This window comes from Sphingomonas yunnanensis (genome assembly GCF_019898765.1).
Classification (GTDB): domain Bacteria; phylum Pseudomonadota; class Alphaproteobacteria; order Sphingomonadales; family Sphingomonadaceae; genus Sphingomonas; species Sphingomonas yunnanensis.
Genome location: NZ_JAIOKB010000001.1, coordinates 1011045 through 1123211, shown reverse-complemented (window position 1 = coordinate 1123211; position 112167 = coordinate 1011045). Strand labels below are relative to the sequence as shown.

The following is a 112167-nucleotide window of genomic DNA, read 5'->3' as shown; positions in this document are numbered from 1 at the left end:
GGCTCGCTGGTGGTCAACTCGTCGCAGGGCGGCGGCACCAAGGACAGTTTCGTGCTGATGCCCGGCGCACCCTCGATGTCCCAGACGATGGGTACGCAGACGATGGGTGGCATGACCCAGACGCTGGGCGGCGCCTGATGCTCAGCCGCACGGCCGCCTCGCTGTACTGGCTCGGCCGCTACGTCGAGCGCGCGGACTTCGTCGCGCGACTCGTCGAGGCGACGCTGCGGCTCGACGTGCTCTCCACCCGGTCCGCGGGCGAGGACGCGTGGCGCTCGGCGCTGGCGGTGACCGAGACCGAACCCGCCTTCGCCGCGATCGGCGGCGAGTTGACTCGCGAGGAGGTGGCGCGCTTCCTGCTCGCCGATCCCGGCCACCCGGGCTCGATCCTGCGCTGCGTCGGCATGGCGCGCGACAATGCGCGCGCGGTCCGCACCGCGCTCAGCCGGGAGGCGTGGCAGGCGATCAATGGCGCCTGGCTGCTGTTCGACCAGCGCGTCGCGCGGCTCGACCCCGCCACGACGCTGGCGCTGGTTGATTCCGTCAAGGCCGAGACGCGCGGCTTCGAGGGCGCGGTGCATCGCATGCTGCGCAATCAGACGACTTTGTTCATCCGGCTCGGCCAAGCGGTGGAGCGGACGGACAATACCGCGCGGCTGCTCGACGTGAAATACCATTTGCTGTTGCCCGCGGGCGAGCCGGTCGGCGGCACGGTGGATCGCGACCAATGGACCACGATTCTCCAGACCGTATCGGCGGTGACCGCCTATCGCTGGCTCTACAGTGACGGGCTCGCGCCGGCCAACGTCATCGACCTGCTGCTCAGCCGCGGCGAACTGCCACGCAGCGTCGCCGCCGCGACCGAGGAGACGGTGACCGCGCTCACCGGGCTGGCGCGCAGCAGCGGCACACAGGGGGAGGCGGACCGGATGGCGCGTACGCGCTCGGCGCGGATCGCGCGCACGCGCACCAGCGACGTCATCAGCGCGGGCCTGCACCAGCATCTCCAGGCCGTGATCGCCGAGAACGCGCACCTGCACGTCGCGATCGGCCGGCAGTTCAAGTTCGCCTGATGCGCCTCTCCATCGAGCATCGCACGAGCTATCGCTTCACCGCCCCGCAGGCGCGGGTCGTCCAGCTGCTGCGCATGACCCCGCGCAACAGCCACGACCAGACCGTCGCCGAGTGGCACATCGCGGTCGACTGCGACGCGCGGCTACGCGAGCATCGCGACGGATACGGCAACCGTACCACGATGCTCTACGCCGAGGGACCGCTCGACGGCATCGAGATCGCGGTCGCGGGCGAGGTGGTGACGAGCAGCTCGCGCGGCGTGCTCCACGGCACATTCGAGCCGCTGCCGCCCGCGCTGTACCTGCGGACCACCCCGACAACCGCCGCCGACGCGGCGATCGAGGACTTCGCGCGCGAGGCGATCGGTGATGCCGCCCCGATCCCGGCGCTGCACGCGCTCAACCGCGCGCTGCACGAGCGTTTCGCCGTCTCGTCCGAGCGGCCCGATCCTGGTCTCACGGCGGCCGACGCCTTCGCGCGCGAGAGCGCCACCCCGCGCGACCTGGCGCAGCTGTTCGTTGCGGCCGCGCGCGCGCTCGCGGTGCCGGCGCGCTACGTCACCGGCTATTGCGACCTGCAGGACGGCCGCCGCGCGACGCCGCACGGTTGGGCCGAGGCCTGGATCGAGAGGCTCGGCTGGGTCGGGTTCGATCCGACGCTGGGTGAGTCGCCCGAGGAGCATCACGTCCGCGTCGCGGTCGCGCTCGACGCGATCGGATCGTCGCCGGTCGCGGGATCGCGGCTCGGCGAAGGGCGCGAGTGCCTCGAGGTCGAGGTCCAGGTCAGCGCGCAGGAGTAAGGCGGGCGCTCAGGCGCGGTGCAGGCGGGTGCCGGCATGGGTCGCGGCGTCCACGATCGCGTCGGGTGTAGCGCCCTCGGTCACGAGATCGGCGACCCGTGCGAAGTCCGCGACGTGGATGGTGCCGGCGCGCGGCCGACTATAAGCGCTCGGCGGTGAAGGCGGGCGTCGCGGCCAAGTTCGTCGGCGACCGCAACATCGACACGCAGGGGAAGGCGGTCGCGGGAAGCTTCACGCTGCTGAGCGGCTATGTCGGCGCGGACCTTGAGGAGGTCTCCGAGCAGCTGAAGGGCGTGTCCTTCACCGTCCAGGGCACCAACCTCACCGACGAGCGCTACCTCGCTGGCGGCGATGGCGGGTCCGCCTTCCTCGGCACCGCGCGCACGGTGACCGCCTCGTTGACGCTCGACTTCTGACCGTCAGCTCTGGGGTGAGCCGCCGCCGCTCTGGCGGGCGGCGCACCCCAGCGGCCAGCGCGCCACCGCCTCGTAGCGCGCGCCGGCGGCGGTGAGATGGCTCTCGTATAGCAGCAGGTGCTCGAGCTGGAACTCGGGCGTGGCGAGCGCGGCATGCGCCTCGGTCCAGCGCGCCACGGCGACGGGGTCGGCACCGCGGCGCGGCAGCCGCGCCAGCGTGATATGGGGCAGGTAGCGACGCTGATCTCGCGCCACCGCGGCACGGCTCAGCGCCTGATCGACCTTGCGGTGAAGCGCGGCGAGCGGCTCGGCGGGCACGATCCGCGCCCACAAGGTATCGATTCGCCCGCGCTGGTCGAACGCGCCGACGCCCTCGACCCGCACGGTCGGCACCGGCGCGGTCACGCCAGCTAGCGCGGCGGCGACGTCCTCGGCCTGGGTGCGCTCGACCTCACCGATGAAGCGAAGGGTCAGGTGCAACTGCTCGTCGTCCTGCCAGCGGACCCCCGCGACGCCCGCGCCGGTGGTGGCGAGCAGCGCGGCACGGACCGCCGGCGGAGGGCGCAGAGCGACGAACAGGCGATGCATGAAATCTCTGTAACGAAGGGTTGCTATCGTCGGAACGGGGAGCCCCTTCCTTGAAATGGAAACGGTGCGCGGCGATATTCGTCGCAACCGGCATGAGTGCCGGGCGAAGGAGTTTTGAGACAATGGCCAACTGGTCCGATCCCCGGCCCTCCGCCGCCGCGTTCGGCGGAACCGCTTCGGGCACGCGCGACGCGGCGTTCGACGCCGGGCTGCGGTCGTACATGCTGTCCGTCTACAATTACATGGCCTCGGGCGTGCTGCTCACTGGCATCGTCGCACTGGCGTTCGCGCTGTCCGGCTATGCCCAGGCCGCGTTCCAGTCGCCGCTGCGCTGGGTCATCGCGCTGCTGCCGCTCGGCTTCGTCTTCGCGATGAGCTTCGGGCAGAGCAAGTTCACGACCCCGACGCTCAAGGCGATGTTCTGGGGCTTCGCGGTGGCGATGGGTCTGTCGCTGTCGTCGATCTTTTTCGTCTACTCGCCGGTCGCGATCGCGCAGGCGTTCGCGGCGACGGCGGCCGGTTTCGCCGCGCTGAGCCTCTACGGCTACACGACGAAGCGTGACCTCTCCGCCTTCGGCGCGTTCCTGATCATCGGCCTCGTCGGCCTGATCGTCGCCAGCCTGATCAACTTGTTCGTGAACTCTGGCCCGCTTGGCCTGGTCATCTCGATCGTCGGGGTGCTGCTGTTCGCGGGCCTCACCGCCTATGACACCCAGCGCACGAAGAGCCTGTATTTCCAAGTCGCTGGTTACGGCCCCGAGATGGTCGGCAAGGCGGTGGTGATGTCGGCGCTGAGCCTCTACCTCGACTTCATCAATATGTTCCTGTTCATCCTGCGGCTGTTCGGCGGCAATCGCGACTGAGCCGCGTGGCCGATCCGCGACCGGCGGCGTTTCAGAGGGGCTCGGCGGGCGACCGCCGGGCCCTTTCCCTTTTGGGTTCGCGGTGGCGGGCCGGAGACCCATGATATGCGCCTCTCGATCCAGGTCCTGCTCGACTATGGTTTGCCCGAGCCCGCGGACGTGTTGCTGCAGATCGAGGCGGCGGCGCTACCCGCCCAGCGGCTCGAGGCGCAGTCGCTGGTGATCGAGTCGGATCATCCGATCCGCGCTGTTGCCGGTGAGGAAGGGGTCGGACAGCGCTGCTGGGCACGCGGCGAGGGCCGGCTGGTGGCACGCTACGATGCCGTGGTCGCGATCGACCGCGCCGCGCTCGATCTCGCGAAGCTGCCGCCGACGCCGGTCACGTCGCTGCCGGCGGGAACGATCCCGTACCTGCTGCCGAGCCGCTACTGCGAATCCGATCGATTCGAGCACCTCGTCCGGCGGCGCTTCGAGGGGCTGAGCGGTGGTACGCTGGCGCTCGCGCTGGCCGACTTCGTGCGCGGGCACCTCCGCTACGACGGCAGCGACACCGACTCGCGCACCACGGCGATGGAGACCTTCGCGTCGGGGCGGGGGGTCTGCCGCGACTATGCGCATCTGCTGGTGGCCCTGGCGCGCGCGACCGAGATCCCGGCGCGCTGCGCCGCCGTCTACGCGCCCGGAGTCGACCCGCCGGATTTCCACGCCGTCGCCGAACTGTGGCTCGACGGCAGCTGGCACTTGGTGGACGCCACGGGGATGGCGCGTTGCGACGAGATGGCAGTGGTGACGGTCGGCCGCGATGCCACTGACATCGCCTTCATGACCGTGTTCGGCACCGCCCATCTGTGGACGCAGACCGTGCGGGTCGAGCGGCTGGCCGACTGAGCGCGGAGGAACGCGCACCCTGGCCACGGCGTTGGGCGCGACACATTGTTTTCAGCATCGCAGGAGAGAGACATGACCGACCAGAGCCCGATCGACGACCGCGCGCTCGACAGCCTCTCGGTGGCGCCCGAGGCCGGCAACGCCGGTGGATCGAAGGACCCGCGCCAGGACGCGGGCCAGGATCGTTCGATCGAGAAGCGGCTGCAGAAGCATCCCGAGAGCGCCGACGCGAAAGTCGACCAGGGATTGGACGAGTCGATGGACGCGTCCGACCCGGTCTCGGCGACCCAACCCGGCCGCAGCGACCCCGCGCCCTCGTCGGGCTATGACGAGGCGGAGGAAGCCGAGCGCCAGCGCGACGCTTGAGGTGTCGAGCGGCGCAAGCGGCGCCGTACGCACACGACGGCGTCATCCCGGCGGTCGCCGGGGTGACGCTCGTCTATGGCATGCTGCGTCAACGCACCTGACGTACGCGCCACCTTGGGTAACCACGCGGCGCGATCGAATGTTGCTCGAAAGTCGCGCCTCCGTCGTCTTTTCCGCCATGATACATCCGCTGGTCGCATCCATGTTGCGGTGCGGCACAGATCGTGATGGATTGATGACAATCGGAAGGCACGCGCGTTAAGGGCTGCGTTAACCCTTTTCGCGCATGATCCTCCCGGTTGAAACGCTGGGGCGGGGTACGGATCATGGGTGCCAGAAGGAAGCCGGCCGAGGGTGCGATGACATTGGCCGAGATGAAGGAATTCGCGGGCTTCGCGGCCGCGACACAGCGCTACGTGCGGCGCAGCCTGGACGTTGGGCTCGACCGCGACGATGCCATGACGCGCTGGTCACGCGACGTCGTCGAGGCGGCGAGCATCCGCGCGCAGGCGCATCACTATCGCCGCCTCCCCGCGATCCGCGCGCTGGTGCCCGACGACAGCGGACTCGAGGCCGCCGAGCAGCTGCTCGCGCCGCTGATCACGCTCTCCGCCTTCGATCTCGGACAGGGCCGGATCACCACCTTCTCGGCCTATCGCTTCCTCTACGAGCGGCTGGTCGGGGCACAGGTGCGGCCATGGCTGCCCTCCGCCTTCTGCGCCGCCGCGGCCATGCCGCACCTCCATCCGGAGCTGCGCCGGGCGCTGCTCCAGTCGATCAGCGAGGCGGCGGCGACGGCGTCGGGCTGGTCGTCGCGTCAGCCCGTCTTCTTCCCGGCCTGGGTCGAGAAGGTCGACGTCACCGCGCTGCCCCACTGAGCCAAGCTAACGTCGCGATCGCGTCGGGGCGCGCGATCGCGGCGCCGCGGGCAGGAGGCGAAGCTCGACCCGCTCGTTCAGCGCCGCGCCCGCGTCCGCGAACACCTCCCGCACGCGGGTCAGATAGGCCACCAGCGCCGCCGGGCATCCCGCCGCGCCGACCAGCTCCACCACCAGCGGCGGCCGGACACGGTTCAACCCCGACACCAGCGAGTCATACAGCGCGTCGAGGCTGTCGCCGTGCCACTCGGGCGTCCCCAGCGCGTCGAGCAGCGCGCGCCACATGTTCTCGCGGGAGTCCCAGCCGCGTGCGTCCAGGCGCAGGGCGAGCGCGCGAGTTCCGGGTGGCTCAGCGACGGGGCGCCACCCTTCTACCGGCACGCGCGCGAGCCCGTGGCGCCGCGCGCGGCCTGGTCGAGGTGCAGGTGGTCGCGGTGCGCCGCGTTATAGTCGGGCGAGAGCACCGTCGCGAACACGCGACAGGCGCCGTCGCGCACGTCGCGCAGGAACGCAGCTTTAGCACCGCCGCCACGCCAGTCGCGCAGCACGCTGATGCGGGTGCCGTCGTCGAGCCGGAAGGCGGCGACGTCGAGTGCGTTGGCGGTCGCGTGCTCGCTCCACCCGCCGCTGCTGCGGCCGTACATGCGACGGCAGGAATAGCTGCCGAGATGCTCGATCCGACCGACCTTCGCGCCGAAGTGGCGCTGCGCGGCGGGCGCGACCACGTCCCATTCCCACATCGCCAGCGCCGCGGCGACGGGGCAGGCGACCGCGACGGTCGCGGGCGCCAGCGCGATCCGCCGTGCGCCGCCTCTGTCGAGCCGCACCGCCGAGTCATAGCCGCATTGCGACTCCGCTGGGCGCCGCGCCGGCACGGTGGCGAAGCGCACCCCCGCTTGGTCGAGCAGCGCGGCGCAGCGCGCCGGGTCGTCGGCGAGTCCGGCGAGCTTGCGACCGGTGAACAGGCCGATCGGCTGGCCGAGATCGAGCGGCGCCCAGGGCAGATCCTGCGGGCGCTCGCGCAGGTAGCCCCACGCCGTCAGCCCCGCCGCGGCGAGCAGCAATAGCACCACCGCGGTCGTGAGCGCGCGGCGCGTGGCGCGGAGCAGGCGAGCGCCAGATGTCAGCCGCGTCGTGCGTCTGCCACCGGTTCTGCGGCGGTCGGGTAGCCGAGGTCGTCGGGGATGCAGAGGTGGTCGACTCCGTCGCGCCGCTCGATCCACGGCGTGATCCGCCGCACCGGCGTGGCGCGCGCGTGCGCCACCGCCTCGTCATAGTTGGCAAACTGCGCCAGCCGCTCGAGGTTGCGGCGGGTCGGGAAGATCAGGGTGCGCTCACCGCGGGCGGCGGCATCGAGCGCGTCGCGCGCGCTGAGCCAATCGAGCCGCACGTTCTCGGTCGCGTCGACCCGCGCCGGTGGCGCCGCGGCGGGCAGACGTGCGAGGTAGAAGAGCGCGTCGAACACGCGCGCGTGGCGCTCGCCGGGACGCCAACGAGCGAACGGCACCAGCGAGTCGAGGTCGAGCGTTGCACCACCCAATGCCTCGGCCAGCGCTGCGCCGCGCTGAAGAGCGCCGCGGATGACGTCGGCGGCGCGGGGTGCAGCCAGCCCGATCGCGACGCCGGTCTCCTCGATCGTCTCGCGGATCGCGGCGATTCGTGCGGCGGCGTCGGCGGGCGCGGTCGGTCCGAGCGAGTCGGCGAGCGCCACGTCGCCGGGCTCGACCCTCCCGCCCGGAAAGACCGTGGCGCCCGGCGCGAAGGCGAGACAGGCGGAGCGCTCGACCATAAGCAGCTCGGGCAGCGAACCCGCGCGGTCGCGGAACACGATCAGCGTCGCGGCAGGGGTGGCCGGCGGCAGCGTCGTATCGTCGTCGGCGGCGGTCATCCGCGGCCCCGCGGCGGGGCCAGAAGGGAGAGCGATCGGGCGGGTGGTGGAGCTGAGGGGAATCGAACCCCTGACCTCTGCAGTGCGATTGCAGCGCTCTCCCATCTGAGCTACAGCCCCGCCCGCTCCCGCGGCATCGCCGGGGAGCGCCGCCCTTAGCCGGCACGTTCGGGGGGTGCAACACGAAATTGTCGTTCTGTCGGGAATCCGGCCGCGCGGGCGAGCCGTTGGCCACCCGCGACGAGCCGCCGTTGCGGTGGCGCAACGGTAGGAACGAACCGTGCGGTTGATCCTTATCAGTTTGCCCGATCGCGACGGCGCAAGGCGCCGCGCGACGTGTCACGTAGGAGAACCACCATGGGTTACGAACGCTATCCGCGCGGTACCAATCCTCAGGGCGACTATTATGGCCGCAGTGAGACTCAGGACTATGGCCGCGACTATGGGTCGGGGCGCAACCAGAGCTACTCGAGTGCGCGCGATTATCAGAGCGCCGGCAGGTCTGATCGCGACGACGATGATCGCGGATCGAGCGGCCGCCGCGAATATGGCAACGCCGGTTACGCCAGCGGCTACCGTGACGATAACCGCGGCGATCGCGGCTACGGCGACCGCGGTTACGGCGAGGGCGGCTTCGGTGGCGGCGACCGCGGTCGCTACGGCGCGCAGCAGTACGGCCAGTCGGGCTACGGCCAGTCGGGCTACGGCCAGGACCGCGACCGCTTCCAACGCCAGGATTACGGCAACCAGAATTACGGCAATCGCGGCGGCGGTCAGCAGGGCTACGGCTCGCAGGGCCGCGGCTACGGCCAGCAGGGGCAGGGCGGCGAGTATCACGGCAGCTATGCCTCGGACGGGCGCCGCTTCGAGGATGTCGGCTCGCGCCGCCACGCCGACGACGACAATTACCGTAACCGCCAGCAGGGCGGGCCGCAGGGCGGCCGCGACTATGGCCGGCAGCCTGAGGGTTACGACTATGACGAGCGCGGCTTCCTGGCGCGCGCGGGCGACGAGGTCCGCAGCTGGTTCGGCGACGAAGACGCCGAGCGCCGTCGCGAGGCCGATAACCGCTACGACGAGCGCTATGACAACCAGCGCAGCGACAACGACCGCGATCGGGACGGCGATTATCACAGCTGGCGTTCGGGACAGATCGCGTCCTTCGACCGCGACTATGACGAATATCGTCAGGAGAACCGCACCAAGTTCCACAACGAGTTCGCGTCGTGGCGCACCGAGCGCCAGGGCCAGCGCGACTCGCTCGACAAGGTGCAGGAGCATGACGAGGTGCTCGGCTCGGACGGCAGCCATGTCGGCACCGTCGACAAGGTGCGCGGTGACCGGATCCTGTTGACCAAGAACGACGCCGACGCGGGTGGGCAGCACCACTCGATCCCGTCACGCTGGATCAAGTCGGTCGAGGACAAGAAGGTCACGCTGAGCAAGAGCGCGGACGAGGCCAAGCAGCACTGGCGCACCGAGGAGAAGAACCAGGCGATGTTCGGCTACGGCGATCGCGGCAACGACAGCAACCGTCAGCGTGACAGTTCGCTGAGTCGCGGTACGGCGTCGGGCGCGAGCGTCACCTCGGGCGGCAGCACGACCGGGGCGACGACGTCGGGCGCGGCGGCAGGCACGTCGACCACGAGTTCGGCGACGAGCGACGACGGCACCGGCTCGACCAACCTCAACCGCAGCTTCTCCGGCACCTACCGCGAGAGCTGATCGGACGGGTCGCTGACCCGACCGACATGGAGGCCCCGGGCGCTGACGCCCGGGGCTTTTCTTGTTCAGGCGGCGAGCGCGCGGCGCGGTGCCTCGGCGTAGCCTAGTACGCGCGCGTCGACGTCGAAGCGCGACACCTCCTGGGTGAGCGCGTCTGCCTCGCTCTCGAGATTGCGCGAGACCGCGGTGATCTCCTCCACCATGGCGGCATTCTGCTGTGTGACACCGTCGATCTGGTTGAGCGCGACGTCGATCTGGTCGAGCCCGCTCGCCTGCGCGCGCGCCGAGGTCGCGATCTCCGCGACGAGGCCGCCGATCGCGCCGATCTGCCCGGTGATCCGCTCCAGCGCGGCACCGGTCTCGTTGACGAGGCGGACACTCGCGTCGACCTGCTCGCCGCTCTGCGTGATGCGGTGGCGCACGTCGGTAGCTGCCTCGGCGCAGCGCGCGGCGAGCGCGCGCACCTCATTGGCGACCACCGCGAAGCCCTTGCCCGCGTCGCCCGCGCGCGCGGCCTCGACCCCGGCGTTGAGCGCGAGCAGGTTGGTCTGGAAGGCGATGGCGTCGATCACCGCGATGATCGCGCCGATCTCGGCCGAGGCCTGTTCCAGCCGTCCCATCGCCGCGACCGCTTCGCGCACCACCTTGCCGCCGCGCTGCGCGTCAACGTGCACCGACTCCATCGCTTCGTGCGCCTTGGAGGCGCCGTCGGCAGCCTGGCGCATCGTGCCCGCGATCTCGCTCATCGCCGCCGAGGTCTCCTCGAGGCTGGCGGCCTGATGCTCGGTTCGCCGCGAGAGGTCGTCCGACGCCTGGCTCAGCTCGGCCGTGTGGCCGTGCACCGCGGCACTGCCGTCGCGGATCGCGCCGATCGCGCCGCGGATCTCGTCGAGCGCGTTGTTGTAATCGGCGCGGAGCCGTTCGTAGCTGTCGGGGAAGGTGCCGTCGATCCGCGCGGTGAGCTGGCCCGCGGCGAGCGCGGCGAGGTGGCGCGCGAGCGTCTCGACGACCTCGCGCTGCTCCGCGTCGGCGCGCGCCTTGGCCAAGGCGCCCTCGCGGAAGACGCTGACCGACTGGGCCATCGTCCCGATCTCGTCGTCGCGGTCGAGCCCCGGCACGGTGACCTGGAGCTGCCCGCGCGCGAGCTGCTCCATCGCGCCGCGCATCTCGCCGAGCGGACGGAACATGCGCCGCGTGACCGCGAGGCAGGCCAGCGCCGCGGCGACGGTGACGAGGAGCGCGGCGAGCGCGATACTGAGCTGCACCTCGTGCAGATCGGCGAGGAAGTGCGCCGCGGGGATGCCGACGTACAGGACGCCGATTACCTTGCCGCTGGCGTCGGTGATCGGATCATAGGCCGTGAAGAAGGCGGTGCCGAGAATATCGGCGCGACCGCGATAGGGCTTGCCGTCGCGCAGCACCGCGTCGCGCACGGCCTGGCTGGTGAGCGTCGTGCCCACCGCTCGCGTGCCGTCAGGGTTCTTGACGTTGGTGGCGACGCGTGTATCGCCGCGGAAGATCGTGGCGGTGCCGCCGACCAGCGCCTTGACGTGATCGACCGCGTCATTGTCACCGTTGAGCGGGTGGATGCCCATCACCAGCGTGTCGCCGTCGAGGTGGGCGGTACGGCCGTGGCGGTGCAGCACGTCCCAGGCGACGCGCATGTTCGCTTCCTGGCGCTCGTCGGCGCGCTGTTCGGCATTGGCGCCGAGGATGGTCGCGGTGACGCCGGCGGTCACCAGCGCGAGCAGACCGAGCGACAGCACGATCAGCATCGTCACCTTGGCGGAGAGGCTCCGCCCCACCGGCGTCTTCGCCACTGCTCGCATGTACAGACCCGATCTTCGTTCAGCTGGAGGCGCGTCGCGCGCCGATCTTGGCCGTACGTGACCGGAAATGCTTAAAATGCGGCTACTAATTTGAGTGAGGGGCGGCCGTCCGCTGTCGACTCTGACTTGCCGTCATCCCGGACCAAGTCCGGGATGAGCAGGAATAACGTGTGACGATCGACGTCAGATCGCCCCCGAGAAGGTGTCGCACTGTGCCGGGTCGCCGCTCTCCATGCCGCGCCGCAGCCAGGTCTGGCGCTGCGCCGAGGTACCGTGGGTGAAGCTGTCCGGCACGACGCGACCCTGCGCTTCCTTCTGGAGCGTGTCGTCCCCGATCGCCTGCGCCGCGCGCATGCCTTCCTCGACGTCGCCGGGGTCGAGCCGCTGGCGGTTCTGCGCCGCCCACACGCCCGCGTAGCAGTCGGCCTGGAGCTCGAGCCGCACGGACAGCGCATTGCCCTCGCGCTCGCCGCCGCGCGCCTGCGCCCGCTGCACCTGGTCCGAGGTGCCGAGCAGCTTCTGGATATGATGGCCGAACTCGTGCGCGATCACGTAATATTGCGCGAAGTCACCTGGGGCCTTGAAGCGGTTGGTGAGCTCGTCGAAGAACTCGGTATCGAGGTAGATGCCGTTGTCGGTCGGGCAGTAGAACGGGCCCATCGCCGACATCGCCTGGCCACAACCCGATTGCCCACTGCCGTTGAAGAAGCGCAGCATCGGCGGGCTGAAGCGCTGGCCCTCCTTGGCGAAGATCTGCTCCCAGGTGTTCTGCGCGTTGCTGAAGGCCTGGCAGGTCTCGCGCCGCTGCGGCGAGGCGTCACAGATCTGTCGGACGCCGCTGCCCTCCGTCGGACCGACCTGCGCGGTCGGTGCCGAGGTCGTGCCGCCCCCGCTGAGCAGGCCGCCGAGATTGCCGAGCCCACCGAACACCGCCAGCAGCAGCAGCACCACGACGATGCCGCCGCAGCCGAACCGGCTGCCGATCAGCGGAAGCAGACCCAGCAGAAACCCGCCGCCTCCGCCACCACCGCCGAGCCCACCGCCGCCGCGCGCCTCACCGACGTTGATGTCGTTGTCGTAATCGTCGAGCCGCATCGATCCGTTCCCCCCAGGCGTTTCGTATCCGTCACGGCATGAATGCGTTCGGGGGCGGACGGGTTGCAAGTGCGTGCCGCCTCATCGATGGCGGAAGGCGGAGGAGACGAGCGGATGGACCTGGCAGGCAAGAGCGCGGTGGTGACGGGGTCGACCTCGGGCATCGGCCTGGCGATCGCGCGCGCGCTCGCCGCCGAGGGCGCGAACGTGATGATCAACGGCTTCGGCGAGGAAGCCGACATAACGGCGGCCCTTGCCGAGTTGAGACAGGCCAGCGGGGCCGAGGCGCTGCACGACCCCGCGGACATGACGCGGCCCGACGAGATCACGGCGATGATCGAGCGCGCGCACGGCGCTTGGGGCGGACCCGACATTCTCGTCAACAATGCCGGGATCCAGTTCGTCTCGCCCATCGTCGACTTCCCGGCGGAGAAGTGGGACTCGATCCTCGCGATCGGGCTGAGCGCACCGTTTCACGCCATGCGCGCCGCGGTGCCCCACATGCGCGCGCGCGGCTGGGGGCGGATCATCTCGACCGCCTCGGCGCACAGCCTCGTCGCCAGCCCGAACAAGTCCGCCTATGTCGCCGCCAAGCACGGGCTCGTGGGGCTGACCAAGACCGTCGCGCTGGAGACCGCGGCGGACGGCATCACCGCCAATTGCGTCTCGCCCGGCTATGTCTGGACGCCGCTGGTGGAGCAGCAGATCCCCGCGACCATGGCGGCGCGCGGGCTAACGCGCGAGCAGGTGATCGACGACGTCCTGTTGGCCGCGCAGCCGACCAAGCAATTCGTCACCTCGGAGCAGGTCGCCGCGCTCGTCCTCTTCCTGTGCGGCGAGGCGGCGAGCGCGATCACGGGCGCCAACCTGTCGGTCGATGGTGGCTGGACCGCGGCGTGAGGCGCACCAGCGCGCTCGCGCTCGCCGCCGCGCTGTTCGACTGCGGCAATAGCGCGGCACCGCGGCTGACCCCGGTCGCTGCCGGGAGCGACTGGCGCAGCGTCGCCACGCCGACCGACCGCGAGAGGCTGCGCGCGTGGCGCCAGACCTGGCAGCGCGCGCTCGCCGCCGCGAGCCGCGCCGCGCCCGAGGCGATCGCCGCGGAGGGCACGCTGTTCGACTATGATCGCGCGCTCGACCAGCCGATACCGCCGGCCGGGAATTACAGCTGCCGCGTGTACAAGCTCGGCGCGCGACAGCCGGGGCAGCGCGACTATGTCGCCTATCCCCCTTTCGCCTGCCGCGTGGCGATCGACGGAAGCGGCGCGCTGCGACTGGAGAAATTGTCCGGCGCGCAGCGCCCGACCGGGGTGATCTTCGCCGATAACGGGCTGCGCGCGGTCTTCCTGGGCGTCATGATCCTCGGCGACGAGGCGCGACCTTATCCCTACGGCCGTGAGCCGACGCGCGACCTGGCCGGCTGGGTCGAGCGGATCGGCCCGACCCGCTGGCGCGTGGCGCTGCCGCGGCCCGCATTCGAGTCGCTGCTCGACGTGGTGGAGCTGGTGCCGGCGGAATAGCGCGGGGCGCGAACCGACTCACTAACCCCCGGCGTCCGGGTTTGACCCGAATCCATGGTGCGGCGAGCGAGACGGCTGGCGGGTGCCGCAGTGACGTGGATGCCGGTTCAAGCCCGGCATGACGGGTCAGGGTTCCCCCTCAATCTGACGATCGCGCGAGCAGCGCCATCACCTCTTCGCGTCCGCCTCTTTTCCCGGCAGCGTGCCAGGGGTCGATACCGGCGCCTCCACCGGCACGGCGCCGTCGAGCGGCGGATTCTCGGCGAGATAGGCCTTGCCGTCCTGCTCGATCACGCGGACCTGCGCCGCGTTCGCTGCCGCCACGGCGCGGAGGAAGCTGGCCGGCTTCTTCATCAGGTTGGGGAAGTCGACGGTCGCGATCCCGGCCCGCCGCGCCGCCTCGCGCACGAAGGTGACGCCGTTGCGCTTACCCAGATTGTAGGTCGAGTCGCCGCTTATCGCGTCCAACTCGCGCACCAGCGCCAGCACCGCGACATAGTGAGCGTCGCTCGGCCTCACCGCGAGGCGCGCCGTGCTGCTCTGCATGTAGCTGAATTTGGGCCGCTAATGCGCCCGCTGACGTTGCCGAACAGGAGCGCGGGCGTGATCGAACGCGCGGTGAAGCCGTAGCTAACGTCGACTGGAGCACCGCCGGCGTCGAGCGCGCCGCGCAGCTGGAAGAAGGCGTGCGGAAAGTAGTTGCCGAAATCGCGGTTCCAGAAGGTCATCGTCACCGTCGCCTGTGCCGGCCAGGGGGCCAGCGTGAGCAGCAGCGCCGCCAGCCCGGCGAGCGAGCGGCCGATCACGGGCGTTCCTCGGCGGACAGCGTGGCGGCATCCTCGCGCCGCTCCGGCCGGATGTAGATCGAGGAGAGCCGCGGCTCGGCGGCGCGCAGCTGGTCCTCGATCGCCTCGATCATCCGCTCGCCCTCGCCCATGGTGAGCGAGTCGTCGAAATCGGCGCTGATCGCGACGAAGATGCTGTCCGGCGCGGTGTGAATCGTGCGGACGTGGTTGACCGCGGTGACGCCGCGCTGTTGCTCGACCACCGCTCGCACCGTCGCGACCACCGCCGGGTCGGCCCGCTCGCCGATCAACAGGCCCTTGCTCTCGCGCGCGAGCAGTACCGCGACCAGCGCCAGGATCACGCCGATCGCGATCGAGGCGAGACCGTCGATCCGCGGGTCGGCATAGGCGTGGCTCGCCCATACCCCCGCCGCGGCGATGACGAGTCCGGCGAGCGCGGCCGAGTCCTCGAACAGCACCATGAACCCGGGCGGATCCTTCGACTCGCGGATCGCGCGCCACCAGCCGGTGTCACCTTTGGCCGCGGCGAACTCGCGCATCGCGATGAACCAGGAGGTGCCCTCCAGCGCGAAGGCGATCGCCAGCACGATATAGTTGAGCATGGGGTCGGCGAGTGGCTCGGGCGCGCGCCAGTGTTTCCAGCCCTCGTAGATCGACACGCCTGCGCCGACCGCGAAGATCAGGATCGCCACCACGAACGACCAGAAATACAGCTCGCGCCCGTAGCCGAACGGGTGCGCCGCGTCGGGCGAGCGGCGCGCCTTGCTCTGGCCGTACAGCAGCAGGATCTGGTTGCCGCTGTCGACCAGCGAGTGGACGCCCTCAGTCAGCATCGACGACGAGCCCGAGATCCCCGCCGCCACGAACTTGGCGATCGCGATCCCGACATTGGCGGCGAGCGCGCCGTAGAGAACGGTATTCTCGCGCACCCGCGCGGCGAGCGTGGCCATGCAGTCTCCTAGAAGCCGGCGCCGGACACGTCGGTGATGCCGCCAACGCGCGAGCGCCACAAGGTGCCGCATCGACGCGACTCCGCGCGCGATCGCTGCCGATTCGGAGGCGATGTAAGCGTGTCCTTCACCACTCCCGCGCTACACAGCCCTTTCCGCGTCGAGGCAGCAGCATTTCATGGGAATTACCGTCTACGAGCCGGCACCAGTGCCGCCCGACGAGCCGGCGCGCGAGCGCCTGGTCGAGGGGTCGGGCGCGCTGGGCGTCCGCGACGACGGCGCGCTCCAGTCGCTGGTCGAGGACGTCCGCGAGACACTGCAGACCCAGGCCGCGGCGGTATCGATCGTCTACAAGGACTGGCACTACATCATCGCGGGGGCAGGCTACGCTCCCGGCGCCTATAGTCGTCGCACGTCGCTGTGCGGACACGCCATCCTGTCGCCGGGCGAGGTGTTCCACGTCGCCGACATCGCCGCGGACCAGCGCTTCGCGGGCAATCCGGCGCTGACCGAGCGCGACTCGCTTCGATTCTACGCCGCGGCGCCGCTGCTCGCCGAGCCGGGCCTGCCGCTCGGCACCCTCTGCGTGTTTGATCGTCAGCCGCGCGCGCGCTTCTCCCCCAGCGACCGCGGCTATCTCCACCGCCAGGCCGGCATGGTGGTGGCGCGCCTCGAGCGGCTCCAGGCGCGCTGAGGCGGCTCAGCCCTGCTGCGCGGCACGATGGTGGCGGATCACCTCGTCGATGATGAAGCGCAGGAACTTCTCGGAGAATTCGGGATCAAGCTCGGCCTCCTCGCTGAGCCGACGCAGTCGAGCGATCTGCGCCTCCTCGCGCCCCGGATCGGCGGCGGGCAGGCCCGCGGTCGCCTTGTGCGCGCCGACCGCCTGAGTGATCTTGAACCGCTCCGCGAGCAGGCAGACCAAAGCGGCATCGATATTGTCGATGCTCTGGCGATAGCGTTTCAGGACGTCGTCGGTCATCGCTGGCTCCCTCGCGTGCGCGGTCTCCATGCTGATCGAGATGACGAACAGCAAGCCCGCGCTTGCGTTGCGCGCGTGCGAGCCCCTAAGGGCGAGCGTAGATGAGCGCCACTCTCCACCGTCTCGCCGGCACGTCGCCGTCGCTCGATCCGATGATCGATCTGGTCGCCGAGGACATGGCGGCGGTCAACCGCGTGATCGTCGACCGCATGCGCTCGGAGATCCCGCTGATCCCCGAGCTGGCGGGGCATCTGATCGCGGGGGGCGGGAAGCGCCTGCGCCCGATGCTGACGCTCGCGGGGGCGCGGTTGCTGGGCTATGGTGGGACTCGTCACCACCTGCTCGCCGCGGCGGTGGAGTTCATCCACACCGCGACCCTGCTCCACGACGACGTGGTCGACGGTTCGGACCTGCGCCGCGGCAAGCGCACCGCGAACATCATCTGGGGCAATCCCGCCAGCGTGCTGGTCGGCGATTTCCTGTTCTCGCGCTCGTTCGAGCTGATGGTCGCGGGCGGCAGCCTGCGCGCACTCGAGATCCTGTCCAACGCCAGCGCGGTGATCGCCGAGGGCGAGGTCAACCAGCTCACCGCGGTGCGCCGGATCGATCTGGGCGAGGAGCGCTACCTCGACATCATCGGCGCCAAGACCGCGGCGCTGTTCGCCGCCGCCTGCCGCATCGCCGCGGTGGTGGCCGATCGCGGCGCAGCGGAGGAACTGGCGCTCGACTCCTACGGCCGCAATCTCGGCATCGCCTTCCAGCTGGTCGACGACGCGATCGATTACACCAGCGACTCGGGGACGATGGGCAAGGACGCGGGCGACGATTTCCGCGAGGGGAAGATGACCCTGCCGGTGATCCTCGCCTATGCCCGCGGCGGCGAGGACGAGCGCGCCTTCTGGCGGGACGCCGTGTCGGGGCGCCGCGCGGGCGAGGAGGAGTTCACCCGGGCTGTCGCGCTGGTACGCCAGTCGCGCGCGGTGGACGACACCTTCGCGCGCGCGCGCCACTATGGCCAGCTCGCGATCGACTCGCTCGCGGCCTTTCCCGAGAGCACGGCCAAGGACTCGATGATCGAGGCCGTCGAGTTCGCGGTGGCGCGGGCCTATTGAGCCGCGGCGGAGGGGGGCGCCCTGCCGCTCCTCTCACGCCACCGCCGTCGCGGCAATCGACTGGCGCGGTAGACGCCGCAGTGAGAACGTCAGTCCGGCGAGCCACACGGTGCCGAACAGCACGTGCGCGACGTTGGCGCCCATCGCCCCGACCCACAGCACCAGGAAGGGCGCGGTGAGATAGAAGGTCGCGGTCGCCGCGCCGACGACCCGCAGCACCGCCGGCTGCGCGCCCCTGGCGAGCAGCGCCGCGCGGCTCGCCGCCCCGCTGATGGTCAGCGACACCGCCAGGATCTGCACCGTCAGCAACGGCGCCGCGGCGGCGAAGCCCGGGCCGGCCGTCAGCCGCAGCAGCGTCGGCGCGAGCAGCAGCGCGCCGAGGAAGCATATGCCGCCGAATGCCGCCAGGATCGCCTCGGTCTGCAGCAGCACGCGGTTGAACTGGCGCTGCTCGCCCGCCGCGGCGAGCCGGCTGAGATCGGGGTAGACCACCGACTCGACCTGGCTGCCGACCTGCTGGACCACCCGGCTGATCCGCTTGGCGATGTGGAAGAGGCCCGCCGAGACCGGGTCGGCGAGCCAGCCCACCAGCAGCGTGTCCACCTGCTGCGCGCTCGCCCAGAGGCTGAGCGACAGGTTGGAGCCGAGCGCGAAGCGCCACAGCCCAGGAAACCGCTCGCGCAGTCCTGCCAGCGAGGCGCGCCACAGCCGATGGCGTCCGGTGCGTCGCAGCAGCCACCAGGCGGTCGCGAAATTGGCCACCGATCCCAGCGCCTGCGTCCCCGCCCAGATCAGCACGAAGCTCGCCAGCCCGGCACCGGCCGCATAGGCGGCGGCGACGCAGGCGAGCCGAACCAGCGCGTTGATCACCTGCACCCGAGCGACCAGGCGGAACTGCCCGGTGAGCCGGAAGATGGCGGTGCTGATACCGTTCAGGTTGAACAGCAGCGATAGCATGTAAGCGAGCGCGAGCAGCACTGTGCCGCCGTCGAGGTGGAACAGCAGCCGACCCGCCAGCACCAGCAGGCTCGCCACGGCCCAGGCGAGCGCGCCGCCGCCCAGGTCGAGCATCAGCCCGAACTTGAGCAGGCTGCGATAGTCGGCCTCATGCTCGGGCGAGTCGAGCGCGGCGCCGTAGCGGATCAGCGGCTGCCACGATTGGAAGCTGAGCAGTCGCTCGCATGCCTGGCCGAGCGTCAGCACCAGCGCGAGCACGCCATAGCCGGCCGGGCCGAGCGCGCGGGCCGCGAGGCCTACCGTGATCAGCGTGATCGCTACCGTGGCCGCGGTGCCGGTGAGCAGATGCGCGACCGCGCGCACGCGCCGCTCGCCCAGCAGCGCGCGCCATCGCGCCGGTTCGAGCGCCCATGCCGTTGCCGTCCTCAACCGCTCACCCGCCACGTGTGCTCCCCTCGTGCGCGTCTGTTCTAGCGCAAGCAGGCGGTCGCGGTGGCGTCCCGCGGGCGTAATCCCAAATCGCTGCCCGATCGCCGCGTCGGTTTTGCTAGGATCGCGGCGACGGGGGAACAGACCATGCCGATGACCGCAGCGCGCTTCTTCGCGGCCGATCCGAAGGAGATCTGGCCCGCGCAGGAGGACAGCTTCTTCAATCAACTGCGGACCAGCAATGCCACGTACAAGACGACCGCGCACGATCGCTTCGCCGATCTCGACGCCGCCTGCATCGCGCTGCTGCAACAGTCCGCACGGCCGATCCGCGAGGTGCTCGACATCGGCGTCTCCTCGGGCACGACCACGCTGGCGCTATACGACCGGCTGCGCGAGGCGGGGATGGACGCGCGCGTGACGGGGACCGACCGCTCGGTCAGCGGCCATCTCGTCCGCGTGCTCCCCGGCGTACGGACGCTGCTCGACGACGGCGGGGCGCCGATCCAGCACGATCTGTTCGGCCTGCCGGTACGCCCCTGGTTCCGCCGCGCTGACCGTTACACCGGGATGCGCGGCGTGCGGAGCGCACTCAACGCCACGCTCGGCGGGCGCGCTCGACGGCTGGTCGCGGCCGGCGCCTCCGACGCGAGCGCGGTGCGGTTGGTCAGCCCGCGGCTCGCCGAGCGCCCGCGCGTGACGATCGAGTGCAACGACATCTTCGCGCCGACCGCGGCCTATCACCGCCGCTTCGACCTGGTGCGCGTCGCCAACCTGCTCCACCCCGGCTATTTCAGCACCGAGCAGCTGCGCCTCGGCATCGCCCATACGGTGAGCTATCTCTCAGGCCCGGGCGCGTGGCTGCTGCTGGCGCGGACGCTCAAGCGTCGTCACGTCGCGACGCTGTTCCGCGTATCGGACGACGGTGCGCGGCTCGAGATCGCCGACCGTTTCAACGGCGGTGCCGAGGCCGAGTGGCTCGCGCTGGAGGCACCGCTGCCCGCTTGGGACAAGTAAGTGACCACCGTCTGCTTCCCGTTCGTCGGTGACCTGATCGGCGGCAGCCATGTCTCTGCCGCCGGGCTGATCCGTCGACTCGATCGCGCACGCTATACCCCGCTGGTGCTGCTGCAGCACCCCGATGGCGCGATGGCCCGCTTCTTCGCCGAGGCCGGGATCGCGACCGAGCCCGCGCCGCTCTCCCCCGAGATGGCGCATGGCCGCGCCGTCTCGCTCGCGGGCGCGGCGCGACTGGTCGCGACCTCGCTGCGGCTTCGTGACTATCTGCGTGCGCGCGGCATCGGCATCGTCCACAGCAACGATGGGCGGAGCCACGCGACCTGGGGATTGGCCGCCAAACTCGCCCGCGCCCGGCTGCTGTGGCATCACCGCGGCGCGCCCGACGCGATGGGGCTGCGCGTGGTAGCACCACTGCTCGCCGACCGCGTCGTCTCGGTCTCGGGCTTCTCCGCGCCGAAACCGGGGCGCTACTCCGCCGCGGCGCGCACGCGCGTGATCCGCAGCCCCTTCGATCATGACATGCACCACGACCGTGAGGAGGCCCGTGTCGCGTTGGCCGGACTGGTGCCGCCGGGCGGCGGGTCGCGCTTCGTCGCATACGCCGGGGTAATGATCGAGCGGAAACGCCCGCTGTTGTTCGTCGACGCGATCGCCGCGCTCCACCGGCGTCGGCCCGAACTCGACGTCGCCGGCGTGATGTTCGGCGAGGCGCTCGACGGCATGGACGAGAAGGTGCGCGCGCGCGCCGCCACGGCCGGGGTGGCCGAGCGAATCCACCTGCTCGGTCATCGCACCCCTGGCGGCTATTGGCTGGCGGCGAGCGACGTGCTGATGGTCCCCGCGGTCGACGAGCCGTTCGGTCGCACCCTGGTAGAGTCGATGCTGGTCGGGACGCCGGTGGTGGCGACTCGCTCCGGCGGCAACGTCGAGGCGATCGCGCACGAGCGTACGGGACTGCTGGTCGCGGCCGAGGACGCCGACGCGCTTGCCGACGGCTGCGCGCGCGTGCTGGGCGACGTGGCGCTCGCGGAGCAGCTCGCACACGACGCCGCCGCGAACGCCCGCGCGCGCTTCGGCGAGCAGGCGCACGCCGACGCGATCATGGCTGTCTACGACGAGATGCTCGCCGCGGGCGCCAGATAGAGCGTACCGCTGCCGTACCGGTCGGTGAGCCAAGGCAGCACGACACGGCGGTACCGGCGCGACCGCGCGAATGAGGCGAGCGGCCCGTCCAGCTTGCCCTCGAACCCGACCAGCACCGCCGCCGGCGGCGAAGCGGCGAGGAGCTCGTCGATCGAGGTCGGCGAGACCCAGTGCGCGTAGTGGCGGCGCTGCCGCAACGGCACATAGTCCCCGACGCGATACACCAGCGGCCCGGTGGCGAGCGCCGCGGGCACCGCCAGCCCGCCCTCGACCGCGTAGAGCGGCGCGAGCGTCGCGATGGTGGCGCCGCGACGCTCGGCGCGGAGCAGAGCGGCGAGGCGTTGTCCCTGGTCGTGCGTCACCGTGCCGGTCCAGCGGGCGCTGCGCGCCGCGTTGGGCCAGCCCAGCGCCAGCCGCGGCGCCGACAGCAGCAGCGCGCCGAGCAGCAGCAGTAGCGCGGCGGCGCGGGCGCGGCCCCTGATGCGGCGGGCCAGCGTCACCGCCAGCGCGATCGCGAACGGCACCGGCGGGGCGTAATATTGCGGGAAGGCGGGGCTCGGCACGAACGAGACCAGCACGCCGCCGAGCAGCAGCGCGACGATCAACCGATGCGGCCAGCGCACCCGTGCCGCGCCATAACCGCGCAGCCGCCACGCCGCGGTCGCCGCGAGCAGCAGGGCGGCGGCGATCAGTCCGCCGGGTGAGATCAGCCATAGCTTCGCGGCGAGGATGAGCTTGCCGGGCAGGTCGAGGATCTTGGCGCCGTCAAGGTCGGCGTTGGCGGTCCAGTAAGCGACATGGGGTCCACTGTGATAACCGAGCACGTGCGTGACGAAGCCGCTGGGGTCACTCGCCAGGTAGATCAGCGGCGGCAGCGCGCCGACGATCCCGCCCGCGACGAAGGGCAGCGTCACCCGACGCAGCCGCGTCGCGGCCGCCAGTCGCGACGGTGCCAGCAGGGCGGCGAGCGCGAAGGGGGGCAGCGCGAAGACGTAATTGGCCTTGAAGCCCGCGGCGACGCCGAGGCACAGCCCGCTCGCCGCGATCAGCAGCGGCGCGGGGACGTCGCGATCGGCGCCGGCGATCAGCAGATGGGTGGCCATCAGCACGAAGGCGAGCGGCAGAAAGTTGTTGGTCACCAACATCCCCGCGGGGCCGAGCAGCAGGGGATGGGTCAGCAGCAGCAGCGCCGCCAGCGTCCCGAGCGGCCATGACCGGGTGAGCCGCCGCACGAGCAGCAGCATCGCCGCGGCCGCCACCAGCCAGCCGGCGAAGATCGTCAGTCGTCCCGCGAGCAGCACCTGCTCCGCGCCGGTCACGCGCAGCACCGCGTGCATCAGCAGGGGCAGGTTGGGCAGGTTGTTGAAGCCGTAATCGTCGTAGAGCCGGCCGCGCGACAACATGGTGGCGATCGGTAGGTACATCTGCTCGTCGTGGCGGAGCGGGTAGGTCATCAGTCGGCCGAACAGCCCGACCAGCGCCAGCCCGATCGCCACCGCCGCGGCGGGCAGCGCGCGCGATCGCGTTGCCCCGCCCGCGCGCGGCACTCCCGTCGCCGCAGCCACACTCACCATGCGTCCACCCCCGACCCGTGTCCGTCGCGATCGTATCGGATCTCGCCGCAGGACGAAGCGCGCGGGCGGAGCGGGAGCGCGATCATTGGGGGTAGCCGGCGTCGATCGCATTAGCCCGGTTGCGCCCGTCGCTACCCACCTGACCGTGCGACTTCCCCGGCGCGATCTCGCATTCTCACCGCGGGGACGAGAGGCGGGGGAGCCGATGGACGAGGGGACGACTCTGGCGGAGGCGGAGGTTCGCGGCGACGCCCCGGCGCGATCCCGCCCGCTCGTCGTCGATCTCGACCACAGCCTGGTGCGAACCGACACGCTGCACGAGTGCCTGGTCACGCTCGCCTTCCGCTACCCGCAGCGCGTGCCAGCGGTGACGCGCGCGCTGGGGCAGGGGCGTGCCGCGTTCAAGCGCGCCGCGATGCTGCACGCTGGGCTCGACTGCGAGGCGCTGCCCTTGGACCCGGCGGTGGTCGAGGCGATCGCGCGGCGGCGCGCGTCTGGCGGCGAGGTCCATCTCGTCACCGCCGCCGACCAGCTCATCGCCGACGGCGTCGCCGCGGCGACCGGCCTGTTCGACAGCGCGACCGGCAGCGACGGCACGGCGAACCTCAAGGCAGAGGCCAAGGCGGAGGCGCTCGCGCGGCGTTTCCCGGCGGGTTTCGACTATGTCGGGGACAGCCTCGCCGACGTGCCGGTATGGCGCCGCGCCGAGACCGCGCTGCTCGCGGGCGATCGGCGCGGGGTGGCGAGGCGGCTCGCGCGCGAGCGGCTCGCGCCCGAGCTGCTGCCGCGCCGCGCCGTGCGCGCGCGCGACTGGGTGAAGGCGCTGCGGCTGCACCAGTGGAGCAAGAACTTGCTCGTGCTCGCGCCGATCGTGCTGAGCCACGAGTTCCTCGCGCCGGGGCTGCTGTTCCGGGCACTGGCGGCGTTCGTGCTGTTCGGCGTCGTGGCCTCGGCAACCTATCTGATCAACGACCTCGCCGACCTCTCGGCCGACCGTCGCCACCCGAGCAAGCGGCATCGGGCGCTCGCCGCCGGCCTGATCCCGCTCGCCACCGCCGTGCCGCTCGCGGCCGGGCTGCTGAGCGCGGGGCTGATCGGCGGCTGGCTGCTCGCGCCCGCTTTCGGCGCGACCCTGTCCTGCTACGCCGCGCTGACCTTGCTCTATTCCTTCCGGCTCAAGCGCGAGCCGCTGGTCGATGTCGCCGCGATCGCCGCGTTGTTCACGCTGCGCGTCGTCGCCGGCATGGTGGTGATCGGCCACTCCGTCTCGCTGTGGCTGGCGACCTTCACCGCGACGCTGTTCCTCTCGCTCGCGCTGGCCAAGCGCTCGGCCGAGCTGGTCCAGGCGGCGCGAAGCGGGCGGCCGGTGCACGGCCGCGGCTATCTGCCGGGCGACGAACCCCTGACGCTCGCGCTCGGCGTCGCTGCCGGGGTCGTCTCGGTACTGGTGATGGTGATGTACATGTCGGTCGACGCGATGCCGAGCGGGCTCTACGCGCTCGACGGCGCGCTGTACGTGATCCCGGCGGTGCTCTGCCTGTGGGTGATGCGCGTCTGGCTACTCGCGCATCGCGGCGCGCTCGACGACGATCCGGTGATCTTCGCGCTGCGCGATCGCGTCAGCTGGTGGCATGCCGGGGCGGTGGCGGGGCTGTGGCTCGTCGCCGTGGGAGGACGGGTGGCGTGACGCTGGCGCTGTTCGCTCTCATCGTCGTCAGCGTCTCGCTCAACGCGCTCGCCCAGGTGGCGCTGCGCAAGGCGATGACCTTCCGCGCGCTCCCCGCTCTCTCCGAGCCGATCGCGCTCGGCACCAGCCTGGTCGCCAACCCGTGGCTGTGGGCGGGCATGGCCTGCTACGCCGCCAGTATCGGCCTGTGGCTGGTGGTGCTGAGCCGGACCCAGGTGAGCGTCGCCTATCCGATGCTGTCGATGGGCTATGTCCTCGCCGCGGTGCTGGGCGTGCTGTTTCTGAGCGAAACCGTGGGGCCGGCGCGGGCCGGCGGGATCGCGCTGATCTGCCTCGGCGTGCTCGTCGTGGGGAAGACTGCGTGACCCGCCGCCACGTCATCACCGGTGGCGCGGGCTTCCTCGGCGAGCGGCTCGCCGCCGCGCTCGCGGCGCGCGGCGAGCGGGTCACGGTGTTCGACCAGGTGGCGCCGCGCACCGCGATCGACGAGGTGGTCCTCGGCGACGTCGCCAGCGCCGAAGACCTAGCGCGCCTCCGGCTCGGCCGCGACGATGTCGTGCACCATCTCGCCGCGCGCCAGTTCCACGGCGCGGTGCCGCGGCGCGATCGCGACGGCTGGTTCGCCGCGGTGAACGTCGAGGGCACGCGCGGGCTGCTGGCGGCCATGCGCGCGGCCGGGACGCGCCAGCTGCTCTTCGTCTCGACCGACATGACCTATGGCGTCCCCGTTCGCACGCCCGTGCCGCCGACCCACCAGCAGGCGCCGATCGGCCCGTACGGCCGCAGCAAGGTGGCTGCGGAGCGGCTGATCGCCGCGGCGGCGGACGAGTTCGGGCTGCGCGCCACCGTCTTCCGCCCGCGGCTGATCGCGGGCGCAGGGCGGCTCGGCATCCTCGCCAAGCTGTTCCGGCTGATCGCGCTGGGGCTGCCGGTGCCGATGATCGGGAGCGGGCGCAACCGCTACCAGATGATCGCGGTGGAGGATTGCGTCACCGCGCTGATCCGCGCCGCCGATCGGGGGCTGCCGCCGGGTCCGTTCAACCTCGGCTCGAGCGAGCCGCCGACGGTGCGCGACCTGCTGCGCTCGCTGCTCGCGCGCGCGGGCTCGCGCTCGGTCGTGCTGCCGACGCCGGCCAGGCTCGTGCAGCGCACGCTGGCGACGATGGACGGGGCGGGCTTCCCGCTGCTCTACCCCGAGCAGTTCGCGATCGCCGACGCGGACTATGTGCTCGACACCGCGGCGACCCGCGCCGCGCTCGACTGGTCGCCGAGCCGCCGCGACGCCGACATCCTGTTCGACGCTTATCATCATTTCCGCTCGCAGCCCGCGCGCGCGCACGACGCCCCGGCGGTGTCGCTCGTCGTGCCGAGCCGTGGCGTCAGCTAGGAGTGCGCGCGTGAGGTCGGCGCCGGTCGTGAGTAGAGGGGGACGGGGCGAGCATGTCGTCGCCGCGCACGGGCTGCGCGGGCTCGCCTCGGCGATGGTGGTGTTCGCGCACATCATCGGCGGCCCGGCGCGCCACGTCTACGCCGACAACGCGGCCTATGTCGCGCTCACCCGCGCGCCCTGGCACATCGCCACGTTCGGCGTGATGCTGTTCTTCGTCATCAGCGGCTTCGTCATCCTGCCGAGCGCGTTGCGCTACACGCCCGGCGAGTTCGCGCTGCGGCGCGGGTTACGGCTGTACCCTCTGTTCGCGGTACTGTCGGTGCTGTTCGTCGCGCTCAACGCGGTGACGAACGCCTACCCCAGGATCAACACGCCGCTGGCGGTCGTCTCGGGCTTCACCTTCACCAACCTCTTCACCGGCACCGACCAGCTCACCCCCAACGCGTGGAGCCTGAGCTACGAGGTGATGTTCTACGCGCTCACCTGCGCGGTGGTGAGCTGCGCGGTCAAGCGGGGCGACCGGCTGACCGGCGCGCTGGCGGTCGCGGCGGCGCTGGGCTTCGTGCTGGCCTTCCCGATCGCGCTCTATTTCGTCGCCGGGGTGGCCATTCGGCTGCTGCGCTGGCGCTATCCCGAGGGCGGCGGCGCGACGCGCTGGGTCGAGCCGCTCGCCTTCGCCGGCATGACCGCGCTGGCGAGCCACGCGCACTACGAATATTGGTGGCGCGATTTCCGCGACCCCGTCGTGGTGCCGCTGATCCTCTCGACCGCCACCTATTTCTACTGCGCGGTGGCGCCGGGGAGCTGGACCGAGCGGCTGCTCGGCAACCGCGTCTTCGCCTATCTCGGCACGATCAGCTACAGCCTGTACCTGGTCCATCCCTATATCTATCTCGCGCTGCGCAAGCTGTTCGTCCGCCACGGTCTGTTCACCGACGACCTGCTCCACTCGATGCTGCCGTTCGCGCTGTTGGTCGCGGTCGGGTCTCTGGTGGCGAGCCATGTCGTCCATCTCTGGCTCGAGCGCTGGCCCTACGAGCGCTTCTTCCGCCAGCGCATCTATCGCGCCGACCGGATCGCGCGCGGTGACCCCGCGACCGACGCCGCCATGACGGCGCAGCGCGCGTGACCGCCGCCGCGCTTCCGATGCCGCGGCCGCGGGCCGCGACCGGCGCCGAGGTGCCGCGGCCGATCATCCTGGCGGTGGCGCTGTCTTCCTATCTGTCGTGGCGGCCCTCGCTCGACATCATGTTCACGCTGAGCGACGTGCTGTTCCTGCTCGGCCTCGGCCTGCTCGCCTCGCGCCACCGCCTGCCGCTGCAGCCGTTCAGCGCGTTGCAGCCAGCGTGGCTGATGTCGTTCACGGTGATGATGGCGGGGCTGCTGGTCGCCTCGCTCGGCGCGCGCGACCCGTCGCGCTGGCTGATCGTCGCGATGCAATATGCCTTCGCCTGGGTGGTGCTGCCCTTCGCCATCGCGGGCCACGGCCGCGCCTACGCGACCACGCTGGCGCGCGCTTTGGTGGCGGGGATGGTGGCGATGGAGGCGTTCGGCATCCTCATCTACGTCTCCTTCCAGGCCTCGTTCGAGGTCGCGCGCAAGGTGCTCGGGCTCGATTTCCTCTCGGGCAACCGCCGGCTGGGCGTGTTCGCCACCGACGCCAACTGGAACGGCGCCGCGATCGCGATGACCCTGCCGTTCGTCCTGTTCCTGTGGCGTGCCGGGCGGCTGCGCACCGCGGCGATGCTGGTCGCCTTCGCGGTGCTGCTGGTGTCGCTGCTGCTGACCGCCTCCTTCACCGCTTTCTCCAGCGCGGCGATCGGGCTGGCGATCTTCGGCGTGATCGCGGGCATCCGGCTGCCGCGCTGGGTCGTCGGCGGACTGTTCGCCGCCGCGCTGGTGGTGAGCCAGACCGGGCTGATGCTGCCCGAGACCTTCAACAAGCGCGTCGCCGGCGCGATCGAGAACGGTGATATCAGCGAGGCCGGCACCTTCACCGGCCGCGTCGCGCTGATCGACGACGCCTGGTCGATGATCGAGCAGCACCCGTTCAGCGGCGTCGGGGTCGACCAGCACCGCGTGATCAGCAAGCTGAAGGCGCCGGTGCACAATATGTACCTGCTGGTATGGGTCGAGGGTGGGCTGGTCGCGCTGCTCGGCTGGCTCGGCATGCTGGTGGTGCTGGTCATGGTGGCGCTGTCGACGCTGCGGCGCGAGCGCGACGTCGCCGGGCTGGTGCTGGCGGTGCTGGTGACCTTCCTGATCTTCTCGGCCGCCAGCCCGCACATGTACGCGCGGCTCTGGTCTGTGCCGGTGATCCTGTCGCTGGCGATGGCGCACGGCGGCGCGGTGCGGCGAATACCGCGCGCGGTAGCGGCGCTGGCCTCGCGCCGCGCCGAGGCGTGAGATGACGCGGGTGCGCGTCCTGCTCGTCGCCGCGCTGCTGCTGCTCGGCGCGTTCCTGCTACTCACGACCGAGGGCGGAGTCGCGGTGCCCGCGGCGGCGGAAGAGAGCTTCCCGGTCGACTGCGACACCAGTGATGCGCCCCACACGCTGCCCGCCTTCCCGGGCGCGCAGGGCTTCGGGCGCTACGCGCGCGGCGGCCGCGGCGGGCGCGTGATCGCGGTGACGACGCTCGCAGACGCCGGTCCGGGCTCGCTGCGCGACTGCGCCGAGGCGAGCGGCGCGCGCACCTGCGTCTTCCGCGTCAGCGGCACGATCGTGCTGCGCGACTGGATCAAGGTCACCAAGCCGTTCCTCACCATCGCGGGCCAGACCTCGCCGGGCGGCGTCGCGCTGCGCAACGGCGCCTCCGGCAACGCGCCGATGCTGGTGCGCACGCACGACGTAGTGCTGCGTCACGTCCGCCTGCGCCCGGGCGCCTCGCCGCGTGCGTCCGACAATGTCGACACGATCCAGATCAGCGGCGGCGCGCACGACGTGATCCTGGATCATCTCTCGACCTCCTGGCCGACCGACGAGGGGATCAACATCGTCGGTGCCGGGCACGAGACGGGCCGCTGCGGCCAGACCCGCGACGTCACGGTGCAATGGTCGATCCTGGCCGAGGGGCTCAACCGCGCCAACCGTGGGCCGCACAGCCGCGGCACCTATTTCGGCTATGGCGCGCACGCGGTGACGTTCCACCACAACCTTATCGCCAGCAACGTCCGCCGCAACCCGCTCGTCAATTTGCGCGGGCAGTTCGACATGATCGACAACGTGATCTTCAACTCGGTGAGCTACAACGCCGAGCTGTACACGCGCTTCGGCGACCTCGACGTCAACGCGATCGGCAACAGCGCGATCATGGGGCCCTCGTCCGAGGCGACGACACAGCTCTACCTGCTCAACTACTTCCGCGACTATCCGGCGCGAGTCCGGATCCACCTGCGCGGCAACCTAGACGTCCACCGCGCCGACGATCGCGGCGACGAGCGGCTGGTGCTTGAGCCCGGCGACTGGCGCTACGTCGCGGCAGCACCGGTCGGCACGCTGTCGATGGCGGCGAGCGAGATCGACGATGCCGGCACCGCCTATCGCCGTGTCATCGCGGCCGTGGGGGCGACAAGGCCGCGGCGCGATGCCGCCGACGCGCGCGTGGTCGCCGGCCTGGTGGCGTGCCGCGGCGCGGTGCTCGACGATCCGGCGCAGGTCGGGGGATGGCCGGTGCTGAGCGGCGGCGCCGCACCCGTCGACCGCGACGGTGACGGCATGGCGGACGATTGGGAGACCGCACACGGCTTGTCACCCACCGATCCGGACGATCGCAACGTGCTCGGCGGTGACGGCTATACCAAGCTCGAGGCCTATCTGTCGGAACTCGCCGGCGACCGTGCGACGGTGACGGTGCAGCCGTCGCTGGTGCCGCGTCCGACCTGCGGTCGCGCGATCGCCGACCCGGGGCCGTTGCCGTCGATCGCCCTCAGTGCGGACCCGGCGCAAGTGGTGGCGGGCGGCGCGGTGACGCTGCGGTGGAGCGGCGAGAACATCCGCTCGTGCAAGCTCGACGGAGTCGCGGCGGGCGGGACAGGGGCACGCGTGGTGCGAGCGACGGCGACGCGCGCCTATGAGATCGACTGTATCGGACGCTACGGCGGTGACGCGATCGACTCGGCGCTGGTGACGGTGCGCTGAGCCGGACTACTCCTTCGGAGCCAGTTCGCTCCCCGATACCCCACTTATCGCGATACCGTATCGGACCTAATCTCCGGCGGCCGGTCACGCTGGGGGCGGACGGCGCTTTCCGGGGGAGGGGCGTATGGCGAACGGCGCGTTCACGAGCGCGGGCAGCGAGTTTCGCGTCAACTCGACATGGGCGGGGGTGCAGACCGATCTGTGCTTCGCCGCGCTGTCCGACGGCGGCTTCGTCGCGATCTGGACCGACGCGAGCGGCAGCGGCGGTGACTCGTCGGGTACCAGCGTCAAGGCACAGCGTTTCGACTCGACCGGCGCCGCGGTCGGGGCCGAGTTCCTGATCAACAGCGCGACCGGCAACAATCAGGATCGCGCCAACGTCACCGCGCTGAAGACCGGCGGCTTCGTGGTGACGTGGAGCGACGCGAGCGGGCTCGGTGGTGACGCCGACCGCGGCTCGGTCAAGGCGCAGATCTACGACGCCGCGGGCGCGCGCGTTGGCGGCGAGTTCCTCGCCAACACGACCACCGTCGCGGGACAGTCGGACTCGACGATCACCGCGCTCGCGGGCGGCAGCTTCATCGTCAGCTGGGTCGATGCCAGCGCCACCGCGCCCGACGCCAAGGGCAGCGGCGTACGCGCGCAGCTGTTCTCCGCCACCGGCACCAAGATCGGCGGTGAATTCCTGGTCAACAGCACCATTACCGGCAGCCAGGTCGCGCCCGCGCTCGCCGGGCTCGCCTCGGGTGGCTTTGTGTCGACTTGGATCGACTATAGCGGACTCGGCGGCGACTCGAGCGGCACCTCGATCAAGGCGCAGCTCTTCACCAGCAGCGGGGCGAAGCTGGGCGGTGAGCTGCTGGTCAACAGCACCACGCTGGGCGCGCAGGACCAGCCGGTGATCACTGCGCTGGCCGGCGGCGGCTTCGCGATCGTGTGGCGTGACAGCAGCGGGCTGAGCGACACCAGCGCCTCGGGGCTGCGCGGTCAGATCTACGATGCCAGCGGGGCGAGGACGGGCGGCGAGTTCCGCGTCAACACCACCACCTTCAACGCGCAGGACCAGCCGAGCATCGCGGCGACCGCGGACGGCGGCTTCGCGGTGAGCTGGCGCGACAACAGCAACATCGCCGCGGACGCCAGCGGCTTCGGCATCAAGACCCAGCTGTTCGACTCGCTCGGGCAGAAACTGGGCGGCGAGTTCCAGGCGAACGAGGTGGTGAGCGGCAACCAAGAGATGCCCGCGGTGACGGTGCTCGCCTCGGGCGCGCTGCTGGTCGGCTGGACCGACTACAGCACCGCCTCGGGGGACGTCGACGGCGGGATCAAGGCGCGGCTGTTCGCGCCGACGACGCCGGCGATCACCGACATCGAGGTGTCGCGCAACGCGCTCTCCGAGACCGAGGTGGAGAACAGCATCGTCGCGGTCTTCTCGGGCGTGGGCGCGCTCAACGCGAGCTACAGCTATCGCCTGGTGGACGATTCGACCGGCGGCGCCTTCGCGATCGAGGGCAACAAGCTGATCGTCGAGGACAGCCTCGCACTCGACTATGAGACCAACCCGGTCGTCTCGATCACGGTGCGCGCCACGGACACGTTCGGCGACACCTTCGACAAGACCTTCACCTTCGGGCTGACCGACGCGTTCAACGAATATCGCTACTCCGGCGCGCCCGAGGTGCTGGCCAACACCAATATTGCCGCGAGCCAGCTCGCCCCCGCGGTGGCGACCCTGGCCGACGGCCGCTCGGTGATCGTCTGGACCGACGGCAGCGGCGTCGGGGGCGACACGAGCTCGTTCGGGATCAAGGCGCAGCTGATCGCGGCGGACGGCAGCAAGATCGGCGGCGAGTTCCGCGTCAACGCCCAGACGCTGAACGCACAGGACGCGCCCGCGGTGACCGCGCTCGCCTCGGGCGGCTTCGCGGTCACCTGGAGCGACGCCAACGCCGGCAGCGACGGCTCGGCCAGCTCGGTCAAGGCGCAGCTGTTCGACGCCAGCGGCGCCGCTGCCGGCGGCGAGCTGCTCGTCAACACCGCCACGCTCAACGCGCAGAAGGCGCCGGTGATCGCCGCGCTGGCCAACGGCGGCTTCGTCGTCTCCTGGACCGACGCGAGCCTTCAGGGCGGCGATGCCAGCGTCACCAGCGTCAAGGCGCAGGTGTACGACGCCGCGGGCAACCATGTCGGCGGCGAGCTGCTCGTCAACACCGCCACCAACGGTGCGCAGGATTCGTCCGCGGTCACCGGTTTGCAGGGCGGCGGCTTCGTCGTGACGTGGCGCGACGGCAGCCTGCAGGGCGGCGACGCCAGCAAGGACGCGGTGAAGGCGCAGCTGTTCGGCAGCGACGGCGGCAAGATCGGCGGCGAGTTCCTGGTGAATACCGAGACCGCGGGCTCGCAGCAGGCACCCGTGGTGGCGGCGCTGTCGACCGGCGGCTTCGCGATCGCCTGGGCGGACAACAGCTCGCGCGGCGGCGACGCCGATTATTTCGGCATCCGCTTCCAGCTGTACGACGCCGCCGGCGGTCGTGTCGGCGGCGAGACGCTGGCCAACACGACGACGCTGGCGGGTCAGCTCGCGCCGACCATCACCGCGCTGGCGGGCGGCAATTTCGCGATCGGCTGGGCGGACTATAGCGGCGTCGGCGCCGAGGGCGGCACCGCCGGGATCAAGGCGCAGGTGTTCGCCGGCGACGGCACCGCGGTGGGCGGCGAGTTCCTGGTCAACCATCAGACGCTCGGCAGCCAGGTCGATCCGGCGATCACCGGCACCGGCGACGGCGGGTTCCTGATGAGCTGGACCGATTACGGCGGGCAGGGCGGCGACGACCAACAGACCGGGGTCAAGTACCGGCTGTTCGACCCGCTCGCCTCGCAGGGTACGCCGCCGGTACTGATCGCGCGCGCCGACACCGTCGCGGGGACCGAGGATCAGGTGACGATCATCGCGGCCGCGGCGCTGCTGGCGAACGACACCGACTCCAACGGCGCGGCCTTCGCGCTGACCGGGGTGGCGGCGCTGTCGGGCGGCACCGCCGCGATCAACGCCGACGGCGATGTGGTCTTCACGCCGCTGGCGAATTTCGCCGGCACCGCGCTGCTGACCTACACGATCGCCGATAGCGCGGGCGAGACCGCGATCGGGCGGGTCAACGTCCAGGTCGCCAACGTCAACGACGCGCCGGTCGCGGCGGCCGACCAGCTCTCGATCGATGAGGGCGCGACGAGCATCGCCGCGGCGACGCTGCTCGCCAACGACCGCGACATCGACCCAGGCGACACTTTGCGCCTCGCCACGGTCGCGGGCACCACCGCCAACGGTCTGGCGCTGACGCTCGCAGGCACGACGATCCAAGTGGCGACGCCGGCGAGCTATCAGGCGCTTCGCGCGGGCGAGACGGTGGTGGATCACTTCGACTACACCGTTGCCGATCGCGCCGGGGCGACTTCGACCGCCTCGGTCACGCTCACCTTCGTCGGCGCCAATGACGCGCCCTCGGCGCTGACACTCGATCGCACACGGGTCGACGAGAATGCCGCGGCGGGTACGGTCGTCGGGACGCTCAGCGGTTATGACGTCGACCACGACGAGACGCTGCGCTACCGACTGGTCGACGACGCCGGCGGCCGCTTCGCGGTCGACGCGACGACCGGTGCGGTGACGGTCGCGAACGGGGCGCTGCTCGACTATGAGACCGCCACCTCGCACCTGATACAGGCACGCGTCACCGACGCCGCCGGGGCCACCTTCGACACCAGCTTCACCATCTCGTTGAACAACCTGCCCGAGCCGAAGAGCTATACCGGCAGCAACAGCGCCAACACCTTCGTCGCGCCGACCAACGACTTGTGGACCATGCACGGGCTCGGCGGCAACGACGTGCTGACCGGCAACGCCAGCTCGGACGTGCTCTACGGCGACGCCAACAACGACATATTGGACGGCGCCGGCGGTGCCGACCTGCTGTACGGGGGCATCGGTTCGGACACCTTCTACGTCGACGACATGGGCGATCGCGTGATCGAATATTACGGCGAGGGTACCGACCTGGTCTTCACGAGCATCGACTTCACGCTCGAGGCCAATGTCGAGCAGCTCACCATGCTGGGCAGCGCCAACCTCAGCGCCACCGGCAACGACTTTGCCAACACGATGACCGGCAACGCGGGCGACAACGTCATCCGCGGCGGACTCGGCGGCGACCTCCTGATCGGCCTGGAGGGCAACGACACGCTCTACGGCGAGGCCGGCGGCGACTATCTCCAGGGTGGGGCGGGGGCGGACACGCTCGTCGGCGGCGCGGGAGGCGACGAGCTGATCGGCGGAGCGGGCGCGGACCGCTTCGTCTTCGACTATCTCGGCGCCGCGAGCGAGCGCGACACGGTCAAGGACTTCGTCGCGGGCGAAGACAAGCTCGTGCTCGCGGGCGCGGTCTTCACCGCCTTCGCCGGGCGCACCGGCGCGATCGCGGCGTCCGAGCTGGCGATAGGTGGCGCGGCGACCACCGCCGACCAGCATCTCGTCTACAACCCGACCACCGGCGCGCTCTACTATGACGCGGACGGCGCCGGCGGCGCGGCGATGGTGCAGATCGCGGTCCTGTCGACCAGGCCAGTGCTGGGAGCGACCGATTTCCACATCATCTGAGCCGCGCTCGATCGTCTTCGTCCTCGCCGGCCTGGGTGCCGGCGGTGCCGAGCGCGTCGTCAGCCTGACCGCGGCCGCGCTGGTGCGCGGCGGCGACGAGGTGACGGTGGTGAGCTTCGACCGCCCCACCGACCCGGTGTTCCACGCCTTTCCCGCGGGCGTCCCGCTGGTGCGGCTCGGCCTGCCGCCCGGATCGGCGCCGGGGCCGCTGCTGGTCGCGCGCCGCGTCGCCGCGCTGCGCGGTGCATTGAGCGAGCTCCGCCCCGCCGCGGTCGTGTCGTTCCTCACCAAGATCAACGTGGTGGCGCTGCTCGCCTCGCTCGGGCACCGGCACCGGCTGATCGTGTCCGAGCGCAACAACCCGCGCGCGCAGCCGGCGAGCCGCGGCTGGGGCATGATGCTGCGCGCGCTGCTGCCCCGCGCCGACGCGATCCTGATGCAGACGCGCGCGAGTCTGAGCCTGCTCGACGCGCGCGCGCGGCGCCGCGCGCACGTGATCGCCAATCCCATGGCGGCACCCCCGCGCGAGCGCCGACCGTGCCAGACGATCGTCGGCGTCGGCCGGCTCGATCGTCAGAAGGGATTCGACCTGCTGATCGAGGCGTTCGCTCGGCTCGCGCCCGTGCATCCCGACTGGAAGCTGGTGATCTGGGGCGAGGGCCCCGAGCGGGCGGCGCTCGAGACGCGCGTCGCCGCGCTTGGTCTCGCCGAGCGCGCCACGCTCCCTGGCAACAGCGTGGTACCGGGCGCCTGGCTCGACCACGCGGGGGTGTTCGCCTTGTCGTCGCGCTACGAGGGCATGCCCAACGTGCTCGGCGAGGCGATGGCGGCGGGCGTCCCCGCGGCGGCCTTCGCCTGCGCCTTCGGTCCGGACGAGATGATCGCGCACGGCGAGACGGGGCTGCTCGTCCCCGCGGGTGACGTCGCCGCGTTCGCCGACGCCCTCGAGACGTTGGTGGCGGACGCCGCGCTGCGCGAGCGGATCGGCGCCGCGGCGCGCGCCGCCTCAGCGCGCTACGCCCCCGCCACGATCGCGGCCGAGTGGCGCGCGCTGATCGACTCGCTGCTCGGCGCCCGCGCCTCAGTAGGTGAGCCGCAGCCCGAGCGTCGCGGTCCAGCGGCTGAACCGCTCGACCGGCTGGTCGGCGTCGCGGCGGGTGAAGCTGGCGTTGCCCAGCGCGGCTAGGTGGCGGTTGAGCAGATAGGTGCCCTCCAGTTCGGCGAAGCGGAAGCGCTGGTCCCGGTCGATCGCGCCGCGATAGGCGATGTCGCGGATCCCCACCGCCGCGCGCGCGAGGATGTCGTGGCGCAGTTCCTGATCGATCGCGAGGCTGAGCCGGGTGTCGACCCGCCCGATCGCGCCGGCGCGGATCGTCGCCACGTCGCCGCGGAAGGCGTCCAGCGTGATCGCGGTGCGCACGCGCGGCTGCCAGGTGAGCTGCCCGCTCGCCGCGAGACCGGAGAAGGCGCGCAGCGTCGGGTCGGAGGGGTCGGAGCGGAAGGTGCCGATCCCGAGCTCGCCCTGGACGCGGGAGCTGACGTCGAACGAGACGCCCGCCAGCGCGCCCCCCGTCGAGGCGTCGCGGTCGACGCCGTAGCGGTCGACTCGCAGCCGCGCGTCGCGTCGCACGGCATAGCCCTGCAGATACACGCTGGTGCGTCCGCTCACCGCATAGGAGCCGCGCAGCGCGACCCGATAGACCCTGAGGTCGCGGTCGGCGTCGGCGGCGGGCAGGAAGTTGTAGTCGGTCGCGGTCGCGCTCGCGATCATGCCGACGCGCGCGCCGGTGAAGCGATAGTCGACCCCGGCCTCGGCGACGTCGATCAGCGTCGGCCGGCGTCCCGCGCCGAAGTCCGCCTCGGGGTCGCTGCGCCGCTGGTAGCTGCGGTCGAACGAGGCCCGCGCGCGGACCGACTGGCGCGGCGCGACGTCGGCGCGCCAGTCGGCGAGGCCGCGGAAGGTGGTGACGTTCTCGCGGTCGTAGCGCGCGTAGCGGATGAGATTGGCGTTGGCGGCGAGCCGCAGGTCGCTGCTCGTTGTCTGGCGCCGACCCTCCAGCGCAGGTTGGAGGTTGAACACGACGTCGCCGATCTCGCCGGCACGCGTCGCGAAAATATTGTCGTTGTAGGTCGCGCCGAGATCGACCCGCGGCGTGACCACGATCCCGCCGATTGTCAGCGTGCGCGGCTCGTAGCCGGGGCGGGGCAGGTCGGCGATGGCGGTCGAGCGCTGCGGGTCCGCGGGCGACTGCGCGCAGCACAGCGCGCCCCCGGCAGTGAGCAGCATATAGCGCAGCAGCCTCAGCGACACGGCGATGCTCCCGCACCGCGCGATGGCCTCACAGCGTGCTCTCGGCCACGGTGACGATGTCGCCCGGCAGGATGCGTGCGTCGGGCTGCACCATGCCCTTGCTGCCGCCGCGGCGCACGACCGCACGGTTGGTGTCGGCGCGGAACGTATAGCCGCCCGCGATCGACACCGCCGTCATCAACGTCATGCCCGGCACATAGGCGTACTGGCCCGGCTTCTGCACCTGGCCGGTGATGAAGAAGGGACGATAGCTCTGCACCTGCGCACTGACGCGCGGCTGGTTGACCAGCTGGCGGCGGGTGATCTCGGCGGCGATGGCGCGCTCCGCCTCGCGCACCGTCTCCCCGTTCACCGCGATCGGCTCGAGCAGCGGCAGCGCGATCGCTCCGGTGTCGCTGACGACGTAAGTGTTGTTGACCGCGTCGAGCCCGAAGACGCTGACGCGCAGCTCGTCGCCCGGCCCGAGCCTGTAGTCGCTCGCCGCTACCTCGGGCAGCGGCGCCAGTCCGCTATACTCGCTCGCACATCCCGCCAGCGACAGCCCCACCGCCGCAAGCCCCAGCCACGTTCGCATCCTTCATTCCCCCTCACGCGTCACTCGGTCGATCGTCCCGTCAGGACGCCGCCGTCACTCGATCGTCATTGGCCCCCGCCACGGCGCCCGCGCGCCAGCGCGACAGGTCGCGCCCGATCATCGTCTCCAGGCGTTGCACGTCGTCGCGATAATAGTCGCGCAGCAGCGCGCGCAGCTCCACCGTCAGCGGCGGGTAGCGTACCGGGCGCGCCATCGTGCCGCGCAGCCGCGCCAGCAGCGGATTGCTCCGAAGCGGGTCGAGCAGCGGCCGCATCGGGCGCAGCACGCGGCGGACGGACAGCGGCAACATCGCCGCCGAGCCGTCGTTGCGGCGGCTCGCCACCGCGGCGGGCTCGATATGCGGCGCGACGCCGATATGCTCGCACACGCGCGCGATCACGCGCTCGGGCTGCTCGATCACGTCCTCGTAGAGGAACACCGCGATCTGTTCGCGCGAATGATGCGCGTAGAAGCGCGCGAGATGCTGAGCGTAGAGTCCACCGTCGAGGAAGCGTGCGCCGGCCGGGTCGCGTCTCTCGAGGTAGCGGCGCAAGTCGCCGGCGACGAGGCCGCGGCGGTAGAGCATGCAATAGTCGGAGTAAGCGCGCTCGACCGGGTCGCGTAGTTGCACCACCATCGGCACGTCCGGCAGCACAGCCGCGATGCGCTCGGCGGCGTCGGGATGGGCGAGATAGTCGGCCGATTTCTCGCCGATCCGCCGCCCCGCCGGCGCGGGGGCGAACAGCGAGCGGTAATGCTCGATCCCGCGCTCGTACTCGGTGCTGAAGAAATGCGGCTCGGCATCGGGCAGCCACAGTTCGGGCTGGCAGCGCAGCTGGTGCGAGATCCAGGTCGTCGCGGCCTTGACCGCCCCGATGACCAGGAAGCTGGGCAGCCCCTCAACCATGCGCCCGCCCCGTTGCCTCGAGCGCGATCGCGCGCAGGGTCTCGCCCATGAAGCGGCATTCCTCCTCGTCGAGCGTCGGATCCACCGGCAGCATCAGGCTGGTCTCGCCGAGCAGCTTCGCCGTGGGCTGCGGCGCGTCGCGGCCGAGGCCGCGCTCGACGAAGGCGCGCTCGCGATAGATCTCGGGGCAACTGCCGGTGAGGCAGGGTACGCCGCGCGCGACCGCCTCGCCGACGATCCGGTCGCGCGTCCAGCCCGGGGCGAGCGCGTCGGGGCAGACGAAGGCATAGAATTTGTAGTAAGCGTGGCCTACTCCGCTCGACGGCTCGACCAGTCGGACGGCGACGAGCCCGCGGAGCGGATCGAGGATCGCCGCGGCGTTGCGCCGGCGCGCGGCGAGCCAGGCGGGAAGCTTGGCCAGTTGCGCGACGCCGATCGCCGCCTGCATCTCGGTCAGGCGATAATTGCTGCCGACCTCGTGGTGGAGCCAGCGGAAGCCGGTGTTGCCGCCCCCCGCGCCGAGATCGCGCACGTCCTTGCCATGATCCTTCATCGACCAGGCGCGACGCCACGCCGCCTCGTCGCGCAGCAGCAGCAGCCCACCCTCGCCGCCGGTCGACATGATCTTGTCGGTGCAGAAGGAGAAGGCCGCGGCGTCACCGAAGCCGCCGACCGCCCGGCCGTCGATCGTCGCGCCGTGTGCCTGGGCGCAATCCTCGATCAGCAGGAGCCCGTGTGCGCGCGCCAGCGCCACGATCGGCGCCATGTCCGCCGGCCGGCCGCCGAGATGGACGACGATGATCGCCTTGGTGCGCCGCGTGAGCTGCGCCGCGATCGTCTCGGCCGAGAGCGCCTGCGTGTCGGGATCGACGTCAGCGAATACCGGGGTGGCGCCGCGCGTCACGACGCAGCTCGCCGAGGCGACGAAGCTGCGCGCGGGCACGATCACCTCGTCACCCGGGCCGATATTGAGCGCGTACAGCGCCAGCTCCAGCGCCAGCGTGCCGTTCGCCAGAGCGATCGCGTGCGGCATGCCGCAGAGCGTCGCGAAGCCGTCCTGCAGCAGCGCGTTGTGCGTGCCGTGGTGGAGCGCGTTGACCTTGCCCGAGCGTAGCACCGCCTCGACCGCGGCGATCTCGTCGGCCTCGTAGCGCGGCCAGCGGCTCGCGATCGGCGTGGGTACGGCGCGGAGCAGCGCGGCCGATGCCGCCGCCTGATGAAGCCCGGCGCTCATGCCGCCGCCCCCTCGCGGTTGCCGTGAAGGGAGCGCACGACGGCCCCGGCATGCTCGTCCGCGGGCTTGGCGGCGACGATCCGATCGGGGTCGAGCAGCTCGAACAGCAGCGCGCGCGCCAGGTCCTGATCATGCTCGCCGACCGCCTCGGCCAGCCGCGTGAACTGCGCCTGGAGCGCGGGCAGGGGGACGGGGATCGGCTCGGCCTCGAACACGCCCTCGATCGCGGAGGGCAGCCGCTGCTCGCGCGCGTCGAACAGCTCCTCGTACAGCTTCTCGCCCGGGCGCAGCCCGACGATATGGATCGGCACGTCGCGGTCGGGCACCAGCCCGGCCAGCTTGATCATCCGCCGCGCGATGTCGAGGATGCGGATCGGCTCACCCATGTCGAGCACCACGATCCGTCCGCGCTGCACGTTGCGCTCCATCGTGCGCGCGGTGCTGTGCAGCACCAGCTGCACCGCCTCGTGGACGGTCATGAAGAAGCGGGTGATCTCCGGATGCGTGACGGTCAGCGGAGCGCGGCGCGCCAGCTGGCGCTGGAACAGCGGGATCAGCGAGCCACTCGAGCCCAGCACGTTGCCGAACCGCACCGTCATGAAGCGCGGGCTGTCGGGTCGGCCCGAGCCCTGCAGGTCCATCGCCTGGACATACAATTCCCCGAGCCGCTTGGTCGCGCCCATCACGCTGACGGGATTGACCGCCTTGTCGGTCGACACCTGGACGAAGGCGCGCGCGCCGAAGCGCAGCGCGGCGTCGGCGACGTTGCGCGTGCCGATCACGTTGGTCATGATCCCGGCGCAGACGTTCAGCTCGACCAGCGGCACGTGCTTCAAGGCGGCGGCGTGGAAGACGTAGTCGGGCATATATTGCTCGAACACTGCCATCACGTGCTGGCGCTGGCGGATCGAGCACAGCACCGCGGTGCACGGCACCTGCGGGTAGTTCTCCCGCAGCTCCATCTCGACGAGGTAGAGGTTGTACTCGCCGCAATCGACCAGCACGATGTCGGAGGGCTTCATCGCCGCGATCTGGCGGGTGAGTTCGCGTCCGATGGTGCCGCCGGCGCCTGTGACCAGCACGCGCTTGCCCTCGATCGCGCGCGCCGCGACCGCGGCGTCGAGATCGGTGGCGGGGCGCTCGAGCAGGTCGGCGAGGTCGATCGACTCGGCGTCGAGCGACCGGCGGACGCTCGCGTCGGGCGTGGCGCTGCGCACCGACAGGTGCAGCGCCTGCGCGGCGTTGACGAGCTGGACGCGACGCGCGCCGGGCAGCCCGCCACCCCCGTTGCGTCCCTCGGCGATGATCACGACGCTGGGGCGCTCGTCGCGCGCGGTGAGCGTGTCGACCGCGTGGTCGATCGCGTCGACCATGCCGAGGATCGGGACGCCGCGCAGCCGCAGCGTGGCGTCATGGCTGTCTAGGTCGAGGATGCCGACGGGCAGATAGGCGGGGCTCTCCTCCTGCTCGATCTGGCGCAGCAACACCTCGACGTCCTCGGGACGCCCGACCAGCAGCGCGCGCTGCTGGCTGACGATCGTCGCGGCGCCGCGCGGCGTCGCCGAGGCGGCGCGGGCGCGACGCGGCAGCTCGCTGGCGACGCGGCGCCACAGGCGAGCGCCGGTCATGATCGCGGAGAGCACGAACCAGTGGATCACCGGGACCGACAGCGGCAGCCAATTGGCATGGCTTGATACCGATAGCAGCCCAACCGACAGCGTCACGGCCAGCGCGGCGGCGCCCATCAGCAGCAGCGCGTCGGGCAGCGAGGCGAGGCGCCACACGCGGCGATAGATGCCGGTGGCATTGAACACCAGGAAGCCCACCGCGATGAAGGCCGGCGCACTCCACGCCAGGCCCTCCCACATGGCGTCGGGAACGGCGCCGCTCATGCGGAGCAGCAGCGCGGCCGCGAGCGAGGCAACGATCGCGACCGCGTCGAACAGCTGATTGGCGGTGCGACGCGTACGCCGCGAGTAACGTTGGTAGTTCAAGATCCGCGGCATAAGCTCCCCCTGCCTGCCCCCCGAAGCCCGGACGCGACGACAGAAGGGTAGCGGGTTGCGGCGCAGCATGCGGGGACGCATCGGGCGATGCGTGCGGTCCATTCAGGTGAGAGATACGCCTGCTCCTTCGCGCTCCGCCGAGCCTCAATCGGTCAGCGGTGGTGCTCTTCCGGAGCCGACGCCCCCTCGAAGGGATTATGTGCCCAATCGCCAGAACGCTGCTCCTCCGCCCGCGGCTATGATGCGCGGCGTACGGGGGAGTGTGACGTGGCGGGACGAGGTAGCGGGCGGTGCGGCCGGTGAGAGTGCTGCATGTCATCACCGGGCTGGATGTCGGCGGCGCGGAGACGATGCTGGCGCGGCTGCTCGAGCACGGGCACCGCCACCCGCACCTGTGTTCCGAAGTCATCTCGCTGATCCCGCCCGGTCGCGGCGGCGCGCGCATCGCGGCGGCCGGCGTGCCGGTTGCGGATCTCGGCATGGTCGCGGGAATGCCGTCGCCGGGCGCGCTGCTGTCGCTCGCACGCGCGATCGCGGTGCGGCGGCCCGACGTGATCGTCGCCTGGATGCACCACGCGCAGCTCGCCGCGACTCTCGCCGCCGCGCTGGCGCGGCCGTGGCTGCGCGTGCCGATCATCTGGAACGTGCGCCACTCGGTCGCAGATCTCGCCGAGGAGAAGCCGCTGACGCGGCTGGTGCTGCGGGCGCAGGCGCTGCTGTCGCGCGGTGCGCGCGCGATCGTCTACAACTCGCACGCCGCGGCCGACCAGTATCGCCGGCTGGGCTTCCGCGCGCCGGACCAGCGCGTGATCCCCAACGGCTTCGACCTGGTCGCGCCGGTGCCGCGCGAGGCCGCGCGCGCGACGCTGTGTGAACGGCTGGGGGTGGACGGCGACGGACCGCTGATCGGCATGGTCGCGCGCGCGGCGCCGATGAAGGACGTGCCCAACCTGCTTCGGGCGGTGGCGATCGCGCGCGGGCAGGGGTTCGCCGCGCGCGTGCTGCTGGTGGGGAAGGGGATGGACGAGGATCCCGCGCTCGCCCCGGCCGCCTTCGGACTGCCCGAGGACAGCGTCATCCGTCGGGGGCATTGCGGCGACGTCGGCGATTGGCTCGGCGGGCTCGACCTGCTCGCGCTTCCATCCGCCTGGGGCGAGGGCTTTCCCAATGTCGTAGGTGAGGCGATGCTGGCGGGCGTGCCGTGCGTCGCCACCGACGTGGGGGACAGTGCCGCGCTGATCGGCGACACCGGCGCGGTGGTGCCACCGCGCGACGCCGCGGCGCTGGCGGCGGCACTGGTGCGGCTGGGGACGCTTCCCGCGGCGCAGCGCGCGGCGCTCGGTGAGCGCGCGCGCGAGCGCGTCCGCGCCCGTCACGACATCCGCGACGTGGTCGATCGCTACGCCGCGCTATACCGCGACGCCGTGCGCTCGGTGCCGCCGTCGCGCGACTGGGCGAGGGCCCGCGCGTGAGGGTCGTGGTGGTCGCGAGCCTGGCCTACTCGCTCGTCAACTTCCGCGGGCAGCTGCTCGCCGACATGGTCGCGGCGGGCCACGAGGTGATCGCCTGCGCCCCCGACGACGACCCACAGGTGCGCGCGCGTCTCGCCGACATGGGCGTCGCCCTGCGCCGCGTGCCGATGGCGCGGGTGGGGCTCAATCCTTTGGTGGATCTCGGCACGCTGCGCGCGCTCGTCGCGCTGCTGCGCGCCGAACGGCCCGACGTGGTGCTCGCCTACACGCAGAAGCCGATCATCTACGCCGGGCTCGCGGCGCGGCTGACGCGCACGCGCTTCTACGCGATGGTCAGCGGCCTCGGCCACGTCTACGGCGAGCACGCGTCGCCGCGGATGCGGCTGCTGCGCCGCGGCGTGTCGCTGCTCTACCGCGCCGCGGTGCGCGAGGCGGGCGCGGTCTTCGTGTTCAACCGCGACGATCGCGCCGAGATGCTGCGCCACGCCATCGTCGCACCGGACGCGCGCGTGATCCAGGTGCCGGGCTCCGGCGTCGATGTCACGCGCTTCGCGGCCACCCCGGCGCCGCCCGGGCCGGTGTTCCTGATGATCGCGCGGCTGCTGCGCGCCAAGGGGATCGACGATTATGTCGCCGCGGCGCAGGCGGTGCGCGCGCGCTACCCCGGCGCGCGCTTTCGTCTGCTCGGGCCGACCGACCCCGGTCCCGACGGTGTGACCGCGCGTGAGATCGCGCGCTGGGCCGAGGAGGGCGTCATCGACTATCTCGGCGAGACGCGGGACGTCCGCCCCTTCCTCGCCGAGGCGAGCGTGTTCGTGCTGCCGAGCTGGTACCGCGAGGGCCTGCCGCGCACGATCCTGGAGGCGATGGCGAGCGGGCGAGCGGTGATCACGACCGATCGCCCCGGCTGCCGCGACCCGATCGAGCAGGGGGATAACGGGCTCGTCGTGCCGGCGCGCGACCCGGCCGCGCTCGCCGCCGCGATGGAGCGGTTCTGCGCCGATCCCACGCTGGCGGCGCGGATGGGCGCGGTGGCGCGCCGCGTCGCCACCGAGCGCTACGCCGTGGAGCGGGTCAACCGGCTGCTGCTCGACACGATGGAGCTGTCAGCGGCCCGTCCGGTCGCCGCGGCGGTGTCTGGACCGGCTTTCGCGGAAGCCGCGGCATGACCGCGCGGCGGGTGGTGGACATCGTCGTAGCGGCGCTGGGGCTGGTCTTGGTCACACCGTTGCTGCTGCTGCTCGCACTGGTGCAGGCGGCCGTGGCGGGGCGGCCGATCCTGTTCGTGCAGGCGCGTTCCGGCCTGGCCCGGCGACCGTTCCCGCTCCGCAAGTTCCGCACGATGAACGACCGGTGCGACTCCGCCGGCACGCTGCTGCCCGACGCGCAACGGCTGCTGCCGACCGGGCGCTTCCTGCGCGCCACCCGCATGGACGAGCTGCCGCAGCTGTGGAACGTGCTACGCGGCGAGATGAGCCTGGTCGGCCCGCGCCCGCTGCTGCCGGTGACGATCGCCGCCGCGGGCGAACAGGGGGCGGCGCGTTCGCGGGTGCGCCCGGGGCTGACCGGCTGGGCGCAGGTCAACGGCAACACGCGGCTGAGCGAGGCGGAGAAGCTCGCGCTCGACCTATGGTATATCGAGCATCGCGGGCTGCGGCTCGATCTGGAGATCCTGTTCCGCACCCTGCTCGTCGCCGGGGGCGGCGGCGAGCGGCGCAACGCGGACGCCATACGGAGTGCCTATGCGGGCGATCCTCGTCGGCGCGGTTGAGAGCACCCGGGTCGCGCTGCGCGCGCTCGCGGCGGCGCCGGAGTGGACGCTCGCCGCGCTGGTCACGCTGCCGCCCGATCTCAGCGCGCGCCACTCCGACTTCGTCGATCTCGGCGACGCCGCGCGCGCGCTCGGCGCTGAGGTCGTGCATGCCGCGAACTGCAACGAGCCGGCGGTGCTCGACCGGCTGCGCGCGCAAGCGCCCGACGTGATCCTGGTGATCGGCTGGTCGCAGCTGTGCGGCGCCGACTTTCGGGCGGTCGCCCCGCTGGGAACGGTCGGCTACCATCCCGCGGCCCTGCCGCGGCTGCGCGGGCGCGGCGTCATCCCCTGGACGATCCTGCTCGACGAGCCGATCACCGCGGGCAGCCTGTTCGTCATCGACCAGGGCACCGACAGCGGTCCCATCCTGGCGCAGCACTTCTTCCATGTCGCGCGCGACGAGACCGCGCAGACGCTCTACGACAAACATATGGCCGCGCTCGCGACGATGCTGCCGCCGCTGCTGACGCGGCTCGCCGCCGGCGACGCGGCGGGCGCGCCGCAGGACGAGCGTTACGCCACCTACGCGGCGCGCCGTCGCGCCGAGGACGCCGAGATCGACTGGCGCGACGACGCGGCGACGATCGACCGGCTGATCCGCGCCTGCGGCGAACCCTATCCTGGCGCGCATACCCGCTCCGCGGCCGGAGCGGTGACGATCCTCACTGCCGAGCGGCGGCCGGGACGCGGCCACGACGCAGCGTTCGCCGGGCAGGTCGTGGCGCGCGACGACGCCAGCTTCACGGTACGCTGCGGTGACGGCGAGCTGCTGCGCGTGACCCGCTGGCGGCGCGATCGGCCCGGCCCACCGCCGCTCCACGCGCGGCTGGGACGACGAGATTGAGCGAAGGGGGAATGATGCTGGACCGGATTGAGCGCGCGCTGGTGCTCGCGCCCCATCCCGACGACGAGGTGCTCGGCTGCGGCGGCACGATCGCGCGGCTGACCGCCTTGGGGCGCCACGTCGAGGTCGCGGTGGTCACCCGCGGCACCGCGCCGCGCTTCGCCGCCGAGCAGGTCGCCGCGGTGCGGCGCGAGGCGGCCGCCGCGCACGCGCTGCTCGGCGTCGCGGCGACCCACTATCTCGACCTGCCCGCGGTCGAGCTTGATCAAGTCGCGCAGGCCGACATCAACGCCGCGGTCCGCGCCGCGCTCGTCGCGTCGCGCGCGGACACCTTGTTCGTGCCCTTCGTCGGTGACCTGCACCGCGACCATCAGCTGATCTTCGACGCGGCCATGGTGGCGGCACGGCCGCGCGGCAGCGACTATCCCGCGCGCGTGCTCGCCTACGAGACGGTGTCGGAGACCAACTGGGCCGCACCCTATCTGGCGCCGTCGTTCCAGCCCAACGTCTTCGTCGACATCGCCGACACGCTGGCGGCCAAGCTGGACGCGTTCCGCTGCTTCGAGTCCCAATGCCACGCCTTCCCGGACGAGCGCTCGATCGAGACGCTGCGCGCGCTGGCGATGGTGCGCGGCTCGTGCGTCGGGCGCCACGCCGCCGAGGCGTTCGTGCTGATCCGCGAGGTCGGGTGATGGCCGACCTCCGCCTGCTGCTCGGCTCGGCCGGGCGCCGCGTCGCGCTGCTGCGCTGCTTCCGCGAGTCGGCCGCCGCACTGGACGCGACGCTCGAGGTCCATGCCACCGATCTCGCGCCGGAGTGGAGTGCCGCCTGCGCCTCCGCCGACACCGCGCACGCCGTTCCCGCGGCGACGACCGAGGCCTATGTCGAGGCGACGCTGGCGATCTGTGCGCGCGAGCGGATCGACCTGCTGGTACCCACGATCGACACCGAGCTGCTCGCGCTGGCGCTCGCGCGCGACCGTTTCGCCGCGGTTGGCACAGATGTCGCGGTGGCGGATGCCGAGCTGGTGGCGATGGCGCGCGACAAACTCGATACCGCGCGCTTCCTCGATCGCGCCGATGTGCCGACACCCCCCACCGCGGCGGCGGAGGTCGTCGACGTCGACTGGCGCTGGCCGTCGATCGCCAAGCCACGCCACGGCAGCTCGAGCCGCGGTCTGGCGCGGCTCGACTCGCTCGCCGAGCTGGCGGCGCTGCCGCGATCCGAGCCCTATATCGTCCAGCACCTGCTCGGCGGGCAGGAATATACCGTCAACCTGTTCTTCGACGCCGCCGGGACGCTGCGCTGCGCGGTGCCGCACCGCCGCGTGGCGGTGCGCGCGGGCGAGGTGGAGAAGGGCGTGACCGAGCGCCACGAGGCCCTGCTCGAGGTCGCGCGCCGGCTCGGCGAGGCGGTGCGCGGGCGGGTGCGCGGCGCCTGGTGCTTCCAGGCCTTCGTCGACGCCGCCGGCGCGCCCTCGGTGTTCGAGATCAACGCGCGTTTCGGCGGCGGCTACCCGCTGGCGCATCGCGCCGGCGCGACCTTCGCGCGCTGGCTGCTCGAGGAGCGGCTCGGTCGTGCGTCGGCCGCGGCGGACGCCTGGGACGCCGGCGTCACCATGCTGCGCTACGACGATGCCGTCTTCCTCTGAGCCGCGCACCCCCGAGCGAGTCATCGTGTTCGACCTCGACGACACGCTCTACCTCGAGCGCGACTATGTGATCAGTGGGCTGGCCGCGGCGGGCGACTGGGCACACGCGCGGCTCGGGCTCGACCGGCTCGGCCCTTTGATGCGCGAGCGCTTCGAGGCGGGCGCGCGGCAGCGCATCTTCGACGACTCGCTCGCGGCCCTCGGTTACCCCGCCACGCCCGCGCTGGTCGCGCGGCTGCTCGCGGTCTACCGCCAGCATCGGCCGCGGATCGCGCTCGCGCCCGATGCGGCGCGCTATCTCGCACGACGCGACACAGGCACCGCGCTGGCGATCGTGACCGACGGGTTCCTCGACGCGCAGCGCCGCAAGCTGCGCGCGCTCGACCTATTCCGCCGCGGCGTGCGCCAGGCGGTCTGCACCGATCGCTGGGGCCGCGAGGCGTGGAAGCCGAGCCGGCGCGCGTTCGACCACCTCGAGGCATGGTTCGGGATGGGCGGCGCCTGCTTCACATATGTCGCGGACAATCCGACGAAGGACTTCGTCGCGCCGCGCCTGCTCGGGTGGCGCACGGTGCGGATCGTGCGACCCGGCGGCCTTCATGTCGAGGCCCGCGCCGTTCAGGCCGACGACGAGGCCGATCGGGTCGTACAGAGCCTCGACTCGCTCGATTGAGCGACTGCCCCGATCGGATCGCGACCGCGCCGTGGGGGTATATCACGAAGAGACGTTGCCGCTTGATCGCCCGGCTCGCACGGTCGTGACGCGTGCGTGACGGTTCGCGCAGCACCCGGAGCCTGTCATGCCGCCGATCCCCTCCGCGCCGGACGGCGAGTCCCGCCTGAAGCTGCTTCAGCGCGCGCGCCGCTACGCGCTTCTGGCCGAGCAGGCGCGCGACCCCGCGCTGATGCAAGCCTATCGCGAGGAGGCGGCGGACTGCCTGCGCCGCGCCGAGCCGCCGCGCCAGCGATGATGAGGGCATACCGGCAGTGTCGGGATAGCGCCCCCCGCCTCGCCGAGACTGGAGAAGATCGTCTCGTCCGAACCGCCGCGGCGGTCGCGTTCAGGCGCGGCAGATGGTGACCCCTACGGGGCTCGAACCCGTGTTTCAGCCGTGGAGGCAAAATCTCTAGAAAAATTAATGGCGCGTACCCGTTTAGGCGCCAAATACCCTTTAAGTAAATTCAATGGCTTAGCGAGAAGGGGGTTCGTTTCAGCCTGTCTTGAGGGTCACCACGCTCCCGCTGCGCAGCCGATCGGCTGCGCCGCGAGCGACCATCAGAGAGCGCGCGCGCTTTCCGTAGTGTCGGACCATCTCGGGCGACATCCCGAGTATCTCACCGACCTCGCTATCGTTGAGCCCGCGCTCGAGCAGATAGCAGCATGCGTTCTTCCGGAGTCCGTGGAAGGTGAAGCGTGCGTCTTCGCTAATGACCTCGCGGGCGACCAGGTCAGCGTGCACGTCGAGCACTGCCGGCTTGTCCATGAGCGCACGAAGGCGCTCCTGGATGGCGGCTGTGGTTTTGAAGGGAGCGCCGGTGCGCTCGTACAACAGGGTGATCGCGCGACGGGGCAGCTTTTCCAGCTCAGCGATCCAGAACGGATGCATGGGAACGGCGACGTGTTTGACCACGCCACCACGCCGCCGCTTCTCCTGATCGAACTCCATGATGCCGTCGTGGATCCAGCCGTACTGCATCCGCACGACGTCGCCGATCCGCTGGCCGGAGCACAGGCCGGTCACGATCGCGAGACGAGTCATCGGCGTGGCCTCTTCGAGACAGGCGCTTAACAGGTCGGCAGGCCAGGGCTCGTGCTCGCCCGTACGCAGGATCGGCACGTTGTCGCATGGGTTGTCGTCGCGAAGACCGATCTTCACCGCATGCCGCATCAGCGATCCGAAGACGCTTAGCCAAACGTTCGCCTTGCCGGGGGTGTCGGCCAGCTGATCCCGGAGCTTGTAGACGTGCACTGGGCGCACGCCGGACGCGGTCCGGTGACCATCCTTGTCGGAGATCAGGTCGAGATAACGCCCTTGGTTCTCCCTTGTGCGACCGCTCTTGGCCCGCCACTCAGGGCTGGCGCGGTAATCCGCAGCCAACCATCGTAGCGTGCCGTGCTCTGGCGCGGGGGCTACGATTTCTGGCGCGGCCAAGCGGGCATATTCGGCGGCGAAGGCTGGGTCGTCTACGGCGGGCAGCCGGTGGTACGTATCCCTTCCAGCCACTTTCCGGCGATAGTAGAGGCGCCCGCGCACCTCCTTCACGTTCTTCAATCCAAGTCGTCCCATGAGGCATCCCCGCCAAGCGCGGGAGAAAACTGAGGCAAGCCCGCTTGTCTGGCAACCTCCCGTTCGAGGGCGGCTTTTGCCCAAAAGGTGTTTGCACCCTCCTTGAAGGAAAGCTTGCCATAGCGGGTTAGGAAGGTGCTCTCCGACACGCACATGAACAGTGCAGCGACGTCAGAGGTCATGCGGATGGGCCAATCCGGCATCGCGTGAAGCCGCTCCATCTTCATGCCGCGCGCGCCTCCTCCGAATCGAGCCGCAGTCCGAGCGCCCGATAGATGCCGGCGTCCTCGTCCGGGTCGATTACGTAGCGCTGCCGCGGGTTGCGCCGGGCGATCAGGCCGTAGTGGACGATGCGTGGCATATCGCCGCCGTCGAGATCCTGATGCCAGAGCAGCGCCTCGACGAGCAGTGCGCGTTCGCGCAGCTGTCGATCGAACGGCGATGCATCGGAGGCAGCCCGCACCCACGGCGCCAAGCGCTCGAGCTGCGCCTGGATCGCGCGCTCCTCGGCGCCCCAGCTGTCCGGCAGCTGAGATAGGCGAGGATCGATCGCCCAGCGCCATTCCATTACCAACGCGCGAGCGACGGCGATGCTCGCGTCGGCCTCCTCCTGCGTCAGCTTACCAGAAGCGACCTTCGCCGGCGTCAACGAGCGGCGCTCGTTGAGCAGCTCGAGTGCCGCGAACGCGCAGTATGGCAGGTCGTTCGTGAAACGCGGGTCAGCCATCGCTGCCTCCGAGCGAGCCGTTCGTGCGCGCCAGGGTTGAGCCGGGATGCTGCAATTCGCGCGCCCAGCCGAAGATGGCGGCTCGCGCGAGGTCGGCGGTCGGAGCAGTTACCTCCAGCTCCTCCTCGCCATCGTCGCCGTAGTCCGCGTGTGCGTTCGAGTGGCCGCTCTCTCTCAGGTGCATCGAGAGAGACGCGCCGAAGGCATCCCACAACTCCTCGGGGCACCCGCAATCCTCGTCGACGTTCCGCTCGACTAGCTGCGGCACGCTGTCGGAAAGCCGAACTGGCCGGAGCTTAGCGGCCGCCTTCATCACCGCATTGAAGGCGGCGTTGTAGCGGTCGGCCTTGTGGCCGGTGCAGCGGGGCGGCCGGCCGCCGATCTCCTGTTCGGCGATCTGGCGGGCGAGCTGCTCGACCTCGTTCTGCGCCAGGGTCATGCAGCCTTCCTCGCGCGGCGCTGCTGACCTTCGTCAAGCAGCTCCGAGAAGCGGTCGATGATAGCCGCGGGGGTGGCGAAGCGGTTCGTGAGATTGTGGCGGCCGAGCAGCTCCGCTCGCACTTCGCCGATCACGACTGCGTCGGCGTGGTCGGGCACGTACAGCGGCCACCCGTCAACGTAGCGGTGCCGCGCCGGCATGGCCGCCTCGATCGCCTTCCGGCGCGCTGCGTCCGCCTTTGCGCGGGCGAGCTGCGCCGCGCCAACGTCGGCCAGCAGGTGAGGCGCCTTGTCGGCAAGCCACGCTCCCGCCTGGAAGCTGAAAGTGCTCGACAGCTCCCAGCCGATGTAGAGCGAGAACAGAGGCGCATTGTCCTCCTGAGCGCCAGCGATCACCAGGTCGTCATGCGACGCCATTATGCAGGCGGCGCACGAGTGGCGCGAGCAGCCGATGCCGTAGACCTTAGACAGGGGGATGCCGTGCCGCAGGTTGGCAGCGAACACGTCGACCTTCGTCATCAGAACGCCGGGGTTCCAGACCAGCATGCGGGTGCCTGCGCGACTGTTCGCCTTGACGAAGCGGGTGTCGACGCGGGCGACGGGCGTGCTGCGGCGCGCCGCGCTTTCGTCACGGCGGAGCCCCGTCACCTGGACGATGACCTCGCCCCGAAGGCGGCGCGAGAGGTCCGGCCCCATGACCTGGATCTTCTTTTCGGACTGGCAGAACTTGAGGCTCGGCGACGACCAGGGACCGCGGAGATTGTAGAGACGCAGCGCCTCGTAGTCGGCGAGCCCGCGCTGCCAGCGGTTCTCAAAACGCGAAGGCAGGTCGCCGGCGTTCGCGCGGACGACGATCAGCGGCAGCCCGAGCGCGTCGGCCTGGGCCTGCACCTGCGCTGGTGTCGAGGGCCACTCGGCCCGCCCGAGATCCGCGTGCATGGCTATGCGGCGCGCGCGCGGGTGGCCGATCTCGTCAAGCCAGCGGTTAGCAAGGGCCGAGACCGCGCCGCAATCCTTGCCGCCGCTTAGCGAGAAGACGAACCACGCGCCGGCGAGGGCGGCCTCCTGGATCATCGGGTCGAGCGCGATCTCGTCAGAAGACGGCGAGGGCGCGAAGAGCGAGGTCTGCGGCGCCAGGCTGGCGAAGGCGGACTGGTCGACAATCGCGTTCATCAGATCAGCCCCCGCGCGTGCATGAACCAGGCGGCGATGCCGACGGCGACGTAGAAGAGCATGAAGGCGGGCGTAGCGATCGCGAGCGCGCGCCAGAGGTGGCTCTCGTCGCCTTCCTCCTGCTCAAGCGGCTGGATAGGCTCATAGGAGAGCGGGCGATCCCGGCTCGTAATGATCGGCTTGCCGACGACGCGGAGCGGACGACGCGGGGCGCTCTCTACCGGATAGAGGGCGGTGAACGGGTTAGGGCGAACGCGCATGCGATCCTCCACGGGAGCGCCGAACCATCCGGCGCCTCATGGCTATGCGATATTCGCAAGTTATCCGTCAAGACTGAGTTTGCGAAACTCGCAAACGGCAGGGCTCGACCTTAAACCCGTTCTGTGTATGTTCTCCACCCGAGTCGCATGGGAAGAGAGGAATGGCGCTAGTTTACCGGGTCATAGCGTTGGGTAAGCCGCGGGGTCCGTGGCGAACGAAGAAGAGGCTGGCCGAGCAGGACGCGGTCGCGCAGGGCTTCGGCGAGGTCGACGAGTGGGGCGAGTTCTACCTCGACGGGCTCGCCTCGATCGAGTGGCAGCGCGAGGTGGAGGCTACGCCGAGCGCCGAGGTACGTCCCGCATCGAATACGAGAAGACACGACCCTCGATCGCAATCGGCTCAGCCCCAAGCATGATCTCGACGTGCGCCGGGTTGCTCGAGCAGGGCACCAGGCGCGCAGGGCCTTCCTGGTATTCCTTGAACGTGGTCTCGCCATCCGTCGTCCGCACCACGTAACGGTAGCCGGGCCATAGCTTCTTGTCGTCCGGGTCGATGATCACCGTGGCGCCGTCGGGCACGATCAGATCCATCGAATCACCGCGGACGGTCAGGCCGTAGGCGCGGGCAGGCACGTCGGGGTCGGTCACCAGCAGCCGTCGCCCGCCGCGCTGCTCCTGCGGCTGGAAGCTGCCCGCCGGCACGTCGCCGAGCAGAGGGATCGAGCGCACGTTCATCTGCCCCTCGACGGGCTCTTCCGGCGCCAGCTCGGCGCGGATCGCATCCATTTCAGGCACCTTGAACTGGCGGCGGCCGGCGAGCGCCTTGGATAGGTGGTTCTCGTCCATGCCGATGGCCTGCGCCAAATCGCGCTGGCTCATGTTGCGGCGAATTAGCTCCGCTTTGATCTGATCGTTGTCCACTAGCGTGTATGAGCGCGCATTTTGCGAAACTCGCAATCGCGATTATCGCAAACTACCGCTTGCTTCCACTCTGCGATTGTCGCAAATTGGGAGCATGCAGACGACAGCAGAGAAAATCATCGATGCGCTGGGCGGCACCACGCCCGTCGCGCGGCTGATGGGGAGCCCCATCTCGACCGTCCATAGCTGGCGGAAGAACGGCATCCCCCCATGGCGGCTCGCTCAGCTGCGCGTCGCCGCTCAGGAATGCGACCCGCCCGTCGACATCGACGCGATCGTCCAGGAGGCCGCCGGTCCGGCCCTCGCCGAGGGAGCCGCGGCATGAAGCTCAAGATGCACCTGGGCGCCCATGCGCCGAACGAGGGCGCGCGCCAGCTCGCCCGCTGGATCGCGAGCGAGTGCGCTGGCGACCTCCGGGCCGCGGCGCGCGGGCTCTACATCACGGAGAGCGTGCTTCAGCGCATCCTCGACGGCGAGATCACGCCGAGCACGACGCTCGGCGCCCGCATGTTCACGGTGTTCGGTGCGAAGGCCCGCATGTTTAACCGCGACGCGTCGGCGCCCTGGTTCGGGCCCGCGCCTCTGGCGCGCGCAGCCTGAGCGGGTGGCTTCGGTGCTTCTTTCCTCTCACCAGATCACGGGCGCTGCCGACGGGTGCGTCCGTGCCGAGGAGGCGGTGCGGTTCAGCCCCCTGCCGGCCGCCTCCTCGGGGTTCGTCGTGACCGACGAAGTGCCCGGCATCGTCGCCAGCCCCGAGCGGGTAGCCGCGTGGATGGAGCTGGCGAGCGCGGGCGACCGCTTCGTCTACGCAACCCGCGCGACCCTGCCGCTGCGCTCACCCGGTGCGACCGCGATGCGGCAGCTGAGCGATCGCGGGCTCGTCATCCTCGTGCGGCCGCGGTGCGCGGCCGACCCGACCGTTTTCAACTACACCGCCATCCGCACGAAGGCTCCGACCTCGCTCGAGAAGCCTAAGCGCGAGCGCCTGGTCGCTCGCGTGATCGACGCCGAGGCTGCGGTGGTCGACGCGCTGCTGCCGGTGCTCGAGCGCGCCGCCAGCTTCGGCCGACCGTGCCCCACGGACAAGCAGCTCGCGAGCAAGGCCGGCCTGCGCCCCGACGAGGTCGAGCCCGCGCTCGCCGCGCTCGTCGCCGCCAACCTCATTCGTATTCACCAGGCGCCGCGCCCGACGCTTCGCCGCGTCACGATCGTGGCAAGCGGCGCCCAGACAGGACTCGCCGCATGACGATCGAGATCGAGCGCGACGCGCTCCTGGCAGCGTTGCGGCAGGTCGCCGACGTCGTCGAGGCGCGCAACACCATCCCCGTCCTCGGCAACCTGCTGCTCGTGGCGGGCAGCGGTTCGCTGACGGTCACCGGCACCGACCTCGACATCGAGGCGAGCGCGACCGTCCCTGCCGCGGGAGAGATCGAGACCACGATCGACGCGCGCAAGCTGGTTGCCGCGGTCGCAAGCTTGAAGCCCGGCCGCCTCACCATCGGCGCGGCCGCGGACCGCTCGGCAGCAGTGGCGATCAAGAGCGGGCGCAGCACGCGGACCCTCGGCACTCTACCGGGGCAGGACTTCCCCAAGCGCAAGCCGCCCGAGGCCGCCTGCGCGTTCTCGATGCAGTCGGCCGTCCTCGCCCGCATGCTGGGCGCCTGCCACGTGGCGCAGTCAACCGACGAGACCCGCTACTATCTCAACGGCGTCTATCTGCACCTGGTCGACGGACATCTCGTCGCCACGGCGACCGACGCGATCAAGCTAGTGTCGGCGAAGACCGCGGCGCCCGAGGGCTGCGACCGCATGGCGCAGGTCATCGTCCCCAGCAAGGCGGTCGGGCTGCTGCGCAAGCTGCTCGCCAAGGCCCCCGGCACAATCGATCTGCTCGTTTCGGAGAACGCGGTCCAGGCGTCGACGGGTAACGTTCGTCTGACCTTCAAGACGGTCGACGGCACCTTTCCCGACTATCGGCGCGTGATCCCGATGGACACTCCTGGCGCGCACCGCATCATGCTGTGGCGCGATGCCCTGATCGAGGCCGTCAACGGCGTCACGTCGATCACCGACGCCGAAGGTGAACGCAAGTCGCGTCGCGTGCTCCTGCAGCTCACCGACGGCGCAGAGACCCATATGCTCAGCGCGCGCGACACGACGGGTTCGTCGGGCAACGACGAGATCGAGGCAACGGTCGAGGGCGGCGACACCGTGCTCGAGCTTGATCAGCGCTTCCTGCTCTCCGCCGCTGGCGTGTTCGCCGAGGGCGCCGAACTCACCCTGCACTTCATCGGCGAGTCGCCGGTGCCGGTGCGCCTGACGTCCGACAAGGACCCCGACCTGGTCGCCGTCATCCAGTCGATCGGGGTGCCGGGAGGCAAGTCATGAGGTGTAGCGAAGAGTTCGAGTTCCAGGAGCTGGCGCTCAAGCTCGTCGAAGCCGGGGTGCCGGCCGAGGCGACGCTGAGCGATCTGATCGCGGGCGTTCACCGCTCGCGCGACGGAGCGGTGACGATCAGCATCGACCTCGAAGACGGCGAGGCCATCGACCGCCTCTCGCCCGACGCGATCGTCGACGCCTACCGCGACATGCGGGGCCTCTGCGTCAGCGATCGCGACGTCGAAGACACCATCCGCTACGCCCGGAACGGCGAGCTTGGCCTCGCGCGTGCCATGGTCGGCCGCGTCTTCGAGGGCGCCGAACTCGCCGCCGCGGAGCGCGCGCTCGCGTGACCGACCAGATCGACATGGCCGCGGAGATCGAGGCCGAGCACGTCGCGCTCGGGCTCGCCCGCGCGCGCGTGTCGGTGCCCGTCGGCGCTGCCGGCGATTGCAACGAGTGCGGCCACTACATGCCGCGGCTTGTCGGGGGCCGCTGCGGCTTCTGCCGTGACGGCCGCCTGCCTCCCGACAGCTGGGAGCCGCCGCAGCGGCCCGGCGACCTTCCGCCAAGGACACCGACGATGAAAGCGAAGAATCTCCAGCTGCCCGCCTTCGCCGAGGAAGCGATTGCCGCCGTGGAGGCGCTCGCCGAGCGCGAGGACCTCTCCCTGGGGCACGCGGCCGCCAAGCTGATCGAGGCCGGTCAGGCCGCAGCCGAGGGTTCGACAGCGGCCTCGGCCGACGAGCCGCGCGGCGCGGTGCAGATCAATCTCGGCGCCCTCACGCTGACCGAGCTCGTCGACGAGCTGCGGCGCCGCGTCGAGGAGGTGATCGATCAGGACGAGCTTGCCGCCGCCAATGCGCGCGCCGTCTCGGCCGAGACCCAGCTCGCCGATCTGACAGCCAAGGTGAAGGCGCTCGCCTCGTGAAGCAGAAGCTCGAGACGCAGGTCGCAACCGCGGTCGGGGCGATGCTGGTCGGGCGCAAAGAGATCACGCTGGGCGAAGTCGCGGATGGCCTGCCTGCGCACATTCGCGCTGCGAACCCGTCGCTCAAGAGCATGACGAAGGCCCTGGTCGGCGCCGGCTGGACCGGCGAGCCGCGGGGCGGCGGCCAGGTCGTCTACGTGCCGCAGCGTGATCCGGATGAAGAGCGCGCCGCTGGCGAGGGCCACAACAGCGAGGGCCGGGTCGTCGAAGGCGTCGCGGCGGACGAGCTGCGGCTCCTGATCGAGCGCGCGGAGCGCCTCGAGGAGGAGAAGAAGGGCATCGCCGACGACATCAAGGACGTCTTCGCCGAGGCCAAGAGCCGCGGCTACGACCCCACGGCGATCCGCCAGATCATCAAGCTGCGCAAGCGCAAGCGCGAAGAGTACCAGGAAGAGGCTGCCATCATGGAAGTCTACATGCGAGCGATGGGGATGATGGCATGAGCAGCGTCAACAAGGTGATCCTCGTCGGCAACTTGGGGCGCGACCCTGAGAGCCGCAGCTTCCAGAACGGCGGCAGCGTCGTCAACTTCTCGATCGCGACGGGCGAGCGCTGGAAGGACCGCAACACCGGCGAGCAGAAGGAGCGCACCGAGTGGCACTCGATCGTGGTGCTCAACGAGGGCCTGCAGAAGGTGGCGTCGCAGTATCTGCGCAAGGGCAGCAAGGTCTACATCGAAGGCCAGCTGCGCACCCGCAAGTGGACCGACAGGCAGAACGTGGAGCGTTATTCGACCGAGGTCGTGCTGAGCGCCTACAATTCGGCGCTGACGCTGCTCGACAAGGCGGAGGGCGACCCAGGCCGTCACGACTACTCCGGCTACGGCGACACGAGCGGCGGCTCGCGCAGCAGCCCGCCGGTGGACGACCTGGACGACGACGTGCCGTTCTGACGGCGACCTGACCCGCTGACAGGCCGGGACGCCGCCTGCCGAACAGGTTCTCAGGGGTAACAGCGTGACCACCATCCAAGCCTCGTCGCTGCTCGACGCGGCGATCCTCTTCGCGCGCCGCGGCTGGCCGGTCTTCCCGTGCAATCCGAGGGACAAGTCGCCGCTGCTGCCGCGCGACAAGGACGGCGAAGGCAAACCCATCCCGCGCTCTGGCGGCGTCTCGAAGGCGACCACCGACGAGGAGCAGATCCGCGCCTGGTGGGCGAGATGGCCGCGCGCCATGATCGGCATCGCGGCCGGTCGCGCCGGTCTCCTGATAATCGACTTCGATCCCCGCGTCGACGAGACGGTCGACGAGGAGACCGGCGAGGTCACGCGCGACGTTTGGACGCTCGAGCGTCTCAAGCTCGAGCTTGAATCGCAGATGGGTTGCGCGCTGCCGGTGAGCCTCGCCGTCCGCACGCCGTCGGGCGGCGTCCACGTTTACTTCCGGATGCCCGAGGGCACGCCGATCGGGAACGTCGGCAGCCTGCCCGACCATATCGATGTGCGCGGCGAGGGCGGCTACGTGATCGCCCCGCCGAGCTACTGCGACGGCGATGGCCGACGCTGCGCCGAGGGCGTCTACACCTGGCTGCGCGGCGATGCCGACGCGGAGATCGTCGCGCTGCCGGCGTCGCTCGTCTCGATCCTCCGGACCCCGAAGCGCAAGCCGGCGGTCGATCGCGCGGCGCCGCCTCCTCGCGCATCCAGCGACGTCTTCACGCCCGACGTCGACGAGGCGCATCGCCGCTACGCGCTGGCCGCCCTGGCGCGCGTGGTGGACGAGCTGCAGGCGACCCCGGCAGGCGGCGGCAGGCACGGCGGCCGCAACAAGGGCGCCTACCAGGCCGCCTACAACATGGGCGGCTTCGTGGGCGCCGGCGCGATCTCGCCCGCGATTGTCCGCGGCGCGCTGATCGAAGTCGTCCGCACCTTCGACCCTGCCGCCTTTGAGAAACACGTCGCCGCGATCGACAACGGCCTCGAGGGTGGACGCGGCGCCCCCCACGACCTGAGCGGCATCGGCACCCAGGCGCGCCGGCGCGGCAGCGCCGGGTCCGCTGAGCCATCCTCTCCTCCGCCGCTGCCACCTCCCGAGGCCTATTCCGACGACTTCGATCGGTTCGGCGAGCCCGGACCCGCCCTGGCGGACGAAGCGAACGCCTTCCATTCGGGAACACCTGCGCCTTCCACGTCCACTAGGGGGTCGGGGGGACGCATTGCGCCCAAAGCAGACGCCGAGGTCGACCGTGCGTGCGCCCAGCTCGCCATGACGGACCTCGGCAACGCCGAGCGGTTCTTTCGACGGCACGGCTGGCGTTTTCGGTTCTGCCCGGAGCTGGGATGGTTCGCCTGGGACGGCCGCCGGTGGGAGCTACTGTCGGAGGAGAAGGACAAGATCCCCGGCAAGGTGAGCCTCGCGGTGTTCGACACGGTGCGGGCGATCAGGCACGAGGCCGACCTCGTTGCCGACAGCGGGTTGCGCGAGGACCTGCCCGATGACGCTTCGGACGAGCAGCGCCGAGACACCCTCGACTTCATCGTGCGGTGGCGCGGCAGCGGCGACGCGAAGGTGCCGATCTACTACAGCGAGATGCTACGCGACCACGCCAAGTCGAGCGAGGGCGCCCAGCGGCTCGGATGCATCGCCAACCTGGTGAAGTCGTTCGATGACATCGCGATCAGGTCCAACGCGATGGACGCGGATCGCATGGCGATCAACGTGCTCAACGGCACGCTGCGGCTCGTCCAGGCCGGTCGGCGCTGGGCGATGCGCGGCGGCGCGCTCGAGCAGATCAGCGCCGGTGAGCGCTGGGGCGTGGTGCTGACCGAGCATCGGCCGACGGACCTGATCAGCAAGGTGGCGCATGTCGCCTTCGAGCCAGCGGCCGCGTGCGAGGTCTACGACTCGTTCCTCGAGGACGTGCAGCCCGACGAGAAGATGCGACGCTTCCTGCACCAGTGGGGCGGCCTGTCGCTCACCGGCGACATCAGCGAGCAGAAGCTGGCGTTCTACCATGGCAAGGGCCGGAACGGTAAGTCGACGCTGGTCGACCTGTGGAGCCATATCGCCGGCGACTATGCGGGCTCGGTCGCGATCGAGACCTTCCTCGACCAGGGCAAGGGCCGCAAGGGCGGCGAGGCGACACCCGATCTCGCGCGGCTGCCCGGCATCCGCTTCCTCCGGACCTCCGAGCCTGAGAAGGGCGCCAAGCTCGCCGAGGCCCTAATCAAGCTGATCACGGGCGGCGAGCCGATCGACGCGCGTCACCTCAACAAGGGCTTCTTCACCTTCCTGCCGTCGTTCAAGGTCACGGTCTCGGGCAACCACAAGCCGAAGATCACCGGCCACGACGATGGGATCTGGCGCCGCGTCATGCTCGTGCCCTGGGACGTCCAGGTGGCGAAGGAGGACGTCGACAAGAAGCTGCCCGAGAAGCTGCGCGACAAGGCGCCGGGCGTGCTCAATCGGCTGCTGGCAGGTCTGCTCGACTGGCGAGAAAGCGGCCTCGTCGAGCCCGACAGCGTGATCGCGGCGACGGCGAAGTACCGCGAGCAGAGCGACCAGCTCGGCCGGTTCCTCGAGGAGTGCATTAGGCCAGCCGATGGCTCACGCGCGAAGTCGTCCGAGCTTTTCGCGCTCTTCACGGCCTGGGCCAAGGCGAACGGCGCGGCCGAGTGGCAGCAGATGGGCTTCACGAAGGCGATGGAGGACCGCGGCTTCGAGAACAAGCGCTCCAACGGCATCCAGTGGCTTGACATCGAGATGATCAAGGCGGTGAGTGACTTCGTTGACGGACGCGCCTCCTCGGACGGTCCGCCACCCTCGCCATACGAAGACATGCCCGATTGATTGGAAGCCCCGCGGGTTCCGCGTGGAAGGCTCGATTGGAAGGCAAAAATGGCGGTTTTCTGCGGCATTGGAATGGCTGGAAGGCGCTTTTGAGGTCCCGCCGTAATGCGCGTGTGCGCGCATGCGCGCACACGAAACCACCATGATTATGCCTTCCAACCCTTCCAATTTAATTTGATCGATCTTCCCCCTTCCAAAAACCCTAGGAAAACAGGCGATTTTGCGATGACGAACCGACCGGAAATGGAAGCCGACCTGTCTGAGACGAGCCTTCCAGTGGAAGGCCACCGTCTTCCACGCGCCGCTTGGACGTTCGGCGACGTCGAGGATCGGCTCGTCGAGGCTATGATCACCTGCTGGCGCACGCCCGACCGCGAGGCGGCTTGGCAGCGGGTGAAGTCGAACTGGCCCGAGGCCCTGCGCGAAATCGCGGTCGGCGACTACGACGCGCGCGGCGGCGATGGCACCAGCAGCGACGTCGCCCTGCGCCCGGCGTCGCAGACCAGGCGCGAGATCGCAGAGATGGAGGAGGCGTTCGGCTGGCTGGCGGCAGTGCCCGTCGACGACCGTCGCCTCGTCGCCCTGGCGATCGCGCAGCTGGCCGCGGGCAAGCGCGAGGTCTCGTGGTCGAAGCTCAAGCGGCGCATGGGCGTGGTGCGCGGCGCCGATGGCCTGCGCATGCGTTACGGTCGCGCGATCGCCCTGATAGCGTCCGCGCAAAACGGCGGAAATCCACGGGAACTCGTGTCAACCCTGTCAAAGTGCGTCGCCTAAGATTTTCCCTGTTCGCCTAGCGCACGAAATCGGCCTATTTATTGACACACTGAGACGGGCCTTCGGGTGCTTCTCGGCAACTCCCCGAACCTCCACGAAGGGCGCTCCGGCTTCGGCCTGGGCGCCCTTCGTGCATTGTGAGGCCGCATGGCACGCCTGACCGCACTCAAGCCGAGGCTCTCGCCTCTGCGGCCGCGGCTGGCGCAGCGCGACGATGCGCGCGCGGAGCTGGACCGGGTGCGTGACCAGCGTGGCTGGCGGAAGTGGTACAAGTCGGCACGGTGGCGCACGCTGCGCCTCTCGGTGCTGACCCGCGACCTCTTCACCTGCCAGTGGCCCGGCTGCGGCCGCATCGAGCCCGACACGTCGAAGCTGGTGGCTGACCATCGGCGCCCGCATCGCGGGGACGAGCAGCTCTTCTGGGACGAGCGCAATCTCTGGACGCTCTGCGCCTCGTGTCACTCGAGCGCCAAGCAGCGCGAGGAGGCGGCCGCGCTCTGACCAGGGGGGGGTGCAAACCCTGAGAGGGCCGCCGGCCCTGAACCACTTATGGCCGCACGCAGAGGTTTTTTTCTCGCATGGCGAAGATTCTGGTGACCGACCTGTTCGGCGACCCGGTCACGCCGGCGCCTGATGGCCGTGGGCGGCCTGAGCACGCGTGGTCTCTCGAAAACTCAAACAAGGTGCTGCTCGCCTTTGCGCGCGGCCTGAGCGTCAAAGAGGCGGCAACGGCGATCGGGGTCTCGGTCCCGACGCTGCGCAAGCATTATTCTTCCGAGGTCGGCAAGCGCACCGACGCTCGCCTGCGAATGGAGATGACCCAGCTCGCGCGGCTCAACGCCGCGGCGACCGAGGGGAACGTCGCGGCGGAGAAGGAGCTGTTCAAGCGCCTCGACAAGGCTGCGCTCAACGAGCTGGCCGACCGGGTCGCCAACCGCGGGCGCAATGGCGCTCCGCCGCGCGAGCCTAAGCTCGGCAAGAAGGCGGCTGCGAAGGCGGCTGCGGCGGAGGTGTCGGGCAAGTATGCCCCGCCACCTCCGCCGGCACGCCTGATCAACTGACGTGGAGCGCACCTGGTCGACCGCCTGTCCCGACTGGCAGGAGCGGATCGTGGCGGGTCACTCGCTGATCGCGATGGACCCGCTGTTTCCCGACGAGGCCGAGGCGGCGCTCGCGGTCTTCAAGTCGCTGCGCATCGTCGACGTGCCGGGCATGCCGACCTTCGGCGAGGCGTGCGAGGAGTTCGTCTTCGACTTCGTGCGCGCCATCTTCGGCGCCTACGACGCCGCGACCGGGCGGCGGCTGATCTGGGAGTTCATGCTCCTGATCAGCAAGAAGAACGCGAAGTCGACGATCGCGGCCGGGATCATGGTCACGGCGCTGATCCGCAACTGGCGCCACTCCGCCGAGCTGCTGGTGCTCGCGCCCACGAAGGAGGTCGCCGACAACGTCTTCATCCCGGCCGCCGGGATGGTGCGCGCCGATCCGGATCTGCTGCGCATCCTGTATCCGGTCGACCACGAGCGGAAGATCAGGCACCTCGGCAATGAGGCCGAGCTGAAAGTCGTCTCCGCCGACTCCGGCGTCGTCGCCGGCAAGAAGGCGGCCTTCATCCTGGTCGAGGAGCTGTGGAGCTTCGGCAAGGACCCGAAGGCGGCAGCGATGCTCATGGAGGCGACCGGCGGGCGAGTGTCCCGGCCGGAAGGCTTCGTCGTCTACCTCTCGACGCACTCGGACGAGGCGCCGCGGGGTGTCTTCAAGAGCCTGCTCGACCAGTTCCGCGGCATCCGCGACGGCACCATCGTCAACCAGCGCAAGCTGGGGATGCTCTATGAATGGCCCGAGAAGATGCTCGAGGCCGACGCGTACCTCGACCCGGCAAACTTCTACGTGACGAACCCGAACATCGGCCGATCGGTCGATGCCGAGTATATCGCGGAGAAGCTCGCCGAGGCTCAGCAGGGCGAGCCCGGCGACCTGCAGGTGTTCCTATCGAAACACCTCAACGTCGAGATCGGCACGCGGCTTTCGCGCGATCGATGGAGCGGCACCGAGTTCTGGGACCGCGCGCGCGATCCTTCGCTGGTCACCTTCGACGACCTGCTGAAACGCAGCGAGGTGATCGTCGCTGGCATCGACGGGGGCGGTCTCGACGACCTTCTCGGTCTCTGCCTGATCGGTCGCGAGAAGGGCTCGAAGCGATGGCTGGTCTGGGTCAAGGCCTGGGCCTGGTCGATCGTGTGGAAGCGGCGGCAGGACATCGCGACCAAGCTCGACGAGTTCGTCGAGGAAGGCTCGCTCATCCGCTGCGACCTGCCCGACGACGACGAGGCGGCGGCGCTGGCCTCGATCGCGGAGGGCGGCGACGTCGCCGACGCGGACGCCTCGGAGCTGACCGACGACATTCTCGGCGTCGTCGAGATCCTGGTGCAGGTTCGCGACGCGGGGCTCTTTCCCGACGTCGAGGCGATCGGGCTCGATCCCGCCGGCGTCGCGACGCTGGTCGACGAGCTGGCGCGGCGCGGCTTCGCTGCCGACCAGCTCAAGGCCATTCCGCAGGGCTGGCGACTCTCGAGCGCGATCAAGGGCATGGCCCGCAAGGTCGCGGCGCGCACGCTGCGCCACTTCGGGCAGCAGCTGCTCACCTGGTGCATCGGCAACGTGAAGCAGGAAGCCCGCGGAGCGAGCGCGGTCGCCATCACGAAGCAGTCGCCGAGCGCGAAGATCGACCCTGCCGCCGCGATGTTCTCGGCCGGCATGCTCATGACGCTCAACCCCGAAGCGGCCGGCGACGGACCGCAGGTTTTCTTCATCTAGGAGTGCAGGCCATGCAGAACCGGGCCTATTCGGTGCTGACGGTGAAGGCGGTCGACGACGACGCCCGCACCATCTCCGGCATCGCAACCACGCCCTCGGTTGACCGTGTCGGTGACATCATCGAGCCGCTGGGCGTCAAGTTCAAGAACCCGCTGCCCTTCCTCTGGCAGCACCAGCACGACAAGCCGATCGGCACCTGCGACTTTGGTCGGCCGACGGCCGATGGTATCCCGTTCACCGCGACGATCGCCAAGACGGACGAGCCGGGCACGCTCAAGGAGCTGCTCGACCATGCCTGGCAGTCGATCAAGCTCGGCCTGGTGCGCGCGACCAGTATCGGCTTCCGGCCGATCGAGTACGCCTACATGGACGCGGGCGGCATCCGATACGTCGAGACCGAGGTCTTCGAGCTGTCGGCGGTCACGATCCCGGCGAACGCCGACGCGGTGATCACCGCGGTGAAAAGCATCGACCGCACGCTGCGCCAGAAGGCCGGCGTGGCGGAACCCGAGAACCCAGCCCCGCCCGCGCCCGCCGCGACCGGCAAGTCCGTGCGCGTGGTGCGGCTGGATGACCCTGCCCGCGATCGGGCGCCCCCCTTCGTGATCCGCAGCATCAAGCGGCTCGCCTGATCGAGGAAGAGAGACCATGTTTAAGTACGCAGAGCAGATCGCCGCCTTCGAGACGAAGCGTGCGGCGCTGGTGGCGGCGAACGTCGCCATCATGGAGAAGGCCGCGAACGAGGGCACCACGCTCGACGCGGCGCAGACCGAGGAGTTCGACGGCAACCAGGCCGACATCGCCTCGATCGACGAGCACCTGAAGCGCCTGCGCATCGCCGAGAAGGCAGCGGGCACCGCGGCCGCGCCGGTCGCTGGCAGCGACGCGGCCGCAGCCGGCGCGGCGCGCTCGGGCACGCGGGTCGAGGTCAAGGGGACCAACGTCCCCAAGGGCACCTCCTTCACCCGTTACGCGATGGCGCTCGCGCGCTCGAAGGGCAACCTGATGCAGGCGGCCGAGATCGCGAAGAGCTGGGCCGACAGCACGCCCGAGGTCGAGACCATCCTGCGCGCGGCGGTCTCCGCGGGCACCACGACCGACACGGCCTGGGCGAAGCCGCTGGTCGAATACCAGAACATGAGCAGCGAGTTCGCCGAGCTGCTGCGTCCCGCCACCATCATCGGGCGGATCGCGGGGCTGCGGCGCGTGCCGTTCGAGATCAAGATCCCGCGGCAGGTCGGCGGCTCGTCGGTCGGCTGGGTCGGCGAGGGCAAGCCGAAGCCGGTGAGCGCGCTCGCGTTCGATCAGATCTCGCTCGGCCGTGCGAAGACGGCAGGCATCGTCGTGATCACCGACGAGCTGGCGCGCGCGTCCTCGCCCTCGGCCGAGACGCTGGTGCGTGACGACCTGGTGGCGCAGACCGCTCAGTTCCTCGACACGCAGTTCGTCGATCCGGCGAAGGCCGCCAGCAGTGGCGTGTCGCCGGCGTCGATCACGAACGGCGTGACGCCGGTCGTGGCGTCCGGCACCGACAGCGACGCGGTCCGCCGCGACGCCAAGGCGCTGATGGGCAAGTTCCTGGCGGCCAATATGTCGCTGGCCGGCGCCGTGTGGATCATGACCGAGCAGCAGGCGCTCGGCTTCGCGCTCATGACCAATCCGCTCGGGCAATCCGAGTTTCCGGGTCTCGCCATCAACGGCGCGAGCGGCGGGACTTTCATGGGCCTGCCGGTGGTGCTGTCCGAGAACATTCCGGCCAACGCGGGCAGCGGCAGCCCGGTCACCGGCGCGGGCGGGCGCATCATCCTCGCCAAGGCGAGCGAGATCCTGCTCGCGGACGACGGCGAGACGATGCTCGACGTCAGCTCGGAGGCGTCGCTGCAGATGGAGAGCGCGCCGACCTCGCCGCCCGATGCCACCACGGTCATGCTGTCGCTCTGGCAGAACAACATGATCGGCATCCGCGCCGAGCGCTACATCAACTGGGGCAAGCGGCGCGCCGGCGCCGTCCAGTTCATCGACAGCGCCAACTACGGCACCGCCTAACGGCGGTGTCCACCTGCCCGGCCGAGGGATCGGCCGGGCAGATCGATCACGTGAGGGAGAGGCTGCATGAGGCACCTGGGATATTTCACCCGTGCGCTGAAAGCGAACGACCCGCGCTACGCGCGCGTGTTCGGCAAGCTCGGCTACAGCCGCTCCGATCTCAGCGCGGACGACCAGGCGGCCACGCCGGAGCCGGTCGAGGAGGACCTCGGTGCGCTGCGCGATGAGTATCACCGCGTGCTCGGCAAGCGGCCGTTCAATGGCTGGGACGCGGCCGAGCTGCGCGCGCGGATCGCCGCGGGGCCGGCGCAGCCCTGATGCGTCTCCTCGGGCTCGAGATCAACCGCTCGAAGCGGCTCGCTCCGGCGGACGATCGGCGCGGCTGGCGTCGGGTCGTCTACGAGGCATTCGCGGGCGCGTGGCAGCAGAATGTCGAGATCAAGACGGAGGAGTGCTTCGCCTACCACGCCGTGTTCGCGTGCATGACGCTGATCGCCTCCGACATCGCGAAGCTCCGCGTCAAGCTCGTGAAGCAGTCCGACCAGGGCATCTGGAGCGAGACGACCAACGGCGCCTATTCGCCGGTGCTGCGCAAGCCGAACGGCTATCAGACCCGGATCCAGTTCTTCGAGGGCTGGATCCTGTCGAAGCTCGCCCGCGGCAACACCTACGTGCTCAAGGGGCGCGATGGGCGCGGCGTGGTGACGTCGCTCCACGTGCTCGACCCGAACCGGGTCAAGCCGCTGGTGAGCGACCGCGGCGAGGTGTTCTACGAGCTGAACGCCGACAACCTCGCCGGGATCGACGGCCCCGTCGTGGTGCCCGCGCGCGAGATCATCCACGACCGCTGGAACTGCCTGTTCCATCCGCTGGTCGGCCTGTCGCCGATTTACGCGAACGGCCTCGCCGCGACGCAGGGCCTGAAGGCGCAGCACAATTCGGCGATCCTCTTCGCCAACCAGTCGCGCCCCGGCGGCATCCTCTCGGCGCCGGGCCGGATCGGATCGGAGACCGCCGACCAGCTCAAGGCCGATTGGCAGGCCAACTACGGCGGCGCGAACACCGGCAAGATCGCCGTGCTGGGCGACGGTCTCAAATACGAGGCCATGACGCTCAGCCCCAAGGACGCGCTGATCGTCGATCAGATGCGCTGGACCGCGGAGATCGTCTGCTCGACCTTCCACGTGCCCGCCTACAAGGTCGGCGTGGGTCAGCTGCCGGCGAACACAAACGTCCAGTCGCTCAACGTCGAATATTACTCGCAGTGCCTGCAGGGCCTGATCGAAGCGGCCGAGCTGTGCCTCGATGAGGGCCTCGGTATCGGCGAGCAGTTCAAGCTCGGCACCGAGTTCGACGTCGACAACCTGCTGCGCATGGACAGCGCCACCCAGGTGGACGTGGTGCAGAAGGCGAAGGGCGTGCTCACGCTCGACGAGCAGCGCCGCAAGCTCGACATGGGGCCGGTCCCCGGCGGGAACACGATCTACCTGCAGCAGCAGGACCATAGCCTCGCGGCGATCGCCGCGCGCGACGAGCTGCTGATCGCTGGAACGAACGCACCGCCGGCGGTGCCGGAGGAGCCGGCCAACGACAATCCAGCCGATGCCGTCGCGGCCTCGCTCGCCCTGGCGGCGCGCGTGCGCCGGCGCATCCGCATGAAGGGGGCCAGCAATGCTTGATATGGAAGTGCTGGCCGAGGAACTGGCGGCGATCGTCGGCGAGCAGGTCGAGCGCGCGATCGCGCCGCTGCGTGCGGAGAACGCCGAGCTGACGGCGCGCTTGAAGGCGCTCGAGACGGCCGGCTTCGACCTCGCCACGGTCAAGCAGCTCGTCGTCGAGGCAGTCGCGGAGATCCCGGCGCCCCGAGACGGCACTAGCGTCACGCTCGATGACGTCGCGCCGCTGATCGCCGGCGAGGTCGAGCGCGCCGTTGGCGCGCTGCCTGCACCCCGCGACGGGACCAGCGTGACCATCGACGACGTCCGGCCGATCCTCGACGCCGCGATCCAGGCGCTGCCGGCGCCAAAGGACGGAACGAGCATCACGCTCGACGACGTCGCGCCGCTGATCGCCGGCGAGGTCGAGCGCGCGGTCGCCGCGCTGCCCGCGCCGAAGGACGGCGTCGGGCTCGCCGGCGCACTGATCGATCGCAAGGGCTCGCTCATGCTGACGCTCAGCGATGGCTCGCTGAGCGATCTTGGTCGCGTCGAAGGTCGCAACGGCGAGCCCGGCCTGGGCTTCGACGATATGTCGATCGAGCAGACGGGCGAGCGTGGCTTCGTCATCCGGTTCGTGCGCGGCGAGCAGGCGAAGGAGTTCGCCTTCGCCATGCCGGTCATGATCGACCGCGGCGTCTACCGCGCCGGCGAGAGCTACGAGAAAGGCGACTGCGTCACCTTCGGCGGAAGCCTCTGGATCGCGCAGGAGAAGACCTCGGAGAAGCCGGACGGCGCGAACACCGGTTGGCGCCTCGGCGTCAAACGTGGTCGCGACGGCCGCGGCGTGGAGCCGCGCTGATGGCGGAGCTGGTGACGATCGAGCAGGCGCGGATGCAGCTCAAGGTTGATCCCGGTCCGCTGGACTCGCTGATCCGCCAGTATCTCGAAGCCGCGACGCGCATGGTCGAGCTTGAGACCGGCCGGACCGTCGAGCCGGGGACTGCCGAGTTCGGCGACAAAGATCGTCCCGTCGCCGCGCAGGCGGTCATGATGCTCGTGCGCGCGTGGTATGACCGGCCGGACGGCATCGCGCCGAACACCGCGGCGTCCGAGCTGCCGTTCGCGGTCTCGTTCCTGCTGTGGCCGCTCAAGCGGCTGACCGTCTGATGCCGAGCGCCGACCTAGGCCCGCTCGACGACCGCGTGCGGATCGAGCGTCCGGCTGCCGACGACGCGCTCGACGGCGCCGGCGCGGACACCTGGGCCGAGTTCGCCGAGGTCTGGGCCAGCATCCTCGACATGCTGCCGAGCCGCGGTGAGCGCCTGGCCGAGGGGCTCAACGTGGCGACGCGCCCGGCGCGCGTCCGCCTACGCCACCTCGACGGGGTGACCAACGCCATGCGGCTCGTGCTGCTGCGCTGGGACGTCGCGACCGAGGCCTGGGTGGCGGAGGGTCGTCTCATGCAGATCATCACCGTGCCCGCCGAGATCGGACGGCGCGACGGCCTCGAGATGATGGTCGAGGACTACAGCCCGAGCCAGGCCGCCGGCTGATGGCGATGGTGAAGGGTCGGGAGCGGACGCGGGCCTATCTGCGTCAGCTGCCCGGCGAGATCGAGCGCAAGCTGCTCCGCGGTGCCGCGCGCGCCGCGATCGGCGTGGTCAAGGATGAGGCGGCCAGCGAGGTCACCTCGGACACGGTCCGCGGCGACCTGCGCACCAAGGTTCGGAAGCGCGAGAAGAAGATCGTCGCCACGCTCTACGTCGCGCCCGGCTGGTCGCGCATCCTAGCCAACTGGCTCGAGTATGGCACCGACCCACACGTGATCAGCGTCGACCTGGGCGCGAGCGGCGGCCGCACGGCGCGCCGCATCAACGATCAGGCGAAAGCCGGCACGCTGGTTATCGGCGGCACGCCCGTGGGCGCCACGGTGCTCCATCCTGGCGCCAGGGCGCACCCGTTCCTGCGCTCCTCGCTGGACCGCAAGGGCGCCGAGGCGATCGCCGCGGCGCAGAGCTACATCACCACCCGCGCGCCGACGCTCGCGACGCTGGACGAGGGAGACGACGAGTGAGCGGCGCCATGATCGTCGGCGCCCTGTTGCGGCGCCATGCTCCGCTGACGGCGCTGGTGGCGCCGAAGTGGATCAAGCTCGGCGAGCTGCCGGAGGGCGCGCCGGTGCAGGCGGTGCTGATCCGCTCGATCAGCCTGCTCGACACGCACTTCCTGAAGGCTGGCACCATGCAGCACTCGATCGAGCGAGTCGCGGTGCTCGTTCGTGCCGAGACCTATCGGGAGCAGGTCGCGCTGCTCCAGCTCGTGCGCGCCGCCTGCCGTGGCTTCACCGGCGCCCTCGAGGGCGTCGAGGCGGAGCGCATCGCTGTCCACACCAGCGGCCTCGGACCCGACCTGCGCGGCGCCGACGCTAGCTTCCAGCGGACGCAGGACTTTCGGGTGTCATTCGACGCCCCCGTGTGAGGAGACCACCATGACGACCAAGACGATCACCGCCGCGCGCGACTTCAAGGACGCGGGCACCGAGCGCCAGTTCAAGGCAGGCGAGGCGATCACCGACGTCGATGCCGGCGCGATCGACAACTACCGCGCGGCCGGGCTGATCGCCGAGGCCGGTGCAGACGAGGCCAGCGAGGCGCCGGCGCCGGCGCGCCGCACGCGGCGCACGCGCGCCAAGGCGAGCTAACCAGCTTCCTGCGCGAGCAGGATGACTCGCCGGCGCTGCCGGCTCGACCCGCCATAGGGAGAAGAACATGGCATCCACTACCGCGGCGGGCACCGGGCTCGCCATTTCGGCCGGCACACCGGCTGGCCAGACGGAGGCGGCGTACAAGGCGCTGACCTACACCGAGGTCGGTAACGTCGAATCGCTCGGCGGCTTCGGCGCGGCGACCGAGGTCGTCAGCTTCCAGCCGCTCAAGGGCGCCCAGCAGAAGTACAAGGGGCCGACCAACTACGGCACCCTCAACCCGACGATCGCCCTCGACGACGCCGACGCGGGGCAGCAGCTGCTCGCCACTGCCTCGGCGCCGGACAACAACGCGCTCTACGCGGTGCGGGTCACCAAGCCGGACGGCTCGACCCGCTATTTCCAGGTGCGCGTCTTCGGCATGCCGGAGACGATCGGCGCCGCCAACACGATGATCACCGCCCAGCCCGTGCTGGAGATCAACACGCCTGTCATCAAGGGCGCCGCGGTCTAACCTCCACCACCTTCCGGCTCCGGCCGGTTCCTGAGCATCGGCCCGTCTCGCCTATCGCGGGTTCGCGGGGCGGGTCGGTGCACCCTTCCTTCCCGCGAGAGGACACCCACCCATGGACATCACGACCCAGCGCGCCGCTCCGACCGGCGTGCTCCACCTGCGCGGCCTCGACGGCCAGCGCCTCTACAGCACCGGCCCGGACGGCAAGCCCGACCTGAGCAAGCCGGTCCGCATCCACTTCTACAGCCCCGGCTCCGCACAACAGGCAGAGGCCGAGGCGCGCGCGACGCAGCGCGCCTTGAAGCGCATGCAGGAGAACGATGGGCGTCCCAACCCGCCGACCCCTGAGGTGCGGCGTCTGGAGGCGGCCGAGGACCTCGCGTCGGTGACGCACAGCCTCGAGAACCTCGAGTACCCGCCCGCAGAGGGCGCGCAGGGTGAGGCGCTGTTCCGCGCGCTGTACGCTGACGCCGACCTCGGCTGGCTGGCCACGCAGAGCGCGACGTTCATCAGTAGCTGGGGAAACTTCAAGCCCAGCTCGGCGACCAGCTGAGCCTCTGGGTCCGGCACCTGGCGTGGCTACAGGCCACGCCGAAGCCGGACCCTCGATCGAAGCGGGCGCAGCAGGAGAACGTCGAGCTGGTGAGCCGAGTCGAGGCGATGAAACGCCGCGGCATCCGGACACCGCCGATGCCTGCCAACCCCGCGCCCCACATGACCGATCGGCTGATCGAGATGGGGCTGACCGAGGCCGCCGGCATGACGGCGGTCCCGCTCTCCTGGGCCGCGATCAATGCCTGGTGCGTCGCCACGGCCGTCGATCTGCCGCCGTGGGAGCGAAAGCTGATGCGGCGCCTGTCGAGCGACTTCCTGTCGACCGCGCGCGACGCCGAAGTCGAGACCTGTCCTCCACCCTGGCGATCCCCCGCCTCGCGCGAGACGATCGCTGCCGAGCTGAGCGTGCTCGACGAGCTGCTCGGCTGATCCGCCCGACCCCGCAACCTTCAAGCAGGAGGCCACACGATGGACGAAGACGCCCCCGGCTTGGAGGTCGGGTTCACGATCGACACGGGTCCCTCCGAGGCCAACATGGAGCGGCTGGTCACCGTCTCCGATCAGGCGGCCGACCGCGTGCTGCGCGACGCCAACCTGATCGAGCGCGCCACCAGCGGCATGGTGCAGACCGCCGCTGCCACGGCGCGGCTCAAGGATTTCGCCTCCGCGGCGACGAACCAGCTCTCGGGCGTGGCCGAACAGGCGGCGCGCACCACCGCTGCCACCTCCGGCTTGGGCGACGGCTATCTCGGCGCCGCGGCGAACGTCACCGCGTTCGGCAACGCCAGCACGCGCGCCGAGGCCGCGATCCGTGCCGAGCGCTCGCGCACCGAGCGCACCGGCGAAGCGCTGATCAAGGTCTACGAGCGCGAGACTGCCGCGATTGGGAAGACGCGCGAGGAACTACGCGCGCTCAAGGCCGAGGAGCTGGCGCTCACCGCGGCGCAGCAGGGCAACACCGATCTGGCCGAGCGCATCCAAGCGGCGACGCGGGCGAACGCGCAGGCGCGGTCCAACGCGGCTGAGGAAGCGCTCGCCGCCGAGACGAAGGCGCTCGGCGTACGCGACCAACAGGCGCAGGCCGACCGCTCGGCCGCGCTCGCCTATGCCAAGTTCAATGCGGTCGCGCGCGAGAAGATGGCGACGTACCGGCAGGAGGAGGCTGCGACCGCGGCAGCAGCGGCCGAGATGGAGCGCATGGCCGCCGCGGCCGACCGGCTCAAGCAGTCGGTTGATCCGGTCTATGCCGCGCAGCGGCGTTTCGACGACGAGATGGGCCGCGCGCGCCAGCTGGTCAGCGCCGGCGCCGTCTCGCTCGACGACTATGCCGCGAAGCTGCGGATGGAGCAGGGGCTGCTCAACAAGTCGACTGTGGCGCATCAGCAGCTCGGCGTGACCCAGCGCTTCACCGCCTCCGAGACCCTCAACCTCTCGCGCCAGTTCCAGGACATCGGCGTCACCGCCGCCATGGGGATGAACCCCCTCATGATCCTGGTGCAGCAGGGGCCGCAGATCTACGACGTGCTTGAGCAGGCCAAGCAGCGCGGCGTCGGCGCGGGCGCGGCGCTCGCGCAGATGGGTAAGGACGTGATGAGCTACGGCGTCACGGGCTTTGCCCGGCTGGCGACGTTCATCACGCCGGTGAACCTGCTGCTCGCGGGCACTGCTGTGGCGACAGTGGGCGCGATCCGTGCGCTCGGCTCCTACGGCGAGGCGATGCACCGCTTCGAGGCGACTGCGGCCGGTGTCGGCCGAGTGTCGGGCCAGACCGCGCAGCAGCTCGAGACGATCTCCGAGGTCGCCGCGCGCTACGGCGAGCGCTCGCTGAGCGCCACCCGCGAGAGCGCCAATGCCTTCGCCGCGGCCGGCATCCAGGGCGAGCAGACGCTGACGCTGCTGGCGGCCAACGTCGAGCGCTACGCCAAGCTCACCGGGCAGGATGCGGCCGCCGCGCAGAAGGCGCTCGCCGACGCCATGGCCGATCCGGCGCGCGCGGCCGAAATGTTCACGCAGCAGCTCGGCCTCCTGACCGGCGCGCAGTATGAGCATATCCGCCAACTCGCCGCGCAGGGCGACCAGGAGGAGGCCACGGCCGCGCTGACGCGCATCCTGAGCCGCGACCTCGCAGCGAATGCCGAGCACACCACCGGGCTGGCGAAATACATGGACGGGCTCGGCAGCGCCGTCGCCGGCGTGGCGACCGTGTTCGGCCGCCTCGATCAGCGGATCCGCAATGCGGGCGTCGCCTATGACGAGTGGCTGAAGAAGAACGTGGGCGGCTGGGCGGTCGACCTGCTCGGCACCGGCAACAAGGCGCCGGCCGGCCCCAACCCGAACGCCGGCCGCAACCAGGACCAGGTCACCGCGCTCAACGCCTCGCAGTCGCTCAACACGACCGGCATGAAGCAGTTCAACGATCTGCTCGCGCAGCAGCGCATCCTGCAGAAGGGTCTGGCCGACACGACCGGGCTGACGGTCGCGCAGGTCCAGGCGCTGCGCCACGACTATGCCGCGGTCACCGACACGATCGCGGCCAATCGCACCGCCTCGGGCGCGTGGATCACGACGCAGGAGCGCGCCCACATGGTCGCGCAGGCGCAGACCAAGCTCGCTGCCGCGCGCACGAAGACCGAGAAGGCCGCGGCGCAGCAGGAGCTGACGCGACTCCAGACCGGCGCCCAGGTGCTGACGCAGCAGGAGCGTCAGACGCAGGCGCTGGACGCGTACAACCGCGTAAACGAGCGCTACAGCCGCCCGCGCACTGACCACCACGCCGAGAACCTCCAGCGTGAGGCCGAGGCGGTTGAAGCGCAGACCGCCGGCCTCTACAAGCTGGCTGACGCCTATGGAGTGTCCGGCGCCGCGGCGCAGCTCGCCGAGGCCCGCGTCAAGGCGGAGACCTCCGCGATCCGCAAGCGCGGCGACGTGGACGCCTTCGTGTCGCGCCAGATCGAGCTGAGCATCGCCGAGGGCGCGGCCAACGCTGCAAAGAGCAGTGCCGCGATGCGCGATCAGGCCAGGCAGCAGGAGCTGGTCAACGCGGAAGTCGCGGCTGGCACCATCCCGTCTGAGCGTGCCAACGTGCTGCTGCGCGACAGAATGGCCGACCTGCCGCTGCTCGCAGCGCTCGAGGCGGCTGCGACGTTGAAGGGTGACGCTCGCACGAAGGCGACCGCCGCGGCGACCAAGGCGCTGGAGGACAGCCGCAAGGCGCGAGACAGCCTTACCGACGCCGAGCGCCGCGCCAGCCTCCTGGGAGCGCTGGAGCAGGGCGACGATCGCTTCGCGGAGATGCGTGAGGAGCTGCGCCTCATCGGAGCGACGGATGCGGCGCGGGTGCACTCGATGGCGATCTTCCGCGCCACGCAAGAGGCCGACCGCAGAAACTGGACGGGGCCGGACGCAGCCAAGTGGATCGGGCAGCAGGGTCAGCTGGCCGATCTCGACCATCAGCGTCAGCTTCGCGCCGACGCCTACAACGACAGCCTGCACTATCAAGCCGACCTTCTCGACACCGTGGCGAACAACGCCGGCAACGCCGCGCGCGGCATGGCCGACGCGTTCGGCGAAGCCGGGCGGGCACTCGGCGACACCGCGGCGATCTTCTCGCAATATGCGGCTGATCAGGCGCGGGCAGACGATGCTCGTCGGGAGCGGCTGAAGGTCCTTCAGCAGATGGACAAGGGCAGCGAGCGTGATGCTGCGATCCGTCGCACCAACGCCCTCTATGACCTTCGCAACTCCACGGCGCAGGTCGGCGTGTTCGGCGACATGGCCGCGGCGTCCAAGGGCTTCTTCGCCGAGCGCTCGGCCGGTTGGAAGGCTGCCTCGGCTGCCGAAAAGGCCGCGCGCGCGATCGAGTTCGCCCTGTCCGTCAAGTCCATCGCGGTGAACGCGGTAGAGACGGGGCAGAAGCTCGCCACCAGCGCGGCGCGGACGGCGGCAAACGCGGTTGAGGCGGTCGTCAAGGCGATCTCCTCCCTGCCGTTCCCCGCCAACCTAGCGGCGGGCGCCGCGACCGCGGCCGCGCTCGCCGCGATCGGCGTCTCGGTCGCGGGCGGTTTCGGTGGGGGCAAGAACACGCTGCCGAAGGCCAACGAGGGCACCGGCACCGTGCTCGGCGACACCGACGCCAAGTCGGAGAGCATCCGCCGCGCGCTCGACGCGCTCAAGGAGGTCGACCTGCTGATGCTCGGGACCTCGCGGCAGATGGCGACGTCGCTGCGCTCGATCGAGAGCCAGATCGGCGGCGTGGCGTCGCTCGTCGTGCGTGCCGGCAACGTCAACGCGGACGTCAAGGTCAACGAGGGCTTTCAGAAGAACCTGATCGGGTCCGTGCTGAGCAAGATTCCGCTGTTGGGCGGCGTGCTCGGCGGCCTGTTCGGCAGCAAGACCGAGGTGGTCGGCAGCGGCCTCTACGGCAAGTCGCAGTCGCTCGGCAGCATCCTCAACAGCGGCTTCGACGCGTCCTACTACAGCGACACGAAGAAGACGTCGAAGTTCCTTGGCATCACCACGGGCACGAAATACTCGACCTCGTACAGCGCGGCCGACGCCGGGCTCGAGAAGCAATTCACCCTCATCCTGCGCGACTTCAACGACGCGATCGCCGCGGCGGCCGGGCCGCTCGGCGAGTCGACGGACGCGATTAAGGGCCGGCTGAGCAGCTTCGTGGTAAGCCTCGGCAAGATCGACCTGAAGGGGCTGACGGGCGAGCAGATAGAGGAGAAGCTGACGGCCGTCTTCGGCGCCGCGGCCGACCAGATGGCCGCCTCGGCCTTCCCCGGCATCGAGCGCTTTCAGAAGGTCGGCGAGGGCGTGTTCGAGACGCTGGTTCGCGTGTCGTCGACCGTCGAGGCGGTGACGTCCTCGCTCGACCAGCTCGGGCTCTCGGCACGCGCGCTCGGGATCGACGCCAAGCTCGGCATCGCCGCACAATTCGACAGTCTGAGCGACATGCAGCAGGTCGCGGACGCCTACTTCCAGGCGTTCTACACGCCGGCCGAGCAGAACGCGGCCAAGCTCAAGCAGCTCGGCGCTGTCATCACTGGCCTGGGCGTAAAGATGCCGGAGACGCTGGCGGGCTTCCGCGCGCTGGTGGAGGCGCAGGACCTCACCACCGCGGCGGGGCAGGCGACCTATGCGACGCTGCTTCAGCTCGCGCCGGCGTTCGCCGATCTCAAGCAGTCGATGGAAGGGGCGAAGACCGCGGCCGACATCCTGGCCGAGCGGCAGAACCTAGAGCGCCAGCTGCTCGAGCTGGCCGGCGACACAGCGGCGCTGCGCGCGCTCGATCTCGCCAAGGTCGACGAGAGCAACAAGGCGCTGCAACAGCAGGTGTGGGCGGTGCAGGATGCGCAGGCGGCCGCCAAGGCCGCGGACGAGCTGCGGCAGGCGTGGTCGTCCGTCAGCGACAGCATCATGGACGAGGTGCGCCGCATCCGCGGGCTCTCTGCGACTGACACGACGCTCGGCTTCTCGGCGCTGATGGGCCAGTTCAACGCTGCGACGAGCGCGGCGCGAGGTGGCGACCAGGATGCGGCCAAGTCGCTGCCGGGCCTGTCGCAGGCGCTGCTCAAGGCGGCCGGCGATGCGGCGACGAGTCGGCAGGAGCTTGACCGGATCCAGACGATGACCGCCTCGTCGCTCGAGGCGACCTTTGCCGCAATTCAACGACTCGGCCTCGTGGCCGATCCGGCGAGCAGCGTAGCGAACATGATGGCGGCGATGCAGTCGGCGCCGGGCGCAGCCACGTCGACGCCGAGCACGGACCTGGCCGCCGAGATCACGCGTCTGCGTGACGAGGTGGCCGCTCTGCGATCCGACAACAACGCCGGGCACGCCGCGACCGCTGGCAACACGGGCGCCATCAAGCGGAAGCTCGACGACGTGACCGGTGCGAGCGGCGGTGATGCGTTTAGCGTGGTGCAGGCGGCATGAGGGTCGTTCTGGACGGCGGCAATTCGTTCGACCTCGGCATCGTCGAGGCCGCGCCGACGATCAGTATCACCGATTATAGCCGGCGGGTGACGGACGATTTCGGCGTCACCACGGTCGTGGAGCGCGGGTTCTCGCGCACGCTGTCGGTCAAGCTGGCGGTGCCGTTCGATGAGGTCGACGGGCTCCAGCGTCATCTCGCCGCCCTCCGCGCCACGCCGGCGCGCTGGATCGCCGACGAGCAGATCGCCTGGTTGGGGGCGCTGGGCTTCTTCAAGGACTTCGAGCTCGACCTCAACTATCCGCCGCTCAGCTACTGCACGCTGTCGGTAGAGGGCTTCGCGGAAACCGAGACGGCCGCCGACACCGGCACCGATCCCGCGCCCGACGATGCGACCTCCTCGCTGCGCGTCCTGCAGCCTGTCGTGCTCACCGAGGCGATGCTGGCGCAGAGCAGCGTGGCCGAGGCGGACGCGCCGGCGTGGAGCAACGCGGCCACCTACGCCGCGGGTGACCGCGTCATGCGGTCGCACGTCGTCTACGAGAGCGCTGTCGCCAGCAACAAGGCGCGTGACCCGCTCGCCGACCCAGCTGCCTGGCTGACGGTTGGCCCGACGAACCGCTGGGCTATGTTCGACCAGGCGCTCGGCACCGCGACCACTGCCAGCGGCTCGATCGTCGTCGGGCTCGACGCAGGCACGATCAACGCGGTTGCGCTGCTCGATGTGGTCGGCAGCACCGTGCGCGTGCAGGCGGCCGGCTATGACCGCACCGCGGCCGCTGGCCCAGGCGCGGTCACGTTTCTCGACATGCCGCAGGGTAGCGGGCGCGTCACGGTGACGATCGCGGGCAACGGACAGGTCTCAGTCGGCACGCTGCTGATCGGCAAGGTGGTGGGGCTCGGCACCACCGAGCGCGCGCCCACGGCGGGTATCACTGACTTCAGCCGCAAGGAGGTCGACGACTTCGGCGCCGTCACCGTCGTGCCGCGGTCGTGGGCGAAGCGAATGGGGCTGCGCGCGCTGCTGCGCACGGACGCGATCGACGCGGTGGCCAACCGGATCGCCTCGATCCGCGCGCGCCCTTCGCTCTGGATCGGCGACGTCGGCACCGACAGTCTCACGGTTTACGGGTTCTTCAAGGACTTCTCGATCGAGGTCGGCGAGGTCACCAGTAAGCTGGCGCTGACGATCGAGGGGCTGAGCGAGGCGGCGCCGATCTCGCCGGGCCTGGGCGGGGGAAGCGTGGCGTGGCCGGACATCACCGACCCGCTCGGCACGAAGCCGGCCAACAACGCCGACAAGACCAGCCAGAACACGTCTAAGGACACGAATGCGGTAGGCGGCACGCCCTCGGCCGACGTGTTGGCAGCGCTCGCCGCGGCGAAGGCTCAGCTGGCTGAACTCAACGACGAGATCATCCCGTCGGTCGACGCGCAGGTCGCCGCGGCCAATGATCGGATCTCGGCGGCGCGAGGCGATCTCGCCGCCGAGATTGAGCGTGCCAAGGGCTCTGAGGGGACGCTCAACGAGCGAATTGACAGCCTCGTGGTCGATGGCGGCGGCTACAACGACTCGGCCCTGCGCGCGGAGGTCTCGCGCGTCGATCAGGCCGCGATCACTCGCGACGCGGCGATCGGTCAGCGGATCGACACCGTTTCGGCGAGCGTCGGCAGTCAGATCGATGCCAAGGCGCAGGAGATCACCAGCGCTTACGCCACAGCCGACAAGGCGCTCGCCGATCGGCAGAGCACCCTCGAAGCGAACACCAACGATCTATCCAGCCGGGTGAGCAGCGCCGAGACCGCGCTGTCGGACGGCCGGTTCGCGACGGCGCAGAGTGTGCGGACGTTGGAAGCACGCGCGGCGCCACGGCCGAACTTGCAGGTCAATGGCGGCTTCGAGAACGGAACGGCGGGTCTGCTCGTGCCGCAGGGCGGGGCAGTCATCGACGATGCCGCGAGTGGGAAGCGCGTGCTGCATTGGGCGCTGCCAGATGAGTCGGTGGCGCTGCTGCCGCCGATCACCGTGCAAGCCGGCGCGCGCTATACCGTCAGCTTCGAGCTGACCCTGAGCGCCGACACAGGTGGCTTCCGCATCGATCCTTCGCTGTGGACAGGGGACAACGGCACCGGGTCGGTCTCATACGACACGCGCACCAGCCAGTCGTGGTTGGTCGGATCCAGCTCCAACGATCCGCGCAAGGAGTTCAGCTTCACCGCGCCTGCGGGGACCAAGTCGATTCAGCTGCGGCTGATTGCGTCGGGTATCAGCAACCCGCGCAGCATCGACGTCGCGCGCGTGAAGGTCGAGGCAGGTGACGCTCCGGCGACGACGTATACGGCAGACGCGTCCGTGACCGGTGGCCTGGCGAAGATCGACCAGGTGGCGACTGCGATTGCGGAGGGTGGCTTCGCCTCGGCCTCGACGCTCGAGCAGCTTCGGGCCGAGTATAATGGCACCGCGGCGACCGTGAGCACTCAGGCCGGCGCGATCGCGGGGCTCGACGGGCGCACCGCAGTTTTCTGGGGGGTCAAGGGACAGACGCCGGAAGGCAAAACGTCGATCCAACTCTCAAAGGTCGATGGCTCGCCCGCGCAGTTCTATGTCGGCGCGAATATGTTCGTTGAAGGCGACCTGTTGGTCGACGGTACGATCCGCAGCACAAAGCTCGACCCGAACAGCATGGCGCAGGTGGGCGCCGCCGCGTGGGCTGGGTCGGTTGCCGGCGTCGTAGGCGGCGCCAACGTGCCCTTCTCGCTCACGCTGACGCCTCTGCAACCCCGCGGTCGCTTCATGGTCGAAGCGATCATCGCGGTGCAGACCGACGCGGGTCAGCAGACGGTCACGACCAACTATAACGGCACGGGAAAGCCGCTGACCGTGACCCGCGTCGCGGATGGAGGCGGGCTGTTCCTCAGGTCCTATGACGATCAAGGGCACGTCTATCAGATCGACCCGGCGCGCCCCTTCCAGAGCATTCCGGTGCTCGCGACGACGCTGTTCGGCACCACCTTCGTCGCCACCGTCTACAAGGGCAACCGTGACACCGGCGTGGTCAACGAGGGCGACTATTACACCCGCGAGATCGCCGCCTCGTACGTCGTCACCGCGATCAACCTTCGCGTGACCTGGATCGCCATCTGAGGAGTCCGGCCGTGGAATATTGGATCATTTATCACCTTGAGACCGGCGAGCCGCTCATCCGCGGTAGCGGCTCGGCGGGCGCGGCAGCGCTCCAGCAGCTGCCCGACGGTGCCGGCATCGTGGTGGTGCCGCAGAAGGTTGTGGCACAGCCCGAGCTGGATCTCGTCGCGCTTCGCGTGGCGATGGCCGCGCGCGTCGATCAGGAGGCGGAAGCGCTGCGCATGCGCTACCTCACCCCTGGTGCCGGCCAGGCGATGACCTACACCCGCAAGGAAGCCGAGGCGCGCGCGTGGACGGTCGACAGTACGGCAGCGACGCCGTTCCTGTCCGCCGAGGCGACGGCGCGCGGCATCAGCCTCGCGCAGCTCGCGCCCGAGGTCATCGCGCAGGCCGACGCCTGGGTGCCGCTGGGTGCTGCGATCGAGGCCGTCCGCATGGGGACGAAGGCCGCGATTATGCGGGCCGGATCGCTCGGCGAAATCGTCGCGGCAGCGTCGCGCAGCTGGCCTGCCTGACCCTTCAAGAAGGAGAAAGACCATGAGGAAGATCATGCTGGCGAGCGCCTTGCTCGCCGCGCTGCTGGTGGCTGCCTGCGACGCAGACCGGCCGGCTGGCAACGCCGACGCCGGCAACTGGGTCGAAGCGGCGCCCTATCCCGACGGCACTCAGAAGTAAGGCTCGTGATCTTCATTCGGTTCGCCCGGACCTTCCGGGAGCGGGCGCCCGAGTGGGTGCTGGCCTTCATCCTCTGGGGGTGGGGCTTCACGCTCCTGCTCCCAGGGGACAGCTTCGGCCGTCCCTTCTTCCGGCCGCTGCGCGAGATGGCGCCGGAGGAGTGGTGGGGCACGGTCACCTTCGCCGTCGGATGCCTCCGCCTGGTCGCGCTCTACGTCAACGGCTCGCGCAGCGAGACGCCGAGGGTACGGCAGATCGGCAGCGGCGTCGGCATGCTCGTGTGGGCGTTTCTGACGGCCGGCGCGCTGGCAGTGGAGTGGCGGTCTCCTGCCGTCTTCACCTACGCCGGCCTCTTCGCCCTCGAAGCGATCATGTTTCAGTACGCAGGAGCCGACGCGCTCCGGGTTGCTTCGGGGACGTATGGCGATGGACGCAAGTGAGGTGCCGACGTGGGTGCAGTCTGTCGGCGCACTGTTCGGAACGGCAGGCACCGTCGCCTGGCTGACCTGGAACGAGCGGAAAAAGAAGAAGGCAGCCCCGCCGGTAGCCGAGGGCGAGGCGACCGTGGTTGCCGCGTCCATGGTCGACTCCCGTTCAATCAAGTCGTTGATCGACATGGTCTCCGAACTGAAAGCGGAGATCCGCGACGGCAAGGAGCTGCGGCACTCCGATAGCCGCTCCGAGCGCGACTGCATGGAAAGCCTGACCCGCGCGCTGCGTGAGAACACCGACGCGCGCCACAATCCGAGCCTCACGCCCGAGGTGGCGGTGATGCTCGCCCGCCTAACCGACAAGGGGTGATCATGACCGACACCGACCGACACTGGCGCTATGTGCTCGCCACGATGCTGATCCTCGCAGTCGCGGGCATCGCCGTTCTGGTGGCGTACCGCACCGTGCCCGAGGCGAGCCAGCGCCTCCTCGATACCCTCGCGGGCGGCCTGATCGGCGCGATGACACTCGCGGTGCAGAAGGCGATCGACGGCGCGCGAGCGGCTGCGGACGCGGTGACGATCGAGAGGCAGTCGGCACAGCTCGCCGACTCCCGGCCGGCCGACGTGCCGACCGGCCGCCCTGGTGATCCTGTCGCGGTCACCGAAGAGCCGCGCTGACCTCACTCGAGAAGGACTGACGATGACCAAACGGGCTTTGCTCGCTGCTGCCGTGCGCCCATTCGGCCCCGGCGGAAAGCTGCTTGATGAGCACATGCCGGCATTCAACGCCTTCGCCGACGCGATTGGCGTGCCCCGCGACGAGCAGGCGCCCGCCGCGGCGCCGGCGCCGTCCGCCTCGACGAAGGTGCCGCCCGACTATTTCGACAAGCTCGCAGGGATCGAGAGCGGCCACAAGCTCTACGCCAAGGCGCCGACGTCGAGCGGGTCGGGGCTCTACCAGTTCCTCAAGGCGACTTGGTTGGGCGAGGGCGGCAGCTGGGGCAGCAACGCGGCGCTGCCGTTCGGCGGCCTTAAGCCGACGGCCGAAGAGCAGCTCGCGCGTGTGAAGACGCTGACCGCGAAGAACGTCGTGGTGCTGCTGCGCGCCGGCATCCCGATCAACAGTGCCTCGCTCTACGCGGCGCACTTCTTCGGCGCCGGCAAGGCGGCCGAGGTGATCGGCGCCGACGTGAGCGCGCGCGCCGACGAGCTCGCTGGGTCGGCCGCGACGAAGGCGAACCCTTCCATCTTGAAGGGCAAGACGGTCGGCGACTTCCTGAGCTGGCTTCACCACAAGACCGGCGAGTGGGCGCGCTGATGCGCTCCGTCATCATCGCTATCGCGTTCGTCGTTGTGGTCGGACTCGCCGCGGCGATCATCGGCCCGCGTGCCTGTAGCCGGGCTCAGCAGACCGCCGCGGAGGCGCAGGCCGGCAGCGCGCGCTCCGACGCGATGGCCGACGCCGCGATCGGCGCCGCGGCCGACACTGCCGCCGCCATGACGACCGCCGCGGTGACCGCGGCCACCTCCAAGGAGAACGAAGATGCGATGCGCCGCGCGCCGGGCAGCACGACTGCTGTCCCCTCTACTTCCAATCGGGCTGCTCTTGGCAAGCTCTGCATGCGGCCCTCGACCCGTGATCAGCCGGGCTGCGTTGCCCTGCTCGGCCCTCGTCCAGGGACCGCTGGCCGCTGATGTTCCGTCCGCCGAGGTCCCGCCTGATCCCGCGACTGTGGCGGATTGGCAGGTCTTCGGCGACACCCAGACCGGCCAGCTCGAGACGTCCAACCTCTACCGGCGCTCCGCGCTCGAGATGATCCGCCGCTGCGAGGCGCGCGATCGCGCCGTCGACCAGCAGCTCAAGGCTCACTGACAGGCCTTCGACGGCATCCGCACGACTGCAAATCCAACATCCGACTGCTGGCGAGCCGGCAGACCTCAGGGAGAATAGACTCATGGCTTCGACCACCGCGGCCGGCACCGGCCTCGCGATCTCGGCTGGCGCGCCTGCTGGGCAGACCGCGGCAGCTTACGGCGCGCTGAGCTACACGGAGATCGGCAACGTCGAGTCGATCGGCGGGTTCGGCGCGGCGACCGAGGTGGTCACGTTCCAGCCCCTCAAGGGTCCGCTCCAGAAGTATAAGGGGCCGACCAACTATGGCTCGCTGACGCCGACCATTGCGCTCGACGACGCCGATGCAGGCCAGGCGCTGCTGGCGATCGCGGCCGCGCCCACCAACAGCGCGCTCTACGCCATTCGTGTCACCAAGCCTGACGGCTCGCTGCGCTACTTCCAGGTCCGTGTGTTCGGCATGCCGGAGACCATCGGTGCGGCGAACACCATGATCACCGCTGCACCGGTGCTCGAGATCAACACCGTGATCGTGAAAGTAAGCGCTGCGGGGGGCGGCACGCCGACTCCCACCCCGACCCCGACGCCCTCGCCGACCCTCACGGCGCCCTCCACGTTCGCGGCGCGTTACTCGCCCTCGCAGACCTTTGCGCTCAACAACGGCACCTATTCGACGAGCTTCGATGGCACCGCGGCACGCGCGATGGCCCCCTCGGCGGGCACGACCTGGTATGTCGACCCGACCGCTGGCACGGATGGCACCGGCGTCGCGGGCACCCGCGCCGCGCCGTACAAGAATCTCGGCTGGACGCTGACGAACAAGGCACAGCCCGGCGACACCGTTCGCATCATCAACATGACGGGCGACGTCGTGATGCGCAGCTCGAACGCATGGCCGGCGGCGCCTGGCTTCGCGGGCTCGGTCGCAATCATCAACGAGACGCCGCAGTATCGCCTGCTGCTCGCCGCAGCCTCGAGCGGGACGGTGAACAACTGGTCGCAGAACGCCACCTACCCGCAGGTCTATCAGAACGCGCGCAGCGCCGTGCCGACCACGGTAGTGGACGGCGCGGTCAAGGCTTACGCCTACCGCAAGCTGGCCTCCGGCAGCGGCTATGCCGTCAACGACACGGTCACCCTCTCCAACGGCGCGATCATCAAGGTCCTCGGCGTATCGTCGGGCGCCATCCGCGTCTGGAGCGTGGTGACCCCGGCGAGCAGCCTTGTCACTGGCACCGTCACGCAGACGGCGACCAGCGGTTCGGGTAGCGGCGTGACGTTCCAGAGCCAGTCGAATGCGCCCGCCATGTTCGCCACTGCTGCCAAGGCGGCGAGCCTCGCGGCCTGCGCGGCTACCCGCGGCACTTGGTTCGACGACGGCACGAACACCTACTACAATCCGGCGGACGGCCGCGCGGTAGCCGCATCCTCGCCGCTCATCGTCCTCTGCGCGAACGGACGCGACGGTGTCCCGATCAACACCGCCGGCGTCACCCAGTATTTCGAGGGGATCGACGTCATCGGTGGGACCGGCGGCATCGTCAGCACGTACACTGGCAACGGCGCGCGCGCGCAGATCGTGCTGAACGGCTCGTCGGTCCAGGGCACCAACTCGAACGGCCTCGGGATCGTCAGCAACGCCCAGGTCTACGGCTATCGAGCGGGCATCTATAACGCTGGTCAGGACAACTGGAACTGGCACAACAACGGCGGGACCAGCGTCACCGGCGCGGGCTCGACCGGGCTGCTCAACGAGTGCGTCGGCTTCGGCGCCGGTACGATCGGGGGCACGCTGGCCAGCACGAGCGATAACGACTTCACCGCGCACGAGGATTGTGCGGTGGTGCTCGTCAACTGCGTGGCCTGCGGCTCCGACGATCGAACGGTGGCCTTTATCGACACCAGCTATCTGTGGATGCTCGGCGGGTTCATCGGCACCTCGAAGACGGCCGCGACCTCGCAGATCACCAGCAGCTCGGTCGACCTGTCCAACCAGGCGATCATCTGGCTCGACGGCGTTACGGTCGAGGCGCCGGCAGGCGGCGATGCCGAGGCGTACCGCATCAATAGCGGCACCCTCAACTATCGCAACGTGACGCCGGTGCCGACGACGACCGGCGCCGGCACGGTGGCGAGCTACTGATGCCGAACCCTATCGGCATCGCGGTCTCGGACGCCGGCTCTCACGCCGGCGGCAACCTGAAGACCTATCGCGCGGTCGCGATCGACGACCAGTTCGCCACCTTCAACCACCGGACCGGAGGGCCGAGCTATGCCGGCAGCATGGCCGGGCGTGGACTGTGGTCGTCGATCGGTCGCTGGTGGTCGGACTTCGATCGCTCGCGGTATGGCTACGGCTTCGACGACTTCCTGAGCGCGGCGCACCCGTGCGCTACTGACCTCTACTCGCTGGTGAACGGGGGCCTGCGCCTCCGCTCGCGAGAGCCGACCGACGCCGAGTGGACGCAGCTCTGGCGGCAGTGGGCGATGAAGGGCGAGTGGCTCGGCAAGGAGATCAAGCCCTGGATCAGCCCCCACCTGTCGTCGTTCTACGCGGTGCGGTTCAAGCCGCCCTTCGTCGTCGAGTTCGACGCGACCTTCCCGGCGCAGGTGGATGGCCGCATCCCATTCTCGGCGCTGTGGCTCTACACCTGCGGTCGTCGCCCCTTCGTCGACGCCGATCACCCCGCTATTCCGGACGCGCGCGAGGCGGAGATCGATGTTGAGGTCTTCGGTAAGCGGCTGGCCCGCACGCTGCACGATTGGCCCTACCATCCAGATGGCGACCAAGTGCTGCATAAGCAGTACGACTTCCCCCTGACCGGCGCGGGCAAGCCCCTGGGCACCTCGTTCGTAATTGCGTCGCGGCACACCTACACGATCGAGGTGCGTCCGTGGGGTTTGCGCCTCGCGGTGGACGGCAAGACGGTGGACGTCACGCCCTGGCCGACTGGCTTCGCCTGGAATCAGGACTGGCAGGTCATCCTCAACAACAGCTCGGGCATCGCCTGGCCTGAGCAGGGGCAGCCATACCTTGCGCCCGCGCTCGGCTCCCCGCCCTCCGACATGATCGTCCACTCCGTCCGCGTGCTCTGTGAGGACGAGCGCCAGATCTGGCGCAACAACGAGGTGCTGCCATGATCCGCCTGCTGCTCGTCGTGGCGCTCGCCGCGATCACGTCCCCCGCGGCCGCGCAGGCGGGCACGGTCTCCGGCTGCTCCAAGGTTCCCGTCAACCGCGTCGCCACCAGCGTCGACCGCGCCGGCTTGCGCTCTGACATCGACTGCGCGCGCGCCGCGGCCGACGCGATCGCTGCACCGCGCGTCGCGCGCATCGTCGAGCTCGACAAGGCGCCACCTACGCCGGTGAAGCCTACCCCGGCACCCACGCCGAAGCCGACGCCCACGCCGACTCCTAAGCCACCCGTCACCACCGCGCCGAAGCCAACTAGCACCGCGCTGCCCGCGGCGATCCCGAGCCCCCTCGACCGCACCGCGTTAATTTCAGGCGGCACGCCGATCCCGCCCAGCGCTGCGCCCGACGTTGTCGGCGCCTTCCGCTTCATCTGCCAAGCGGGGCAGCTGCTGAAGGATGACCCGATCGTCTGGCCGGGCCAGCCCGGCAAGGCGCACGCGCTCCACCAGTTCTTCGGCAACCTCTCGGCCGACGCCAACTCGACCTTCGCCTCGTTGCGCACCAAGGGCGAGAGCACCTGCATGAACGAGCTGAATCGCTCGGCCTACTGGATGCCGGCGCTGCTCAACGCCGCGCTCGACGTCATCCGTCCCGACTACATCTCGATCTATTACAAGCGCCGACCTGCCAGCGATCCCGAGTGCCAGCGCATGGCGAAGGCGTGCGTCAAGCTGCCGAACGGCATGAAGCTGATCGCCGGTTTCGACCACGACTTGACCGGCGCTCAGCCGTCTGAGAACCGCGTCTTCCATTGGCGCTGCGCTACCAATCAGGTGCACCGCGACAACCTGACCGACGCGCTCGCCGACTGCGGCGGCGCTGGGCAGGTGCTCGGGACGGTCAACTTCGGCTCGTGCTGGAACGGCGCGGCCGACAGCGCCGATCATCGCTCGCACGTGGTGCACTTCGTCCGCGACCTGAACAGCGGGCAGGAGCAGTGCCCCGCCGGCTATGACCAGATCATCCCCGAGCTGACGCAGACGATGGCTTGGACGATCACGAAGGCGGACGGCGCGGCGCGGCTCTCCTCGGACCCGCCGACCGGCAAGGCAGGCACCACGCTGCACGCCGACTATATCCCCGCGTGGGATGGCCCCACGATCGACGGTGCCATGGCGAACTGCATCGACAAGCTGCTCAATTGCGCCGACGGCGAGCTTGGCGACGGCACGATCATGAAGCGGCGCGCGGGCTTCGGCTACCTCGCCAGTCCGCGCGTGGTGCCGGCGCCGGCGGGCACGGTGCCGATGGCGATGGCGATGGTGCACTGAGCTTATGCACACCACTTTCGCCACCACTTTGGCTGTAACTCAGGTTGCCCGCTTCCTTTGAGATTACCTCTTTAGTACGGGCGCTTAGCTCTCATCGGGGGATGGGGCAGGGGACTTCGAAATGGCAACTGGGTATGCGGCTGCGGCCGTAGGTTCCACCTCGCGTGCCGACGTCGGCGCGCGGCCTCGTTGGAGGCGTCGCTTAGCCGCGGGAGCGTTGGCGCTTGGCTGCGCGATTGGCGCGTTCGCCGAGCAGAACCTCCCTGGCTACCAGAGGAAGCTCGAGCTGAAATGGATCGACTTCACCGGACCTCCGACCATCTCCATACCATCGTATGGCGCCGCGGCGGGTCAGAAGGCGCGGTTCGCTTCGGCGACGAAGCGCGCGCCCCTGGTGATCGATCTTCATCAATGGAGCGAGGACCAGAGCGGCACCCTCGGCGATGATGCTCGGCTCGACAAGCTGGTGACGGCGAAGGGGTGGAATTACATTCGGCCTGCGCTCGCCGGCCCGAACAACAAGCCGTCGGCATGCTGCTCTCCGGCGATCATCGACGGTATCAAGGCCGCGATCTCCTACGCGGTCCAGCATGGTAAGGTCGACCAGCGCGCGATCTATATCGTGGGCGAGTCGGGCGGCGCTTATACCGCGCTCTGTGGCGCGCAGAGCGGGGCGCTGCCCATTCGAGCCTACTACGCCTGGGTGCCGATCACTGATCTGACCGGTTGGCATAGCGTCCACCGCGATGACCATTATGGCGACGACGTGATGGCGTGCACCGGCTCGCACGGCTCATTGAACACCGCTGAGGCGCGCCGTCGCTCACCCTTGTTTATGCCGCTGCCGCAGAAGATGCCGGCGCTTCACATCTTTCACGGCATCCGCGATGGCATGACCACCTCGGTCTCGCCTGAGCATTCCATCCGGTACTTCAACCGCATTGCGACTGAGAGAGGCTTCAGCTCGGCTGTGATTGAGCCTGAGGTGGAGCGAGACGTGCTCTACTCCAGAACAGGGCCGGAGGAGGGGAGCGGCCGGACGGTCGGCGGTCGCGCGGTCCATCTGTTCCGGAAGGCGGGCAACACCACCCTGACGATCTTCGAGGGCAAGCACGAAGGGCTAATGAAGCCCACCATGCGCGACCTTGCCAAGGACTGGGCCACCATCCGAGCCGGCAGTTAGCGCATACCACCCGCGGCGCTGGTGGTGAGCCGAGGGCGCCGCGGGTGAGCGGGCGATCCGTGTGGAAGGAGACGCCGCGCCGATCTCCGAGTCGCAGGTCGCCGGGTGCAGTTCAAGTCTTTGTTCGCTCTTCGTTCCGGCATATCGTCCCAGCATGGTCGGCCCACCGAAGACGCTACAGGACCTCCGCCGAGTCGAGGGCGCCGTGCGGGTGACCTGCCGCGCGTGCAAGGCGGTGAAGCAGCACGACCTCGAGGAGCTGATCATCGATCGCCGCTTTCGCCGGCTCTCGATGGAGTGGGAGGCGGTGCGGCGCACCATGCCGTGCCGCAAGTGCGACTCGACCGACACGCGCGTCGACGGCGTGCCGTTCGGCCAGGACGACGTCGAGCGCCGCGCGCGCCGATCACGGGCGCTGCTGATGAACCTGGCGCTGGCGGTGCTCGATGACGCGAGCCGCCGCGCGCGAGACGAGGACGTCTGCGTGCCGGCGACTCGCCTCGCACTGCGCGTGCTGCGGCCCTACCTGCCTGATCGCGAGTTGCTGGTGACCTTCTGGACTGCGGCGGAGACCGGGCGCGGCAAACCGCACGGGCCGGCGCTTCAGGCGATGCGGTGGATCGTCACCAAGCTGGTCGACGCCGGGCATCCGGTGTGGGCGGAGTTTCGATAGGTGAGCCAGATCAGGCGAGAGGCGGCTGATCGCTCGATAAAGTGGCAAGTTCTTTCGCTTCCTCCAGAAGCCGGCTCAAGTGGGCGATCGCAGCGCGTGCGAGCGGGATCGGATTAAAAACCTCTTCGAGAACCTGACCCATGTGCACCCGAGGCGGGTGGTAAACTACGCCTCTGTTGGTGACCGCGGCCAAGCGGATGCCATCTTTTCGATCAAGATGCATGCTTCGCCTGATACCATCTGGTCCTTGGTAGGTCGTGTTCCATATGCGCGCGCCTTCGTCGACAGTGATTTTAAAAATCGGATGGCCGTCCGGAAGGTCATATTGCTGGTGCCGCGTGGTTACGCTTTCTATGCCATGCGTTTCTGAGTTGCGGGCTTGGTGAAGGTAAGACAAAGCTGGATCGGACTTGCGCTCCCCTTTTACGCGGGAGTACCATCCGATACTTTGAGGGCTGCTCTTAGCGCCCTGCTCAAGTACGTTGAACACAACTCCGGAAGCCGTAAGGAAGTCGTTCCAAGCCGCTTCGGCCTCGTCGTGTGTTGTCGCCGCTTCAAGGGATGCGACAGCGCGCTCCGCGCGGGCAAAGCGAGTGGCGGCCTTCGCGAGTGCTACGGGGTGCAAAGTTAAAAATCCAGTTCGCGCCGTGCGACTTCAGCCGCCAGCGCGTCGATCGCCGGGTCGCCCAACTCCCACGTCGTCTTCACCCGTCCGGTGAGCAGCTCCTGGTCTGTCCAAGTGGCGAGCGCTTCGGGAGTGAGCTGCGGCGAGTCGTCAGGCATGGCGCAGCGTCGCGCGTTCGGCCGTGTGGAGCAAGCACCCGAGCGCGCGAAGCAGCCGATTGACCGTCCTCGGAGGCTGCGCTATCGCCTGCAGCCGCAAAACAGGATTGCAAAACATTCCTGAGCTGCCTTGAGAAAAGCACGCTTTTCTGCGGGTATGCGGGTATAGCACAATGGTAGTGCAGCAGCCTTCCAAGCTGAATACCGGCCCTCGTCAAAGCCGTTGCATCTCGAAATCGTCTTACTAGCTTAGACCCATTCGTAGGTTGTAGTGGAGGGTGGACGGCATGGTGGCACAGCTCTTCGTCGACGAAAGTGCAAGCGATGGGTTGTTCGTCTTTGCAGGAGTTTTAGCGAATCTCCCGGATTGGGAAAGGTTCTCTGAAAGCTGGCAGGAACTGCTAAAGCCGTTTGGCACGTTAGCAGCTGACGGCGTTTACCACTTTAAAATGTCAGAGATGGCCGCGCTCGAGGAACGAATGGCTCGCATGCCGGCGTTCTATCGGGTGATGGCGGAACACGTTCGAGCGTATTTTTCTATCTCTATAAGGCAGGATGATCTCGATCATGCGCGAAAGCACATCGTTGGCCTAACTTCGCCACGCAACATGTCTATGTTGGAAGATCCATATCAGATTTGCTTTAACTTATTCCTTGGAAGCATCGCTGGACGATGGAAACTTCTAAAGCCGATGCTGCATGAGGTTGGGGTAGAAGACGCCCCAATGGACGTAATCTTCGATTGCCACACGCACCAAGCGTCTTTGAAAGCGGCTTGGGAGTACCTCGATGCCGCAAAAATGTTTCCTATGTTTACTGAGTCTTCTCCGAAATTTATAAATGATCGTGAGAGAGTTCCTCTACAGGCCGCAGACCTTTGGGCGTGGTGGGTCAGGCGGTGGATTATCGTGGGCGAGTCTGACAAACTGGGCTCTCACGATTTCCCATTCCTGGATCAAAAAGACGCTCCGCCTTTGGTCATCAACATATCTTTTAACCGCCGGGAATTATTACGCGCGATCAGAAATCGTGTGTCACTTGTACCAGTCGCACGCGACTCTCGGGCGAAATGGTGGGACGCGGAGCAGTTCCGCGTGAAATGACCAACGCGGGTTGGATGTCTGCGGCCATCGAGGCAGATGCTGCTTCCTCGCCCGGTGCTTGCATCCCAGCGCTTGGTCGCAGGCGTTTCATTCCGGTCTGAAGGTTCTCAGAGCCCACACGGGCTAATCGGCAATCAGCTTGAGCCACTCCGCCGCTCCACCGCGCCGCCGGGTCAGCCGAGCGGGAGCAGGCTGCGGTGGTAGCCGACACACTGGTCAGGGTGGGGGCAGCCAGCGAGCGGGGCGAGTGGCGCCTCGTCGGCGGTGTACGTGCGCAAGGCGGCAGCAAGGCAGTGCTCGCACGGCCCGGCGGCCATGTTGTTCGGGATAAACTCGTAACGCGTGTCGGGCCCGAGAACGCACGCGCTCGCAGCTAGGCGTCGACGCGCACTATCGCGCTTCTCCTCGGGTGTGAGCGCCATCCGATCCGGCATACCGCGGCTCTATGAAGCTACAGAAAGCGGCGCAACGCTGTTCGGGAATAGTTCGGGACTCTCGGTTCCGCTCGTTCCCGTTTCGCTCCCTCTTGCTCCCTGAAACCGGGCGTGTAGAGGGGGCATGAACGGCGGTTTTCTGAGGCTTTCCTCGCGCCGGGCGCTTAGCTCAGCTGGTAGAGCGGCTCGTTTACACCGAGCCGGCTGAGTAAATTTCCTCGAGATCGGCGCCATTCTGATGTTTAATCAGGACGGCGTTTCGCTGTCGGCGTCTGAAATGGCCTGCTTGGAGTCGCGCGCGGCTAGCAGGCGCGAGATGGTCTCCTCACCCCTGACAACCTTCCCGTACTGCTCAGCCAATTGCAGATGCAGCTTCGCTGCAATCGGATCAGTAGCCTTTGCTGCTCGAGCTCTCTCGGCTTCTTCACGAGCACGATAATAAGCCATATTCTTTTGACGTGGCATGGCGTTGCTCCCAGCTTCTAGCGGAAGCTTTCCAACTGCTCCAGTCGTCAACGCGCTTTGCTCTATGTTAACGATAAACGAAACTACCGTCGATCTCGATGAAGAACTAAAACGCAGATTTATAAACCAAGAAGATTTTATTGCTTTAAATCAAGGCGACTCTTCGGTGCTCGAACCCGTGTTGCAGCCGTAAAAGGGTGGGGAGGTCACCTGTGATTAAGGTGCAGTGGGTGACACCGGTCCAAGCCTCGTCAATCTCGGGTCGGCTCGGCCGCCTGCCGATGATTCACCGTAAGCTGACGGTCTGCTCATGGCAGGAAACCGGAACGGCCGATCTCGGGCACTCTGGCGAGGTAAGCGGACGTTTGGTCATAAGGCTTTCGCCGATAGCTGCTCGTCGACGAAGTCGTGGAAGTGATCCGACCGCTGGTCTTCAAGTCGGGCTTGTAGACGACCGTCAATCTCTCGTCAGCCATCCGCATAGGTGTTCCGACGCGAGAGCGGGTATGGGTAGATTGCGCGGGCGCGCAGCAGGTGGCGCGGTGGGACGTTGACAAGTTGGTCGAGGACGGGAAAGAAATGAAAGCGGCCGTTACGTAAGTGCACATAGCGACTCATCTCAAAGATCATAAGGCGGTGCCGACGAACTACGCAATGAAGTCCCTGCGCGGCCGCTTCTTCTAAGCGAGACGTTTCTATAGCTGTGATCGCCGGCGAAGATGCAGGTAGCTCGGATCATAGCCACATAGTTCGCGCAGGCGCGGGAGATCGTGTACGCGGATCTTCTTTCTCTTGATTGAGACAAGCCCTTCGGTGCGCATCCGTTGAATCACACGATTCACGTGAACCGTAGTAAGCGCCATCGTATCGCCGATTTGTTCCTGCGTTAGCGGGACCTCCAACTCGTCGTCCTCCTTCAGGCCTACCTGTCGCAAGCGGTCCCACAGCTCGCAGAACAGGTGAGCGACCCGATCGAAAGCGTCGCGTTGCCCGAGATTGACGAGCCAGTGACGCAGCACCGCCTCATCCACTAGCGTCGACCACCAAAGTGCTCGCGCAATCTTGGGACAGCAGTCTGTCAGGTGGATGATGGCGTCACGCGAAATAAAGGCAAGCGCCGCGTCGGTCAGCAGGCCAATGCTGTGATCCATCGCGTCCAGAATAAAAACATGCGGGTCGCACAGATCGCCCGGCACGAGATAGGCAATGATCTGCTTTGATCCATCTTCAAGCACTTTGTACCGGCAGGCCCAGCCGCGGAGAAGCAGAATTACCTTCTCCGGTCGCTCACCGTCCTGGATTAGGTCGCTGTGCGCATCACGGAGTATCGGGGTGCCGATCACGGCGTCGAGCGCGGCCAGGTCACCCCCACTTAAATCAGTAAAACTACTTAGTTTTAGAGCAAGCGGATTGTCCATCGATCCTCCAATTCGCAAAGAACATAAACCTGGATCAAGGTTGCACAATAACATGCATCATGAAGCTTTATGATATTTTGTGCCGACGTTTATAACTCAGGTGGAAGTTGATGGTCTGAAATCAACGGCGATGTTCGGGAGCGCTTGGTCAGACGAGCGCGCCGCGATTGGAGATCCACCAAAGTGAAAATGCTTCCATCGCGACCCCACCATGATTATGCACTCTTGATTGCCGAAGCGCTGGTCGCCGGTCGGCGGGCTGGACGATCGCTGGAGGCTACTCTGGCTGATTGCCCGTTCAACCAAGCCATCGCCTCGGAACAACACGGCGCTTGGCACAGAGGTTTTCTCGTTGGGCGCACAATCGATCAGTTGCCGCTAAGCGAACAGGTTGATCTGGCTCATCGTCGTGAAACGTGACAGTAGGCCGGCGCCTGATCTCACAAAACCCATGGCCCTTTCTCAACCTGTGGTTGACGATGCAGAGCTGCTTTATCGGGAGGCAGCACGATGCCGGCGGCTTGCAGAGGGTCTGACGTCGGCAAGTGACAGAGCAACGATGCTGCGACTCGCCGTCGAGAACGAAGGCAATGGTGATCGCGCCAGGGCCGCCGGAGCGTGGGTCTCTTTTCGTGAGGGGGATAGCTACATGGGTTAGCCGGTGTTTCCCGTTTACCGCTCAACCCTGTGTGGTCCGCGCATCTGAGCGCAGCTCTCTTATCCACTCAGTCTCGCTGACAAGCTGGAGCTGCCAGCCGCCGCAAGGGATGGTTGATGGCACCGATCGTTTTGCATCGATGCGCAGACTGTACATGCCGACCTCAACGCTCGCGCCATGCCGAACGTCTGAGATGCTGTGCAGTCCAGGCAGGATTTGTCCGTCGGGCAATTTTAGCTCGTGACCCATGCTGCGCTCCAATCGAGAGGAGTCAGCATAGCGCGCTGTGGGGAGCGCAAGTAGGGCGGGGGGGTACTCTCGGGCGTCAGCCGGGGGTACTAGGTACACCCCGCTGACCTAAAAAATCGCAGTTTTCTGCGATTGGTGACCCCTACGGGGCTCGAACCCGTGTTTCAGCCGTGAAAGGGCCGCGTCCTAACCACTAGACGAAGGGGCCGCTAGGGCGGCTGGTCGGTTACGGGCAAAGCGGAGAGCGGTCAAGCCGGTTCGCCGCACTCGGCCTCACACCGCCCAGGCGGCGTCGTCGAGGTGGAGCTCGGCGGCGCCGCGGCCGCTCCACTCGTCGATCCGCGCGCGACCCGCCAGCCACAGTCGGCGCGACGGCCCGGCGGCGAGCAGCGCCTGTCCCAGCGCGGTATCGGCGGCGCGGAAGGCCATTGCCTTGAGGCTCCGCCCGTCGTCCCCCGCGACGATGGCACGGACGTGACCGCTGCCGACGACGTCGACCTTGATCGTCCGCACCGGTCCGACCGCGACACGCGGTGCCGGCCAGCCGCTGCCGTACGGGCCACCCGCCTCGAGCGCTTCGACCAGTGCCGCGGTGACGCCGCCGGGCGCCAGCACCGAGTCGACCAGCAGCGCGCGGCCGGCGTGCGCCGCTGTCACCGTGTCGGCCAGCCTGGCCTCGATCCAGTCGGCGAAGGCGGGCACCTGATCGGCGGCGATCGTCAGCCCCGCTGCCATCGCGTGGCCGCCCCCGGCGACCAGCAGGCCCTGCTCGCGCGCCGCGAGCACCGCCGCGCCGAGGTCGACGCCGGTGATCGATCGGCCCGAGCCCTTGCCGGACCCGTTGTCGTCGAGCGCGATGACGATCACGGGGCGCCCGGTCTTCTCCTTGAGACGGCCGGCGACGATCCCGATCACGCCGGGATGCCAGCCGCTACCGGCGACAACGCCGACCGCTCGATCCTGGCGGAGCAGCGCCTCGGCGGCCTCCTGCACCATCGCCTCGATCGCGCGCCGCTCCTCGTTGAGGCCGTCGAGCTCGGCGGCCAGCGCGCGCGCCTCGACAGGGTCGCTCGTGGTCAGCAGCCGCACGCCGAGATCGGCACGGCCGACGCGGCCGCCCGCGTTGATCCGCGGGCCCAGCGCGAAGCCGAGGTCGGTCGCGGTCGGCGCGCGCGTCAGCCGTGCGGCGTCGGCGAGCGCTGCCAGACCGATATTGCGCCGCTGCGCCATCACCTTGAGACCCTGGGCGACGAAGGCGCGGTTGAGTCCGCGCAGCTGCGCCACGTCGGCGACGGTGCCGAGCGCGACAAGGTCGAGCAGCTCGAGCAGCTTCGGTTCGGCGCGCGCGGCGAAGTGGCCTCGCGCTCGGAGCACGCGCAACAGCGCCGCGCCGAGCAGGAAGGCGACCCCGACCGCGGCGAGGTGGCCGTGCGCGGCGCCGTCGGTCTCGTCGCGGCGGTTGGGGTTCACCACGGCATGGGCTCGCGGCAGCTCGGTGGCGCACTGGTGGTGATCGACGACGATGACGTCGGCGCGTGCCGCGGCGAGCGCCTCGAACGCCTGCGCGCCGCAGTCGACCGTGACGATCAGCGTCGCGCCCTCGATCGCTAGGCGCTCCATCGCCGCCACGCTCGGGCCATATCCCTCGGTGAGCCGGTCGGGGATGTAGACCCGCGGCGCGTGCCCGAGCGCGCCGAGCAGCCGCGCCAGCAGCGCCGACGAGGTGGCACCGTCGACGTCATAGTCGCCGAACACCGCGACCTGCTCGCCCGAGACCACCGCGTCGGCGAGCCGCTCGGCGGCGGCGTCCATGTCGCGGAAGATCGAGGGGTCGGGCATGAAGCCGCGGATCGATGGTGCCTTATGCGCCTCCAGCCCGTCGCGCGGGCAGCCGCGTGCGAGCAGCAATTGGGTGAGAAGGTCGTCGGGCACGAACCGTTCGCGCTGATCTGCCGCCAGCGCGCGCCAGCGCCACGGCTGGCCCAGGATTGAGCGCTCGACATCGAGTACGTGACGCATCGCGGAGCTCCTACCGCATCGCGCGGGGGCAAGTCACGTGCCCCGAAGCCCGCGAGAAAATTCGCCGATGAGACATTGTAACATGTGCGCGCATCACCTAATTGGCGGGGCATGTCGTCGTCGCCCGTCCCTCGCAGCGAACGCCCCGGTCGCGTCGACCGCTGGGCGATCTGGCTGTCGGCCGCGTGCGTCGTCCACTGCCTGGCCACCACGGCGGCGGTGGCGCTGCTGTCGACCGCGGGCGGCCTGCTCGGCAGCCCGCTGATCCACGAGGTCGGGCTGGTGCTCGCGCTCGCGCTCGGGCTGCTCGCCTTCGGGCGCGGCGTGCGGGCGCACCGGCGGCTGCTGCCGGTCATGCTCGGCGGCGGCGGCCTGGCGCTGATGGCGGCGGCGATCATCGTGCCGCACGGGGACTCGCACCTGGTCGAGTCGCTGCTGACGATCGCGGGCGTCGCGCTGCTGGCGGCGGGCCACACCGTCAACCGACGCGCCCGCGGCTGAGCCGATGCTTGCTGCCCGGGCGCGCCGCGCTTAATCTGGAACGACCATGGCGCATCGTCACCACGAACCCGAGGGCGCGGACCTACTGGCCGCCGCGCGCAGCACGCTCGAGCGATCTGGCGAGCAGTGGACCGCGATGCGCGAGAGCGTCTATGCGGCACTGAGCGGCTTCGCCAAGCCCGCTTCGGCCTATGACATCGCCGAGGAGGTGTCGCGCACGCAGGGGCGCCGGATCGCGGCCAACAGCGTGTACCGCATCCTCGACCTGTTCGTCGCCGCCAACCTGGCGCAGCGGGTCGAGAGCGCCAACGCCTATGTCGCCAACGCGCACCCGGGTTGCCGTCACGATTGTATCTTCCTGGTGTGCGACGGCTGCGGCGTCACCACCCACCTGGACGACGACTCGCTCACGCGCGGGCTGCGCGACGCCGCCGCGGCCTCGGGCTTCGCCGCCGAGCGGCCGGTGATCGAGCTGCGCGGGCGCTGCCGCGACTGTTCCGCCGCCACGCACTGAAGCGCCAAAACCGGTAATCGACAGGCTGATGTCGCTCAGCTATTCCGCTTAGATGGCTGATGCCCCCGATACTCCGCTGCTCGACACGGTCGAGACGCCCGACGCGCTCCGCACCCTGAAGCCCGACCAGCTTCGCCAGCTCGCCGACGAGCTGCGCCAGGAGACGATCTCCGCCGTGGGCCATACCGGCGGCCACCTCGGCTCCGGGCTGGGTGTGGTCGAGCTGACCGTGGCGATCCACTATGTCTTCGACACGCCGCGCGACCGGCTGATCTGGGACGTCGGTCACCAATGCTACCCGCACAAGATCCTCACCGGACGGCGCGACCGCATCCGCACTTTGCGCCAGGGCGGGGGACTCTCGGGCTTCACCAGGCGCAGCGAGAGCGAATATGACCCGTTCGGCGCGGCGCACAGCTCCACCTCGATCTCGGCCGCGCTCGGCTTCGCCACCGCCAACAAGCTGAGCGGCGCGCCGGGCAAGGCGATCGCGGTGATCGGCGACGGCGCGATGTCCGCGGGCATGGCCTATGAGGCGATGAACAACGCGGAGACCGCGGGCAACCGGCTCGTCGTGATCCTCAACGACAACGACATGTCGATCGCGCCGCCGGTCGGCGGGCTGTCGGCCTATCTCTCGCGCATGGTGTCGAGTCGCGAGTTCCTCAGCGTCCGCGAGCTGGCCAAGCGGCTGGCGCGCCGGCTGCCGCGGCCGTTCCACACCTCGCTGCGCAAGACCGACGAATATGCCCGCGGCATGACGATGGGCGGCACGTTGTTCGAGGAGCTGGGCTTCTATTACGTCGGGCCGATCGACGGCCATAACCTCGACCATCTCATTCCCGTGCTGGAGAATGTGCGCGACGCGGCGGAGGGGCCGATCCTCGTCCATGTCGTGACCAAGAAGGGCAAGGGCTACGCTCCCGCCGAGAAGGCGGCCGACAAATACCACGGCGTGCAGAAGTTTGACGTGATCACCGGCACCCAGGCCAAGGCGCCGCCGGGGCCACCGGCCTATCAGAACGTCTTCGGCCAGGTGCTCAGCGCCGCCGCGGACAAGGATCCGCGGATCTGCGCGATCACCGCGGCGATGCCCTCGGGCACCGGGCTGGACCTGTTCGCCAATGCGCACCCGGAGCGCTTCTTCGACGTCGGCATCGCCGAGCAGCATGCGGTGACCTTCGCCGCCGGCCTCGCCGCGCAGGGGATGCGGCCGTTCTGCGCGATCTACTCGACCTTCCTGCAGCGCGCCTACGACCAGGTGGTGCACGACGTCGCGATCCAGAACCTGCCGGTGCGCTTCGCGATCGACCGCGCCGGGCTGGTCGGTGCCGACGGCGCGACCCACGCGGGCAGCTTTGACGTCACCTATCTCGCGACGCTGCCCAACATGGTGGTGATGGCGGCGGCGGACGAGGCCGAGCTGGCGCATATGGTGCAGACCTGCGTCGAGCATGATTCGGGCCCGATCGCGGTGCGCTACCCGCGCGGCAACGGCACCGGCGTGGCGCTTCCCGCCGAGCCGACCGCACTCGAGATCGGCAAGGGCCGGATCGTGCGCGAGGGCAAGAAGGTGGCGATCCTGTCGCTCGGCACCCGGCTGGGCGAGGCGCTCAAGGCGGCCGACGCGCTCGATGCCAAGGGCCTGTCCACCACGGTGGCCGACCTTCGCTTCGCCAAGCCGCTCGACGAGGCGCTGATCCGCCGCCTGCTCACCTCGCACGAGGTGGCGGTGACGATCGAGGAGGGCGCGATCGGCGGCCTCGGCGCGCATGTGCTGACGCTCGCCTCCGACGAGGGGCTTACCGACGCCGGCCTGCGGATCCGCACGATGCGGCTGCCCGACCTGTTCCAGGACCAGGACAAGCCCGACGTGCAATATGCCGAGGCGGGGCTCGACGCCGACGCGATCGTCCGCACCGTGCTCACCGCGCTGCGCTACAACGAGGCGGGCGCGATCGCGCGCGCCTGACGCGGGCGTGACCGGCTGGGAGAAGGTCGGCGCGCTCACCGCGCTGTACGTGATCGGCGCGCTCTGGGCCAATTGGCTGATGGTGCGGCGCGTGCGCGGGGCGGTGGCGGTGCGCGCCGCTTGGACCGCGGCGGACTTCGACGCCTGCTTCGCGGAGCTTGACCCGCGCGTTGCGCTCGCGGTGCGGGATGCGTTGGCGCCGTTTTATGGCGAGGGCGTGGTGCCGCGACCGGAGGACACGCTGCGCCGCTTCCTCAAGCTTGACCGGGGTGAGGTGGAGGACGTGGCGCTCGACGCGGGGGCGCGGCTCGGACTTACGGCGGCGGCGGAGCGGGAGGCGCTGCTCGTGGCGGACCTGCCCGATGTGGCCGCGCTGGTGCGGTACCTGGGAGAGAGGGTGAGGCAATCCTAGATCGTGCCCGCAAGCCGGGAGGATTGTAGCGTCACGCGACCTTAACGACTCGCTCGCCGCAACCCGTTGTGCATCCAGGCATTCCGCTTTCTGTGCCGCGTGAATGTTGAGAAAGTTGAGTCGCTGGAGCAGCACGACTCAACATTCGCGGCGGTCGGGGGAACGCGCGCGCTATATCGACGGTGAGAAAGAGCGGCGCGATCTTCACACATCCTCGCTCGTGTAGGACAGACGAGGCTTGCCAAGCTCCCGTCGTCGCTCTATCGTTTAACGCGTTAAACGGAGGTGCTGTTGCTCGGCGTCAGGCTCGACACGGAACTGGAGGAGCGGCTCGCCGCGGTCGCGCGTACCCAGGGTCGCAGCAAGAGCGACATCGCGCGCGAGGCGGTGCGGCGCTATGTCGAACTGCACGACGAGGCGTTCCGGCGCGAGGCGCGGCGCCAGTCGCAGCGCGCGTCGCGCCGCGACACGCAGCAGGATTATGCCTTCTGGGAGACGATCGAGGCGGAGGACTCGGCATGGCGGTGACGCTGGCCGAGCAGGCGACCGGCGCGGTCGACACCGCGCCGGCGATCACGCACGGCGCCATCGTCGAGCTCGCCGCGCCCGTGGATGCGGCCGGCGGCCCGCGTGTGTGCGTCGTGGTCCAGGCCGATCTCTTCAATGAGACGCATGCGACCGTCACGCTCTGCCCGCTCACCGCGGTGGTCGGCGGTGAGTCGCTGTTCCGGGTCGCGATCTCGCCGCAGGAGCATACCGGGCTGACGGTCGAGTGCGAGGTGCAGGTGGACCGCATCACCTCGGTGCGTCGTCATCGCATCGTCAAGGTGATCGGCCACGCTTCCGCGACCCGCATGGAGCAGGTCGATCAGGCGTTGCGCCGCTGGTTAGCGCTTTAAGTACAACTGGATAGGGACGGAATATGACCCCGATCGTGAAGTCCATCCTCGACAAGTACGAGGCCACCAGCCCGGCGATCAAAGCCAATCTCGCGCGCATTCTGATGCACGGCAAGCTGGGCGGCACGGGCAAGCTGATCATCCTGCCGGTCGATCAGGGCTTCGAGCACGGCCCGGCGCGCAGCTTCGCGGTCAACCCGCCGGCGTACGACCCGCACTATCACTATCAGCTCGCGATCGACGCCGGCCTGTCGGCCTATGCCGCGCCGCTCGGCTCGCTCGAGGCGGGGGCGGACACGTTCGCGGGGCGCATCCCGACCATCCTCAAGCTCAACAGCTCGAACAGCTGGGCCACCCGCAACGCGCAGGCGCAGACCGGCAGCGTCGAGGACGCGCTGCGGCTCGGCTGCGCCGCGATCGGCTTCACCATCTATCCCGGTTCGGAGGACATCTTCGAGTCGATGGAGCAGATCCGCGGGCTGCGCGAGGAGGCCGCCGCGGCGGGCCTCGCGACGGTGATCTGGAGCTACCCGCGCGGCGGCAAGCTGAGCAAGGACGGCGAGCTGGCGCTCGACGTCAGCGCCTATGCCGCGCACATGGCGGCGCTGCTCGGCGCGCACATCATCAAGGTCAAGCTGCCGACCGCGCATATCGAGCAGCCCGAGGCGCAGAAGGCCTATGAGGGGACCGACTGGTCGAACCAGGCCGATCGCGTCCGCCACGTCGTCCAGTCGAGCTTCGCGGCGCGGCGCATCGTGGTGTTCTCGGGCGGCGCGGCCAAGGGGATCGACGCGGTCTACCAGGACGCGCGCGACGTGCTCGCGGGCGGCGGCAACGGTTCGATCATCGGGCGCAATACCTTCCAGCGCGAGCGCGGCGAGGCGCTGGCGATGCTGGAGAAGCTGATAGCGATCTACCGCGGCGAGGGGTGAGGGGGAGGCTCTGGGAGAGCGGTCAAAATTTCCTTTCATCCCGGATTTGTTCCGGGATCGAGCCGTCTGCGAGAGCAACGCTTGCGGAGTTCGCGGGTCAGTGGATCCCGGACCCAGTCTGGGGTGTCGGATGGTCGGGGATGGGGCTCGTTCGCTCCGATGGAATAGTGGTGCGTTCGTCACCGTGCCCCGGCGAACGCCGGGGCCCAGGTGGGTAGGCCGCGGTGGCGCTTACCGAGCGTCGCCCGACTGCTCTCCGGCCTCCGCCTCGGCACGCCAGACGTGGGGCTGACACCAGGACCGGCCCCGCTTCCCCCCGCGCGCCTGACCCGCTAGTCGCACGCACATGACAGACGACCCGCTCGGCCCGCTCGACCCCGATTTCGCCGTCAACTTCAAGCGCGACGATCGCCGGCCACCGTGCCAGCTCTACCTGATCTCGCCACTGGACGTGACCGGCGCCTTCCCCGACCGGCTCGCGCGCGCGCTCGACGCCGGCCCGGTCGCGGCGTTCCAGTTCCGCGTCAAGGACGTGGACCAGCATCAGGCGGCGCGGCTCGCCGAGCCGCTTCAGGCGATCTGCGCCGAGCGTGACGTCGCCTTCATCGTCAACGACAGCGTCAGCCTCGCCAAGCGGCTCGGCGCCGACGGCGTCCACCTCGGGCAGGAGGACGGCGACGCGCGCGAGGCGCGCGCGATCCTGGGGCCCTCGGTCCAGATCGGCGTGACCTGCCACGACAGCCGTCACCTCGCGATGGAGGCGGGCGAGGCGGGCGCCGACTATGTCGCGTTCGGCAGCTTCTATCCCACCACCACCAAGGAGGTGAAGCATCGTGCCGATCCCGTGATCCTGTCGTGGTGGTCGGCGGTGTTCGAGCTGCCCGGGGTGGCGATCGGCGGCATCACGCCCGCCAACGCCGCGCCGCTGGTCGCCGCGGGCGCCGACTTCCTCGCGGTGTCGGGTGCGGTATGGGGCGGCGACGAGGCGGCGGCGGTGCGCGCCTTCGCCGATCTGCTGGAGCCGCGACGCGGCTGAGTCGTTACGCCTCCCACATGTTCGTGAGAGGTGGTGCCGATGCGATTCAAGTCTCTTCTCGCCGCGGCTGCGGCCGCGGCCCTAGCTCCCGTCGTGGCCGCCGCGCAGGCGCCGGCCGCCGCGCCGCCGCTCGATCGTAACATCCTCCACGTGCAGGTGATTCTCGACCATCTCGGCTTCGCGCCGGGAATCCTGGACGGGCGCGGCGGGCAGTCGCTCGAGCTCGCGCTGCGCGGGTTCCAGGAGAGCCGCGGTCTGCCCAGGACGGGCAAGCCCGATGCGGCGACGATGCGCGCGCTCTACCCCTATCGCGCGGCGCGGCCGACCGTCACGATCAAGCTGACCGCCGATATGGTGCGCGGTCCGTTCCTCGGCGCGATCCCGCACGACTATAATAAGCAGGCCGAGCTGCCGACGCTCGGTTATCGCTCGCCGATGGAGAAGCTGGCCGAGATGTTCCATACCACCCCCGCGGTGCTGATGGCGCTCAACTCGCCCGCGACGCGGATCGCGCAGGGCGCGACGGTGACCTTCCCCAACGCGCTGCCGACCTCGCGCAATTACCCCGGCGAGATCAAGCCCGAGTGGCGCCAGACGCTGACCATGCTCAACGTCGACGCCGCCTCGCCGCAGGGCGACAGCATCGTCGTCGACAAGTCGGAAGGGTCGCTGCGGGTGCTCGACAAGGCGGGCAAGCTGATCGCGCAATTTCCGGTGACGACGGGGAGCGAGCACGACCCGCTGCCGCTCGGCACGTGGAAGATCCAGGGCAAGGACTATAACCCCAAGTTCCACTACAATCCCTCGCTGTTCTGGGACTCCAAGAAGAACGACCAGAAGGCGATGCTGCCGCCGGGGCCGAACGGGCCCGTCGGCGTGGTGTGGATCGATCTCTCGAAGCCGCATTACGGCATCCACGGCACGCCCGAGCCCTCGACCATCGGCCGCAGCGAGAGCCACGGCTGCATCCGCATGGCGAACTGGGACGTGGCGCGGTTGACGCTGATGATCGGCAACGGCGCCAAGGCGGTGTTCCAGGCGTGAGGCGTATGTGACGAGGCTCGGCTGGGGCATCTTGGCGCTGATCGTCGTCGCTGTGGCGGGGTTCGTGTCGCTGCTCGAACCGCATCGGCCCGGGCGCGCGAGGGAAGGCGGCGCGCCGGCGGTCTCGGCCACGCCGGCCGCGGCGCCGACCCCGGTGGCGGCCGTACCGGGCAAGCTGCTCGTGCCGGTCGCGGGCGTCGCGCGCGCCGCGCTGCGCTCGTCCTGGGGCGACACGCGCGGCGGCGGCACGCGAGGGCACCAGGGGCTCGACATCATGGCGCCTGCCGGGACCCCGGTGCTCGCCGCGGCGGACGGGCGTGTGGAGAAGCTGTTCCAGAGCGGGCTCGGCGGCACCACGGTCTACCAGCGCTCGGCGGACGGCGCGTGGGAGTTCTATTACGCGCATCTCTCCGGCTACGCCCCCGGCCTCGCCGAGGGGCAGGCGGTGCGCGGCGGGCAGGTGATCGCCTATGTCGGCGACACCGGCGACGCGGGACCGGGCAATTACCACCTCCATTTCGGGCTCAGCCGCATGCCCGCGGGCGCGCGCTGGTGGCAGGGCGAGCCGCTCGATCCCTATCCTTACCTTGCCGTAAGCCCCGCCAGCCGCTAGAGCCGCGCCACCCGGCGCCCCGCTGACCAGCGGCGGTGCCCCAGTTCAGTTGACATAGGCACGTCCCCATGAAGATCAGCGGCGTGGACATTCGTCCCGGCAACATCATCGAGTACGAAGGCGGCATCTGGCGCGCGGTCAAGATCCAGCACACACAGCCCGGCAAGGGCGGTGCGTACATGCAGGTCGAGCTCAAGAACCTGCGCGACGGCCGCAAGAACAACGTCCGCTTCCGCTCGGCCGAGACGGTAGAGCGCGTCCGCCTCGACACCAAGGACTTCCAGTTCCTGTTCGCCGAGGGCGAGGGCCTGGTGTTCATGGACAAGGACACCTACGACCAGGTGACGCTGCCGCGCGACCTGCTCGGCGACGCCGCCGCCTTCCTGCAGGACGGGATGGACGTGGTGATGGAGCTTCACGACGAGGAGCCGATCAGCGTGCAGCTGCCCGACACGATCGAGGCGACGATCGTCGAGGCCGACGCGGTGGTGAAGGGGCAGACCGCCTCGTCGAGCTACAAGCCCGCGATCCTCGACAATGGCGTGCGCGTGATGGTGCCGCCGCACATCAGCAGCGGCACGCGCATCGTCGTCGACGTCTACGAGCAGACCTACGTCCGCCGCGCTGACTGACGAGAGACGATCCCGCCCTCGATGAGGGCGGCGGGGTGAGGGGGCGGCCCTAGATAGTACCGCCCTATGTCCCTCCGGCCCGGCATCCTCTCCGGGGCAGGGGGAGGAGAATGAACGTATGCCTTCCCATTCCGGCCTGATCACGGTCATCGAGCGCGCCGCGCGCAAGGCGGCGCCGCGGCTGCGCCGCGACTTCAACGAGGTTCAGCACCTCCAGGTGAGCCGCAAGGGCCCCGCCGACTTCGTGAGCCAGGCCGACCAGCGCGCCGAGCGGACGCTGTATGACGAGCTCTCCAAGGCGCGACCCGACTGGGGTTTCGTGATGGAGGAGGGCGGTACGATCGAGGGCGATCCGAGCAAGCCGCGCTTCATCATCGACCCGCTCGACGGCACCAGCAACTTCCTCCACGGCGTGCCGCACTTCTGCATCTCGATCGCGGTCGAGGAGCCGCTGGCCAACGGCAAGCGCGAGATCACCACCGGATTGATCTACCAGCCGCTCACCGACGAGAGCTTCTGGGCCGAGAAGGGCCGCGGCGCGTGGCTGCAGGACCAGCGGCTGCGCGTGTCGTCGCGGCGCGACCCGTCCGAGGCGCTGGTGGCGACGGGCATCCCCTTCATGGGGCACGGTGACTTCGTGCAATGGACGCGTATCTTCGGGGCGGTGGCGCCGCAGGTCGCGGGCATCCGCCGGCTCGGTGCCGCCGCGCTCGACCTCGCCTGGGTCGCGGCGGGGCGGTTCGACGCTTACTGGGAGAGCGACCTCAAGCTGTGGGACGTCGCCGCGGGCATGCTGCTGGTGAAGGAGGCGGGCGGCTTCGTCACCGACTATCGCGGCGGCGACAAGCCGATCGAGCGCAACGAGTTCCTCGCCGCCAATGACGGGCTCCATTCCAAGCTCCACAAGATGGTGGCACAGGCGCTCCGCTAAGCCGCCGGGCAGGCGCGCCGTGCGCCGGCGCGTCGCCAGTTCACCTGCGATTCATTCTCACCGCTCGCGGCCTTGCCCCCTCTTGGGCAGGGGTCTAGAGCGTCCGCATTCCATTCGCACCTGCGAGAGAGGCGAGAGAGACATAGTGGTCGATCTGTCGCAATATCTGCCGATCCTCCTGTTCCTGGGAGTGGCGCTCCTGCTGTCGAGCGCGTTCGTGTTCCTGCCGATGGCGGTCGCCAAGCTGACCGGCACCGCCAAGCCGACGCCCGAGAAGCTGTCCGAATATGAATGCGGCTTCCCCGCCTTCGAGGACAGCCGCTCGCAGTTCGACGTTCGGTTTTATCTCGTTGCCATCCTGTTCATCATCTTCGATCTCGAAGCGGCCTTCCTATATCCCTGGGCGGTAAGCGTGTTCACGCTGGGATGGACGGCGTGGTTCTCGATGATGATCTTCATCGCCGAACTCGCGCTCGGCCTTGTATATGCATGGAAGAAGGGAGCGCTGGAGTGGGAGTAGAGGCGCATTCCGGGCCGATCGGGCTCGTCAACAATCCGGAGCCCGCGGGCGGCATCGTCACGCCTGACCAGGGCTTCTTCGATGGCCTCAACGGCGAGCTCAACGACAAGGGCTTCCTGGTCACCTCGACCGAGGACCTGTTCCAATGGGCGCGCACCGGCTCGCTCTGGTGGATGACCTTCGGCCTGGCCTGCTGCGCGGTGGAGATGATCCACGTCAACATGCCGCGCTACGACATGGAGCGGTTCGGCGCCGCACCGCGCGCGTCGCCGCGCCAGTCGGACGTGATGATCGTGGCGGGCACGCTGTGCAACAAGATGGCACCGGCGCTGCGCAAGGTCTACGACCAGATGTCCGAGCCGAAGTACGTCATCTCGATGGGCTCCTGCGCCAACGGCGGCGGCTATTATCACTATAGCTACAGCGTCGTGCGCGGCTGCGACCGCGTGGTTCCGGTCGATATCTACGTGCCCGGCTGCCCGCCGACCGCGGAAGCGCTGCTGTACGGGGTGATGCAGCTGCAGCGGAAGATTCGTCGCTCGGGGAGCATCGAACGGTGAGGGCGCCCGCTCCCGCTTACGCGGCGAACCTCAACCAGGCGACGATCGAGTCCGCCCGCGGCGTGATCGGCGCCGGCCTGCTCGACGCGGTCGAGATCGCGGGCGAGGTGCAGCTGCACGTCACGCGCGAGGCGCTGGTGCCCGCGCTGACCGCGCTGCGCGATACGCCGGGGCTCGAGTATCAGCAGCTGATGGAGATAGCGGGCGTCGATTATCCGGATCGCGCCGAGCGCTTCGAGGTGGTCTATTGTCTGCTGTCGCTGACGCGCAATCACCGGCTCCACGTCCATGTCGGCGCGACCGAGGACACGCCGGTGCCGTCCGTCACCGAGCTGTGGCCGGTCGCCGGCTGGCTCGAGCGCGAGGTGTACGACATGTTCGGCGTGCTGTTCGCGGGCAACCGCGACCTGCGCCGCATCCTCACCGATTATGGCTTTCGTGGCCATCCGTTCCGCAAGGACTTCCCGCTGAGCGGCTTCGTCGAGATGCGCTATTCCGAGGAGCAGAAGCGCGTCGTGTACGAGCCGGTGAAGCTCGCGCAGGATTTCCGCAACTTCGACTTCATGAGCCCGTGGGAAGGCGCGGAATACGTGTTGCCCGGCGACGAGAAGGCGAAGCTGCCCGAGGCCAAGGGTGCGCCGACGCCCGTGACCGCGACCGAGATCCAGAAGGCTGGCACGACCGAGACGCCGAAGCAGGCGGCGCCCGCGTCGAGCGAGCCGTACGCCAAGAAGGACGCGACCAGCACCGCCGAGACCGGCGCGGGTCGAGATGAATCCGCCGGCGCGCCCAAGCCGGCCGCACCCGACGTCGTGCCGACGAAGGGCGGAGGGCAGAACCAATGACCGACATGCTCGTCGATAAGGATCAGGCGGTCGACCACGAGGTCGATCCCGCGCTGGAGAAGATCCTCCACGCCACCGACGCCTCGCACCCCACCGAGGGCGACGTCGCGATCCAGAATTACACGATCAACTTCGGGCCGCAGCATCCCGCGGCGCACGGCGTGCTCCGCCTCGTGATGGAGCTGGACGGCGAGATCATCGAGCGGATCGATCCGCACGTCGGGCTGTTGCATCGCGGCACCGAGAAGCTGATCGAATACAAGACCTACGCGCAGGCGATCCCGTATTTCGACCGGCTCGATTATTGCTCGCCCGCGTGCATGGAACATACGTTCGTGCTCGCGATCGAGAAACTGCTCGACATCGAGGTGCCGATCCGCGCGCAATACCTGCGCGTCTTCTTCGCCGAGCTGACGCGCATCTCGAACCACATGCTCAACCTGGGCTCGCACGTCATGGACGTCGGCGCGATGACGCCGAACCTGTGGCTGTTCGAGGTCCGCGAGGATTGCTACGGCTTCCTCGAGCGCGCCACCGGCGCGCGGATGCACCACAATTATTTCCGCCCCGGCGGCGTCCACCAGGATGTGCCGCTCAAGCTGCTGACCGACATCGCCGACTGGCTCGACACGCGGCTGCCGCGCCTGTTCGAGGACGCGATCAGCCTCGTCGCGGACAACCGCATCTTCAAGCAGCGCAACGTCGACATCGCGACGGTGAGCCGCGAGGACGCGATCCGCTGGGGCTTCTCGGGGCCGATGATCCGCGCCGCGGGCATCCCGTGGGACCTGCGCAAGTCGCAGCCCTATGACGTTTACGATCGGATGGACTTCGACGTGCCGGTGGGCACGCGCGGCGACTGCTACGATCGCTTCATGGTGCGCGTCGAGGAGGTCCGCCAGTCGGCGCGGATCATGAAGCAGTGCCTCGCCGAGATGCCGGAGGGGCCGATCGCCTCGACCGACCGCAAGGTGGTGCCGCCCAAGCGCGCCGAGATGAAGCGCTCGATGGAGGCGCTGATCCACCACTTCAAGCTGTACACCGAGGGCTATCACGTCCCCGCGGGCGAGGTCTATGTCGCGACCGAGAGCCCCAAGGGCGAGTTCGGCGTGTACCTGGTGAGCGACGGCTCGAACAAGCCGTATCGCTGCAAGATCCGGCCGACCGCTTTCTCGCACCTCCAGGCGATGGACTTCATGAGCCGCGGCCACATGCTCGCGGACACCACCGCGATCCTGGGTGCGATGGATATCGTGTTCGGCGAGTGCGATCGTTGACGACGGCGGTCACCAACGAGTTGATCTACTCGGTGCTGCAGAAGGTGCAGACCGATGTGTCGGAGCTGAAGTTCGACGTCCGGGACCTCAAGGTGCGGATGACGATGGTCGAGGAGCATCTCGGCAGCTCTCTTATCGCGACATCGGGCGTGAACAGTCGCCTCGATCGTCTCAATGATCGTGTCGAGCGGATCGAGAACCGCCTCGACCTTACGGAACACCGCTGATGGCCGACGCACCTACCATCCCCGACGAGGCCGAGACCCGCGCGCGCTGGGGCGCGTTCCAGTGGAATGACGACAGCCGCGCCAAGCGCGACGCGATCCTCGCGCGCTATCCCAAGGGACGCGAGCAGTCCGCCTCGATCCCGCTGCTCGATCTCGCGCAGCGCCAGGTCGGCGCCGAGACGCAGACGCAGGGCTGGCTGCCCGTGCCCGTCATCGAGTTCGTCGCGCGCGAGATCGGCGTGCCGTACATGCGCGTGTACGAGGTCGCGACCTTCTACACGATGTTCAACCTCGCGCCGGTCGGCCGCTTCCACGTCCAGGTGTGCGGCACCACGCCTTGCCTGCTGCGCGGCTCGGACGACGTGCTCGCGGCGTGCAAGAACAAGGGGCTGATCAAGGGCAAGACGACGCCCGACGGCCTGTTCACGCTCACCGAGGTGGAGTGTATGGGCAATTGCGCCTCGGCGCCGATGGTCCAGATCAACGACGACAATTACGAGGACCTCGATTACGATCGCACCGTCGCGATCATCGAGGCGCTCGCCCATGGCCAAACGCCCAAGTCCGGCACGCAGGAGCCCGGCCGCCACACCGTCGAACCCAAGGGCGGCCCGACCTCGCTGACCGCGATGGTGACCGAGAACCACGACTATCGTGGGGAGTGGGCGTGATGGGTGAGATCGACATCGCCGGCCACACCTTGGAGCTGCTCAAGCGGCTGAACGGCAAGATGGACTCGTTCGGCCTGGAACTGGGTGACCTGAAGATGCGCATGGCGCCGGTGGAGGACCATCTCTCGGGCCTGACCGTGTCGAACGCCGGGATCACGCATCGGCTGGACCGGATCGAGGGCAGGCTCGACCGGATCGAGCGCCGGATCGACCTGCGGAATGGGAACGCGTGATGCTCGCCGACAAGGACCGCATCTTCACCAACGTCTACGGCTATCAGTCGTGGCGGCTCGACGCCGCGATGGCGCGCGGCGACTGGGACAATACCAAGGCGCTGCTCGAGCTGGGGCAGGACAAGATCATCGACGTCGTCAAGGCGTCGGGTCTGCGCGGGCGCGGCGGGGCCGGGTTCCCGACCGGCACCAAATGGTCGTTCATGCCCAAGGAGCCCAAGCCCGACCGGCCGAACTTCCTGGTGATCAACGCCGACGAGTCCGAGCCGGGTTCGTGCAAGGACCGCGAGATCATCCGTCACGATCCGCACAAGCTGATCGAGGGCGCGCTGGTCGCTGGCTTCGCGATGCGCGCGCGCGCCGCGTACATCTACATCCGCGGCGAATATATCCGCGAGGCGGAGACGCTCTTCGCCGCGGTCGCCGAGGCCTATGACAAGGGGCTGGTGGGCAAGAACGCCTGCGGCTCGGGCTATGACTTCGACGTCTTCGTCCACCGCGGCGCGGGCGCCTATATCTGCGGCGAAGAGACCGCGATGCTGGAGAGCCTCGAGGGCAAGAAGGGCCAGCCGCGGCTCAAGCCGCCGTTCCCGGCGGGGGCCGGCCTGTACGGCTGCCCGACGACGGTGAACAACGTCGAGTCGATCGCGGTGGCGCCGACGATCCTGCGCCGCGGCGCCGAGTGGTTCTCCAGCTTCGGCGCGGAGAACAACCGCGGCACCAAGCTCTTCCAGATCTCGGGCCACGTGAACACGCCGTGCGTGGTCGAGGAGGCGATGAGCATCCCCTTCCGCGAGCTGATCGAGAAACATTGCGGCGGCATCCGCGGCGGCTGGGACAACCTGCTCGCGGTGATCCCGGGCGGCTCGTCGGTGCCGCTGGTGCCCGCCAAGGACATCATGGACGCGCCGATGGACTTCGACGGCCTCAAGGCGGTAGGCTCGGGGCTCGGCACCGCCGCGGTGATCGTGATGGACAAGTCGACCGACGTCGTCCGCGCGATCAGCCGGCTGTCCTACTTCTACAAGCACGAGAGCTGCGGCCAGTGCACGCCGTGCCGCGAGGGCACCGGCTGGATGTGGCGCGTGATGGAGCGGCTGCGTACCGGCGACGCCGACATCTCCGAGATCGACATGCTCCAGCAGGTGACCAAGCAGGTCGAGGGCCATTCGATCTGCGCGCTCGGCGACGCCGCGGCGTGGCCGATCCAGGGTCTGATCCGCCACTTCCGCCCCGAGCT

General features: G+C 69.4%; 122 protein-coding genes and 2 tRNA genes (2 of these 124 running past the window's edge). 93 read left to right on the top strand and 31 right to left on the bottom strand.

Going from position 1 to position 112167, the window contains the following annotated elements; all coding sequences use genetic code 11:
• From K7957_RS05465 to K7957_RS05450, 4 genes are all read left to right on the top strand, one after another.
• On the top strand, positions 1-138 hold the 3' end of the coding sequence (locus K7957_RS05465) for a circularly permuted type 2 ATP-grasp protein (RefSeq protein WP_223010902.1). Its footprint begins 1362 nt before the window's first position; the window shows 138 of its 1500 coding nt (coding positions 1363-1500); its start codon lies beyond the left edge, outside the window; the stop codon is at positions 136-138.
• Positions 138-1073 carry an alpha-E domain-containing protein gene (locus tag K7957_RS05460; RefSeq protein WP_223010901.1) on the top strand — a complete coding sequence of 312 codons (936 nt, stop codon included), beginning with the start codon at positions 138-140 and terminating at the stop codon, positions 1071-1073. Before K7957_RS05465 ends, K7957_RS05460 begins: the two co-directional genes overlap by 1 nt.
• Positions 1073-1873: a transglutaminase family protein gene (locus K7957_RS05455; RefSeq protein WP_223010900.1), complete on the top strand. Its 801-nt coding sequence runs from the start codon at positions 1073-1075 to the stop codon at positions 1871-1873. Before K7957_RS05460 ends, K7957_RS05455 begins: the two co-directional genes overlap by 1 nt.
• A gap of 98 nt (positions 1874-1971) precedes the next feature.
• Positions 1972-2289, top strand: coding sequence for a hypothetical protein (locus K7957_RS05450; protein WP_223010899.1), 318 nt, complete (start codon positions 1972-1974; stop codon positions 2287-2289).
• A 3-nt stretch (positions 2290-2292) separates the two neighbouring features.
• Here the strand turns inward: K7957_RS05450 and thpR are convergent, their stop codons facing one another.
• The gene (gene thpR, locus K7957_RS05445) at positions 2293-2877 is read right to left on the bottom strand and encodes an RNA 2',3'-cyclic phosphodiesterase (protein ID WP_223010898.1); all 585 of its coding nucleotides are present in this window, start codon (positions 2875-2877) and stop codon (positions 2293-2295) included.
• Between the two features lie 122 nt (positions 2878-2999).
• Here thpR and K7957_RS05440 point away from each other — a divergent pair, with 122 nt between their 5' ends.
• From K7957_RS05440 to K7957_RS05425, 4 genes are all read left to right on the top strand, one after another.
• The gene (locus K7957_RS05440; RefSeq protein ID WP_223010897.1) at positions 3000-3740 is read left to right on the top strand and encodes a Bax inhibitor-1/YccA family protein; all 741 of its coding nucleotides are present in this window, start codon (positions 3000-3002) and stop codon (positions 3738-3740) included.
• Positions 3741-3845: 105 nt separating this feature from the next.
• Positions 3846-4628 (top strand): transglutaminase-like domain-containing protein, encoded by a 783-nt coding sequence (locus K7957_RS05435; protein WP_223010896.1) that lies wholly within the window; start codon positions 3846-3848, stop codon positions 4626-4628.
• 72 nt (positions 4629-4700) lie between these two features.
• Positions 4701-4994: a hypothetical protein gene (locus K7957_RS05430; RefSeq protein WP_223010895.1), complete on the top strand. Its 294-nt coding sequence runs from the start codon at positions 4701-4703 to the stop codon at positions 4992-4994.
• Between the two features lie 326 nt (positions 4995-5320).
• Positions 5321-5872, top strand: coding sequence for a hypothetical protein (locus K7957_RS05425; protein WP_223011138.1), 552 nt, complete (start codon positions 5321-5323; stop codon positions 5870-5872).
• A 6-nt stretch (positions 5873-5878) separates the two neighbouring features.
• Here the strand turns inward: K7957_RS05425 and K7957_RS05420 are convergent, their stop codons facing one another.
• From K7957_RS05420 to K7957_RS05405, 4 genes are all read right to left on the bottom strand, one after another.
• Positions 5879-6253, bottom strand: coding sequence for a barstar family protein (locus tag K7957_RS05420; RefSeq protein ID WP_343228307.1), 375 nt, complete (start codon positions 6251-6253; stop codon positions 5879-5881).
• A complete protein-coding gene (locus K7957_RS05415; RefSeq protein WP_343228306.1) occupies positions 6244-6942 on the bottom strand; it encodes an extensin-like domain-containing protein in 699 nt (232 codons plus the stop codon). Before K7957_RS05415 ends, K7957_RS05420 begins: the two co-directional genes overlap by 10 nt.
• A gap of 53 nt (positions 6943-6995) precedes the next feature.
• Positions 6996-7760, bottom strand: a complete 765-nt coding sequence (locus tag K7957_RS05410; protein ID WP_223010892.1) for an NUDIX domain-containing protein — start codon at positions 7758-7760, stop codon at positions 6996-6998.
• A 44-nt stretch (positions 7761-7804) separates the two neighbouring features.
• Positions 7805-7880: transfer RNA gene (locus K7957_RS05405), tRNA-Ala, on the bottom strand.
• 237 nt (positions 7881-8117) lie between these two features.
• Here K7957_RS05405 and K7957_RS05400 point away from each other — a divergent pair.
• Positions 8118-9485: a DUF2171 domain-containing protein gene (locus K7957_RS05400; RefSeq protein ID WP_223010891.1), complete on the top strand. Its 1368-nt coding sequence runs from the start codon at positions 8118-8120 to the stop codon at positions 9483-9485.
• A gap of 65 nt (positions 9486-9550) precedes the next feature.
• On the opposite strand, the gene K7957_RS05395 is transcribed toward K7957_RS05400, so the two are convergent.
• Together K7957_RS05395 and ypfJ are read right to left on the bottom strand one after the other, a co-directional pair.
• On the bottom strand, positions 9551-11314 hold the full coding sequence (locus tag K7957_RS05395) for a methyl-accepting chemotaxis protein (protein ID WP_223010890.1): 1764 nt from the start codon (positions 11312-11314) through the stop codon (positions 9551-9553).
• 183 nt (positions 11315-11497) lie between these two features.
• On the bottom strand, positions 11498-12409 hold the full coding sequence (ypfJ, locus tag K7957_RS05390; RefSeq protein ID WP_223010889.1) for a KPN_02809 family neutral zinc metallopeptidase: 912 nt from the start codon (positions 12407-12409) through the stop codon (positions 11498-11500).
• 114 nt (positions 12410-12523) lie between these two features.
• Here ypfJ and K7957_RS05385 point away from each other — a divergent pair, with 114 nt between their 5' ends.
• On the top strand, positions 12524-13309 hold the full coding sequence (locus K7957_RS05385) for a 3-hydroxybutyrate dehydrogenase (protein ID WP_223010888.1): 786 nt from the start codon (positions 12524-12526) through the stop codon (positions 13307-13309).
• The gene (locus K7957_RS05380; RefSeq protein WP_343228305.1) at positions 13306-13929 is read left to right on the top strand and encodes a DUF4893 domain-containing protein; all 624 of its coding nucleotides are present in this window, start codon (positions 13306-13308) and stop codon (positions 13927-13929) included. The genes K7957_RS05385 and K7957_RS05380 overlap by 4 nt, the downstream gene beginning before the upstream one ends.
• A 168-nt stretch (positions 13930-14097) precedes the next feature.
• Here the strand turns inward: K7957_RS05380 and K7957_RS05375 are convergent, their stop codons facing one another.
• The 3 genes from K7957_RS05375 to K7957_RS05365 are packed head-to-tail and all read right to left on the bottom strand — an operon-like array spanning position 14098 to position 15685.
• Positions 14098-14475 carry a hypothetical protein gene (locus K7957_RS05375; protein ID WP_223010887.1) on the bottom strand — a complete coding sequence of 126 codons (378 nt, stop codon included), beginning with the start codon at positions 14473-14475 and terminating at the stop codon, positions 14098-14100.
• Positions 14445-14735 carry a hypothetical protein gene (locus K7957_RS05370; protein WP_223010886.1) on the bottom strand — a complete coding sequence of 97 codons (291 nt, stop codon included), beginning with the start codon at positions 14733-14735 and terminating at the stop codon, positions 14445-14447. The genes K7957_RS05375 and K7957_RS05370 overlap by 31 nt, the downstream gene beginning before the upstream one ends.
• Entirely contained in the window at positions 14732-15685 is a 954-nt protein-coding gene (locus tag K7957_RS05365; protein WP_223010885.1) for a cation diffusion facilitator family transporter, read from the bottom strand. The genes K7957_RS05370 and K7957_RS05365 overlap by 4 nt, the downstream gene beginning before the upstream one ends.
• Positions 15686-15863: 178 nt before the next feature.
• Here K7957_RS05365 and K7957_RS05360 point away from each other — a divergent pair, with 178 nt between their 5' ends.
• A complete protein-coding gene (locus K7957_RS05360) occupies positions 15864-16379 on the top strand; it encodes a GAF domain-containing protein (protein ID WP_223010884.1) in 516 nt (171 codons plus the stop codon).
• Between the two features lie 6 nt (positions 16380-16385).
• Here K7957_RS05360 and K7957_RS05355 read toward each other — a convergent pair whose 3' ends face one another.
• Entirely contained in the window at positions 16386-16667 is a 282-nt protein-coding gene (locus K7957_RS05355) for a chorismate mutase (RefSeq protein WP_223010883.1), read from the bottom strand.
• Between the two features lie 101 nt (positions 16668-16768).
• Between K7957_RS05355 and K7957_RS05350 the strand changes: the two genes are divergently transcribed.
• Positions 16769-17779 (top strand): polyprenyl synthetase family protein, encoded by a 1011-nt coding sequence (locus K7957_RS05350; RefSeq protein WP_223010882.1) that lies wholly within the window; start codon positions 16769-16771, stop codon positions 17777-17779.
• A 33-nt stretch (positions 17780-17812) separates the two neighbouring features.
• Here K7957_RS05350 and K7957_RS05345 read toward each other — a convergent pair whose 3' ends face one another.
• Entirely contained in the window at positions 17813-19165 is a 1353-nt protein-coding gene (locus K7957_RS05345) for a lipopolysaccharide biosynthesis protein (protein ID WP_223010881.1), read from the bottom strand.
• Positions 19166-19312: 147 nt separating this feature from the next.
• Here K7957_RS05345 and K7957_RS05340 point away from each other — a divergent pair, with 147 nt between their 5' ends.
• Both K7957_RS05340 and K7957_RS05335 read left to right on the top strand, forming a co-directional pair.
• Positions 19313-20182: a hypothetical protein gene (locus tag K7957_RS05340; protein ID WP_223010880.1), complete on the top strand. Its 870-nt coding sequence runs from the start codon at positions 19313-19315 to the stop codon at positions 20180-20182.
• The gene (locus K7957_RS05335) at positions 20183-21328 is read left to right on the top strand and encodes a glycosyltransferase family 4 protein (protein WP_223010879.1); all 1146 of its coding nucleotides are present in this window, start codon (positions 20183-20185) and stop codon (positions 21326-21328) included.
• Here the strand turns inward: K7957_RS05335 and K7957_RS05330 are convergent.
• Complete coding sequence (locus K7957_RS05330) at positions 21295-22902, bottom strand: hypothetical protein (protein ID WP_223010878.1); 1608 nt, start codon at positions 22900-22902, stop codon at positions 21295-21297. The genes K7957_RS05335 and K7957_RS05330 overlap by 34 nt on opposite strands.
• A 205-nt stretch (positions 22903-23107) precedes the next feature.
• On the opposite strand from K7957_RS05330, the gene K7957_RS05325 reads away from it, so the two are divergent.
• The 8 genes from K7957_RS05325 to K7957_RS05290 all read left to right on the top strand — a co-directional run bounded on the left by K7957_RS05325 (position 23108) and on the right by K7957_RS05290 (position 35954).
• Positions 23108-24589, top strand: a complete 1482-nt coding sequence (locus tag K7957_RS05325; protein WP_223010877.1) for a UbiA family prenyltransferase — start codon at positions 23108-23110, stop codon at positions 24587-24589.
• Complete coding sequence (locus tag K7957_RS05320; RefSeq protein WP_223010876.1) at positions 24586-24954, top strand: DMT family transporter; 369 nt, start codon at positions 24586-24588, stop codon at positions 24952-24954. The genes K7957_RS05325 and K7957_RS05320 overlap by 4 nt, the downstream gene beginning before the upstream one ends.
• The gene (locus K7957_RS05315; protein ID WP_223010875.1) at positions 24951-25976 is read left to right on the top strand and encodes an NAD-dependent epimerase/dehydratase family protein; all 1026 of its coding nucleotides are present in this window, start codon (positions 24951-24953) and stop codon (positions 25974-25976) included. The genes K7957_RS05320 and K7957_RS05315 overlap by 4 nt, the downstream gene beginning before the upstream one ends.
• A 10-nt stretch (positions 25977-25986) precedes the next feature.
• Positions 25987-27108, top strand: a complete 1122-nt coding sequence (locus tag K7957_RS05310) for an acyltransferase family protein (RefSeq protein WP_223010874.1) — start codon at positions 25987-25989, stop codon at positions 27106-27108.
• A gap of 17 nt (positions 27109-27125) precedes the next feature.
• The gene (locus K7957_RS05305) at positions 27126-28385 is read left to right on the top strand and encodes an O-antigen ligase family protein (protein WP_223010873.1); all 1260 of its coding nucleotides are present in this window, start codon (positions 27126-27128) and stop codon (positions 28383-28385) included.
• A gap of 1 nt (position 28386) precedes the next feature.
• Positions 28387-30117 carry a hypothetical protein gene (locus K7957_RS05300; RefSeq protein WP_223010872.1) on the top strand — a complete coding sequence of 577 codons (1731 nt, stop codon included), beginning with the start codon at positions 28387-28389 and terminating at the stop codon, positions 30115-30117.
• A gap of 124 nt (positions 30118-30241) precedes the next feature.
• Complete coding sequence (locus K7957_RS05295) at positions 30242-34768, top strand: beta strand repeat-containing protein (protein ID WP_223010871.1); 4527 nt, start codon at positions 30242-30244, stop codon at positions 34766-34768.
• Positions 34752-35954: a glycosyltransferase family 4 protein gene (locus tag K7957_RS05290; protein WP_425517170.1), complete on the top strand. Its 1203-nt coding sequence runs from the start codon at positions 34752-34754 to the stop codon at positions 35952-35954. Before K7957_RS05295 ends, K7957_RS05290 begins: the two co-directional genes overlap by 17 nt.
• On the opposite strand, the gene K7957_RS05285 is transcribed toward K7957_RS05290, so the two are convergent.
• From K7957_RS05285 to K7957_RS05265, 5 genes are read right to left on the bottom strand one after another with little or no spacing between them, the layout of a single operon-like run.
• Entirely contained in the window at positions 35850-37079 is a 1230-nt protein-coding gene (locus tag K7957_RS05285; RefSeq protein WP_223010869.1) for an outer membrane beta-barrel protein, read from the bottom strand. The genes K7957_RS05290 and K7957_RS05285 overlap by 105 nt on opposite strands.
• 28 nt (positions 37080-37107) lie before the next feature.
• A complete protein-coding gene (locus tag K7957_RS05280) occupies positions 37108-37653 on the bottom strand; it encodes a polysaccharide biosynthesis/export family protein (RefSeq protein ID WP_223010868.1) in 546 nt (181 codons plus the stop codon).
• A gap of 40 nt (positions 37654-37693) precedes the next feature.
• Positions 37694-38560: a sulfotransferase family protein gene (locus tag K7957_RS05275; protein WP_223010867.1), complete on the bottom strand. Its 867-nt coding sequence runs from the start codon at positions 38558-38560 to the stop codon at positions 37694-37696.
• On the bottom strand, positions 38553-39794 hold the full coding sequence (locus K7957_RS05270; RefSeq protein ID WP_223010866.1) for a DegT/DnrJ/EryC1/StrS family aminotransferase: 1242 nt from the start codon (positions 39792-39794) through the stop codon (positions 38553-38555). The genes K7957_RS05275 and K7957_RS05270 overlap by 8 nt, the downstream gene beginning before the upstream one ends.
• Entirely contained in the window at positions 39791-41800 is a 2010-nt protein-coding gene (locus K7957_RS05265; RefSeq protein WP_223010865.1) for a nucleoside-diphosphate sugar epimerase/dehydratase, read from the bottom strand. Before K7957_RS05265 ends, K7957_RS05270 begins: the two co-directional genes overlap by 4 nt.
• A 290-nt stretch (positions 41801-42090) precedes the next feature.
• Between K7957_RS05265 and K7957_RS05260 the strand changes: the two genes are divergently transcribed.
• From K7957_RS05260 to K7957_RS05225, 8 genes are all read left to right on the top strand, one after another.
• Positions 42091-43272 carry a glycosyltransferase gene (locus tag K7957_RS05260; RefSeq protein WP_223010864.1) on the top strand — a complete coding sequence of 394 codons (1182 nt, stop codon included), beginning with the start codon at positions 42091-42093 and terminating at the stop codon, positions 43270-43272.
• The gene (locus K7957_RS05255; RefSeq protein WP_223010863.1) at positions 43269-44441 is read left to right on the top strand and encodes a glycosyltransferase family 4 protein; all 1173 of its coding nucleotides are present in this window, start codon (positions 43269-43271) and stop codon (positions 44439-44441) included. The genes K7957_RS05260 and K7957_RS05255 overlap by 4 nt, the downstream gene beginning before the upstream one ends.
• Positions 44438-45043, top strand: coding sequence for a sugar transferase (locus K7957_RS05250; protein ID WP_223010862.1), 606 nt, complete (start codon positions 44438-44440; stop codon positions 45041-45043). Before K7957_RS05255 ends, K7957_RS05250 begins: the two co-directional genes overlap by 4 nt.
• Complete coding sequence (locus K7957_RS05245; protein ID WP_223010861.1) at positions 45015-45929, top strand: formyltransferase family protein; 915 nt, start codon at positions 45015-45017, stop codon at positions 45927-45929. Before K7957_RS05250 ends, K7957_RS05245 begins: the two co-directional genes overlap by 29 nt.
• A gap of 14 nt (positions 45930-45943) precedes the next feature.
• On the top strand, positions 45944-46621 hold the full coding sequence (locus K7957_RS05240) for a PIG-L deacetylase family protein (protein ID WP_246616652.1): 678 nt from the start codon (positions 45944-45946) through the stop codon (positions 46619-46621).
• Positions 46621-47580, top strand: a complete 960-nt coding sequence (locus K7957_RS05235) for an ATP-grasp domain-containing protein (protein WP_223010859.1) — start codon at positions 46621-46623, stop codon at positions 47578-47580. The genes K7957_RS05240 and K7957_RS05235 overlap by 1 nt, the downstream gene beginning before the upstream one ends.
• The gene (locus K7957_RS05230) at positions 47564-48253 is read left to right on the top strand and encodes an HAD family hydrolase (RefSeq protein ID WP_223010858.1); all 690 of its coding nucleotides are present in this window, start codon (positions 47564-47566) and stop codon (positions 48251-48253) included. The genes K7957_RS05235 and K7957_RS05230 overlap by 17 nt, the downstream gene beginning before the upstream one ends.
• Before the next feature lie 127 nt (positions 48254-48380).
• Complete coding sequence (locus tag K7957_RS05225) at positions 48381-48551, top strand: hypothetical protein (protein WP_223010857.1); 171 nt, start codon at positions 48381-48383, stop codon at positions 48549-48551.
• Positions 48552-48791: 240 nt separating this feature from the next.
• Here the strand turns inward: K7957_RS05225 and K7957_RS05220 are convergent, their stop codons facing one another.
• The 7 genes from K7957_RS05220 to K7957_RS05190 all read right to left on the bottom strand — a co-directional run bounded on the left by K7957_RS05220 (position 48792) and on the right by K7957_RS05190 (position 53387).
• Complete coding sequence (locus tag K7957_RS05220) at positions 48792-49844, bottom strand: hypothetical protein (RefSeq protein WP_343228322.1); 1053 nt, start codon at positions 49842-49844, stop codon at positions 48792-48794.
• A 5-nt stretch (positions 49845-49849) separates the two neighbouring features.
• Positions 49850-50095 (bottom strand): hypothetical protein, encoded by a 246-nt coding sequence (locus K7957_RS05215; RefSeq protein WP_223010855.1) that lies wholly within the window; start codon positions 50093-50095, stop codon positions 49850-49852.
• The gene (locus K7957_RS05210; protein WP_223010854.1) at positions 50092-50595 is read right to left on the bottom strand and encodes a hypothetical protein; all 504 of its coding nucleotides are present in this window, start codon (positions 50593-50595) and stop codon (positions 50092-50094) included. The genes K7957_RS05215 and K7957_RS05210 overlap by 4 nt, the downstream gene beginning before the upstream one ends.
• Positions 50588-51034, bottom strand: coding sequence for a hypothetical protein (locus tag K7957_RS05205; protein ID WP_223010853.1), 447 nt, complete (start codon positions 51032-51034; stop codon positions 50588-50590). The genes K7957_RS05210 and K7957_RS05205 overlap by 8 nt, the downstream gene beginning before the upstream one ends.
• On the bottom strand, positions 51031-52206 hold the full coding sequence (locus tag K7957_RS05200; protein WP_223010852.1) for a phosphoadenosine phosphosulfate reductase domain-containing protein: 1176 nt from the start codon (positions 52204-52206) through the stop codon (positions 51031-51033). The genes K7957_RS05205 and K7957_RS05200 overlap by 4 nt, the downstream gene beginning before the upstream one ends.
• Complete coding sequence (locus K7957_RS05195; RefSeq protein ID WP_223010851.1) at positions 52206-52466, bottom strand: hypothetical protein; 261 nt, start codon at positions 52464-52466, stop codon at positions 52206-52208. Before K7957_RS05195 ends, K7957_RS05200 begins: the two co-directional genes overlap by 1 nt.
• Positions 52467-52799: 333 nt before the next feature.
• Entirely contained in the window at positions 52800-53387 is a 588-nt protein-coding gene (locus K7957_RS05190; protein ID WP_343228304.1) for a LexA family protein, read from the bottom strand.
• A gap of 94 nt (positions 53388-53481) precedes the next feature.
• On the opposite strand from K7957_RS05190, the gene K7957_RS05185 reads away from it, so the two are divergent.
• The 41 genes from K7957_RS05185 to K7957_RS04985 all read left to right on the top strand — a co-directional run bounded on the left by K7957_RS05185 (position 53482) and on the right by K7957_RS04985 (position 89979).
• Positions 53482-53712, top strand: a complete 231-nt coding sequence (locus K7957_RS05185; RefSeq protein ID WP_223010850.1) for a carph-isopro domain-containing protein — start codon at positions 53482-53484, stop codon at positions 53710-53712.
• The gene (locus K7957_RS05180) at positions 53709-53987 is read left to right on the top strand and encodes a hypothetical protein (RefSeq protein ID WP_223010849.1); all 279 of its coding nucleotides are present in this window, start codon (positions 53709-53711) and stop codon (positions 53985-53987) included. Before K7957_RS05185 ends, K7957_RS05180 begins: the two co-directional genes overlap by 4 nt.
• 76 nt (positions 53988-54063) lie before the next feature.
• Positions 54064-54633 (top strand): hypothetical protein, encoded by a 570-nt coding sequence (locus tag K7957_RS05175; RefSeq protein ID WP_223010848.1) that lies wholly within the window; start codon positions 54064-54066, stop codon positions 54631-54633.
• Positions 54630-55775, top strand: a complete 1146-nt coding sequence (gene dnaN / locus K7957_RS05170; protein WP_223010847.1) for a DNA polymerase III subunit beta — start codon at positions 54630-54632, stop codon at positions 55773-55775. Before K7957_RS05175 ends, dnaN begins: the two co-directional genes overlap by 4 nt.
• Entirely contained in the window at positions 55772-56119 is a 348-nt protein-coding gene (locus tag K7957_RS05165; protein WP_223010846.1) for a hypothetical protein, read from the top strand. Before dnaN ends, K7957_RS05165 begins: the two co-directional genes overlap by 4 nt.
• On the top strand, positions 56116-56697 hold the full coding sequence (locus tag K7957_RS05160) for a TraR/DksA C4-type zinc finger protein (protein ID WP_223010845.1): 582 nt from the start codon (positions 56116-56118) through the stop codon (positions 56695-56697). The genes K7957_RS05165 and K7957_RS05160 overlap by 4 nt, the downstream gene beginning before the upstream one ends.
• A 197-nt stretch (positions 56698-56894) precedes the next feature.
• A complete protein-coding gene (locus K7957_RS20275) occupies positions 56895-57200 on the top strand; it encodes a DUF2312 domain-containing protein (protein ID WP_425517169.1) in 306 nt (101 codons plus the stop codon).
• A complete protein-coding gene (gene ssb / locus K7957_RS05150) occupies positions 57197-57649 on the top strand; it encodes a single-stranded DNA-binding protein (RefSeq protein ID WP_223010844.1) in 453 nt (150 codons plus the stop codon). The genes K7957_RS20275 and ssb overlap by 4 nt, the downstream gene beginning before the upstream one ends.
• A gap of 64 nt (positions 57650-57713) precedes the next feature.
• Positions 57714-60545, top strand: a complete 2832-nt coding sequence (locus K7957_RS05145; protein WP_343228303.1) for a phage/plasmid primase, P4 family — start codon at positions 57714-57716, stop codon at positions 60543-60545.
• 225 nt (positions 60546-60770) lie between these two features.
• Complete coding sequence (locus K7957_RS05140; RefSeq protein WP_246616650.1) at positions 60771-61319, top strand: hypothetical protein; 549 nt, start codon at positions 60771-60773, stop codon at positions 61317-61319.
• 147 nt (positions 61320-61466) lie between these two features.
• Positions 61467-61820 (top strand): HNH endonuclease, encoded by a 354-nt coding sequence (locus K7957_RS05135; RefSeq protein ID WP_223010843.1) that lies wholly within the window; start codon positions 61467-61469, stop codon positions 61818-61820.
• 77 nt (positions 61821-61897) lie between these two features.
• Positions 61898-62380 (top strand): hypothetical protein, encoded by a 483-nt coding sequence (locus tag K7957_RS05130; protein WP_246616649.1) that lies wholly within the window; start codon positions 61898-61900, stop codon positions 62378-62380.
• Position 62381: 1 nt separating this feature from the next.
• Positions 62382-64136, top strand: coding sequence for a terminase large subunit (locus K7957_RS05125; protein WP_343228302.1), 1755 nt, complete (start codon positions 62382-62384; stop codon positions 64134-64136).
• 11 nt (positions 64137-64147) lie between these two features.
• Complete coding sequence (locus K7957_RS05120) at positions 64148-64768, top strand: HK97 family phage prohead protease (protein WP_223010842.1); 621 nt, start codon at positions 64148-64150, stop codon at positions 64766-64768.
• 16 nt (positions 64769-64784) lie between these two features.
• Positions 64785-66182 (top strand): phage major capsid protein, encoded by a 1398-nt coding sequence (locus K7957_RS05115; RefSeq protein ID WP_223010841.1) that lies wholly within the window; start codon positions 64785-64787, stop codon positions 66180-66182.
• 66 nt (positions 66183-66248) lie between these two features.
• A complete protein-coding gene (locus K7957_RS05110; RefSeq protein WP_223010840.1) occupies positions 66249-66500 on the top strand; it encodes a hypothetical protein in 252 nt (83 codons plus the stop codon).
• The gene (locus K7957_RS05105) at positions 66500-67861 is read left to right on the top strand and encodes a phage portal protein (protein ID WP_223010839.1); all 1362 of its coding nucleotides are present in this window, start codon (positions 66500-66502) and stop codon (positions 67859-67861) included. Before K7957_RS05110 ends, K7957_RS05105 begins: the two co-directional genes overlap by 1 nt.
• Positions 67854-68699, top strand: coding sequence for a hypothetical protein (locus K7957_RS05100; protein ID WP_223010838.1), 846 nt, complete (start codon positions 67854-67856; stop codon positions 68697-68699). Before K7957_RS05105 ends, K7957_RS05100 begins: the two co-directional genes overlap by 8 nt.
• Positions 68699-69007 (top strand): head-tail connector protein, encoded by a 309-nt coding sequence (locus K7957_RS05095; protein ID WP_223010837.1) that lies wholly within the window; start codon positions 68699-68701, stop codon positions 69005-69007. Before K7957_RS05100 ends, K7957_RS05095 begins: the two co-directional genes overlap by 1 nt.
• Entirely contained in the window at positions 69007-69393 is a 387-nt protein-coding gene (locus K7957_RS05090) for a phage head completion protein (RefSeq protein WP_223010836.1), read from the top strand. Before K7957_RS05095 ends, K7957_RS05090 begins: the two co-directional genes overlap by 1 nt.
• Complete coding sequence (locus K7957_RS05085) at positions 69393-69914, top strand: HK97 gp10 family phage protein (RefSeq protein WP_223010835.1); 522 nt, start codon at positions 69393-69395, stop codon at positions 69912-69914. The genes K7957_RS05090 and K7957_RS05085 overlap by 1 nt, the downstream gene beginning before the upstream one ends.
• Positions 69911-70318 (top strand): hypothetical protein, encoded by a 408-nt coding sequence (locus tag K7957_RS05080; protein WP_223010834.1) that lies wholly within the window; start codon positions 69911-69913, stop codon positions 70316-70318. The genes K7957_RS05085 and K7957_RS05080 overlap by 4 nt, the downstream gene beginning before the upstream one ends.
• Before the next feature lie 10 nt (positions 70319-70328).
• Positions 70329-70541, top strand: a complete 213-nt coding sequence (locus K7957_RS05075; protein WP_223010833.1) for a hypothetical protein — start codon at positions 70329-70331, stop codon at positions 70539-70541.
• Between the two features lie 67 nt (positions 70542-70608).
• Positions 70609-71058 (top strand): phage tail protein, encoded by a 450-nt coding sequence (locus K7957_RS05070; RefSeq protein WP_223010832.1) that lies wholly within the window; start codon positions 70609-70611, stop codon positions 71056-71058.
• A gap of 112 nt (positions 71059-71170) precedes the next feature.
• Complete coding sequence (locus K7957_RS05065; RefSeq protein ID WP_223010831.1) at positions 71171-71611, top strand: hypothetical protein; 441 nt, start codon at positions 71171-71173, stop codon at positions 71609-71611.
• A 137-nt stretch (positions 71612-71748) separates the two neighbouring features.
• Positions 71749-72042, top strand: coding sequence for a hypothetical protein (locus tag K7957_RS05060; RefSeq protein ID WP_246616648.1), 294 nt, complete (start codon positions 71749-71751; stop codon positions 72040-72042).
• A gap of 39 nt (positions 72043-72081) precedes the next feature.
• On the top strand, positions 72082-77553 hold the full coding sequence (locus tag K7957_RS05055; RefSeq protein WP_223010830.1) for a phage tail length tape measure family protein: 5472 nt from the start codon (positions 72082-72084) through the stop codon (positions 77551-77553).
• On the top strand, positions 77550-80696 hold the full coding sequence (locus tag K7957_RS05050; RefSeq protein ID WP_223010829.1) for a coiled-coil domain-containing protein: 3147 nt from the start codon (positions 77550-77552) through the stop codon (positions 80694-80696). The genes K7957_RS05055 and K7957_RS05050 overlap by 4 nt, the downstream gene beginning before the upstream one ends.
• 11 nt (positions 80697-80707) lie before the next feature.
• Complete coding sequence (locus K7957_RS05045) at positions 80708-81211, top strand: hypothetical protein (protein ID WP_223010828.1); 504 nt, start codon at positions 80708-80710, stop codon at positions 81209-81211.
• A 22-nt stretch (positions 81212-81233) separates the two neighbouring features.
• Entirely contained in the window at positions 81234-81371 is a 138-nt protein-coding gene (locus tag K7957_RS05040; protein ID WP_223010827.1) for a hypothetical protein, read from the top strand.
• A gap of 5 nt (positions 81372-81376) precedes the next feature.
• The gene (locus K7957_RS05035; protein WP_223010826.1) at positions 81377-81811 is read left to right on the top strand and encodes a hypothetical protein; all 435 of its coding nucleotides are present in this window, start codon (positions 81377-81379) and stop codon (positions 81809-81811) included.
• Positions 81798-82172, top strand: coding sequence for a hypothetical protein (locus tag K7957_RS05030; RefSeq protein WP_223010825.1), 375 nt, complete (start codon positions 81798-81800; stop codon positions 82170-82172). The genes K7957_RS05035 and K7957_RS05030 overlap by 14 nt, the downstream gene beginning before the upstream one ends.
• 2 nt (positions 82173-82174) lie before the next feature.
• Positions 82175-82483 (top strand): hypothetical protein, encoded by a 309-nt coding sequence (locus K7957_RS05025; protein ID WP_223010824.1) that lies wholly within the window; start codon positions 82175-82177, stop codon positions 82481-82483.
• Positions 82484-82577: 94 nt separating this feature from the next.
• Positions 82578-83123, top strand: a complete 546-nt coding sequence (locus K7957_RS05020; RefSeq protein ID WP_223010823.1) for a hypothetical protein — start codon at positions 82578-82580, stop codon at positions 83121-83123.
• Positions 83111-83500 carry a hypothetical protein gene (locus K7957_RS05015; protein ID WP_223010822.1) on the top strand — a complete coding sequence of 130 codons (390 nt, stop codon included), beginning with the start codon at positions 83111-83113 and terminating at the stop codon, positions 83498-83500. Before K7957_RS05020 ends, K7957_RS05015 begins: the two co-directional genes overlap by 13 nt.
• A gap of 37 nt (positions 83501-83537) precedes the next feature.
• A complete protein-coding gene (locus tag K7957_RS05010; protein ID WP_223010821.1) occupies positions 83538-83678 on the top strand; it encodes a hypothetical protein in 141 nt (46 codons plus the stop codon).
• Between the two features lie 82 nt (positions 83679-83760).
• Positions 83761-85800, top strand: coding sequence for a hypothetical protein (locus K7957_RS05005; RefSeq protein WP_223010820.1), 2040 nt, complete (start codon positions 83761-83763; stop codon positions 85798-85800).
• A complete protein-coding gene (locus K7957_RS05000; RefSeq protein ID WP_223010819.1) occupies positions 85800-86798 on the top strand; it encodes a LamG domain-containing protein in 999 nt (332 codons plus the stop codon). Before K7957_RS05005 ends, K7957_RS05000 begins: the two co-directional genes overlap by 1 nt.
• Entirely contained in the window at positions 86795-88123 is a 1329-nt protein-coding gene (locus K7957_RS04995; protein ID WP_223010818.1) for a DUF1996 domain-containing protein, read from the top strand. The genes K7957_RS05000 and K7957_RS04995 overlap by 4 nt, the downstream gene beginning before the upstream one ends.
• A gap of 217 nt (positions 88124-88340) precedes the next feature.
• A complete protein-coding gene (locus K7957_RS04990; RefSeq protein ID WP_223010817.1) occupies positions 88341-89306 on the top strand; it encodes an alpha/beta hydrolase family protein in 966 nt (321 codons plus the stop codon).
• A gap of 154 nt (positions 89307-89460) precedes the next feature.
• A complete protein-coding gene (locus K7957_RS04985; protein ID WP_223010816.1) occupies positions 89461-89979 on the top strand; it encodes a hypothetical protein in 519 nt (172 codons plus the stop codon).
• A 10-nt stretch (positions 89980-89989) separates the two neighbouring features.
• Here the strand turns inward: K7957_RS04985 and K7957_RS04980 are convergent, their stop codons facing one another.
• Together K7957_RS04980 and K7957_RS04975 are read right to left on the bottom strand one after the other, a co-directional pair.
• Entirely contained in the window at positions 89990-90604 is a 615-nt protein-coding gene (locus K7957_RS04980; protein WP_223010815.1) for a hypothetical protein, read from the bottom strand.
• A 2-nt stretch (positions 90605-90606) separates the two neighbouring features.
• A complete protein-coding gene (locus K7957_RS04975) occupies positions 90607-90762 on the bottom strand; it encodes a hypothetical protein (protein ID WP_223010814.1) in 156 nt (51 codons plus the stop codon).
• Between the two features lie 290 nt (positions 90763-91052).
• Between K7957_RS04975 and K7957_RS04970 the strand changes: the two genes are divergently transcribed.
• Positions 91053-91865, top strand: a complete 813-nt coding sequence (locus K7957_RS04970; protein WP_223010813.1) for a DUF3800 domain-containing protein — start codon at positions 91053-91055, stop codon at positions 91863-91865.
• Between the two features lie 680 nt (positions 91866-92545).
• Here the strand turns inward: K7957_RS04970 and K7957_RS04965 are convergent.
• The 4 genes from K7957_RS04965 to recJ form a co-directional block, all read right to left on the bottom strand.
• Positions 92546-92764 carry a hypothetical protein gene (locus tag K7957_RS04965; RefSeq protein ID WP_223010812.1) on the bottom strand — a complete coding sequence of 73 codons (219 nt, stop codon included), beginning with the start codon at positions 92762-92764 and terminating at the stop codon, positions 92546-92548.
• Between the two features lie 695 nt (positions 92765-93459).
• Entirely contained in the window at positions 93460-94182 is a 723-nt protein-coding gene (locus tag K7957_RS04960; RefSeq protein WP_223010811.1) for a Crp/Fnr family transcriptional regulator, read from the bottom strand.
• Positions 94183-95222: 1040 nt separating this feature from the next.
• Positions 95223-95297, bottom strand: a tRNA-Glu gene (locus K7957_RS04955).
• 65 nt (positions 95298-95362) lie between these two features.
• On the bottom strand, positions 95363-97108 hold the full coding sequence (gene recJ / locus K7957_RS04950) for a single-stranded-DNA-specific exonuclease RecJ (protein WP_223010810.1): 1746 nt from the start codon (positions 97106-97108) through the stop codon (positions 95363-95365).
• A gap of 111 nt (positions 97109-97219) precedes the next feature.
• Here recJ and K7957_RS04945 point away from each other — a divergent pair, with 111 nt between their 5' ends.
• From K7957_RS04945 to nuoF, 20 genes are all read left to right on the top strand, one after another.
• On the top strand, positions 97220-97609 hold the full coding sequence (locus K7957_RS04945; RefSeq protein WP_223010809.1) for a MerC domain-containing protein: 390 nt from the start codon (positions 97220-97222) through the stop codon (positions 97607-97609).
• A 46-nt stretch (positions 97610-97655) separates the two neighbouring features.
• Positions 97656-98123 (top strand): Fur family transcriptional regulator, encoded by a 468-nt coding sequence (locus tag K7957_RS04940; RefSeq protein ID WP_223010808.1) that lies wholly within the window; start codon positions 97656-97658, stop codon positions 98121-98123.
• A 52-nt stretch (positions 98124-98175) separates the two neighbouring features.
• Entirely contained in the window at positions 98176-100095 is a 1920-nt protein-coding gene (gene dxs, locus K7957_RS04935) for a 1-deoxy-D-xylulose-5-phosphate synthase (protein WP_223010807.1), read from the top strand.
• Between the two features lie 7 nt (positions 100096-100102).
• Positions 100103-100507 carry a hypothetical protein gene (locus tag K7957_RS04930; RefSeq protein WP_223010806.1) on the top strand — a complete coding sequence of 135 codons (405 nt, stop codon included), beginning with the start codon at positions 100103-100105 and terminating at the stop codon, positions 100505-100507.
• 285 nt (positions 100508-100792) lie between these two features.
• Positions 100793-101035, top strand: a complete 243-nt coding sequence (locus K7957_RS04925) for a ribbon-helix-helix protein, CopG family (protein WP_223010805.1) — start codon at positions 100793-100795, stop codon at positions 101033-101035.
• Positions 101026-101406, top strand: a complete 381-nt coding sequence (locus K7957_RS04920; protein WP_223010804.1) for a type II toxin-antitoxin system PemK/MazF family toxin — start codon at positions 101026-101028, stop codon at positions 101404-101406. Before K7957_RS04925 ends, K7957_RS04920 begins: the two co-directional genes overlap by 10 nt.
• Positions 101407-101429: 23 nt before the next feature.
• Positions 101430-102338, top strand: coding sequence for a class I fructose-bisphosphate aldolase (locus tag K7957_RS04915; RefSeq protein ID WP_223010803.1), 909 nt, complete (start codon positions 101430-101432; stop codon positions 102336-102338).
• Positions 102339-102684: 346 nt separating this feature from the next.
• Positions 102685-103374, top strand: coding sequence for a thiamine phosphate synthase (thiE, locus tag K7957_RS04910; RefSeq protein ID WP_223010802.1), 690 nt, complete (start codon positions 102685-102687; stop codon positions 103372-103374).
• A gap of 39 nt (positions 103375-103413) precedes the next feature.
• Positions 103414-104418 carry a L,D-transpeptidase family protein gene (locus tag K7957_RS04905; protein WP_223010801.1) on the top strand — a complete coding sequence of 335 codons (1005 nt, stop codon included), beginning with the start codon at positions 103414-103416 and terminating at the stop codon, positions 104416-104418.
• 7 nt (positions 104419-104425) lie between these two features.
• A complete protein-coding gene (locus tag K7957_RS04900; RefSeq protein WP_223010800.1) occupies positions 104426-105031 on the top strand; it encodes a M23 family metallopeptidase in 606 nt (201 codons plus the stop codon).
• A 68-nt stretch (positions 105032-105099) separates the two neighbouring features.
• Positions 105100-105663 carry an elongation factor P gene (gene efp, locus K7957_RS04895; RefSeq protein WP_219753150.1) on the top strand — a complete coding sequence of 188 codons (564 nt, stop codon included), beginning with the start codon at positions 105100-105102 and terminating at the stop codon, positions 105661-105663.
• Positions 105664-105781: 118 nt separating this feature from the next.
• Positions 105782-106594 carry an inositol monophosphatase family protein gene (locus tag K7957_RS04890; protein WP_223010799.1) on the top strand — a complete coding sequence of 271 codons (813 nt, stop codon included), beginning with the start codon at positions 105782-105784 and terminating at the stop codon, positions 106592-106594.
• Between the two features lie 145 nt (positions 106595-106739).
• Complete coding sequence (gene ndhC, locus K7957_RS04885; protein WP_223010798.1) at positions 106740-107114, top strand: NADH-quinone oxidoreductase subunit A; 375 nt, start codon at positions 106740-106742, stop codon at positions 107112-107114.
• Positions 107105-107674, top strand: a complete 570-nt coding sequence (locus K7957_RS04880) for a NuoB/complex I 20 kDa subunit family protein (RefSeq protein ID WP_425517153.1) — start codon at positions 107105-107107, stop codon at positions 107672-107674. The genes ndhC and K7957_RS04880 overlap by 10 nt, the downstream gene beginning before the upstream one ends.
• On the top strand, positions 107671-108519 hold the full coding sequence (locus K7957_RS04875) for an NADH-quinone oxidoreductase subunit C (protein ID WP_223010797.1): 849 nt from the start codon (positions 107671-107673) through the stop codon (positions 108517-108519). Before K7957_RS04880 ends, K7957_RS04875 begins: the two co-directional genes overlap by 4 nt.
• Complete coding sequence (locus K7957_RS04870) at positions 108516-109796, top strand: NADH-quinone oxidoreductase subunit D (protein ID WP_246616646.1); 1281 nt, start codon at positions 108516-108518, stop codon at positions 109794-109796. Before K7957_RS04875 ends, K7957_RS04870 begins: the two co-directional genes overlap by 4 nt.
• Positions 109793-110023 carry a hypothetical protein gene (locus K7957_RS04865; RefSeq protein ID WP_219753153.1) on the top strand — a complete coding sequence of 77 codons (231 nt, stop codon included), beginning with the start codon at positions 109793-109795 and terminating at the stop codon, positions 110021-110023. The genes K7957_RS04870 and K7957_RS04865 overlap by 4 nt, the downstream gene beginning before the upstream one ends.
• Positions 110023-110694 carry a complex I 24 kDa subunit family protein gene (locus K7957_RS04860; protein ID WP_223010796.1) on the top strand — a complete coding sequence of 224 codons (672 nt, stop codon included), beginning with the start codon at positions 110023-110025 and terminating at the stop codon, positions 110692-110694. Before K7957_RS04865 ends, K7957_RS04860 begins: the two co-directional genes overlap by 1 nt.
• Positions 110694-110927: a hypothetical protein gene (locus tag K7957_RS04855; RefSeq protein ID WP_223010795.1), complete on the top strand. Its 234-nt coding sequence runs from the start codon at positions 110694-110696 to the stop codon at positions 110925-110927. Before K7957_RS04860 ends, K7957_RS04855 begins: the two co-directional genes overlap by 1 nt.
• Positions 110927-112167: the 5' portion of an NADH-quinone oxidoreductase subunit NuoF gene (nuoF, locus tag K7957_RS04850; protein WP_223010794.1), read on the top strand. It continues 70 nt past the right edge of the window; 1241 of the gene's 1311 nt are visible here — the first part of the coding sequence; it begins with the start codon at positions 110927-110929; its stop codon lies beyond the right edge, outside the window. The genes K7957_RS04855 and nuoF overlap by 1 nt, the downstream gene beginning before the upstream one ends.

Excerpts from the sequence above, each read along its gene's own strand:
- K7957_RS05460 (WP_223010901.1), top strand. The coding sequence starts at position 138 with ATGCTCAGCCGCACGGCCGCCTCGCTGTACTGGCTCGGCCGCTACGTC.
- K7957_RS05455 (WP_223010900.1), top strand. The coding sequence starts at position 1,073 with ATGCGCCTCTCCATCGAGCATCGCACGAGCTATCGCTTCACCGCCCCG.
- thpR (WP_223010898.1), bottom strand. The coding sequence starts at position 2,877 with ATGCATCGCCTGTTCGTCGCTCTGCGCCCTCCGCCGGCGGTCCGTGCC.
- K7957_RS05440 (WP_223010897.1), top strand. The coding sequence starts at position 3,000 with ATGGCCAACTGGTCCGATCCCCGGCCCTCCGCCGCCGCGTTCGGCGGA.
- K7957_RS05435 (WP_223010896.1), top strand. The coding sequence starts at position 3,846 with ATGCGCCTCTCGATCCAGGTCCTGCTCGACTATGGTTTGCCCGAGCCC.
- K7957_RS05430 (WP_223010895.1), top strand. The coding sequence starts at position 4,701 with ATGACCGACCAGAGCCCGATCGACGACCGCGCGCTCGACAGCCTCTCG.
- K7957_RS05425 (WP_223011138.1), top strand. The coding sequence starts at position 5,321 with ATGGGTGCCAGAAGGAAGCCGGCCGAGGGTGCGATGACATTGGCCGAG.
- K7957_RS05410 (WP_223010892.1), bottom strand. The coding sequence starts at position 7,760 with ATGACCGCCGCCGACGACGATACGACGCTGCCGCCGGCCACCCCTGCC.
- K7957_RS05400 (WP_223010891.1), top strand. The coding sequence starts at position 8,118 with ATGGGTTACGAACGCTATCCGCGCGGTACCAATCCTCAGGGCGACTAT.
- K7957_RS05395 (WP_223010890.1), bottom strand. The coding sequence starts at position 11,314 with ATGCGAGCAGTGGCGAAGACGCCGGTGGGGCGGAGCCTCTCCGCCAAG.
- ypfJ (WP_223010889.1), bottom strand. The coding sequence starts at position 12,409 with ATGCGGCTCGACGATTACGACAACGACATCAACGTCGGTGAGGCGCGC.
- K7957_RS05385 (WP_223010888.1), top strand. The coding sequence starts at position 12,524 with ATGGACCTGGCAGGCAAGAGCGCGGTGGTGACGGGGTCGACCTCGGGC.
- K7957_RS05375 (WP_223010887.1), bottom strand. The coding sequence starts at position 14,475 with ATGCAGAGCAGCACGGCGCGCCTCGCGGTGAGGCCGAGCGACGCTCAC.
- K7957_RS05365 (WP_223010885.1), bottom strand. The coding sequence starts at position 15,685 with ATGGCCACGCTCGCCGCGCGGGTGCGCGAGAATACCGTTCTCTACGGC.
- K7957_RS05360 (WP_223010884.1), top strand. The coding sequence starts at position 15,864 with ATGGGAATTACCGTCTACGAGCCGGCACCAGTGCCGCCCGACGAGCCG.
- K7957_RS05355 (WP_223010883.1), bottom strand. The coding sequence starts at position 16,667 with ATGACCGACGACGTCCTGAAACGCTATCGCCAGAGCATCGACAATATC.
- K7957_RS05350 (WP_223010882.1), top strand. The coding sequence starts at position 16,769 with ATGAGCGCCACTCTCCACCGTCTCGCCGGCACGTCGCCGTCGCTCGAT.
- K7957_RS05340 (WP_223010880.1), top strand. The coding sequence starts at position 19,313 with ATGCCGATGACCGCAGCGCGCTTCTTCGCGGCCGATCCGAAGGAGATC.
- K7957_RS05330 (WP_223010878.1), bottom strand. The coding sequence starts at position 22,902 with ATGGTGAGTGTGGCTGCGGCGACGGGAGTGCCGCGCGCGGGCGGGGCA.
- K7957_RS05325 (WP_223010877.1), top strand. The coding sequence starts at position 23,108 with ATGGACGAGGGGACGACTCTGGCGGAGGCGGAGGTTCGCGGCGACGCC.
- K7957_RS05305 (WP_223010873.1), top strand. The coding sequence starts at position 27,126 with ATGCCGCGGCCGCGGGCCGCGACCGGCGCCGAGGTGCCGCGGCCGATC.
- K7957_RS05300 (WP_223010872.1), top strand. The coding sequence starts at position 28,387 with ATGACGCGGGTGCGCGTCCTGCTCGTCGCCGCGCTGCTGCTGCTCGGC.
- K7957_RS05295 (WP_223010871.1), top strand. The coding sequence starts at position 30,242 with ATGGCGAACGGCGCGTTCACGAGCGCGGGCAGCGAGTTTCGCGTCAAC.
- K7957_RS05280 (WP_223010868.1), bottom strand. The coding sequence starts at position 37,653 with ATGCGAACGTGGCTGGGGCTTGCGGCGGTGGGGCTGTCGCTGGCGGGA.
- K7957_RS05275 (WP_223010867.1), bottom strand. The coding sequence starts at position 38,560 with ATGGTTGAGGGGCTGCCCAGCTTCCTGGTCATCGGGGCGGTCAAGGCC.
- K7957_RS05270 (WP_223010866.1), bottom strand. The coding sequence starts at position 39,794 with ATGAGCGCCGGGCTTCATCAGGCGGCGGCATCGGCCGCGCTGCTCCGC.
- K7957_RS05265 (WP_223010865.1), bottom strand. The coding sequence starts at position 41,800 with ATGCCGCGGATCTTGAACTACCAACGTTACTCGCGGCGTACGCGTCGC.
- K7957_RS05250 (WP_223010862.1), top strand. The coding sequence starts at position 44,438 with ATGACCGCGCGGCGGGTGGTGGACATCGTCGTAGCGGCGCTGGGGCTG.
- K7957_RS05245 (WP_223010861.1), top strand. The coding sequence starts at position 45,015 with ATGCGGGCGATCCTCGTCGGCGCGGTTGAGAGCACCCGGGTCGCGCTG.
- K7957_RS05240 (WP_246616652.1), top strand. The coding sequence starts at position 45,944 with ATGCTGGACCGGATTGAGCGCGCGCTGGTGCTCGCGCCCCATCCCGAC.
- K7957_RS05235 (WP_223010859.1), top strand. The coding sequence starts at position 46,621 with ATGGCCGACCTCCGCCTGCTGCTCGGCTCGGCCGGGCGCCGCGTCGCG.
- K7957_RS05230 (WP_223010858.1), top strand. The coding sequence starts at position 47,564 with ATGCCGTCTTCCTCTGAGCCGCGCACCCCCGAGCGAGTCATCGTGTTC.
- K7957_RS05225 (WP_223010857.1), top strand. The coding sequence starts at position 48,381 with ATGCCGCCGATCCCCTCCGCGCCGGACGGCGAGTCCCGCCTGAAGCTG.
- K7957_RS05215 (WP_223010855.1), bottom strand. The coding sequence starts at position 50,095 with ATGAAGATGGAGCGGCTTCACGCGATGCCGGATTGGCCCATCCGCATG.
- K7957_RS05210 (WP_223010854.1), bottom strand. The coding sequence starts at position 50,595 with ATGGCTGACCCGCGTTTCACGAACGACCTGCCATACTGCGCGTTCGCG.
- K7957_RS05205 (WP_223010853.1), bottom strand. The coding sequence starts at position 51,034 with ATGACCCTGGCGCAGAACGAGGTCGAGCAGCTCGCCCGCCAGATCGCC.
- K7957_RS05200 (WP_223010852.1), bottom strand. The coding sequence starts at position 52,206 with ATGAACGCGATTGTCGACCAGTCCGCCTTCGCCAGCCTGGCGCCGCAG.
- K7957_RS05195 (WP_223010851.1), bottom strand. The coding sequence starts at position 52,466 with ATGCGCGTTCGCCCTAACCCGTTCACCGCCCTCTATCCGGTAGAGAGC.
- K7957_RS05185 (WP_223010850.1), top strand. The coding sequence starts at position 53,482 with ATGCAGACGACAGCAGAGAAAATCATCGATGCGCTGGGCGGCACCACG.
- K7957_RS05180 (WP_223010849.1), top strand. The coding sequence starts at position 53,709 with ATGAAGCTCAAGATGCACCTGGGCGCCCATGCGCCGAACGAGGGCGCG.
- dnaN (WP_223010847.1), top strand. The coding sequence starts at position 54,630 with ATGACGATCGAGATCGAGCGCGACGCGCTCCTGGCAGCGTTGCGGCAG.
- K7957_RS05165 (WP_223010846.1), top strand. The coding sequence starts at position 55,772 with ATGAGGTGTAGCGAAGAGTTCGAGTTCCAGGAGCTGGCGCTCAAGCTC.
- ssb (WP_223010844.1), top strand. The coding sequence starts at position 57,197 with ATGAGCAGCGTCAACAAGGTGATCCTCGTCGGCAACTTGGGGCGCGAC.
- K7957_RS05140 (WP_246616650.1), top strand. The coding sequence starts at position 60,771 with ATGACGAACCGACCGGAAATGGAAGCCGACCTGTCTGAGACGAGCCTT.
- K7957_RS05135 (WP_223010843.1), top strand. The coding sequence starts at position 61,467 with ATGGCACGCCTGACCGCACTCAAGCCGAGGCTCTCGCCTCTGCGGCCG.
- K7957_RS05130 (WP_246616649.1), top strand. The coding sequence starts at position 61,898 with ATGGCGAAGATTCTGGTGACCGACCTGTTCGGCGACCCGGTCACGCCG.
- K7957_RS05120 (WP_223010842.1), top strand. The coding sequence starts at position 64,148 with ATGCAGAACCGGGCCTATTCGGTGCTGACGGTGAAGGCGGTCGACGAC.
- K7957_RS05115 (WP_223010841.1), top strand. The coding sequence starts at position 64,785 with ATGTTTAAGTACGCAGAGCAGATCGCCGCCTTCGAGACGAAGCGTGCG.
- K7957_RS05110 (WP_223010840.1), top strand. The coding sequence starts at position 66,249 with ATGAGGCACCTGGGATATTTCACCCGTGCGCTGAAAGCGAACGACCCG.
- K7957_RS05105 (WP_223010839.1), top strand. The coding sequence starts at position 66,500 with ATGCGTCTCCTCGGGCTCGAGATCAACCGCTCGAAGCGGCTCGCTCCG.
- K7957_RS05100 (WP_223010838.1), top strand. The coding sequence starts at position 67,854 with ATGCTTGATATGGAAGTGCTGGCCGAGGAACTGGCGGCGATCGTCGGC.
- K7957_RS05095 (WP_223010837.1), top strand. The coding sequence starts at position 68,699 with ATGGCGGAGCTGGTGACGATCGAGCAGGCGCGGATGCAGCTCAAGGTT.
- K7957_RS05090 (WP_223010836.1), top strand. The coding sequence starts at position 69,007 with ATGCCGAGCGCCGACCTAGGCCCGCTCGACGACCGCGTGCGGATCGAG.
- K7957_RS05085 (WP_223010835.1), top strand. The coding sequence starts at position 69,393 with ATGGCGATGGTGAAGGGTCGGGAGCGGACGCGGGCCTATCTGCGTCAG.
- K7957_RS05075 (WP_223010833.1), top strand. The coding sequence starts at position 70,329 with ATGACGACCAAGACGATCACCGCCGCGCGCGACTTCAAGGACGCGGGC.
- K7957_RS05070 (WP_223010832.1), top strand. The coding sequence starts at position 70,609 with ATGGCATCCACTACCGCGGCGGGCACCGGGCTCGCCATTTCGGCCGGC.
- K7957_RS05065 (WP_223010831.1), top strand. The coding sequence starts at position 71,171 with ATGGACATCACGACCCAGCGCGCCGCTCCGACCGGCGTGCTCCACCTG.
- K7957_RS05060 (WP_246616648.1), top strand. The coding sequence starts at position 71,749 with ATGCCTGCCAACCCCGCGCCCCACATGACCGATCGGCTGATCGAGATG.
- K7957_RS05055 (WP_223010830.1), top strand. The coding sequence starts at position 72,082 with ATGGACGAAGACGCCCCCGGCTTGGAGGTCGGGTTCACGATCGACACG.
- K7957_RS05050 (WP_223010829.1), top strand. The coding sequence starts at position 77,550 with ATGAGGGTCGTTCTGGACGGCGGCAATTCGTTCGACCTCGGCATCGTC.
- K7957_RS05040 (WP_223010827.1), top strand. The coding sequence starts at position 81,234 with ATGAGGAAGATCATGCTGGCGAGCGCCTTGCTCGCCGCGCTGCTGGTG.
- K7957_RS05030 (WP_223010825.1), top strand. The coding sequence starts at position 81,798 with ATGGACGCAAGTGAGGTGCCGACGTGGGTGCAGTCTGTCGGCGCACTG.
- K7957_RS05025 (WP_223010824.1), top strand. The coding sequence starts at position 82,175 with ATGACCGACACCGACCGACACTGGCGCTATGTGCTCGCCACGATGCTG.
- K7957_RS05020 (WP_223010823.1), top strand. The coding sequence starts at position 82,578 with ATGCCGGCATTCAACGCCTTCGCCGACGCGATTGGCGTGCCCCGCGAC.
- K7957_RS05005 (WP_223010820.1), top strand. The coding sequence starts at position 83,761 with ATGGCTTCGACCACCGCGGCCGGCACCGGCCTCGCGATCTCGGCTGGC.
- K7957_RS05000 (WP_223010819.1), top strand. The coding sequence starts at position 85,800 with ATGCCGAACCCTATCGGCATCGCGGTCTCGGACGCCGGCTCTCACGCC.
- K7957_RS04995 (WP_223010818.1), top strand. The coding sequence starts at position 86,795 with ATGATCCGCCTGCTGCTCGTCGTGGCGCTCGCCGCGATCACGTCCCCC.
- K7957_RS04985 (WP_223010816.1), top strand. The coding sequence starts at position 89,461 with ATGGTCGGCCCACCGAAGACGCTACAGGACCTCCGCCGAGTCGAGGGC.
- K7957_RS04975 (WP_223010814.1), bottom strand. The coding sequence starts at position 90,762 with ATGCCTGACGACTCGCCGCAGCTCACTCCCGAAGCGCTCGCCACTTGG.
- K7957_RS04965 (WP_223010812.1), bottom strand. The coding sequence starts at position 92,764 with ATGCCACGTCAAAAGAATATGGCTTATTATCGTGCTCGTGAAGAAGCC.
- K7957_RS04960 (WP_223010811.1), bottom strand. The coding sequence starts at position 94,182 with ATGGACAATCCGCTTGCTCTAAAACTAAGTAGTTTTACTGATTTAAGT.
- recJ (WP_223010810.1), bottom strand. The coding sequence starts at position 97,108 with ATGCGTCACGTACTCGATGTCGAGCGCTCAATCCTGGGCCAGCCGTGG.
- K7957_RS04945 (WP_223010809.1), top strand. The coding sequence starts at position 97,220 with ATGTCGTCGTCGCCCGTCCCTCGCAGCGAACGCCCCGGTCGCGTCGAC.
- K7957_RS04940 (WP_223010808.1), top strand. The coding sequence starts at position 97,656 with ATGGCGCATCGTCACCACGAACCCGAGGGCGCGGACCTACTGGCCGCC.
- dxs (WP_223010807.1), top strand. The coding sequence starts at position 98,176 with ATGGCTGATGCCCCCGATACTCCGCTGCTCGACACGGTCGAGACGCCC.
- K7957_RS04920 (WP_223010804.1), top strand. The coding sequence starts at position 101,026 with ATGGCGGTGACGCTGGCCGAGCAGGCGACCGGCGCGGTCGACACCGCG.
- K7957_RS04915 (WP_223010803.1), top strand. The coding sequence starts at position 101,430 with ATGACCCCGATCGTGAAGTCCATCCTCGACAAGTACGAGGCCACCAGC.
- thiE (WP_223010802.1), top strand. The coding sequence starts at position 102,685 with ATGACAGACGACCCGCTCGGCCCGCTCGACCCCGATTTCGCCGTCAAC.
- K7957_RS04905 (WP_223010801.1), top strand. The coding sequence starts at position 103,414 with ATGCGATTCAAGTCTCTTCTCGCCGCGGCTGCGGCCGCGGCCCTAGCT.
- efp (WP_219753150.1), top strand. The coding sequence starts at position 105,100 with ATGAAGATCAGCGGCGTGGACATTCGTCCCGGCAACATCATCGAGTAC.
- K7957_RS04890 (WP_223010799.1), top strand. The coding sequence starts at position 105,782 with ATGCCTTCCCATTCCGGCCTGATCACGGTCATCGAGCGCGCCGCGCGC.
- K7957_RS04870 (WP_246616646.1), top strand. The coding sequence starts at position 108,516 with ATGACCGACATGCTCGTCGATAAGGATCAGGCGGTCGACCACGAGGTC.
- K7957_RS04860 (WP_223010796.1), top strand. The coding sequence starts at position 110,023 with ATGGCCGACGCACCTACCATCCCCGACGAGGCCGAGACCCGCGCGCGC.
- K7957_RS04855 (WP_223010795.1), top strand. The coding sequence starts at position 110,694 with ATGGGTGAGATCGACATCGCCGGCCACACCTTGGAGCTGCTCAAGCGG.